Here is a 113,322-nt window from a genome sequence, read left to right as displayed (position 1 = left end):
CTGCCGCCTTGGTCATGACAACACCTCAAGTGAACTTGAGAGTCTTATAGGGGAGTGAGCCTGTTGTTGGCAACCCCAAGCTGTCCAGAAAATGCTGACCTTTTGCACAGCTTTGTGGCGAGCTACCCGTTGCGGCGCGGTTTTCGCACCGCATTGGGTCGTTGCTATCGGCTCAGTGCGACTGGCCCGCCGCCAGATCGACCGACGCCGGTTCCGGGGTGATCTGCCCGGCCAGACGCGCAACCCGTGCACCGAGTGCGCGGGCAATCGCCTGCTCACCCTCATCCACGCCCAGCGTGCCGTTGAAACCGGTGACCGCCGAGGCGCCGTAGGGCGAGCCGCCGCTGCGGGTGTGCACCAGCTCCGGCACGCTGTGCGGCACGCCAGCGAGGATCATGCCGTGCTGCAGGAACGGCAGCAGTAGCGAGATCAGCGTCATCTCATTGCCGGAGTGCATGCCTCCGGTGGAGGTGAAGGCAGCGCCCACCTTGCCGATCAGCGCGCCCTGGCGCCACAGCGGTGCGACCTCGTCGATAAAGGCACGCAGCGGCGTACTCATCAGCCCGTAGCGGGTCGGCGAGCCCCAGATGATGCCGGTCGCCCACTCCAGATCGGCCATGCTGGCCTGCGGCAGATCGCGGTATTCGGCCTGGGCGGCAATAAAATCGGCGCGTTCGGTATCGACGCTGAACTCCGGTTCGGACAATGCCACCCGGCGCAAACGGACCTCGGCCTGCTCATGGGCAGCGCCTGCAGCGATGGCCTTGGCCAGTGTCAGCGTGGTGCCGTAGCGGGAATCAACAACGATGGTGATGCGCGATGGGGTCATGAATGGATGCTCCTGAGTGAGTTTGAACAAATCGCTACATGGGCTGGCATGCAATATGAATACCTGACCAGATGGACAACCTTGTATTTCATCTTCCGGAGCATGACATGACAGAACAGTACGGGGCGCAGGCAGCCAACCTGCCGGTGATCGACATCAGCCCGATGCGCGGCAGTTCGGCACAGGGCAAGGCAGCGATGGCTGCGACGCTGCGCGATGCCTGCGAGCAGAGCGGGTTTTTCTACGTTAGCGGTCACGGTATCGAACCTGCGTTGATCGAGCAGGTCTTCGCTGCGTCGAAACAGTTCTTTGGCCTGCCGATGACCGACAAGCTGGCGGTCGACAAGGCGCAGTCCAAGGCAAACCGCGGATACGAGCCGCTGCGCGGCCAGACGCTGGAGGCCGGAGCGCCGCCGGATTTGAAGGAAGGCTTCTATATCGGTGAGGAGGTGCCCGCCGATGATCCGCGCGCGCTGACCCGCTTCAATATGGGGCCTAACCAATGGCCACAGGGTGTTACCGATTTCCGCCCGGCGATGGAGCAGTATTACGCCGCAATGACTGAGCTCAGCGCCAAGATCATGGCCGCGCTGGCGTTGTCGTTGAACTTGCCGGAAGACTTCTTCGCCGACTTCTGCGAGCAGCCGCTGTGCACCCTGCGCCTGCTGCACTACCCGCCTCAGCCCGGCAACCCCGAGCCCGGCGAGAAGGGCTGCGGCGCACACACTGACTTTGGCGGCATCACCGTACTGCTGCTCGACGACAAACCCGGCCTGCAGGTCTGGGACACCAAGGGCGAGCGCTGGATCGACGCCAACCCGATTCCTGGCACCTTCGTGGTCAACCTCGGCGACATGATTGCCCGCTGGACCAATGATCGCTACCGCTCGACGTTGCATCGGGTGGTCAACACCTCCGGTGCCGAGCGCTACTCGGTGCCGTTCTTCTATAGCGGCAACCCCGATCACGAAGTGCGCTGCCTGCCGGTCTGCCTGCAGCCGGGCGATGCGCCGCGTTATCCGGTGACCACGGTCGAGGCGCATCTGCAGGAGATGTACCGGAGGACCTATGCCTGAGCAAATCAACAAACCTACCTTCGTGCTGATCCACGGCGCCTGGGCCGGCAGCTGGGTGTGGGATGCGCTGACACCGGAACTGCAAGCCGCCGGCCACCGGGTACTGGCGCTCGACATGCCGGGCAACCCGCAGCATCCGGCCGCAGCCGAAGATATCAGCATGGCCGGTTGCATGGCGCATATCGCCGCCGCCTGCGCCGATATCGAAGGCCCGTTGCTGCTGGTCGGCCATTCCGGCGGCGGCGTGATCGCCACCCAGGCCGCAGAAATGCTCGCCGAGCGTGTGGTTGGCGTGGCCTACCTGGCCGGCATGATGCTGCCCTCCGGGCTCGGCTTTGCTGAACTGACCACCGAGCTGATGCAGACCCGCCCGGAGGCCGCCGGCATCTGGCCGCATCTACACTGGGCGGAGGATCGCCAATCCTCGGAGGTGCCGCCGGAGGCCGTGTGCGAAATCTTCCTGCAGGATCTGCCGCACGAGCAGGCGATGGCGGCGGCGCAGCGTTTCTGCAGCCAGCCCGAAGGCACCCGCGCGCTGGTCGCCGAATGGACTGCCGAGCGTTTTGGCCGCCTGCCGCGGCTGTATGTGGAAGCCACCGATGACCGCTCAGTGGTGCTGGCCGCGCAGCGCAAGATGCAGGCGCTAGTGCCGGGTGCGCAGGTGGTCAGCCTGGCCTGCGGGCACGTACCGCAGGTAGTGCAGACGGCGGCGGTGGCCGAGGCGCTGCTGGCGTTTGCCAGTTGAGGGAAGCAGGGAGCCGCAAGCGGCTCCCTGCTTGATTTACTCCGCGCCGTACATGGCCTTGACGAAGGTCATGTCGAACGCTTTCTGCCAGTCCAGGTCGGCTGGCAGGGTGCCGGCTGCGACCATATCCTCGAAGAAGCCTTTCCAGCGCGCGGTGGTCATGATGCCGTATTGGCCGTCGGCCGCATCGCCCGACAGCAGAATGCCTTCTTCCTGCATCTTGGCGGTGCTGTAGGCCAGCAGCTCATCGGCCATTTCCGGGTTGGCCTCTTTGATCAGCGCGTTGGCCGGTGCCGGGTCGGCGAAGTAGGCTGCCCAGCCTTCGGCGGTGGCTTCAACCATGGCCTTGACCACGTCCGGGTTCTTCTCCAGCATCTCGGCGGTGGTATCCAGCGTACAGGCATAGGCATCCCAGCCGTAGTCGGCCAGCAGCAGACTCTTGGCCGCTACGCTCTCCTTGGCCAGAAAATATCCGTCGTTGGTCACGTAGCCTTGCTGGATCGCTTGCTGATCGGCGATGAACGGGCCAAAGCTGTAGTCATACGGGCGCAGCTGCTCATCGGAGAATCCGTACTGCGCTTTCATCCACGGCCAGTAGGCCACGCGCCCGGCGGTTGGAATACGGATACCCTTGCCGGCCAGATCTTCCAGACTGTCGTTACCGACGCCCTCATGCACCACCAGCGACTGCGGGTCCTTCTGGAACCACGCCGCCACGGTCACCAGCGGGATATCTTCTTTCACCGCATTCAGCGATTGCAGCGCATAGCCCATGCTGAAATCGGTCTTGCCGCCCATCAGCAGTTGCACGTTGTTGACCTGCGGACCGCCCATGTCGATGGTCACATCCAGGCCGTGCTTCTCGTAGATACCGGCGGCCTTGGCGGCATACAGCCCACCGTGTTCGGCCTGTGCATACCAGGTGGTGGTGACGGTCACCGGGATCAGGTCGGCGGCGGTGGTAGTGGCGGCGCTGAAGCCCAGCGCCAAGGCCAGACCGGTCAGTTTCAGAGACTTGAATTGCATGGGTAAAACTCCTTGATGGTGAGCTCAGTAAGTCGCGTTGAGGCGTTCCAGCAGGTGGTCGCCAGCAGAAATCGGGGCGTAGCGCGCGGGGTTGTCGGCGCTGGCGCAAGTGTCGATGCAGGCGACCTCGGCATCCTTGTTCGGATGACAGAAGAAGGCGATGGAATAGCGATCGCGGTGCTGCGCCTGGGGCGGCACGTTCACCCGGTGCGGGGTTGAGCAGAACACGTGGTTGGTCCAGCGGTGCATCAGGTCACCGGTGTTGACCACCACGGTGCCGGGGATCGGCGTCGCGGCCAGCCATTCACCGGCGCGGGTGCGTACTTCCAGACCGCCCGCGTCATCCTGAAACAGCAGGGTGATGCTGCCGTAATCGGTATGCTCGCCCGCGCGGTTCTCGCCGCCTTGCGGGCTGAAGCCCTCTGGCAGCGGCGGGTAATGCAGCAGCCGCAGGGTGTGGTGATGGCGGTTGTGGGCGGTGACGAAAAAGTCGTCCGGCTGCTGCAGCGCCACGGCAAAGGCTTCCAGCACCCGGTCGGCGGTAGCGATGCACTCGGCCATAAAGGCTTCCATCTCAGGCCGGAAAGCAGGTTGCGCCGCAGGCCACAGGTTGAGCGGGCCACCCGGCTGCTCGGGTGCGAGGTTGAACGCCTCTTTCAGATCACCGGGCTTGCTCGCGTCCAGCCGCTCGCGGCGTACGCCAACGTAACCTCGATTGCTCTCGGCGTTCTGCCAGGCGATGGCCTGCTTGTCGTCGTCGGGCAGGGCGAAGAAGGCCTTGGAGGCGGCGAAAGCCTCGGCCAGCTGCGCGGCTGGCATGCCGCAGCCAGACAGATAGAAAAAGCCCCAATCGCTGCTGGCCTGACGCATCTGCCGCGCTACCTCGGCGCGGGCCGCGGCGTCGCCGTCGATAAAGGGTGAAAAGTTGATTACCGGTATTGAGTCCGTTGTCATCAGTGTCTCCTGTTGCGGGTACATGCACCGCCGCCAGCGGGCAGGCGCTTAAAAGCGGCACACCCAGCAGCGGTGGATAAATGCGACCTGCCGGTTTAGCCCTCGAACCCGAGTCCAGGACGACACGACTCATAACCTGACCAGTTACGCAGTAATTGAAAAAGCAAGGGCTGTGCCAAGCGCTCTGGCATGGGCTTTGTTGCCCGCCTGGAGTACAGATTGGGCGGTGAATGCACTGATGCTGTGCTGAAATGGGGCCAACGGCACCCGATTTGCGCGGTTTACGGCGGCCCCACAATTGCATGTCGCGCGGCAGGAGAAAGTTTGTCCTTCTGGTCAACATAACGAATATCGAGGAACCTTATGTCACCCACCCTGCTGCTCAAGAACGCGCTGTTCATCGCCACCATGGATGACGAGCAACGTGAAATTGCCAACGGTTCGGTCTTTATTCGTGGCAATCGCGTTGAAGCGGTCGGCCCCGCCAGCGAGCTGCCAGCAACCGCGGACAAGGTCATCGACATGACCGGCCACGTGCTGATCCCCGGCCTGATCAACACTCACCATCACATGTTCCAGTCGCTGACCCGCGCCCTGCCCGCTGCCCAGGACGCCGAGCTGTTCGACTGGCTGACCGCGCTGTTCCCGGTCTGGCAGAACATCACCCCGGTCATGCAGCGCGCCGCCACCCGCACCGCGATGGCCGAACTGATGCTGTCGGGCTGCACCACCGCCGCCGACCACGCCTACCTCTACGTCAACGGCACCCGGCTGGACGACAGCGTGCAGGCCGCGCAGGAAATGGGCATGCGTTTTCACGCCGTGCGCGGCGCCATGAGTCTGGGCCAGAGCAAGGGCGGGCTGCCGCCGGATGCGCTGGTCGAGCAGGATGAAGAGGCCATCCTCAAGGAAATGCAGCGGGTGGTCGAAGAGCTGCACGACGCCGGGCCCGATGCCATGATCAAGGTCGCCCTCGGCCCCTGCTCACCCTTCACCGTGACCACCGACCTGATGCGCGAAGGTGCGGCGCTGGCGCGTTCATACGGTGTTGGCCTGCACACTCACACCGCCGAGAACGCCAAGGACCTTGCCTTCAGCAAGGAGCGCTACGGCATGACCCCGACCGAATACACCGAATCGGTCGGCTGGGTCGGTCACGACGTCTGGCACGCCCACTGCGTGCATCTGGACGACCCGGGCATCGCCCTGTTCGCCCGCACCGGCACCGGCGTCGCCCACTGCCCCTGCTCCAACATGCGCCTGGCCTCGGGCATCGCGCCGATCCGCAAGATGCGCGACGCAGGCGTCAAGGTCGGCTTGGGCGTGGACGGCAGCGCCTCCAACGACACCAACAACCTGCTCGACGAAGCCCGCCAGGCCATGCTCTCGGCCCGCGTGCGCGATGAAAACCCGACCGCCATGAGCGCCCGCGAAGCCCTCTACATCGCCACCCGCGGCGGCGCCGACGTGCTCGGCCGTGCCGACATGCTGGGCCGCATCCAGCCCGGCTACTGCGCTGACATCATCGCCTTCCGCACCGACGACATCGCCCTAGCCGGCGCCCTTATCGACCCCATCGCCGCCCTCGTCTTCTGCACCCCGCAACGCGTCGCCCACAGCATCATCAACGGCCGACAGGTGATTGAAGACGGCGTACTGCTGACACGGGAACTGCCCCTGATTATTGAAGAGCACAATGCGTTGGCAAGGGAGCTGGTGTTGGGGAAATAGGTGCTGCGCGGCCGCTCCCTTACGCTTAACGACACCCACACTCGTTATCCCCGCGCAGGCGAGGATCCATGCAGGCCGGCCGCTTCGCTGGAATCCCGCCTTCGTAGGAATGACGGCAATGGAGACGCGCAACTGTTCTAACCAGATGGCTGATGCCCTGCGCGTCGTTAGGCCTCCATCCCCACTCGTCATCCTCGCGCAGGCGAGGATCCATGCGAGCTGGACGCATCGCTGGATTCCTGCCTTCGCGGGAATGACGTTTATCGGGAATGCCGGTCAGGGCGCTCTGCGCTCAGCTTTTAGAATGCAGATCACCAGTCAAACTCCGTCTCTGGAGCAAAGGTTCTATCGTCACTTTCACGATAGAAATACGGAAACCACACAACACTGCCATCGCTGTCGGTGCCTGCAATCGCCATGATGACACCGACCTCGCCAGCTTTATGCCAGGTCCACAACTTGTGATCGGGTACTTCAGAGAGAGAACGTCGCCCATCTCAATACCACCCTCCGCTTCCTGAAGAACTTCGGTAACCCTGGCTGTTGCCAAGCCTATGCGGTAATCCTCAATAGACACGTCGAGCAAGATTACCTTGGCCACAACGTCAGCATCAGGCAGCGGATCGGGCAGGCTGGTGAAGAACAGCTTGTGTTCAGCACTCAGCCCCCCACATGCGTGAGCTTCTGGGAGAGCCAGAATCAAAAGAACCAGGAGGCACAAATAGCGCTGGGTGTTTCTCGTCAAAAGCTGTCGCATGGTAGCGTGCGTTGTTTTAGGTAAGCCTGAAAAAACATGCTCGGACTGCTTAGCAGGCTGGTCGCCATCGTTCCTGTGGCCGCGTGATGCCTACTGGTCGCTGCTTCGCCGTTCTCTGTGCTCGCTGATCAGCACCTCGACAATCCAGCGGAGATAGCGCAGGAACATGCCCAGCGCGAGCGCCACCGTGGGCACCATCAAAAAGGCCAGCCCAAGCGCAGTGCCTGGCGATCCAGTGTGCTCTGGTCTGGATATGGCGTAGAAATGCTGCGCCCACACCAAGATCATTGGTATGCCAAGCGCACAGCAAAATATCCAGAACCAGCGCCAGCGCTTAAGCAGGACTGGCGTTACCAAAAGCGCGAAACTGATTAGTAAAAGCAGCTGTTGTTCCATGTGATCAAGTGGTCTGTTGTTGGTTTGGGCCCTCTGGGTCTAGCGCGCATGGCAAGCAACGGGGCCGTGTAGCGATGCCGCATTTTCAGGGCTTTCCAATAAACCCTGCGACTCGTTCTAGGCCGTCCCAGTTTGATTGAATCGGAGGGATAGTCCTAGGGTCTATTAAGCTGAGTTCCTCAAGGGTGTACTCCATCTTCCCAAAATTGCACGCGGCGCAGGTCACAACAAGGTTATCAAGATCGTTTGTTCCACCATGGGAGTGTGGAACCACATGATCATACTGTGCCCACATGCATTGAAAGGCCGCATGTTGAGATGCATTCGAGCGGCCCCAAGTAATTGCGGTTGGATAGGCGATATGAAGGACCTTTCTTATCTCTGCACGGATGACTGGAATCCCACAAAATCTGCAATGAAACCCATCCCTGCTGTGCAATTCAGCTTTCTGGATGGCGGTGGGCATTCTTGCCGTCACTTTCTCGCTATGGGCTTTATCAGGCTGTTTCTTGATCCGCACGAAAGGGCTCTTCTTACCCCAAATAGAGTCAGTCCAGGCCCGAATCTTTGGGTCGTTTGCGAGAGTGAATAGCTCGATAGCCAAGCTGCTATGGCCGTTTAAATGAGCAGAAACTGCTGCGTCTAGATAGCGAGCAGCATCAAATATTTCTGGGATTGGCTCTCTAAAGCAACGTTTGGGATGATCGCAATTGTTCATTAGTGCCTCGGATAGCCTTTTTGAACGCTCATTTCTTAGGCAGCCTTGGTTAAATGGTCTTGCTCGCCTTTGCTGATTGTTCCCACGCTCTGCGTGGGAATGCCGGTTTGGACGCTCTGCGTCCTGTATTCGTGCTTTCACGAGCGGCTGCGCTGATTCTTCACGTCACTCTTTCGCCTTCACGGCGAGCAGGGGGAAATGCATGGCCATTTCCCCCTGCACCCCCTAGGTTACCCCGGCTACGCGGCCTTTCGGGGACTCGGTGGCCTTGCACAGTTCTCCTGTCGTGTTTCAGGGTAAAGATATGACGCTATTTGAACGAAAAGATCAGTGTTCCTCGCTCGTTGAGTGCTCCGTCAAAGCGCTCGCTCAGAGCTACTAAAGTTCGCCCTAAAGTGAGCGTTGAGTGCCGGTCGATAGATTTAGGGTCAGAATGCAAGATTCCAAGCGAGACTCAGAGTTTCAAATACAGGTCTCATTTCGGTCTCAAACTGTTCTTTTGTTACTGAATCTCCAACACGTTTTGATAGTTGTATTTTTTGTTTGCCAGTCATGGCTGAGACTTGTTGCTCTGTTCTGTTCCAGTCCTGGTTGTTTGGGTAGCATTCTTCCAAAGATCCGTGGGGTAGAACTTTGATCTGACCTCGATTGTTGAAAGCTTTAAATTCTTTAATGAACTCATCGAAGCCAGCTTGTGCTTTCGGAGTTGGTGCGTCGCATAACACAACAATTTTCTCTTCGAAAATTGAGGTTTCAAGAGGTTTGAAAGACTTCTTTATTGAGTTGATTGAGCGCTTGGCTTGATGTGTGTCGCCTTCGGCAGATATTATTTGAATTGCCGGTTTTTCTGGATAATGACGTTTTATCACGCGAGTTAAAAATTCAACCTCACTTGGTCCTTCTACTATCAAGAAATTGTGGGGGAGCAACAGGTCGGAGGGGCTTCCACCTAGTAGCTCGAACACAACATAGGGCTTGTCTAACGTGTCTACAGCTCTAAATTTGGTGACGCTGTCATCTTTTTCAGCTTTATATATTTTCTGTTCTGGGTGATCGTCTGCTACAAACACGGAAGAGTGAGTATTTATAAACACTTGATCCAAGTCTGCGCTCAAGGCTAAAAGCACGTCCTTTAGCTTTCTTTGAGCTGTGGGGTGCAAGTGAAGCTCGGCCTCATCGATAAAAAACAAAAAAGATTTCCCCGCGTCGTCTCGGTCCTTTCTATAGTCCGCATAGGCTTGAATAATGGCAAGCATTAGAGCTCTTTGCATGCCATCACCTTTCTCGGACGCGTAAGTCTCTACGCCATCATCGATTTTAGTTTGAAAGTTCTTAAGTAGGTCGGAAAATTCAGGGCTAGATACTTGGAAGCTAACTTTTGTGCACTCGGCAAATTGTTTTTCTAGGTGTGTTTTGACATTGTCGCCTAAGCGATCAAACTCCAGTTTTACTGCGGAGCCTTCGTCGTCAAATAGTTCATCGAACTTTTCTCTAAATGCCCTATATTGAGGGTTGTCTTTTAATATTTCTTCAAGTACCGAAGATAGCATTATTCCGACTGGAGTTTTAGCTGAGTATTTTGCCACCTCGTCAAAGTATTGCTTGGTGTGTATGTATTCGAACTTCGGAAGAAAGTCATTGAATGCTTTGTCAAATCCAGCTGGATTTTTAGCTAGCTCTGAACCGTTTATGGTCAGCTTTCTTTTGCTGGGGTCTTCGCTTGACCTTTCTACAGTTAATTTGTCGCAGCCGTTTAACACACCTAGCATCTTTGTTCTGTTCACTTCGTTGCGCATGTTTTCTGCGCCATGCAATGCATCGGAAAACTCTATCGTCACGGAGATTTCCTTTGATCTATCCCCTTTGGGGTGCAGGTCTTTTATAGATGTGGCTTTTGGTGTGCCATTAAAGAACCACTCTACTGCTTCGAATAAGTTCGTTTTTCCGGCATTGTTTTGACCGACGAAAATGTTGAAGTTTTTTAGATCAAATTCCGCATGCTCAATCGATCTAAAGTTGCGGATGGTAATGTTAGATATTTTCATCGTTCCGTGATCTCTGATGTAGGCAAGTCTTTGTTAGGCTTGGATCTTTCTCAAGCTGGGTTTAGTGCCAGGGAAAGATGCTTGAGGTTAGCCGAGAAAATTTACCAATCTTGCACAGCATCCATGCCTCCGGACGGGCCGCTACAATAGCGGTGATTTGATAGTGCTACTGCACGGCGCGTTTGCCAACCATGAATACGGCTAGAGGCTTGCTCAAGTAGCGCGGCGCTGCCGCGCAAATACGAACGTGGCGCATGCACGGACCCTATCCCCGTTTACGCGGGCGAGTAGCGCAGATTTATCGGGAAAAAGAGTCGCAGCATGTTTGAGGAGCACAGCGACGAGTTCTGCGACTCCCCGATAAATCGAGCAACGCAGCGAACCCGCAGGGCCGCGTAGCCGGGTGCCCGGGGGGATCGCCAAGGGGGGCCGGGCAAGCGGCCCCCCTTGGCTCGCCGGAGAAGGCGAAAGGCGGGTTGCCAGGCGGCATGAATGGTTAGCAGCGGTGCGGTGCTGTAGGCGGCGCGGGCACGGCATGCCGTGCCCCTACGGGGGGTGAAGCAGTCTGGAGCCGGCGCAGAGCGCCCTATCGGGGCATTCCCCACGCGGAGTATGGGGACGATCAATAAATACGAACGTGGCGTATGCACGGACCCAATCCCCGTTTACGCGGGCGAGTAGCGCAGGGCTGGCGGGAAAAGGAGCGGCAGCCTGTTTGAGGCTCGCAGAGCCGAGTTCTGCCGATCCCCGTCAGACCGGGCAACGCAGCGAACCCGAAGGGCCGCGTAGCCGGGTGCCCGGGGGGATCGCCAAGGGGGGCCGGGCAAGCGGCGCCCTTTGGCTCGCCGGAGAAGGTGAAAGGCGGGTTAGATACCGGCGCAGAGGTTGAGCAGCGGTGCGGGAATGGTGGTCGCACGGGCACGGCATGCCGTGCCGCTACGGGGGGTGAAGCAGTCTGGAATGGACGCGGAGCGTGGGAACGATCAAAACCAAACCGTCATTCCCGCGCAGGCGGGAATCCAGCCATGCGCGGTCATGCGCGGTGTGTATTGAGCCGATTGGATCCCCGCCTGCGCGGGGATGACGATGCCTGCGCGGGAACGATCAACGTAAGGTCGTGGCGCGGCGTTGCCGGGACCACGGGCACAGCATGCTGTGCCCCTTGTATGTTGACTGTGGTTCCTGTGACCATGGTCCCCGACTGATCATCGGGCGGCAGGTGACAGGCCGGTGTGCCCCTGAAGCCTCAAGAGCTTGGTTCGTAGATGGGCCGTCACCTGCCAACACACTCAGACAGTTCGAACGGTATCTGGTGCCGGCGCTGAGCGCCTGAGCACGTATTCGCAAGGTAGAACAGAGTGTGGTGACGATCGCCTGTCAACAGAGCCGGAGGCCCCATGACCTGCGTTATCGGAATCGACATTGCCAAGCACACCTTCGACATCGCCAAGCCGCTGGAGCGCGATAAATACCGCACCAAAGCCAAACTGGCGAACTCCCCCGAAGGCTTCAAGCAATTTGACCAATGGTTAGAGAAGCATGCTGAGCCACATTGCTGGGTGCTGATGGAGGCAACGAGCGTGTACCACGAAGCGCTGGCGACGCATCTGCATCAGCAGGGCTATCAGGTCTGTGTCATCAACCCTGCACGCATCGCCAAATATGCGCAAAGCGAGCTGCGCCGGGTTAAAACAGACAAGACCGACGCCAAATTGATCGCCCGCTACGCACAGCGCCATCTGGAAGAACTGCGTCCTTGGGAGCCCGAGCCAGAGAGCATCCGTCAGCTACGCGGCCTGGTGCGTCGGCTTGCCGACCTGAAGGAGTTGGCGCAGATGGAGCGCAACCGTCTGGACGTCAGCGCAGAATCAGCCCAAGCCTCCATCCGCATTCATCTGGAGCACCTGGACGGCCAGATAGCCTTAATCAACACCGCTATCAACGACCACATCGACAATGACCCGGACCTACGAGAGCAAAAGCGGCTAATGAAGAGCATTGATGGTGTCAGTGATGGCACCACCGCCACGCTGCTGGCAGAGCTGGGCAGCCCTCTGCGATTCGACAGCGCAAGACAGCTGGCAGCGTTCTGTGGTCTGAATCCACGTTTGCAGGAATCTGGGATATACCGAGGCAAGTCGACCATCTCGCGCACCGGGTCAGGCCGATTGCGCGCAGCGCTATACATGCCAGCGCTGTCGGCGATGGCCTACAACCCGGTCATCAAAGCGATGAAAGTGAGGCTGGCTGAACGCGGTAAAACTGGTCGGTTGGCCGTCTGCGCGGCCATGCGTAAGCTGCTGCACATCATCTACGGCGTACTGAAATCAGGTCAGCCGTTCGACCCGATCAGAGCACTTGCACGCTGATCGGGAAGACGGTATCTACGATGGTTCCACCCGATGCTCATAGGTCGCATTCAACCGCGCCGTCAGGTAGTCCGCACAGCTAATCGGCTCGTACTTCGGCGCTTCACCTGGAATCACGTCGCGCGGGTCGACGATGGAGTCGGGGTTCACTTCCAGGAAGAAGGCGATGGAGTAGCGTTCCTGCTCTGGCGGGCGGACGCGGTGTGGGGTGGAGATGTAGGTGTCGTTGCTCCAGCGCATCAGGCAGTCGCCGATGTTGCAGACGAAGGCGCCCGGTACGTGCGGAGCGTCGATCCATTGGCCCTGACGGGTCAGTACCTGCAGGCCGGCAACCTTGTCGGTGGCCAGCAAGGTAATGTTGCCGTAGTCGGTGTGAGCACCGGCGCCGCCGTCTTCGCGGTCGATCTGACCGGCGCTGGCGGGGTAGCGGAGCATACGCAGGGTGGCGATGGGGCTGCTCAGGTGTGCGTCGAAGAAGGTCTCCGGCAGGCCCAGGTCGATGGCAAAACCCTTGTGGATCAGGCGGCCGAGGTTCAGACAGCCGTCAAAGTAGCCGAGCATGGCTTCACGCCAGCCATCGAGCGGTGGCCAGAAGTTGACCCCGCGGAAGGGTTTGCCGGCCAGTACATCCGGGTGATCGGCCGGGAAGTCGGTGCCGATGTTGAAGGCTTCCTTCATGTCGGCGCCAGCTTCCGGGTTGAGTTTTTCGTCGGCCATGGCGACGTAGCCGCGGTTGTGTGGCGACTTCTTGATCGACATTTCCTGCTTGGTTTCCAGCGGCAGCTCGAACACCCGCTTGGAGTTGGCGAACGCGCCAGCCATGACCTCTTCCGGGATGCCGTGGTCGATGGCGTAGAAGAAGCCGATTTCACGGCAGGCAACGCCCAGCTGGCGGGCGGTTTCGGCACGGACGGCTGGGTCTTCGCTGTTCAGGCCAGCGACGGAGATAAGGGGCAGTGATTGCATGTGATGACTCCTGACTGCGTGTGTGCAGTCGCTTAAACCATTGACGTACGCAGGTGCGTGATATCGCGACACTGCTGGAAAAGTGCGAGGCCATGCTGCTGGGCTTCAGTGATAACCGTTTGTTCGCTCACCTGGGTGGCGCGGCCGTTGGCGATCAGTTGCCGCCCATCAACCCAGACCGCGGCGACGTTGCGGGCGTCGGCGGCAAAGACCAGATTCCACAGCAAATTGCCGCCGGCTGCATTGATCTCAGTCGGTGTCAGGTTGGGTTGCGCCAGATCGAGCAGCAGCAGGTCGGCCTGCTTGCCGACTTCCAGCGAGCCGATACGGTCGCCGAGGCCCAGGGCGCGGGCACCGTTGATGGTCGCCATGCGCAGGATCTGGTCGGCCGGCAGCACGGTGGCGTCCAGCCGGGTGGCCTTCTGGATCAGCGAGGCGAACTTCATTTCCTCAAACAGGCTGAGGCTGTTGTTGCACACCGGGCCGTCGGTGCCGAGGCCGACGGTGATGCCGGCGGCGAGCATTTCCGGCACCCGGGCGACGCCGCTGGCGAGCTTGGCGTTGCTGATCGGGCAGTGGCTGATGGCGGTGCCGGTGTCGGCGATGCGCTTGATCTCGTCGTCGTTGAGCCACACGCAGTGGGCGATCAGGGTGCGTTCACCAAGGATGCCGTAGTGATCGAGCTGAGCAATTGAGCGACGGCCGAAGTGTGCCTTGACCGCGTCGTCCTCTTCCTTCTGCTCGCAGGCGTGGGTGTGGATGCCAACGCCGTATTCGGCCTGGCATTCCAGCGCTTCGCGGTAGGCGTCGGCGGTGCAGTAGAACAGGTGTTCCAGCCCCATCCAGACCTGTATGCGGCCGTTCTGGCTGCCGTGGTGGCTGTGGATCAGCGCGCGGTTTTCGGCGCGGGTGGCGAAGAAGTCCTTGCCGGGTTCGTCGGCCACGTAAGGCGCCAGATTGACCCGCAGACCGATCTCGCCAGCGGCATCGGCGCAGCGGTGCATGAAGCGGTACATGTCCATCACGCAGGTGGTGCCGCTTTTCAGCGCTTCCAGATAGCACAGACGTGCCGAGTGGAAGGCGTACTCCTCGGTCAGGGCGCGGTGTTCCAGCTGGTAGTAGGGCAGCCATTCCATCAACTGCATGTTCTCGGTCACGCCGCGCATCAGGCTGGAGTGTGAGTGGGCGTCGATCAGCCCCGGCAGCAGCGCGTGGCCGCTGGCGTCGATCACCGGCATGCCGGGCGGGATGATCACCTCGTCGCTGGGGCCGACGGCGCTGATGCGTCCGTTATCGACGATCAGGGTGCCGCGTGGGATGACGCGGTTGTCTGGGTCAACGGTAAAGATGGCTGCATCGCGCAGCGCAAAATGGTTCATATGTACCTCATAGCAATCTGAACCGGGTTAGCGGTTCCGGACACTGTGACGGCACGGCGGGCACGGAATGCATCAGCGTGGCTGATGGTTTCCTCAGAGGCTGTCCGAGCGGAGCACAAGGGGTTGGTTAAGGGTTACTTCATCGCAATTGTTACCTGCACCACGGCGGTCGACGATCAGATAATCGGCGTCCGCAGTGACTGGCAGCAGGGGTGCATGCCAGGTTCCGGCATGGTAACTGATGCCCTGGTCGCCTGGCACGTAGAACGCGCGCACGGCGGATTCATCAAAGTCGCCGGGGGCGGCGACCACAGCATAAAACGCCGTGCCGTTGAGCGGCACAAAGGCCTGACTGCCCAGCGGATGGCGTTCCATCAGACTGATTTCAAGCGGCTCAAGCGGCTGGCCGCGGAAGATCGAGAGAATGCCTTCGGCACCCTCGCCCAGCAACTGCACCATACCGAGCGCGTGGAAGCGCTGGGTCCGGCCGTTGTTGATCGGAAAGCTGTCGGCGCCGACCGTGGAGATCACATCGCCGAAGGGGGCGAAGGCTTCGCGGGTCAGCGGCTCGACGGTCAGTACCCGTGGGCTGCTCATGCGACCGGCTTGCCGAACAGGCGCAGGCGACTGACGCCGCCATCAGGGATGATATTGAAGCGAATGTGCGTGATCGGGCCGAGATCGTTCAGTTCGCTGAACTGGTGGATGGCGTCGGCGGTCAGCGGCTGCTCGTCCATCAGGGTGTGCCAGAACATGCTCTGGGTGATCAGGCTCTTGGTGGTGCCCTGCTCTACGCAGGCGGCCTGGATCGAGCAGCGTGCCGGGAAGTTGCCCTTGAAGTGCGCGGTATCGACTTCGACCCGCTCGATCACACCCTTGTGGCCGAGGGTGAGGATGCACCAGTCGTTGCCGGGTTCGCGGCGGCGGCGGGTTTCCCAGCCATCGCCCATGTCGGTGCCACGACCGGGGCGCAGCAGCTTGCGCGGCTCGCCGTAGTGGGCGTCGCTCCAGGCCACCTGATTGCCGCCGTTTTCCAGCGCGATCAGGTTGATGGTCTGGCTGCTGTCGAGGTTCGACCAGTCGCAGTGCGGGGTGCCGTAGACGCGCAGGCGGGCGACGCCGCCGTCCGGGTACAGGTGCAGACGCAGGTGGGTCCAGACCTGATCGGAGTGCAGTTCGTGGAAGTGGTGGGCGTCGCCGCCCAGTTCCACGGCAGACAGCAGCTCGGTCCAGGCGCTGTCGTTGGTCGGCTCGGCGTCCGGGCTGTAGCAGGCTTCCAGCGAGACGGCCGGGGCGAAGTTGCCGGTGAAGAAGCTGGTGTCGAAGTCGACGCCCTGCAGGGTGCCGGCCAGCGCCAGTTTGATGATCGCGGTGTCGTGGCCGGTGGTGCGGCGGCGGCGGGTTTCCCAGCCGTCCATCCACTTGCCGTTGTCGTCGTACAGGCCGGGGTAAAACGCCGCCGGTTCCGGATTGAGCATGCGGACGCCGGGAGCAAAGAACTGGTCGGTCGCCCAGAGGAATTCGGCTCCGAGGCTGGCGTCGGCCAGGTTCAGGCCGGTTTTGGTAAACGCCGGGCCGTCGACGGCCGGGGCGATGATGGCGGTGCTCATGGTTAATCCTTGGCAGGCTGGTAAGGGTGCGTCTGTTTCCAGTGCCGCGCGATGTCGATGCGGCGGGTGATCCAGACCTGGTCGTGGCTCTGGATATGATCAAGGAAGCGTTGCAGCGCGCGGAAGCGGCCGGGGCGGCCGACCAGGCGGCAGTGCAGGCCGATCGACAGCATCTTGGGCGTTTCCGCGCCTTCGGCGTAGAGCACGTCGAAGGCATCCTTGAGGTACTGGAAAAACTGCTCGCCGCTGTTGAAGCCGCCGGCGATGGCAAAGCGCATGTCGTTGGTGTCTAGCGCGTAGGGCACCACCAGGTGCGGCTGCGGGCCGGTGCCGGCGTCCACCGTGGTCCAGAACGGCAGGTCGTCGCCGTAGTAGTCGCTGTCGTACTCGAAGCCACCGGCCTCGACCACCAGCCGGCGGGTATTCGGGCTGTCGCGGCCGGTGTACCAGCCGAGCGGTGGCTGGCCGGTGAGCGCGGTGTGCAGCTCGATGGCCTGCTGCATGTGCTCGCGCTCGCGGGCTTCGCTCATGTCCTGATAGTGAATCCAGCGCAGGCCGTGGCAGGCGATCTCGTGGCCGTCTTCGATAAAGGCGCGAACCATGTCGGGGTGGCGCTGCAGGGCCATGCTGACGCCAAACACGGTCAGCGGCAGGCCGCGCTGGCGGAACTCGCGGAGGATGCGCCAGGCACCGGCGCGCGAGCCGTATTCGTAGAGTGACTCCATGCTCATGTGGCGGTCGGCAAAGGCCTGCGCGCCGATGATGTCGCTGAGGAAGACTTCCGAGTGACTGTCGCCGTGCAGCACACAGTTCTCGCCGCCCTCTTCGTAGTTCAGCACGAACTGCACGGCGATGCGTGCCTGCGCCGGCCAGTTGGCCTTGGGCGGCTCGGCACCGTAGCCGATCAGATCACGCGGGTAGTGCGAATGGCTCATTTCTTGGGTACCTCGAGGCCGCAGCCGCGAAGAATGATGTCGGTAAGGAAGTCGGCCACGCGGTCGAAGTCCTGCTTTTCGTATTCGGCCTTGTTTTCGACCATCAGCACCTGCACCTGGAAGTCGGCGTAGTGCTGGGTTGAAGACCAGATCAGGAAAATCAGCTGCACCGGGTCGACCGGAGCCATGCGGCCCTGATCAATCCATTGCTGCATGACCCCGGCGCGGCCGCGCACCCATTCGCGCATGTTGGTGCGCAGGTGGGTCATCAGGAAAGGGGCGCCCTGGATGATTTCCATGGCAAACAGACGGGAGGCCAGCGGATACAGGCGGGCCATATCGACCTTGGCGCGGATAAAGCTGGCCAGCGCCTCGGCGGGGTCGTCGTCGACGGTCACGCTGGAGAACACCGCGTTCCAGCGCGCAAGAATATCGTCGAACATGGCTGCGTAGATCTTCTTCTTGTTGCTGAAGTAGTACAGCACGTTCGATTTGGGCAGTTCGGCCCGTTCGGCAATGTTCTGAATGGTGGCACCGCGAAAGCCGTGCAGGGCAAATTCCTGTTCGGCGGCGGCCAAAATGATTTCGTGGTTACGCTCGCGGATGCGACCGGGTCGGTAGGTCTTGGATGTATTTTTGGTTGTCATCTGTTCCATCGCCTTTACACCAGTGCGGGGGTTCGACCATGACGGCCGAACCCCCATTGCCGTGATCAGAAGTGGAATTTCACCAGCGCACTGACCGCGTTTTCGGTTTCCATTACATCGTCGTTCAGACCGTACTTGTTGTTCCAGTACGAGTATTCGATACCTGCGTAGAGTACGCCCGGCTTGCCACGGTAGTTACCCAGGTCCAGCTTCAGCTGCGGGTTGAAGTGGAAGTCGGACTTGTGATCGTCTTCCGCTGTGGACCAGTCGATGTAACCGTCGAACAGGATACGGGTGCTGCCAAATTCCATCGCTTTGCCCCAGACGACGGTGGTTTGATAATCGTTAGAGGTCTCGCTGTTGTCCACGTAGTAGAAACGGGTGCCGAAGTACATGAAGCCCGGCATGTTCCAGTCGATACCCGGACCAACCATGTAGTTGTTGACGTTGGTGCCGCCGCCAAATTCGTACTGAGCGGACAGGGTGTAGTCCTTGATCAGACCACCACCCAGTTGGCTGCCAGTCAGCCAGCTCAGGCTCAGGTTAGGCGCGAATTCACCGTACAGATCGTCAGAGTCGGTATCTTTTCCGTGACCCTGGTTACGGTCTACGAAGAAGAAGGTGCTGCCCCAATCGTGGCCGCTGGCATTCTCGAAGGTGAAGAACGTCTGGGACGTCTTCTTGCCAGCGCCGTCGAAGTTAACGCGTGCGTAGTCATCGCTGTACAGAACAGTAATGCTGGAGTCGGAGAAATACTTCTCAGCGTGTGCTGCCGGTACAAAGGCGCCTGCGATGCAAGCGGCGATCAGCGTTTTTTGCAGTGTGCTCATATTCAATGCTTCCTGGAATCAGTGATTTAGTTTTGATTGGCATAGTGGGTGCTCAAGTTATTTGCTCGGCCTATAGGGTTGGCCGATTGATAGGGGTGTGTTGAGGCGGGTCCGCGCGGGATTCCACGACAACAGCACCAGAACGATAATGGTGACGACATAGGGCAGCATGGCCAGCAGCTCGGTCGAGCTGTTCCAGCCGAGCCCCTGCAGCACCAGGTGCAAGATGCTGGCGGCGCCGAACAGGTAGGCGCCGAGCAGCACACGCTCGGGTTTCCAGGTGGCGAATACCACCAGGGCCAGCGCGATCCAGCCGCGTCCGGCAGTCATGTTCTCGGTCCACATCGGGGTGTAAGCCAGCGACAGGTAGGCACCGGCCAGGCCGGCCATGGCACCACCAAAGGCGACCGCCATGTAGCGTACCGGCAGCACCCGTAGACCGTTGGCGTTGGCGGCTTCCGGTGACTCGCCGACGGCGCGCAGAATCAGCCCGGCGCGGCTGTACTTGAGGAAGCAGAACACCAGTACGAAGATCAGCAGCGAGGCGTAGACCAGCAGGTCCTGGTTGAACAGCACCTGGCCGATGACCGGGATGTCTGACAGCAGCGGAATGGCGAGTTTGTCGAAACCGTCGATCGACTGGCCGACAAAGCCGCTGCCGACAAACGAGCTCAGGCCAATGCCGAAGATGGTCAGCGCCAGACCGGCGGCATATTGGTTAGCCGCCAGGGTGATAGCCATCAGCGCAAACAGCATGGACATCAGCACGCCACCGAGTATCGCGGCAAGCACGCCCATACTCAGGCTGCCGGTCGAGGTGGCGGCGATAAAGCCGATCACCGCGCCCATCAGCATCATGCCTTCCTGACCGAGGTTGAGAACGCCAGAGCGCTCGCAGACCAGCTCACCGAGGGCGACCAGCAGCAGCGGGGTGCCAGCGACCACGGTCGCGGCGAGTACGTTGGTAATCAGTACGCTGTCCATATCAGGCCTCCCCTGCTACGGCCTTGGGGGCCCGACGAATGCGAATGCGGTAATGGATGAAGGCGTCACAGGTCAGCAGGTAGAACAGCAGCAGCCCCTGGAACAGCCCGGTGATGGCCTTGGGCAGGGCCATGGCAATCTGCAGCATTTCGCCACCCATAAAGGTCAGTGCCAGCAGCGCGGCTGCCAGCACGATGCCGACTGCCTGCATGCGCCCAAGGAATACCACGATGATCGCGGTGTAGCCGTAGCCGGGCGATACCTGCGGCACCAGCTGGCCGAGCGGGCCGGTGACTTCCGACGCGCCGGCCAGACCAGCCAGTGCACCGGATGCCATAAATGCCAGCAGGGTCAGGCGCTTGGCCGGGAAGCCGGCGAAGGCGGCGGCGCGTTCGTCCTGCCCGAGCACCTTGAGCTGGAAGCCGATAAAGGTGCGGGCGAACAGCACGCCGACTGCGACCGCTGCCAGCAGACCGAACAGCAGACCGATGTGCAGGCGGGTGTCCGGGATCAGCCTGGGCAGCAGCGCGGAGGCAGAGAACATCTCCGACTGCGGGAAGCCGAAACCGTACGGGTCCTTCAGCGGGCCGTGAACCGCGTACAGCAGCAGGTTCAGGGCGATGTAGTTGAGCATGATGGTGGTGAGGATCTCGTTGCAGTGGAACTGCGTTTTCAACAGTCCCGCCAGCAGTGCCCAGACCGCACCGGCCACCATGCCGGCGATCAGCACCAGCGGCAGCACCCAGGGGCCACTTTGGCCGCCCAGTTGCAGGGCCGCCACGCTGGCCCACAGCGCGCCCATCAGGAAGTGCCCTTCGGCACCGATGTTCCACAGCTTGGCCCGGTAGCAGATGGTCAGGCCGGCGGCGCAGAGCAGCAGCGGTGCCATCTTCAGGCCCAGTTCGGCCCAGCCGTGTTTGTCACTCAGCGGGGTCAGGAAGAAGAAGGTCAGACCTTCTACCGGGTCCTTGCCGAGGGCCATGAAGATGCCCATGCCGGTGATGATGGTGAGGATCAGTGCCAGCAACGGGGAAGCCCATTGCATGGCGCGGGAGTCGACGGCGCGACGCTCAAGCGACAGCATGGGAAACCTCCGAAGGTGCGGCGCTGGGGAAATCACCCGCCATCCACTGGCCGAGTTGTTCAATGGTCAGGTCGCTGGTGTTGACCAGCGGTGACAGCCGACCGGCGCAGATCGCGCCCATGCGGCCACAGAGCTGGAACAGTTCGTCCAGGTCCTCCGAGATCAGCAGCACCGCAGCGCCTTCGTCACGCAGCCGCACCAGCGCCTCATGGATGGCAACCGCCGAGCCAACGTCAACGCCCCAGGTCGGGTGCGAGGCGACCAGCAGCTTGGGTTGCTGCATGGCTTCACGGCCGATGATGAATTTCTGCAGGTTGCCGCCGGACAGGCTGGTAGCGTGGCTGTCGATACTGGCGGTGCGTACGCCGAAGGCCTCGACGATGCGGCTGGCGTAGTCGCGTACCTTGTTCAGCGCGACCCAGCCCTTGCTCACCATGCCTTCGCCATAGGCGGTCAGCAGGCTGTTGTCGACCAGCGACATGGACGGCACCGCGCCGCGGCCGAGGCGTTCTTCCGGCACCACCGCGACGCCGAGGCGGCGGCGCAGGCCCGGCTTGGCTTGACCGATGGCCACGCCGCTGAGGGTGATGCTGGCGTTGCTGACCAGCGCCTCGCCCGACAGGGCGCGCAGCAGTTCGTCCTGACCGTTACCGGCGACGCCGGCGATGCCGACAATCTCGCCCGAGCGCAGGCTCATGCACAGATCCTGCAGGCTGGTGCCGAAGGGGTCGCTGGTGCGGTAGTTCAGGTGGCTGACGTCCAGCAACACCTCACCGGGCGCGCGCGGTTCAACGCGGGTCGATAGCGGAGTTTCATTGCCGACCATCATGCGGGCGATGTCGTCGGTGCTCACCTCGCCCGGGTTGCACTCACCGGTTACCCGGCCCTGGCGCAGCACGGTGGCCCGGTGGCACAGGTCGCGCACTTCCTGCAGCTTGTGGCTGATGAACAGAATGCTGCAGCCCTCGTGCGACAGCTGGCGCAGGGTGCGGAACAGGGTTTCGACCTCCTGCGGCGTCAGCACCGAGGTTGGCTCGTCTAGAATCAGTAGAGAGCTTTCCTGAATCAGGCAACGCACGATCTCGACCCGCTGGCGCTCGCCAATCGACAGGGTGTTGACGTAGCGGCGCGGATCCAGCGCCATGCCGTAATGCTCGGAGACTTCGCTGATGCGGGCTTCCAGCTTGCGCCGGTCGCGGGCTTGGTCGGCCGGCAGGCTGAGCGCGATGTTCTCGGCAACGGTCAGGGTCTCGAACAGGGAAAAATGCTGGAACACCATGCCGATACCCAGTTCGCGGGCATGGGCCGGACCCTGCAGGGTCAACGGGTGGCCATTCCAGGTGATGCTGCCGGCGTCGGGCTGGATGACGCCGTAGATGATCTTCATCAGAGTGCTCTTGCCGGCGCCATTCTCGCCGAGCAGGGCATGGATTTCGCCTGCGTTGACTGTGAGCTGGACGCCGTCATTCGCCCGGCATCCCGGGTACTCCTTGACGATGTGTTCCAGCTTCAGGCGTTCTGCGGTTGCCATTCAGTTTCCTCTATAGGCGCTTTGCCGGCGATTTAAGGTGACCGGCCGGGCAACGCCCTATTTAATAACTGACCAATCAATCAACATTTGCAACGACAGCAATTTGCTTGCCAAAACTGGAAAAAATGTAAAATTCACTTTTTTCAGACTAGTTGGTCAAGTTTTTGCAAATCTACCCCAAGCGCCTGTGTACGCCGTTGTGCGGCGCCACGCCTGAACACCGCCTGAAACGGGCCAAACTGCGGATAGAGCGGAGACGAACGTGATTGAGTTCTACCTGAATGGTCAGCCGGAAAAACTTGACCGAGCTGACCCAAACATGAGCATTCTTGATTGGCTGCGCACCAAAAAGCGGCTTAGCGGCACCAAGGAAGGATGCGCATCCGGCGACTGCGGGGCTTGCACCGTACTGATCGGCAGCCCCTCGGCCGACGGCGGGCTGCATTATACGGCAATCAATAGTTGCATCAGCCTGGTCGGTTCATTGCACGGTAAACATCTGATCAGCGTTGATGCCCTGCAAGACGAAAACGCCCATCCGGTGCAGGCTGCAATGGTCGAATGCAGCGGCTCGCAGTGCGGTTTCTGTACGCCGGGCTTCATTATGTCGATGGTCGGCCTGCATCAGCAGGTAGTCGGCAAGGGCAACGCCAGTGAGCACCAGATGATGGAAGCACTGGCCGGCAACCTCTGCCGCTGCACTGGTTATCGGCCGATTATCGAGGCCGGCCGGCGCACCTTGGTCGATGCGGTGCAGCACTGGGATGGCGCAGCGCTGTTCGAGCCGGCCCCGGCCGAGCAGTTCGCCACGACCCGGTCAACTACCGCTAGCCTGCAGGACGACGAGGGCAAGCGCTTTGATGCGCCGGTCGAGCTGACCGAACTGCGCAGCCTGCTGGCGGCCAATCCGGATGCTCGCCTGGTCGCCGGCAGCACCGATCTGGCGCTGGAAATCACCCAGCAGCTGAAGGTGCTGCCGCAACTGGTCTCGGTCGAGCAGATCACCGAACTGCATGCCGTTGAAGGTGACGAGAAGAACCTGACCATCGGGTCGGCTGCCACCTACAGCGAGTTCGGAGCGACCCTCAGCGCCGACTGGCCGGCCTTTGCGCCGATGCTTGAACGCCTCGGCTCGCTGCAAATCCGTAACCGTGGCACCCTCGGCGGGAATATCGGTAACGCTTCCCCCATCGGTGACATGCCGCCACCGCTGATTGCCCTCGGCGCCGACATTCAGCTCGACAGTGCCAACGGTGAGCGCTGGATTGCGCTGCAAGACTTCTTCGTCGACTACAAGAAAACCGTGCTGGCGCCCGGCGAGTTCATCCGCGCGGTGCGGGTGCCGCGTCCGCAGGCCAACGAGAAACTGTTCCTCTACAAGATCTCCAAGCGGCTGGATGACGACATTTCTGCGGTGCTGGGCGCCTTCTGGCTGCAGTTTGACGGCGATACCGTCAGCGACTGCCGATTGGCCTTCGGTGGCATGGCCGGCATTCCCAAGCGTGCAGCGGGCGCCGAGGCGGCGCTACGCGGTGCCCGTTTCGACGAGAGCGCGGTGGCCGCTGCGCAGGCGGCACTGGCCACGGACTTCACCCCCCTTTCCGACGTTCGCGCCTCGGCCAGCTACCGCAGTACCGTCGCTGGCAACCTGCTGCTGCGCGCCCTGTATGAATTCCGCGCCGGCGATGCCGGCAAGGCCCAGCTGATGGTGACCGACTATGCGTAAACTGCCCCGTGATGTATCCCGACCGACCGGCCAGCCGCTCGGTGTTGCCGGTCAGAGCGCGTTGCACGAGAGCGCCTGGCTGCACGTAACCGGCACTGCCCGTTATATCGATGACCTGCCCGAGCCCGAGGGTATTCTGCATGCCGCCGTCGGCCACAGCGCCCGGCCGCATGCGCGCATTACCAAACTCAATTTGGAGGCCGTGCGTGCCTACCCTGGCGTGGTCGCGGTGTTCACCATGGCCGACGTACCCGGTCATACCGACATCGGCCCGGTCTTCCCCGGTGATCCGGTGCTGGCGGGCGAAGTGGTTGAGCACATTGGCCAGCCGATCTTCGCTGTCGCCGCGACCAGTCACACCGCCGCGCGCAAGGCAGCGAAGCTGGCCGAGGTCGAATACGAGGACCTGCCGGCCATCTTTGATACCCGCGAGGCACTGGCCAAACAGTTCTTCGTCCGCCCCAGCCACACCCAGCAGCGCGGTGATCCGGATGCGGCACTGGCGGCTGCGCCGTACCGCCTGAAGGGCGAGATCAATGTCGGCGGGCAGGAGCACTTCTATCTGGAAAGCCAGGCCTGCGTAGCGTTGCCGCAGGAAGACGGCGGCATGTTTGTGCATACCTCCAGCCAGCACCCGGCCGAAGTACAGAAACTGGTCGCCGAGGTGCTGGGCATTCCGCTGCATGCAGTCACCACGTCGGTGCGTCGCATGGGCGGTGGTTTTGGTGGTAAGGAAACCCAGGCCGCGCCGGTCGCCTGTGTGGCCGCGCTGCTGGCCAATGCCACCGGGCGGCCGGTCAAGTATCGGCTCTCGCGCCCGGACGATATGGTGCAAACCGGCAAACGCCACGACTTCTTCAACACCTACGACATCGGCTTTGACGAGCAGGGCGTGATTCAGGGCGCCGAGATCATGGTGGCTGGCCGTTGCGGCTTCTCGCCGGACCTGTCCAATGCGATTGTCGAGCGGGCCATGTTCCACTCCGACAACGCCTATTATCTGGATCAGGCGCGGGTGACCGGTCATTGCTGCAAGACCCACACGGTGTCCAACACCGCCTTCCGTGGTTTCGGCGGTCCGCAGGGCATGATGGTGATCGAACAGGCGGTGGATGACATTGCCCGCCATCTGCGTCTGGACCCGCTGGAGGTGCGCAAGCGCAACCTCTACCGCGCCGGCCGCGATACCACCCACTACGGTCAGGTGATTGATCATCACGTGCTGCCGGAGTTGATCAGTCAGCTGGAAACCAGCGCCGACTATCAGGCCCGCCGTGCCGAGATTACCGCTTTCAACCGCCAGAGCCCGGTGCTCAAGCGCGGTCTGGCGCTGACCCCGGTCAAGTTCGGTATTTCGTTCACCGCCAAGCACCTCAATCAGGCCGGTGCGCTGGTGCTGATCTATACCGACGGCAGCCTGCAGGTGAACCACGGTGGCACCGAGATGGGGCAGGGCCTGTATATCAAGATTGCCCAGGTAGTCGCCGCGGCTTTTCAGATCGACGTCGACAAGGTCAAGGTCACCGCGACCCGCACCGACAAGGTGCCCAACGCCTCGCCGACGGCGGCCTCCTCCGGCTCCGATCTGAACGGTATGGCTGCGCTGGACGCCTGCGAGAAGATCAAGGCGCGGCTGATCACTTTTGGCGCCGAACTGTTCGGCTGCGACGAGGCGCAGGTGCGTTTCGAGAACAACCAGGTGGTTGCCGGTGACGCCCGCATGGACTGGGGCGACTTCATCCAGAAGGCCTACATGAACCGGGTTTCGCTGTCGTCTTCCGGTTTCTACGCCACCCCGAACATCTACTATGACCACGCCAAGGGTCGGGGCCATCCGTTCCTCTACTACGCCAACGGTGCTGCGTGCTCCGAGGTGGTGCTCGATACCCTGACCGGTGAATACCGCGTACTGCGGACCGACATCCTGCACGACGCTGGTCAGTCGCTGAACCCGGAGATCGACATCGGCCAGATCGAGGGCGGTTTTGTGCAGGGCATGGGCTGGCTGACTACCGAGGAGCTGGTCTACAGCGATAACGGCCGGCTGCTGACCACTGGGCCGGCGACCTACAAGCTCCCGGCCGTGTCCGATACGCCGCCGGATCTGCGCGTCAACCTGCTGGCCAACAGCCCGAACAAGGAAGCCACCGTATTCCGCTCCAAGGCGGTCGGTGAGCCGCCGCTGATGCTCGGCATCGCGGTCTGGAGCGCGCTGCGTGATGCAGTTGCCAGCCTGACCGACGGTTGCTATTGCCCGCCGCTGGATACCCCGGCCACGCCCGAGCGCATGCTCAATGCCGTCAACGCCGCGAAGGCCTGGCAGGCCGCGCAGCAGGAGGCCGTGTCATGAACAGAAACCTGCGCTGGTTCGAGGCGGTCGCCGACTGCGAGCAGCGCGGCGAGCCCTATGTGCTGGTGACCGTGGTTGGTGTCACCGGCTCGGTGCCGCGTGAACCGTCGAGCAAGATGGTGATTACCGGCGAACACATCTGGGACACCATCGGCGGCGGCCATCTGGAGTATCTGGTCACCGCTCGGGCCCGCGAGGCGCTGGCGGTCGGCCGCTATGACACCCGGCTGGAGCACTTTCCGTTGGGCGCCTCGCTGGGCCAGTGCTGCGGCGGCAGCGTCTCGGTGCTGCTCGAAGGTCAGCCCGGCAGTGACGCCCGGCTGGTGGTATTTGGTGCCGGCCATGTGGCCCAGGCGCTGATGACCATCATCGGCCAGCTGCCCTGGCAGGTCACCCTGGTGGATTCGCGTGCCGAGGTGTTTCCCGCCGATCTGGCGGCGAACATTACGCCAGTGCACAGCGACGACCCGGTGGGTGATGCCCCGGCGTTGTGCCGTGGCCGCCATGTGCTGATCCTGACCCACAACCATCAACTCGACTACGACCTGTGCCGCGCCCTGCTGGATGCCGGCGATGCCGCCTCGATCGGCCTGATCGGCTCGCAGACCAAGGCCGATCGCTTCCGTCAGCGGCTCGCCCACCGCGGTTACAGCGCCGAACAGATCGCCAGCATCCGTTGCCCGGTCGGGCGCAGTGACGTGCCCGGTAAGCGGCCGATGGAAGTGGCCGTATCGATTACCGCCGAACTGCTGTCGTTCGGCACCGCCAGCCAGACTCGTGGCCCGCGCCGCGGCGTCAGTTGGCCGCAATTGCGCGATTTAATGAAAGCTGCAGAGACACCGCAACAGCCGGTGGAGACAAAATGACCCTGGAACACCTGAACAACCTGCCTGAAGACGAGGCGCTGGCGGTCTTTCGTGACTGCTGCGCCGCCGACGCCTGGGCGCGCCCGATGGTCGCGGCCCGTCCCTACCACACTGCCGAAGCGCTGCATGGCACCGCCCGCGCGCTCTGGCCGAACCTGCACGAGGCTGACTGGCTGGTGGCTTTTGAGGCACACCCGAAGATCGGTGACATCAAGAGCCTGAAAGCCAAGTACGCCAGTACCGAAGCGCTGGCCAGCGGCGAGCAGTCCGGCGCGCGCGTCGCGCCCGATGCGGTGCTGCAGCGCCTGAAGGATGGCAACGACGCCTATCTGCACAAATTCGGCTTTATCTTCATCGTCTGCGCCACCGGCAAGAGCGCCGAACAGATGCTCGAGCTGCTGGAACAGCGCCTGCCCAACAGCCGCGAACAGGAACTGCGCATCGCCGCTGAAGAACAGGCCAAGATCACCCACATTCGTCTGGACAAGCTGCTATGAGCAAGAGCCCGATTACCACCCATATTCTCGACCTCGGCAGCGGCAAGCCCGCCGCCGGTGTGCGCATTACCCTTGAGCAGCAGCAGGGCGACAGCTGGGTCACGCTGGCCAGCGCCGAGACCGATGCCGATGGCCGCGTGCTGAACGGCTTCGGCAGCGAAGCGCCGGCCGGTGTCTACCGCCTGACCTTCGACACCGACGGCTACTACGCCGCCCAGGGCCTGCGCTGTTTCTACCCGCAGGTCACCATCGCCTTCCGCCTGGACGACGTGCAGGCCCATTACCATGTTCCGCTGCTGCTCAATCAGTGGGGCTATTCGACCTACCGGGGGAGCTAGGATGACAACCAACTCTGATGCCGGCAGCGTGTCGGCCTTCCGCGGCCCACTGCTGCACTTTTTGTCCGAGCCGGGGCTCGGCACGCCCGATCCGGCCAGTTACAGCTACTTCGCCGACGGCTTGCTGGTGGTTGCCGATGGCCGAGTTCAGGCGGTCGGTGACGCCGCCGAACTGCTGCCGACTCTGCCGGCGGGCACAGCGGTTGAGCATTCGCCGGAGGGGCTGATCCTGCCCGGCATGATCGACACCCACGTACACATGCCGCAGCTGGCGGTGATGGCCAGTTACGGCACCCAGCTGCTGGAATGGCTGGAAACTTACACCTTCCCAACCGAATCGCGCTTTGCTGACGCGGACTGGTCGGCCAAGCAGTCCAAGGTCTTCCTCGACCTGCTGCTGGCGCACGGCACCACCTCGGCGCTGGTGTTCAGCACCTCACACAAGGTCGCCAGTGAAGCGCTGTTCAGTGCGGCGCACGAGTACAACATGGCGATTACCACCGGCCGGGTGATGATGGACTGCAACGCCCCGGACGGCGTGCGCGACACCGCCGAGGCCAGCTACCAAGAAAGCCGCGAGCTGATCGCCCGCTGGCACGGCACCGGCCGTCAGCGCTACGCCGTGACCCCGCGCTTTGCCGCGACCTCGACCCATGAGCAGCTGACCTACGCCGGCAAGCTGATGACTGAGGCCGAGGGCCTGCTGATGCAGACCCACTGGGCCGAGAACAAGGCCGAGATCGCCTGGATTGCCGAGTTGTTCCCGGATCGTGCCAGCTATCTGGACGTTTACGACCACTTTGGTCTGCTCGGCCCGCGCAGCGTGCTGGCGCACGGCATTCATATCGACGATGCCGACCGCGCCCGGCTGGCCGAAACCGGCACCCGCATCGCCTTCTGCCCGACCTCCAACACCTTCCTCGGCAGCGGCCTGTTCGATCTGGCCAGCGCCCGCGCGGCGAATGTCGAGGTCGGTCTGGCGTCGGATGTCGGCGGCGGCACCAGCCTGTCGATGCTGGTTACCATGGCCGAGGCCTACAAGGTCTGCCAGCTGCGCGGCCAGAGCCTGAACCCGTTCCAGGCGTTCTACATGGCGACGCTGGGCAACGCCAAGGTGCTGCATCAGGAGGCCGAGACCGGCAACCTGGCACCCGGCAAGATGGCGGACTTTTTGATCATCGACCGCGCCGCCAGCCCGATTCAGCAGCTCAAACACAGCGCCGAGCGCGATCTGTCGGGCATCCTGTTCGACCTGATGATCCTCGGCGACGATCGCAGCATCCGTCGCACCTACATCGCCGGCCAATGTCGGTACGACCGCGACGCCGTACAAGGAGCAGCCCATGCTGGTCTATCTGTCTGATTGGCTCAGCCTGATCATCCGCTGGTTTCACGTGATTGCCGGGGTTGCCTGGATTGGCGCCTCGTTCTACTTCGTCTGGCTCGACAACAACCTGCGCGAGCCGCCAGCGTGGAAAAAGCAAAAAGGCATCAAGGGTGACCTCTGGGCCATTCACGGTGGTGGTTTCTACGAGGTGGCCAAGTATGAAGTCGGCCCCGAACAGATGCCAACTGACCTGCACTGGTTCAAGTGGGAGGCCTACAGCACCCTGATGAGCGGTCTGGCGCTGTTGTTCGTGGTCTACTACCTCGGTAACCCCGGTTACCTGATCGACCCGAGCAAGCTGGATCTCAGCGCCGCCGGCGCGATGGCTATCGGTATCAGCACCCTGCTTGGTGTGATGGTGATCTACGAGGCGCTGATTCGCAGCCCGCTGTCGCGTAACGGCATGGCCTTCGGCGTGGTGCTCTATCTGATTCTGGTGGCGGTTGCCTTCGGTCTGTATCAGGTGTTTGCCGGCCGCGGAGCGTACATTCACGTAGGTGCGGTGATCGGCACCATCATGGTCGCCAACGTCTTCCTCGGCATCGTGCCGGCCCAGCGCGCACTGGTGAATGCGGTGGCCCGTGGCGAGAAGCCGGGTGAAGAGGTGGTGATGTTGGCTCAGCGCGCCATGCTGCGCTCGCGCCACAACAACTACCTGACCCTGCCGGTGCTGTTCATTATGATCAGCAACCACTACCCGATGTTCTACGCCAACGCTTACGGTTGGGCGGTGCTGGCGGCGATTGGTGCGATCACGGCCTATGCCCGTCACTTCTTCAACCTGCGCAATCAGGGCCAGTTCAAGCCGTCGATTCTGGTTGTCAGTGCGCTGGCCACCGTTGCCCTGATCTGGGCTATGGCGCCGAGCGCACCGGCCAGGATCGACAGCCACGGGAGCGAAGAAGGTGCAGCCGTCAGCCGGGTAGCCGATGCCGACATCAGCCAGTTGCTGGCAACACACTGTCAGGCCTGCCACGCGGTCAAGCCCACCAGCCCGGCCTTCCAGGCGCCGCCGGCCGGCATCGTGCTGGACTCGCTAGAGCACCTCAAGCAACACCGTGACAAGGTCTATCAGGCTGCGGTTGCCACCCAGTACATGCCGCTCGGCAACATGACCGGCATCACCCCCGAGGAGCGTGACCTGCTCGGCAAGTGGCTGCAGGAAAATCCCTGAGTTGGTATCAGTGAGGGGTAGCCGGCTTGCCGCTACCCTGACGGAACTGCATCGGCGTGGTGCCTTCCCATTGTCTGAAGGCCTTGGCGAACCCGCTGGGGGAGCTGAAGCCCAGTTGCTCTGCGACGTCGGCAATGGGTATATCGCGCTGCAGCAAGAGCCTGGCCCGACTGCGCCGAGCCTGGTCATGCACTGCGGCCAAGCTGACATCATGATAGCGCAGGACTGTTTCCAGGCTCTGCTCGCTGCAACGCAGCAGCGCGCTCAGCGCGGCCAGTTCCGTTGTCTGGGACAGGTGCGAGGCTACAACACGCCGCAGTAGCTCCAGCGGCACCAGTAGCTGCTGTTCGAGCAGGTATTGCAGCAAGGCCACTTCGAGTGGTTCGCGCATGTGCGGCGCTGAGCCAGGCATGGGCATGTGCCAGTATTCAGCCTTGAAGGCGATGCCGTTGCAGTGCTGCTCATAGCGCACCGGAATGCCCATCCGGGCCCAGTTCACCACTGCGTGGTCACCGGGGTCAGGGTCGGCGCTGCTTATATAGGCGACCAGCGTTGATCCAACCAGCCCAGCCTGCTGCTCGAACATGCGAATAAAGCTGGCTTGCAGAAAGGCGCGTGAGTACGGGTGAACGCCTTTGTCGGGGGTGCGGTTCGGCGTCATCAGCCAGTGGCCATCGGCCTGCAGGATGATTTCGGGCGTCATGGAGTTGTTCCACAGCTGGAGCATCTCGCAACCGAGAATCACCGAGTCGGCGATGTCATTGCCGCAGCCCAGCAACAGATCCAAGCCGAAAAAGCTGGGCGGGCGATGGTGTTGCAGCGCCCTGAAGGGAAAGTCCGGATCATTCAGGTTCTGTTCGCACCAGCGCCAGATGCGTTGCATCCAGACCATCGGAATGCGGTCCTGCTTGCCTTCCAGGAGGTCACAGGGGAGGCCAAGCTCCTGCAGCATCAGCGCCGGGTCTAGGTCATAGTCTGCGCGCAGTGCGCTGACAATGCAGCGCAGGGTGCCTCCAGTTGTCGAGGTGTCGCCCTGTTCGCCTGCCTGCGCTGCAACCGGCGTCTCCGGGCGCGCGGATGCCTGCTGCAGCTGCTTGCGAAACTGACTTGGCGTGCACAGGTACCAGCGCGAGAAGGCGCGAATGAAGTTGGATGTCTCTTCGTACTTGAGGGCTGCAGCAACATCACCGATGCTGGCGTTGCCGTGTTGCAGAAGGTCTGCGGCCAGCTGTTTGCGTATGGTGTCTACCATTTCGCTGAAGCTCCAGCCGGTGTCCTGCAGTTGTCGCTGCAGGGTCCGCGGGGTTGTCGACAACGCCTCTGCTACTGCCTCGAAGGCATAGCCGTGACGGCTGTCGAGCAGCAGGTGATTGGCGACCTGCTCAAGGGTTGTGGGCTTGCTCATGGCCTGGGCATGGGTGACAAAACTTTGCGTCAACGGCTCGCGGGTGACGCTTGCGGTACCGTGCACTGACGCCCCGATGGCTGAGCGCTGCATGACCAGTTGGTTGTGTCGGGCGTCGAACAGCGTCCGTGCAGTGTGTCCGGGCAGCTGGCTGAACCCGTCCGGACGAGGCCGCTCAAGGCGCCACTCATGGGCAGTCAGGCGATGATCGAAGATGCCGGCCAGCCAGTTCATCCAGAAGTCGATTTCCAACGGATGGGGCCGTAGCGTCGGGGGGGCAGATACGGTCAGCTTGATGTGCTCGACAGTCTGTGTGATCCGCAGCTGCAGGCAGCCGGTCAACAGGGGAAAGTACTGTTCCAGCAGTCCCAGCGCATCGTCGATTTCCTCCTGCATCTGCACCAGATAGCGTAGCCGGAACAGTTGTCCTGCGGTATTTGCCTGTCCCAGGCGGAACCCGATCAGCGGGTCCTGACTGCTGGCTTCGATAGCGTCCCACAGTTGGCGGGAGATAAAAGCGGGTATGCGTGCGCCTGGCTGGTTCAGCAGCCAGGCGCCAATGCCGGCTGCGCGGGTGATGGCGTTTCGCTGGTTGCCGGCTACCTCAAGCGCACTCAGCCAAGCCGCGACCACGGTTGCGCAGACAGAGGGGCGTTCGACGAACTGTCGGAAATTTATTGTCGGGGGATGATTACCCATCACGTTGGACCTGCACTGAGAATGCGTGCTCCTTGCCCTCCACGTTCCTGAGCATCGTTGGGCTTGTTTCAACTCCGACTATAACACTACACAATTAGGAGCTATACGCACGATGAGTGAGCATCTTCGCGCGCTTCCCGCAGCTGTTCGTCCCATGTTCAAGGTGGCGACACTGGCTACATCCGTTGCCCTGGCGGCTGCCGGCGGCAATATCGCAATGGCAGCAGACTGGCAGATCGGTGACGAGTATACGCTTGGCACCAACACCACGTTGACTCTGGGCGCCAGCTGGGCAGCCAGCGATGCCGACCCGCACCTGTTGACCCGCTCCGATGCAGCTACGCTGGGCCGCAAAGGCGACGGCGTCAACTATAACGCGGACGATGCCCGGCTGAACTACCAGTCTGGCGACAATATCTCCACGCTGATCTCCGGTTTGACGGACTTTGACCTGAACAACGGTAGCCAGGGTCTGTTTGTCCGCTTCAAGTACTGGTACGACCATGCGCTTGCCACCCGTAATGGCGACTTCAGTGGCTTTGACGACAGCAGCTGGCAGCCGACGGCCCAGGCAAAGGGCTTTGAAACTCTGGATGCCTATGTGTGGAAAGACTTCGAACTGGGTGATCGTGATCTGCACCTGAGGGTGGGTAAGCAGGTGCTGACCTGGGGAGAGTCGATTTTTATTCAGAACGGTGTCAACGCGATCAGTCCACTGGATGTATCGGCGTTCAGACGCCCTGGTGTCGAGCTTAAAGAAGGTCTGATGCCGGTGGAGCTGGTATCGATCAACACCGATCTGACCGACAGCATCAGCCTCGAAGCCTTCTATCAGTACAACCACCGTACCTCCGTCTACGACGGCTGTGGCACGTTTTTCAGCTTCAGTGACACCTTGCCTGAAGGCTGCGCGGTCGACTTCATGATCGCCGGTGGGCGAGGCACCACCGCCGACTCGATCGCGCAGGAGCGATATCTGCAGCGCGCCGGCACTCGCTGGGCGCGGGACTCGGGGCAGTACGGCCTGGCCCTGAACTTCTCAGTGCCGGCGCTCAATTATGCTGACGTCGGGCTGTACTACATGAACTATCACAGCCGCAGCCTGAACATGAGTGGCACCATCGCGGCGCAACCGGCCAGCAGCGCTACCGAGACCAACATCAATACCGGGACCTACTTTACCGAGTACCCCGAAGACATTCGCCTGTTCGGGGCGAGTATCGCAACCGTGGTTGCGGATAATGCGGTCTACGGTGAACTGACCTACCGTCCCAATCAGCCGCTGGGCTACAACGGCGCCGACATGGTGGCTTTGCTGGCCGGCTCCGGCACCACCACCATTCTGCCGGTTGACAATATCGCCCCCTACCGCGGGACAGAGGTGCAGGGCTACAAGCGCATGCCGGTGTGGCAGATGACCCTTGGCAGCGTCGGTACGGTTACCCGTGCGCTGGGTTCCAGCAAGCTGACCTGGGTCGCAGAAGGCGGCGTGAATTACGTCGCGGGCCTGGACCAGGCAACCGAGCGCTTCGGCCGCGCTGGCAGCTTCAACCGGACACCGCCGACAGATGGCAGTGCCTGCGTTGCTACGCCCGCTGCGGGTGAAGGCACCGGCGGGCTTACCGCAGGCCAGATTGCTGCCTATAACGGCCGCAACTGCAGCCGGGATGGCTTGGTCGACAGCTGGTCGTGGGGCTATCGCCTGCGCGCCTCGCTGGACTACGAAAACCTGCTGCCCGCCACGGTCGTCACCCCGTCGCTGAGCTGGCGCCACGACGTCGACGGCTATGGCCCGAACTTCCAAAAGGGGCAGCAGGCGGTCGGTCTGGCGGTCGCAGCGCAGTACAAGAACAAGTATTCGGCGGAGCTCAGCTACAACAACTTTTTTGGCTCCAACGACTTTTCCACCATTGATGACCGCGACTTTGTCGCCGTTAACCTGAAGGTCAGTTTCTGATGACAACGCATACCAACAAAGCCCTATTGCTGGCGCTCACTAGCGCCATTTCCTGCGCTGTCGTGGCGGCAGGGTCCGATGCCAGCCGCCTGGGTGACAGCCTTACCCCGCTCGGCGCCGAGATGGCTGGTAATGCCGATGGCAGTATCCCGGCCTGGACCGGCGGCATGGCTACCGATGCCACCGCGGCCGATGCGCAGGGTAACTACGCTAATCCCTTTGCTGACGAGCAGCCGCTGTACACTGTTGATCGCAGCAACGCAGCTGACTACGCCGAGCTCTTGTCTGAGGGCCACCAAAAGCTGTTGGAAATTTTCCCCGACTACACGTTGCCCGTCTATCCGACGCACCGGAGCACCCGTGTACCGCAGCGTTATTACGAGCAGACCCGTGAGAACGTCGGCACCGTTACCCTGACCGACGACGGCTACGGTGTGCGCAACTATGACTTTGCCATCCCCTTCCCGATGCCCGAGCGGGCAGAAGAAGTCATGTGGAACCACCTGACGCGCTATCGCGGTGGCTCTATCCAAAGGCAGTTTTCGTCTGCCGTGGTGCAGGAACACGGTGATTACACGCTGATCACCCACCGTCAGCACGTGGCCTTCCGGGAGAATGTCACGGATCTGGATGCCGGCGAGAATATGCTGTTCTACACCTTGGTGCAGACCCTGAACCCGTCGCGTTTTGCCGGCACAGTTACGCTGGTGCATGACCCGATCAATCCGACGGAGCAGGCACGCTCCGCCTGGCAGTTCAACCCGGGGCAGCGCCGTGTGCGCCGTGCGCCCACGGTGGCCTACGACAGCAGTGCTCGTTTCAGCTATGGCGCACTGACATCTGACAGCGTTGCCGGGTTTAACGGCGCGCTTGACCGTTACAACTGGGAACTGGTGGGCAAGCAGGAAATGCTGGTCCCCTACAACGCCTATGCGTTGCATGACAAATCGGTGAGCTACGAAGAGCTGCTGCAGCAGGGGCACATTGATCAGTCCCGGACTCGTTACGAGAAACACCGTGTCTGGGTAGTCGATGCAACCCTGCGTGAAGGGGAACGCCACGTCTATGCCAAGCGCCGCTTCTACGTCGATGAAGACAGCTGGCAAATTCTGGTCTCAGACATCTACGACAACCAGCAGCAGATCTGGCGTGTGTACGAGGCCCATCCCTACCAGCTTGCTGACATTGAACTGCCCAGCTCCGGCATGGAAGTCACCTACGACCTGTACTCGCGGCGCTATGCGACCAACTTCATGGTTAACGAAGACGGTGCGGCGGTCTACAACCAGCCTGCCTCGAAGGCGGATTTCACCCCCAACGCTATCAAGCGCCTAGCTCGCTAAGAGCTGATCAAGGGTGGCCCTGAGCGTCACCCTTTGCTGGAGATACCATGAAAAAAATAACCAAGCTGATTGTTGCCTCAGCCGTAGTGGTCGGCGCTCTTGCCGCCGCCGGCTGGCAGGTGTCGGCCACCTCCAAGGTGGGCGCGCAGGGCTATTTCTATGCCTATCCGCTGGTACTGATGGAGCTGACCAAGCGTCATCAACTTGCCATGGGCATGACGGGCATCAACGAGTTCAGCCACCGCAAGGTGTTCCCTGACCATACCTTCAACAGCGTTGTCGCGCCTAACGTGGACACCCTGTATTCGTCCGCTCGACTCGATCTGTCGGTTGGACCGATGGTGATGACCCTGCCATCGACCGAAGGCTTCTACTACATGGTGCCGATTCTCGACGCCTGGACCAATGTGATTGCCTCGCCTGGCACACGCAACCTTGGATCGGCGCCGGCCCGCTACCTGATTACCGGCCCGGACTGGAGCGGCAGCGTACCGGACGGCTACGAACAGATACAGTCGCCGACCAACATGGCCTGGGTGCTCGGACGTATCAAGAGTTCCGGCCCCAGTGACTACAAGCAGGTAAACGCGCTGCAGGAGCGTCTCGGGTTGCACCCACTGGACGCTGACTCAGTCTCTGCATCCCCTCCTATAGATATGCCGGATCTGCTCATGGACAAAGCACCTGACAAGCAGATCGGAGACTGGTCCATGGATGAGTTCTACACCGCGTTCTGTCAACTGCTTGATGACAACCCGGCACCAGCGGCAGATGAGCCCATGCTGCAACAGCTGCGCTCTGCCGGGCTGCTGACAGATGATTGCAGTGTGACCGGTAATCCGCTCAAGCGTCTTGGCTTACAGCTGGGATATGACAAGGCGCTGGGCGTTCTGAGCAATACCTTGCAGATACTGCAACAGCAGGTGCCGCCCGGTGAATGGCACACCGTGTACGACCTCGGCGACTACGCACAGCGTTATGTACAGCGAGCGCTGGTTGCCAAGGTTGGGTTGGGCGCGAATGGTGCAGAGGATGCGGTTTACTCGACGGCCACCACTGATTCGCGTGGTGATCAGCTTGATGGTAATTCCAGCTACCAACTGCATTTCAGCGCCGATGAGCTACCGCCAGTGAACGGGTTCTGGTCGCTGACTATGTATGACACCAGTCGCATGCTGGTGGGTAATCAGGCTAATCGTTACGCCATCGGGGATCGGAACGACCTGCACTTTGCCGAGGATGGATCGCTGACCTTGTATGTGCAGAATGACAGACCGGCCGATGCGAATCAGGCGCGCAATTGGCTACCGGCGCCCAAGCAGCCATTTAACTTGATCCTGCGGCTCTACTGGCCGGGGCCAGAGATTCTGAATGCCCTCTGGCAGCCACCAGTTATTGAGCGGGTGGATTGAGTTGCCGCTGAGCACGGCATGAGCGATGAAGAACGCAGCCGCGAGCGGAGCACCGTCTGCCGCTGCTGTTTGCCATCGATGCGCAGATCAATATTACGGATGGTTTTTGCTACGCGCTCGACTGCAAGTGATCAGCGGGCGATGACTACTGTGCCGGTCATATTGGCTGCAGCTCCGGCTGTGGTGGGGATTAAGTGGTCGGCAGTGTCGGTCCAGTCGGCCTTGGACAACAAACCCGGCACGGTGGCCGGGTTTGTTGTTTGCGCTGAGGGTTACTTCCTCGCTTCGGCAAAGTTCGCCTGAATGCGCTGCAGCAGGTAGTCGGCCGCCGAGATCGGCGGGTATTTGCCAGCCGGAGTCTCGATCATCACTTCCTTATTGGCCTGGCAGAAGAACGCCATGCTGTAGCGCGGACCGCGGTATTCGCCGGGCTTGGGCATGCGCACGCGGTGCAGGGTGGACTTGAGCTGATCGTCGCTCCAGCGCATCAGCATGTCACCGATGTTGCAGGTGATGATGTCGTCACGCGGGATCACGCTGCTCCACTCGCGGTTGTCGCCGGCGCCTTCGGCGTCCTTGCCCGGGCTGACCTGCAGGCCGCCCTGGCCTTCCTTCTGGAACACCATGGTCAGGCAGTCGAAATCGGTGTGCGCACCGGCGCGCCACAGGCTTTCGTCCAGGTCTTCTTCCGGCATCGGCAGGTAGTGCAGCAGCCGCAGGGTGCTCTGGTAATCAGGCAGGCTGCGGTCGTGGGCCTTGGTGAAGAAGTCGCGGGCAAAACCCAGGCGTTCCGCGAAGCAGGACAGCACGTCCATGCCCAGACGCCAGGCGCGGTATTCGAAGTCCAGCATGATGCGCTGGAACTCGGGCACCACGGTCTGGTTGGGCCACAGGTCATCCATGTGCGGCAGGGTGATCTGGTAGGACTCTTTCTGGTCTGCCGTGCGGGTCGAGGGGCGCACCTGCGACATGAACTCCCAACCGGCGTTCAGGCCCTTCTTCAGCGGAAAGCGGGCTTTTTCGTCGTTGGACAGGGCGAAAAAGGCTTCGGACAGCGCGAAGGCGCTTTGGACTAGTTTCACGTCCAGACCATGATTGACCAGCTGGAAGAAGCCGACTTCGGTGGCGGCGCTCCAGAGTTGGTCGGCGATCTCGCTACGGCGGTTCTCAAAGTCGGTCAGGTCGATCAGCGGAACGTCGCGGACGGTTTCCTTGCCCATGCCGCCGAGGGTGCTTTCCAGCTGCAGTTCTTTCAGACCGTATTCAGGGGTTGTTGCGGTTGTCATGTTGAATCTCCGAGTAGTCCCATTGGGGGCAAATGGTGCGGAGAATGACGCTGGCGGGGGAGTCGGAAAGAGGCTGTGGCCTGTCAGTCCGGCGTCCGCCGCGCAATGCGCATTGTCCGCTAACTGAGCAATGACCTGGGGTGTTGCCCCCTGACAGCTTCTACTCACGTTGCCGAGGATAGTCCTGCGGCACAAATACTCAAGCAGATTTTGCGCCAACATGGTCGAATCCCTCCCAACGCGCCGGTTGTCGCGGCCCTGCGCGTTTTGTTCAGGTTGCGGCTGCCGTGCAGGTTGCACCGTGATTGCGCAAAAGCTGACCACTTGCACCGGATTTGGTCGTTCTGCCCGACCTGCTGGCATCGCGTGGCTGATGGCATGGGGGCTGTAGCGGGTCTGGCAGTTGGTCAAAAAATTGCACTCCCTGCTACAGCACCGCATGCTGCGGTCACATCAACACAACGCAACAGAGTAGAAGCGGTCAGGGGCGTGAGGCATTGATCCGTGCTTCCCTAGCTCCGGGACATTGCTCTTTGGCAGCAATAGAGGAGCAGTACCTTCATGGCTTACCTGATCAAGAACGCCCAGGCCGTCTTTTCCCCCACAGTGGCTAACGCCACCGATATTCGCATCAGCGACGGCAAGATCACCGAACTCGGCCGCGACCTTGCGCCGGGCGCAGGTGAAACCCTGATCGACGCCCGTGGCTGCGTGGTCTGGCCTGGCCTAGTCAACACCCACCATCACCTTGCCCAGTCGATCATGAAGGGTGTGCCGGGCGGTTTGAACCAGAACCTCAACGACTGGCTGGGCTCCGTACCCTACCGCTACTGGCCGAAGGTCACTCCGGAGCTGATGTATCACGCGGCGCGCTTGGGGCTGTACGAGCTGCTGCGCTCGGGCGGCACCACCTGCGCCGATCACCATTACCTCTACCACGCCACCACCAGCCCCGAGCTGGAAGACGCCGTCTGGCGCGCCGCCGACGAGCTGGGCATGCGGATGGTGCTGTGCCGCGGCAGCGCGACCTCGGTGGGCAGCCATCACGGCATGCTCGAACACGGTATCGCTCCAGAAACCATCGAGCAGATCATCGAACGCCTGGATGCCAGCCGGGTTCGCTATCATCAGGATGGCGGCGACGTCATGCGCAAGCTGGTGGTTGCGCCGACCAGCCTGATCCACTCCAGCGACCCGGACGGCCTGCGCGAACAGGCGGCCTATGCCCGCGAGTTCAAACTGGGCATGCACTCGCACCTGCTGGAAGTGGACTTTGACGAAGTCGCCTCGCTGCAGAAATACGGCAAGCGCGCAGTGGATTACGCCGGTGATTGCGGCTGGCTGGGCGACGACGTCTGGTTTGCCCATCTGGTCCATTGCGACGACTACATCATCGACCGTCTCGCCAGCACCGGCACCGGCATCGCCCACTGCCCGACCTCCAACTGTCGTCTCGGCAGCGGCATCGCCCCGGCGATCAAAATGGAACAGGCAGGTATGTCGATAACCCTTGGTGTCGATGGCTCCGCCTCGGCCGAATCCGGCTCCATGCTGCAGGAGCTGAACCTCGCTTGGTTGATTCACCGCGCCGTGCACGGCCCGGAAGCGACCACACTGGAACAGGTGCTGAACTGGGGCAGCCGCAACGGCGCCAAGCTGCTGGGTCTGGATGACGTCGGCGAAATCACTGTCGGCATGGCTGCCGATCTGGTGCTGTTCGATATCAACCAGCCACGCTTTGCTGGCGTCCACAGCCCGCTCACCGCGCCGCTGATGTGCGGCGAACCGGCCAGCGTCAAATACAGCTTTATTCAGGGCCGCCCGGCGGTCGATAACGGCAATATCTGCGGGCTGGATGAGGCCGAGCTGACTGCGCGGGTGCAAGAGTCGGTGGCGCAGCTGATTCGGAGCTGATTCTGGGGGGGCCGAGTTCCAACTCGGCCAGCGCGTTGTCGTGATTCACTAAAGCGATAGGCACCCAGCATCTATTAGCTGCGATGTCGCGACGTTCGTAGGGCCACGGCACGCCGTGGCCGTGCGTTCCCCGCCACTGCACCGTTGGCACGCTCCCTACGCCGCCTTCTAGCTCGCCTTTCGCCTTTTTCGGCGAGCCAAGGGAGCGGCTTGCACAGCCCCCTTAACGATCTCCCGGGCACCCGACTACGCGGCCCTTCGGGTTCGCTGCGTTGCTCAGGCTGACGGGGAGACCTCGCCGGCCACTCAAGAACTCGGCTCTTCGAGCCTCAGACATCCTATGACTCCTTTTCCCGTCAGCCCTGCGCTACTCGCCCGCGTAAACGGGACTGGGGTCCGTGCATGCGCCACGTTCGTATTTGCGCGGCAGGGCCGCGCTACTTGAGCAAGCCTTTAGCCGTATTCAGGGTTGGCAAACGCGCCTTGCAGTAGCACTATCAAATCACCGCACTTCTCGCGGCCCCATCGGGAGGCATGGATGCTACATAGACTCGACACACTTCACCTCGAATACCCGACAGCGCGATCGCCTGCGCGCAAGCCAACACCGCCGACCAACGGAACATTAAGCCTCGCGCGGCTTAACGTTCCGCAATCGCGGCAGAGCGCTGCTAAACCATTGAAATACAATAAAATACGAGGCCGCTCTAATCCGGCGCTATGCCGCGTATTAAAGTTAGCGCGATCTAATCACTGTTATGTTTTCAGGAGAGTTCGTGCGTAGAGAAGATATTCAGGACGAGTTGAAAGATATTGCATTCGACTTCTTCTACTGGTTCTCTCGATTTGAGTTTGCACTTAAAGAGAACAAGCTACTCAAACGTAATGGCGTTGGGGAAAATGCTGAGCCAGGGTGGGATGCCTTCATTGAGTGGTACGCAGATATTTTCAAACATTCTGATCAGACACGAGTGTTGCTGGAGTTAAATCCAAAGCGACAGAAGGTAGGCCCGCATTCGGCTGTGGAGTGGAAAGAAGTTGGTATGAGTGACTGTCGGTCAGATCTTTGCAGGGTTGTCCGCCTTCTCAAAACTGTTCGGAACAATCTATTTCACGGTGGAAAGCACGGTGCTGATGGCTGGGATGACCCCGAGCGAACCAAAAAGCTGTTGTCGACCGGAAAAGTCATCCTAGATCAACTGGCTGCCATGGCCGATTTTGAGGCTGACTACACACAGTACTATTGAAAACATAACAATCGGCTGTTGTAGCCCCTTCGGGGCTGGGACGGCCTTTCCGCCGCTGCGCGGCTACAAGTCCGCCCCAAAGCCGGGCGTTATGTTTTAAGAGAGTTATGAAGAAAGTTACGATTTACATTGATCACTTGGACGATGACGCAGATTTTGTTTTTATGAAAAAGTGGCTAGCGAAATGGGAAGTAGAAGTAACCATTGCTGACTACTCTACCGGAGGGTGGGAACACTGTTGGGATTTAGAAGCACCGGAAGAAGCTATTCAAGAAATTCCAGAGGATTGGCTCTGTGCAAGTGACTGGGCCACTCCAAAGATATTTGATAAAAAATGAGTAAGAAAAGAAACATAACAAATAAAGGCAGCATCGCCCTATGGGCTGGACGCGCTAATGCGCGCCGCTGCTTCGGGCGTTAACTGTAAATCATGTATCGAACACCAGAATTGAAGATTGAAATTAAGTCAGGGATGGATATTGGTGAAATCCACTCTCTGCTTTCGGAAGCATTAGAATTTCCCGATTACTACGGTAAGAACTGGGATGCTTTTGATGAATGCATCAATGACGATGAAGCATCAAATCCTCCAGTAAAACTGATAGTCAAAGGGTGGGATCATTTCGTTCGCGAACACCTTAAAGATGCAAAGTTATTCTGGGCTTGCTTCGAGGAACGAACAGATACCAAGAAACCTACAGAGGTATTAGTAGCCCCAAGAGCATGCCCTTGTTGCGGCTATTTGACGTTATCCGATTGGGTCAGTGGCTCCTGGGAGATATGCTCTATGTGTAGCTGGGAAGATGATGATGTTCAATTCCGCAACCCAGACTATGAGGGTGGCGCTAACCGAGAATCATTGAACCAAGCGAGAGCTAAGTTTAGTGGTAAGCAAGTACAAAAAGAGATAGTGAGGGACTTTCGTGCCACATACAGTTAACAAGACAAAGCACGCGGACATGGCAAAGCTGTCACCTTTTTTGTTCCAAAAAAGTCGCCAACTTCACCATGCCGGTGTTTGAGGCGTTAGGCAATTGATCATGAGCCATCAACATATCCAGAGTGCAATAGCGGAGTACGCTCAAGCCTATGAGCGCTTGCAGAGACTCCAAGAGTCTATGCCCTCGATTCCTGGTGGAGATCAAAAGACTGGATGCATAGGCGAGTACTACGCATACCTCTATTTGCTATCACTGCACGATGAAAAGCTATTGAGCTATGGCAGCCACAGTGAGAAAGGCTGGGACATTAAAATTGCGCTGAATAAGCCTCAGCGAATACAGGTAAAAACAGTATCGGCCTTTTCAAAAACCAGAACAATATCCCCGATACACAAAGGTTGGGATGAGTTATACATCATCTACCTAAGTAAAAATCTTCAACCGGAAGGTTTCTGGATTATCAAAGACAAAACTATTTTTGGCACGAAGCATAAAATCACCAGCGCAAAGTGCAGAAATCCGAACAAAACAAAAACTGGCTCAGCAATTATCCCGTTCGGAGAGAACCGTATTACCGAGTTGCGTGCAGCACTTGAACGTGCAACAAATGCCTAACAAATGGTTCAAGTCGCTCGCTTCGCTCACTCGGGACCGGCTAAAGCCGGCCCCTTAACCAAACGTTATGGCGAAAAGTAACTGAGTCTCAGGAGAGTTAGAATGAATGACCTAAAGAAAGAGCTAGCAGTTGCGGAACAGTATCTTACGGAAATGCTGGAAGCTGATCGAGTCGGTGACTACGAGGGATTTATCCGTCGGTTCGATAAAATCGATTTAGAAGGCTTTGGTGAGGATATTTTTCTAAAAGATACAGAGCTAATGCGAGAGGAATTAGGCGTTTATCAAAATCGATTTTATCTTGGTTCTCTAAATGGCTTTAAAGATGACAATCATCCAAGATGCTTGAGGTTTGTGTGGCGTGCAATATATGAAAAAAATGAAGCTCTTATTGTCGTAGGGATTCATGAAAAAGATGGTGTTTGGTATGTCAATGAAAACACTATTTCCAAATAAATCTAGATTGCAGATACTGTCTATCGCTCTGAGCGCCAGCCATAACAAGTTGCTGCTACGGAAAATTTACTCGCTGTCGCTCCTAAATTTCCGCAGAGCAAGGCGTTAGCATACTTAAGGAAGAGTTATGTATCCGCCAGCACATCCGCACGATCAAATACAGAATTTATACCCTGGCGTATTTATGCTGCATGGCAGCATAAAGATGGGACCCGGAATGAGAATGAACAGAAATATGATCATTCTACAAAACGGCCAGGAATTAACACTAATTAATCCAGTTCGCATGAACGAGGAAGGCCTTGCAGCTTTGGATCTACTTGGTAAGGTGAGCAAAATAATCAGACTTGGTGACTTTCACGGTCTTGACGATGAGTTTTACCTAAACAGATATGGATGTGAGTTCTGGGCTCAGCAAGGCCAGGAAACATACAAATCACCAAGCCCAACAAAAATTATCAACTCAAGCACTACTGGGCCTATCAACAATTCCGAATTTTTCATTTTTGAATCTGCCATTTTTCCAGAGGCAGCGCTTCTCATTAAAGAGCACAAGCTACTTATAACCACTGACAGCATTCAATATTATTCTGATTGGAGCTATTTCTCGTGGTTTACAAAAATTGCATTTAAATTGCTAGGTTTCAAAACGGGTCTAAATATTGGCGGGCCTTGGTTGAAACGCGTAACGCCAAAAGGTGAAACGCTCAAAAAAGATTTTGAGGCTCTGTTAACGCTCGACTTTGAGGCTATTATTGCTGCACATGGCGCACTGGCTAAAAATGGTGCCAAAGAACTACTAAAAGCCGAAATGAGTAACGTGTTCACGTAAGCTAACAACTGGTTCAAGCCGTTCGTTTCGCTCACTCGGGACCGGCTAAAGCCGGCCCCTTAACCAAACGTTAGCCTAAAGGGCCACATGACTATTACTCTAGCAGCGATACTCTCACTCATTTCAGGCCTCATAGGTGCGGTCTTTGGCCATGTTCTGTCCGAGAAAAAGAGCCGGAATGATGAGTTGGCGAAGATGCGCTTGGACGCCTATACGGACTTTTTGAAAGCCACTTCACTGCTAGTGTCTGCTAGAAGGGCCGGTCGAACCCAGGACGAGATGACTGAGCTTGGGGCGCTCAACGATGCCAAGGCTCGGATCTGTGTATGTGCCGATGCGGGCGTAGTGGAGGCCTTGGAAAGCTTTTGGTTGCAAGGCGGCACCCTTGAGAAGGAGCAAGAGACTCTTGCCTACACACAATTGTGCAGAGCGATGCGTGAAAGCTTGGGGAGGGACCGTCTTTCATACCAAATCCGTTTATCTGACGTACTTTTTAGGCTTGAACCCTCCACCTACTCATATCGGGGAAAGGTTGGTCAGGGTTAACAAGAAATTATACATACAAGGTGGACTTCCCCCCGCTTCGCAGTCTTGGTCGGCTGAACTCAGGCGTATATGTGTTTAACTTATGGGTGTAATATTTAGTGTAATGAAAATAGTAGGGCTGATTGGCTTGCTATTTTGGTATTTGTTTCTCGCACCTAGCTGGGTCCGCGAGTGGTCAGAAAATGCCTTGCTATTCATTCAATCCGCTGTGTTTTGGTGTGTTGATGTTGCGGTCAAGTCTATTGATATCGCAGTACACCTTTTTCACTGGCTCGGCAGATTTTTTGTTGTGATGATTTTTGTCGGTGCGGCAATAACGTTATCTGACAACATTGCGGCGATATTTGATCTGAGATTCTTGCGGTCAAGTGGCGTTGTTTTTGAAATGACGAGATTGTTTGAGGATAAAATTACCTGGGTTGCTTCTACGGCAATAGTGGCGACCACCGTCGCACTGGGTCACTTCAAGACGCTCGATCTGAACTACCAAAAACACAGGGAGGAGGTCCGGGCAAAACTACGAGAGAACCGTGCTCGTAAGCAAAACACCTAACCAAGCCAATTACGGTGATGGTGCTTCCGTTGTGGCTTTGCCCCCACTCCAAAGCCTACGCGACCTTCTGGGTTACCGTCCCTGCTTTTATCCGCAAAGCGGCAGGTTGTGTTTGACCGGGCAGGACAAGGCCGAGCTGGCTGCGCGGCTGCGGGAGTCGTTGGCGTAGCTGATTAGTTGCGCGCTCGCCCCAAGAGGAAGGTCGAGCGCGCGCGTGCCGTTAGTCGGTGGATTCGAGCTGTTTTAACGTCGTACCGCTGCTGTCTTTCCAGGCCGTTCTGCCGTTTGCTGTGCCGCCGTGAATCACTGCGGCAGCGGCGCTGGGGCTGCTAAATTCGTGGTTCCTGGCGAAGAGCAGATGGCCTGATGCGGGTATCAGGACTCCGTCTTTGATCAGCTGTGCGCGGGTGTTTACAACCCAGGGGTAATCCTTTGCCGAGGGTCTGAGCTTTTCCGCCGCTTGCGATTCGGCAAAGACCACCATCCCGTTGGGCGTGAGGTGGCCTTGCGCTTTTAGCCCGCTGACCTCGCAGAAGAGTGGTCTCGCTTCTTCCTTTGATTGTCCTTCGGAGGCGATGGGAACCAGCACTTCGACGCCGAGTGCCGGGAGCAGCTGTTCGATCTTCTTCAGGAAGATCTCCATATCTGCCCGGTCTGACTCCGGCAGTTTTGAGCTGGTGGCCTGCGAGTTGGTCAGGCTGGCCCGCCCCGCCTGCTTGGCCAGTTCAATCAGACGGCCCTCAAGATAGCGAATGTGGGATTTGGTCAGGTTTTCGTCTTTGCTGGTGAAGTAGATAACGTGATTCCAGAAGTCCTTTTCCAGGTGCTGTTTCAAGCGCGATTGAATGGACTCTGCTTCGCCGATGTACACCGCAGGCCCACCGGACTTTGGGTCAACGCCGGTGAGCAGATATACGCCAACGTTCTCGGCTTCCTCTCGTTTTAGCAGTTGATCCAGCTCCGTCCTGGGGCCGGCGACGGCCTTACCAGACCAGTTTGAGATTTCGCCAGTGCGAAGGCGCTTTGGATCGCCATGGGGGAGGTAAATTTTGATGGTTGCACTGGGCATTTTAGATTTCCGTTTGCTTCGCCTAGATGTCCTTCCGTAAGAGCAGTGCGCAGTGTTCTGTGCCTACCAACTGGGTTCGATAGTGCTATTGCTGGGCGGGTTTGCCAAGCTTAAATCAGGCGCATGGCTGGGTGCTTGAGTTTGCGGGGGCGTATGCACCTTTCAAGTTTGCATCTGCAAAGCGCCTGAGTACAGGCGATAAAAAACCCGAGCAATGCCCGGGTTTTTGTTGCCTGCAGTCACCGGCTGCGTGTGATGGGCACGCTGCCGATGCGCTGCATGCGCTTACTGCGGAATGGTGGCGGTCATGCCTTCGACGTACCAGTCCATGGTGGCCAGTTCTTCGTGGGTCATTTCCACACCGTCGGCTACCCGCAGGGTGCCGCTCTGGTCCTTGATCGGGCCAGTGAAGGGGTGGAATTCGCCGCTGCCGATGGAGGCGATCATGGCGTCGACCTTGGCGCGTTGTTCTTCTGTCAGGCGGTCGCTGATGGACTCGACCTTGATCACACCATCGTGGATGCCGCCCCAGTAGTCAGCAGACTCCCAGTTGCCGTCCATCACCGCCTGAACGGTGTTGATGTAGTACGGGCCCCAGTCGTTGACCACGGAAAGCAGGTGCGCTTCAGGTGCAAAGTGGCTCATGTCGGATGCCTGGCCAACACCCCATACGCCGCGTTTCTGGGCAGCCAGCAGCGGTGCTGGGCTGTCGGTGTGCTGGATGATGACGTCAGCGCCCTGGTCCATCAGGGTGTTGGCGGCGTCAGCTTCCTTGGCCGGATCGAACCAGGTGTTGACCCAGACGACCTTCAACTCGACATCCGGGTTGACTGCCTTGGCGCCCAGGTAGGTTGCGTTGATGTCGCGGATGACTTCCGGGATCGGGAAGGAGGCGATGTAACCCAGCACGTTGCTCTCGGTGACCATGCCGGCAGCAGTGCCGGTGACGTAGCGGCCTTCATAGGTGACGGACAGGTAGGTGCCAAGGTTGTCGGCGCGCTTGTAACCCGTGGCGTGCAGGAAGGTTTTGTCCGGGTAGTCGGCGGCGACGCGGGCGGTGGCGTTCATGAAGCCGAAGGAGGTGGTGAAGATAACGTCGTTGCCGGCCTGGGCCAGACGACGGATGGTGCGCTCGGCATCGGCGCCTTCGTTGACGTTCTCGACGAAGGTGGTCTGCACCTTGTCACCGAAGTGCGCTTCCAGTTCCTTGCGGCCCTGATCGTGCTGGTAGCTCCAGCCGTGGTCACCGATGGGACCAACATAGACAAAACCGACTTTCATCGGGTCTTCTGCTGCGATGGCCTGCAGCGGCATGACGAGGGCTGCCGCCAGAGCGAGTGTGCGTTTGAAACTCATGAGTGCTTCTCCTGGGATCTAGTTGTTGGCGACCGTTCCGCGTCCGTTGGAGCGGGGCCGATCTTTCCCTGCAGCAAAAAACTGGCCATTTGTTCAGGAAATGACGAAAAATTTTAGCGTCCGAGGGCCTTTGCTGCCAGTGCGATGTTTCCGCAGGAGATTCGCCGTGGCTGTGGGCGCGCAACGCAGCAAGGGCTGCACGACAATGGTGCGGCCCTGCGCTGCGTGCACCGAGTCGGTCAGCCTTGCGGCAGCGCCAGCCAGCCGCCGTGCAGGCTAGCGACGTGGGTCAGACCGTGCTCGCGGAGGATATTGGTAGCCAGTGCCGAACGCTTGCCCGAGCGGCACAGCGCGACCACCGGCAGCACGTTTGGTACCTCGGCAACTCGGTCGTGCAGGTTGCCGACCGGGATCTGCAGGGCGTTGCCCAGGTAGGTTGGCAGCGGCTCCTGTTCGTACTCGTTGGGCTCGCGCACGTCCAGCAGGGTCAGCTCCTTGCGGTGGGCCATCAGCCATTCGAGATTGATCTCGGGCACACCCGCGTAGGTAATGCGCAGGTCATCGCACCATTCCGGCTGCAGCGGCAGCTGATCTTCCGGCGGCCGGCCGCTGCGCAGGTTGGCTGGCACAGCCTCGGCGATTCGCTTGGGGTGCGGCAGGCGCAGGGCATCCATATAGCCGACAAAGTCGTTCTCGTTGGCCTCACCGCCAACCCGCGCATTGAAGGCGCGTTCCTCGCCGATGCTGCTCTGGGTGCGGCCGTTATAGTCGTGGGCCGGGTACACCTCGCAGCTGTCGGGCAGACTGAACAGCTGTTCGGTGATCGAGTGATACAGCGTGTGCGGGTTGCCCTGCTGGAAGTCGCTGCGGCCGCAGCCGCGGATCAGCAATGCGTCGCCGGTGAACACCATCGACTGGTCGCTCAGCACGTAGCTCATGCAGCCGTCGGTATGGCCGGGGGTGGCCCGGGCTTCCAGCTCAACGCCCTGGACGCCGAAGCGCTGGCCGTGGTGCAGGGGCAGGTCGACGTATTCGGCGTTAATGACGGCGGCGGAGGCAATCTGGCAGCCGGTCTTCTGTTTCAACAGCCAGGCTGCAGTGACGTGGTCGGCGTGGGCGTGGGTGTCGACCACCAGCTTGAGGGTCAGGCCCAGCTCCTGCAGTAACGACAGGTCACGGGTGGTCTGCTCGAAGACCGGGTCAATCAACAGGGCCTCACCGCTGACGGTGTCGCCAAGCAGATAGGTGTAGGTGGAGGAAGCAGCGTCGAACAGTTGGCGAAACAGCATGGTCACCTCACGGCATTACATTTAAGGTTAATACAATATATAAAAACATAGATTGAAAGTAGCGCCAGTGCAAGCCCAATAACTGCGGCGGGCCGTCGCATGGCAGAAAAAGCCAACAATATGGCTGAATCTGCCGAGGATTGGCCGCCATGTAGCGTTTTGTAGCTCTATAATGCGACAGCTGTTTTTCCCGTCTTTTTGCCACCTACTTCACAGGTTACCTATGGATTGCGTCGCCCGCTGGATTGCCACAGGTCTCTCGGCCATTGCCCTTACCGTCTCTCTCTCCGGTTGTTCCGAGCCGCCCGCACCGGTGGCGGACAAGCCGCGACCGGTCAAGCTGTTTACCGTGGTGGACCCGGGCGCCGAGCGCATCCGCGAGTTTCCGGCCCGGCTGAAGGCGCCGGAAGAGGCGCAGTTGTCGTTCCGGCTGGGTGGCGAGTTGCAGGCTCTCAAGGTGCATGAGGGCCAGGAGGTCAAGCAGGGTGAGCTGATTGCCCAGCTCGACGATACCGACTACCGGCTCAAGCTGAGTGACCGTCAGGCCAGCTACGACCTTACCCGCAGCCAGTTGACCCGGATGGAGCAGTTGGTTGAGCGGCAGATGGTGTCGCAGGCCGAATACGACCAGCGCAAGGCGCAGTTCAACTCGGCTGAGGCGGCGCTCAATCTGGCTCGCCAGGAATTGGCCTATACCCGCATCAACGCGCCGTTTGATGGGGTGGTGGCGCGTACCCATGTGGAGCAGTTTCAGGTGGTGCAGCCGAATCAGCCGATTGCCACCCTCTACAGCGGCGACAGCATGGACGTGGTGTTCCAGCTGCCGGAGAACCTGCTGAGCAATCTGCGCCGTGACTTGCAGCCCGCCGAGCTGCGTTCCAAGGTGCGACTGGACAACTACCCCGAGGCGTTGATCGACGCTGACTACAAGGAGTACGCCAGCCAGCCGGACCCCTCGACCCTGGCCTATGACGTCACCCTGAGCATGCCGATCCCCGATGGGCTGGTGTTGCTACCGGGCATGAGCGCCACGGTGATCGTCAACTTTGCCGAGATCAGCCGGAACGCCGAGATTCCGATAGTGGTGCCGGTCGAAGCGGTATTCAGTCCGGACAACGAAGACAGTGAACACCGTCAGGTCTGGGTGGTGGTCGAACAGGACGGCACGCTGCAGGTCCGTGCCCGCGCCGTATCGGTGGGGCAACTGACCCGCGACGGTATCGAAGTGTTGTCGGGGCTGGAGGCCGGTGAGCGGATTGTTGCTGCCGGTGGCAATGAACTGAGTGAAGGTCAGCAGGTGCGCCCCTGGGTTCGTGAGCGGGGGCTGTAATGAATATTGCCGAATACTTCATCAAGCGGCGGGTCACCAGCTGGCTGGTGGCGCTGCTGCTCGGCATTGGCGGGATTATTGCCTTTCTTGACTTGGGCCGGCTGGAAGACCCGGCCTTTACCCTGAAGATGGCGATGGTGGTCACGCCCTACCCCGGCGCCTCGCCGCAACAGGTGGAGGAAGAGCTGACCTATCCGCTGGAAAATGCGATCCAGCAACTGCCCTACATCGACACCATCACCTCCACCAGCAGCGCCGGGCTGTCGCAGATCATGGTCGAGGTGCAGGCGCAGTATGGCGCGCACGAGTTGCCGCAAATCTGGGACGAGATGCGCCGCCGCATCAACGATCTGCGTCCCAATCTGCCGCCCGGCGTCAGCGAACCGCAGATTCAGGATGACTTCGGCGACGTTTACGGCACCTTTTTCATGATCAGCGGCACTGGCTACGACTATCGTGAGCTGCGTGACTACGCCGATTACCTGCGCCGCGAGCTGGTGCTGGTGAAAGGCGTCGGCAAGGTCAGCCTTGCCGGCGTGCCGCAGGAAGAGGTGCATCTGGAAATCTCCCGTGCCCAGATGACCGCGCTGGGGATTGCGCCACAGCGCATCTACGACCTGCTCAGCCGCCAGAATGTGGTGTCGGACGCTGGCCGCATGCTGGTCGGCAGTGAGTCGATTCGGCTGCATCCGACCGGTGAGTTTCAGGATGTCAGCGAGCTGGAGCGGCTGATCATCAGCCCGCCCGGCAGTTCCAAACGGGTCTATCTGGGGGATGTCGCGCGCATTACCCGGGGCTTTGCCGAAACCCCGACCAGCCTGTACCGCGCTCAGGGGCATCCGGCCCTGGGGCTGGGCGTCTCCTACGCTGCGCACGTGAATGTGGTGGATGTGGGTAACGCGGTGGCCGCGCGGCTGGCCGAGCTGGAACAGGACCGCCCGGCCGGCATGCAGGTGACCATGTTCTACAACCAAGCTGCCGAGGTAGAGAACTCGGTTGGTGGCTTTGTCTGGAACTTCCTCGCGTCGGTTGCCATTGTCGTGGTTGTGCTGCTGGTGTTCATGGGCCTGCGCAGCGGCCTGCTGATCGGTCTGGTGCTGGCGCTGACGGTGCTGGGCACCTTTATCTTCATGCAGGTGCTGAGTATCGAGCTGCAGCGTATTTCGCTCGGTGCGCTGGTCATCGCGCTGGGGATGCTGGTGGATAACGCCATCGTGATTGTCGAGGGTATTCTGGTCGGCCGCCAGCGTGGCCAGACCACCCTGCAGTCCGCGGGCGATATTGTGCGCCAGACCAATCTGCCGCTGATGGGCGCCACCGCGATTGCGATCATCGCCTTTGCCCCCATCGGCCTGTCGGACGACTCCACCGGCGAGTACTGTCTGTCACTGTTCCAGGTGCTGATGATCTCGCTGACGCTGAGCTGGATTACCGCCATCACCCTGACGCCTTTCTTCGCCAGTCTGTTCTTCCGTGATCAGCCGTCCGGTGACCAGTCGGCCGAGGTCGAAGACCCCTACCGTGGCATCGTCTTTGTGCTCTACCGCAAGCTGCTTGGCAACGCACTGCACCACCGGGTGCTGACACTGGTGATGCTGGGCGCGCTGCTGCTGGCGTCGGTATTCGGCTTCAGTCAGGTGCGTCAGGCGTTCTTCCCGCCGTCCAATACGCCGATGTTCTTTGTCGATGTCTGGCTGCCCAAGGGCAGCGACATTCGCTACACCGAACAGGTGATCGCCGAGATGGATCAGTACGTGCTCGCGCAGGACGGCGTTACCGAGGTGACGTCCACCATCGGTCAAGGCGCGCTGCGCTTCATCCTCACTTACTTCCCTGAGCGCATCCATAGCAACTACGCCCAACTGCTGGTGCGCACCGAGCAGCGCGAGCAGATTGCCCCGCTGATTGCCGAGCTGGAAGAGTATTTCAAACAGCAGCACCCGACCGCCAAGGTCAAACTCAAGCAGTTGATGCTCGGCCCGGGCAGCGACAGCAAGATCGAGGCGCGTTTCACCGGCCCCGACCCTGAGGTGCTGCGTGCCCTGGGCGACCAGGCGATCGCCATCCTCAAGGCCGACCCGGTCGCCGATGCCGTGCTGCACAACTGGCGCGAGCGCACCAAGCTGGTACGCCCGCAGTTTGCCGAAGCGCAGGCGCGTGAGCTGGGGGTCGACAAGCGAGACCTGGACACCCTGCTGAAAATGAACTTCAGCGGCGTCAACGTCGGCTTGTACCGCGACGGCACGCGCATGCTGCCCATCGTCGCCCGTACCCCGGCAGACGAGCGGCTGGATGCCAGCACCCTAAACGACCTACTGGTCTGGAGCTCGGTGCGCAGCACCTACATCCCGATCTCGCAGGTCGTCAGCGGCTTTGTCACCGACTGGGAAGACCCGCTGATCCTGCGGGAAGATCGCAAGCGCACCCTGACCGTGCAGGCCGACCCGAGCATCATCAGCGGTCAGACCGCCGCCGAGCTGTTCGCCCGTGTGCGTCCCCAGATCGAGGCGATTGAGCTGCCGCGCGGCTACAGCCTGGAGTGGGGCGGTGAATACGAGAGTTCGCGTGATGCACAGAAGGCCGTGTTCGGCAGCCTGCCGCTCGGCTACCTGGCAATGTTCCTGATCACCGTGCTGCTGTTTGACTCGGTCAGACGGGCTGCGATCATCTGGCTGACCGTACCGCTGGCGATCATTGGCGTGACCCTCGGCTTTTTGCTTACCGGCATCCCGTTCGGCTTTATGGCGCTGCTGGGCTTTCTCAGTCTGAGCGGCATGCTGGTCAAGAACGGCATCGTGCTGGTCGACGAAATTCGCCTGCAGATCGACTCCGGCAAAGAGGCCTACAGCGCCTTGGTAGCCTCGGCCATCAGCCGGGTACGCCCGGTGTCCATGGCCGCGCTGACCACCATCCTCGGCATGGCCCCGCTGCTGACCGACGCCTTTTTCCAGAGCATGGCCGTGGTCATCATGTTCGGTCTGGGCTTTGCCACCATCCTCACCCTGGTGGTGCTGCCGGTGATCTACAGCCTGTTCTACAAGATCCCGGTCGAGGGGCGGCGGGTATAAGCGGCTGAGCGGTATCTGACACTGACGCTCCAACCAAGGCAGACCAGCCCACGGCTGACGCGACCGACACACTGGGGTAGGCTGCGAGAATCCACTCGCAGCCGGAGCGTCGCATGAGCAGCCAACCTGTCAGCGCCCAACGCATCACCGCCCGCACCGCCGAAATCGGCGGCACCCTGCCGGTCAACCGTGTACTGCCCACCCGCCAGCGCCGCCAGATCGGCGCCTGGTGCTTTCTCGATCACGCCGGCCCCGCCCGCTTTGAATCAGGTGAGGGCATGCACGTGGGCGCCCACCCGCACACCTGCCTGCAGACCTTCACCTGGATGATCGAAGGCGACGTGCTGCACCGCGACAGCCTCGGCAACGAACAACTGATCCGCCCTGGCGAAGTCAACCTGATGACCGCTGGGCGCGGCATCAGCCACACCGAAGACTCCACCGAAGCCACCGACCGCCTGCACGCCGCCCAACTGTGGATCGCCCTGCCGCCACACATGGCAAACGCAGAACCCGCCTTCACCTACTACCCAGACCTGCCCACCTGGCAGCAAAACGGCATCGACTTCACCCTGCTGGTCGGCGACGTCGCCGGCCACACCTCGCCGGTCGAGGTCTACAGCCCGCTGCTCGGCCTGGATATCCACAGCCCCAGCGGCGGCAATTGCGAACTGACCCTCAACCCGGCTTTTGAACACGGCCTGCTGGTGATGGAAGGCGAGCTGGACCTGGACGGCGAACGCTTCGCCGAAAACGAACTCGCCGCCCTCGACCCCGGCTCCACGGCCTTGCACCTCACCCTCACCCCCGGCAGCCGCGCCATCCTCATCGGCGGCGCACCGGCAGAGAAAGTGCTGATGTTCTGGAATTTTGTCGGCTACAGCCGCGAATACATCATCGAAGCAACGCGGGAGTGGCAGGCCGAGTCTGCGCGCTTTGGGAAAGTGGCGGGGTTTGATGGGGAGCGGTTGGCGGCGCCGGCGTTGCCGTGGCGGAGTGCCTAATTGCGCCATAGCCCGGCGGTAGGGTGGACACAAGCGAAGCGTTGTCCACCAAGCGGCGTATGAGACTGAGCACCGAGCTGTTGTTGCACTCGTTCACCGCTATCGCCCCGCACCGCGATCCCGGTACTTCGCCGTCATCCCTGACTCTCTCGTCATCCCCGACTCACTCGTCATCCCCGCCCCTTCACCGTCATCCCCGCGAAGGCGGGGATCCAGACACGCCACCACGCCAAACGAATGGATTTCCGCCTGCGCGGGAAAGACGGTTATGGGGATTTGATCTGTTCTGCTCGTCTGCGCTGATTCTTCAAACAACCTTTTCGCCCTTACGGCGAGCAGGGGGAAATGCATGGCCATTTCCCCCTGCTCCCCAACGGGTCTGCTCACGACCAATCGCGAGCCGCGTTGCAGTTTAAAAGCGTGCCGTGCAAGGCGCGGGCCGCAGGGAATGGCTAGCCCTTTCCAAGGTCCGTAACGCAGCAGGGCACGTTTTTAAACGCAACCCTCCGGGCCGTCGCCTGTTTTGGCGCATTGCTGCGTTACTCGTCACTCATTTGGAATAACCAAATCACGTGACTCGCGCCTTGCACTGCGCCAAAACAGGCGACGGCGCGGCCGCGATTGGCCGCGAGCAGACCCGATGCCACGCCGACTACACGGCCCTTAGGGTTCGCTGCGTTGCTCGGTCTGACGGGGAGACCTCGCCGGCCGCCCGAAAACTCGGGGCTGCGCGCCTCAGACATCCTACGCTTCTCTTTCCCGCCAGCCCTGCGCTACTCGCCCGCGTAAACGGGGATCCTTGGGTCCGTGCACTAGTCAGCCGTCTTACTGCTGGCCGCAGGATCGAGTTTTTATGGTTGTGAACTGGGAGCGAGATGACTTAGAAAGTGCAGTTTGGAAACTGCGAAACGCCGCATTAAGGTGTGAGCAACGCAACCACGATACTTAACCTTAACACCGTAAACACAAAACCTAACGATGGAATGAATAATGCCAAGCGTTGCGAATCACTCTTAAATGCTTTGTTATGTGATTTATCGCACTGGTTGAATGTTATTTAACTCCTGATAGAAATAATCAATCGCCTTGCTTGGGGCCCGGCCAAGTCTAAAATTCAACAAGTTACTTTCTTGCATTTCATGCCTACGCTCTTCTGACGCGAGGTCAAACTCAATTTGTGTTGCCAAATATTCAAGAGCATATTCTTCAGAGTAATCTGAGCCATCGGATAGTTGGAGGAAATCCAGTAATTCTTGACCACTTGCTCGCTTACTTATTATTGCGTACAACATTCCAGGATTAACAACCTTCATAAAGCAGACTACCGCCATCATGTCTTGATAATACTCGTTCATAGGTTCATTGCGAGAGTTCTCGATGATTGCAAAGTAAGTTAAAATTCTCTCGATATCTCGGAATGAGGGTTTTAGGTGCTTAACAAGTGATTTAAGCATTTGTGCAGCAGCTTCATTGTGAATCCGTTTCCCTGCTGTCATCAAACCAAAAGAAGTCGTTAGGTACTTGGCACCATCATCTTGCTGATATTTTCCCGATGAACGAGGTAAGGATAACCAAACATTTATAAATTTTTGTAAGTATGTGACCGAGTCAATCCCATCACCATATCGACACTTGACTGATTCTTCTAGCTGCTTACGGTTCATGACGAGCAAGAAGGTTATGCCTGATACCGAGAAAAGGTGTTTAATATTTTCTAATAGATCTAATGCGAAATCAGGTCTACAGCGATCGAGCTCATCAATAACGAAAACAATGCGCTTTCCAGGGGTATGGTTGAGCGCAACATCAGATAAAAACTCTTTGAAATTCTTCAGAGCTAATTTGTCTGCTTTAGAGCTTTCAAACTTGGATGAGATTATTGAGTCTACTTGTTCTGAGACTAATGTAGAAATGTCTTTTTCAGCTTGATCCAATACTGTCCCGTCGATTACACCAGCAGTTCCGAGCCGAATGCCAGTTTTGATCACGCCACGACTAAATGTCTTAAAGACTTGAGCTGCCTTCTCTTTAAACTCTTGCTTCTTGCTTCTTGCTTCTTGCTTTTTGCCTTGTCCTCTAGTAATTCATATATTTCTGAAGCCAAAGCTAAGAATGGTTCTTTTTGGTAGTCATTTTCAAAAGCATCAAAATAGATGGTTTCTAACGGCGGCTCTTGCTTGTGTCGATTTTCACCAGACCACATTTTTATGAATGTACTTTTACCTTCCCCCCATTGGGCGTCTAAGGCTAGAACCAGATTTTCATCTGAGTTGTTGATTAAGTTATATAGCTGATCACCAAATTGCTTTCGATGGAACAGATCTTTCTCCGTAGAGAAGCCTTCATCGTCACTAATTTGTAATTCTGGAACAGTTAATCTCACAAGGTTTCTCCTAAATCACAGAACGCTTGGTTAAGGGGCGGGCTTTAGCCCGTCCCAGTGAGCGCAGCGAACGATTTGAACCACTTGTTAGGCATTTAAGAGTTCAGTATGGCTATAGCTTCATGATTGCCACTATTTCGCCATTCTTCTTCGAAGCGTTCTCTTAGTTTAGTTAAATCGAAATCAAATTCTTGTGTAAGCGAGTTTGTAATTGTAGAGGTGGTGGTTTTGTATTTGAGCACTCCATGAAGCTGTTTGTGATTCTTTAGAAATACTGCTTGCTCATTTGCATTAGAGAAACTCCCTTCGAGTTCACCTTGCAGTGTAACTAGTAGCGATGAATTAGGGGTTAGGGTTGCGGAGTTTTGAATTTGACTTGAGTTGACTTTGTTGAAGGTCTTAATGGTGTTTGATAGTTTTATATTTGACTCATTGTGCTCTTTCAGGCTAAAAATAAGGTCGCTTAAACTTGCAGGACTAGACTGGTTGTTTATTATGCAGAGTTCTGCTTTTAGGTTGGCTTTTTTAAAGGAGTGTCCATTCCCGCTAGAAAATCTTCCGTTCGCTTCTAGTACCTGGACTGTGAGTTCTTCGGTTCTTATAATTTGGTCTGATTTCCAAATTTTGAACGTTGCAAAGTAAAAGCAAAATAATGCTGCAAGATATGTTAGGTAGGTGACGTATACACCAAGCCCTCCAAGTGACGGTGTTACTATTGCAATAATAAAACAGCATATCCCGAATTTTGCAGCGCCGATTTCAAATATTTTTTCCAAATACTCTTTATGCTGAGTCATATTGTGATTTGCCTAACGTCGCAAATCAGCCGCGCGCGCCTTTGGCGCGTCGGCTGGATTTGCTTTGTTATGTTCATCTTGCATTGAAAATAGGACCGAGCAAGGCGCGTAAATCTCCAATAGCATTCCCATATTTATGCTTAGTGTATATTTTATATAGAGCTCGACGAATCTGTATTTCATCGATTCCGGTGGTTAGACTTATGCTTTCAACCACATTGGCAATCTTTTTCTTGGCCAGATCGCGTGGGTTTTGACTTTGAAGGGCTTGATAATCCGCAGTCTGAATGATTCGCTCTATGTTGATGGCGTGACCTGGAAAGCTATTTCGTATTTCTTGCCTAACATGTTGCCCCTCAATCATACCGACAAGCCCGACCTCCGGTGTGCACGGTAAGTAATTCAATACCCGTCCAGATCTGTTAAAAAGATCTAAAAGCCGATGATCGTTGCGCCGTTGAGCAGACCTAAGCGATTCAGTCTTAACGTCCTCATCTAAGAAAGCAAACCTACGGACGTAGCTGGGAAATATCTGTGACGAACCGTTTACAAACTCCAAGACCTGAACGAAGCCACCAACTGGTGCAATTTTGCATAGAGGCTGATAGTTAATGTCGGGATTAGCTATTGCTAAATACTCTTGAATCATCTGTTCAAGTAGTAACCTTGCCTGCTTGTCTTCAACGAAAAACACGAAATCGGCGCCCAATTCATCATCAAAAGCAATCTCGCCGAGTATCTGCGCAGGATAGGGGTTCCTAATTGCCTCAATCGTATTTCGGCCTTTGTTTACTAGGTGAATGAGGTTTCGCCTTCCTGCTGATTTTACAATTGATGCGGAGTGAGTAGAAAAAATGACTGTAGTGTTCTTGTCCCGACTTACGGAGCGCAATTTTTCGAGCAATCTAACCTGTGCCTGAGGATGTAAGGCCATTTCGATTTCATCAATCAGAACTAGGCCGTCATTTGGAATCTCCGATATGCGTTTGGCAAGCCTAAGGATACAAAGCTCACCAAGGCTGAAGCTTTTTTCAGAATAGTATTTATATGCGTGCCCCTGCCCGGGGCGATAAGGAATCAAGAATGCTTCGTTCCCTCTACCTCTACGGGTGTTTACGAATTTTAAATTATTCCATTTATCGTCCGCTAAGACAGCGACTAAAAAATCCTTTATATCGTCACTCGCGTCTCTTAGCCGGTTGGGTGCTATTTCATCGGAAAAAGGTTCAATTCGTTCAGAATTGGCTTCGAGGTAAGACACTGTAGAAAATGGAAAATCTTCCAATACTAAGGAATTGGCTCTGGGACGTGCCCTCCACCTCTGGCCGCCGTATCTATACGTTACCGATCTGCCATTGATCTCATAGATTATTGATGCGTTGTCATATAGGTCAACCCTATCAGCTAAAGGACTTGTTCGGAAAAATTTCTGGAAACCATAGGAGTTCCTAATACGATAAAGAGTCGCCAATACAGTAGACTTACCAGTCCCGTTTAGTCCGGTAAGAATCCAAACGCCGCCTGATGGGATCTCAAAATCGAGACTCACTATCCCTTTCACATTCTCGAATTTTATTCTCATGATTTCCTAAACATAACAGTGATTATATCGCGCTAACTTTAATACACGGCATAGCGCCGGATGCCGCGATCTCATATTCTCTTATATTTCAATGGATTAGCGACATTCTCGCGCGAGTGCCGGACGTTAAACCGCACGAGGCTTAACGCTCCACTGATCGACGGCAGAGGCTTGCATGCAGGCGAGGGTGCTGACGGGTATTCGAGATGAAATGAGTCGAGTCTATGTAGCATCCATGCCTCCTGACGGGGCCGCGAGAAGTGCGGTGATTTGATAGTGCTACTACACGCCGCGTTTGCCAACCCTGAATTAGGCTAAAGATTAGGTGAAGTAGCGCGGCCTTGGCGCGCAAATACGGACGTGGCGAATGCACGGACCCCAGTCCCGTTTACGCGGGCGAGTAGCGCAGGGCTGGCGGGAAAAAGAGCGGCAGCATGTCTGAGGATCGCAGAGCCGAGTTCTGCCGATCCCCGTCAGACCGAGCAACGCAGCGAACCCGCAGGGCCGCGTAGTCGGGTGCCCCGGGGGATCGCTAAGGGGGGCTGGGCAAGCAGCCCCCCTTGGCTCGCCGGGAAGGCGAAAAGATGACGTGACGAGTTCGCGGTGACCTCTGTGGTAACACTAAAGCCGGACGCGGAGCGTCCTTGCAGGCATTCGCACGCGGAGCATGGGGACGATCAAAATATGCCCGAACTCCGCGCTGCGTCAGATGCCGCTTGGTGGACAACGCTGCGCTTTTCTCCACCCTACGGATGCGCTAGCCCGTGTAGTGCGCCCTGTGCTTGTAGGGCGCTGATAACGTTCAGCATCTCCCGCCTCGCGGCCTCCTGACTCACCACCCTTAATCTCACCTGCTGCCCCGGCGCGCACTGCGCCAGCCGCGCCAGCGACAGCGGCGTCACCGCGCCGAGGCGTGGATAACCGCCGATGGTCTGGCGGTCGTTCATCAGGATGATCGGTTGGCCGTCGGGCGGCACCTGAACCGCGCCGAGGGGGATGCCTTCGGAGATCAGGGCCTGGCCCTGGTAGCGCAGCGCGGGGCCGGTGAGGCGCATGCCCATGCGGTCGGCGCGCTGGTCGAGGGTCCAGCTCTGGTTGAAGGCGGCGAACAGGCTTACACCGGCGAAGCTGGCGATTTGTGCGCCGGGGATCAGGTCGAGCACGACTTCGTCACCCGGATACCAGAGTGCGTCTGCGGGCAGAGTGCGCGGTTCGGTGTTGCTGGCCTTGCCCAGCAGGCGGTCGCCGTTGTGCAGGCCGCGGCCATTGCCGTGCAGGCCGCCGAGCTGTTCGCGCATGACGGTGGCGACGGCGCCCATGACCGGGTCTGCCGCAAAGCCGCCGGGGGTGGCGAGGTAGGCGCGTACGCCGCGCTTGGGGCTGTTGAACCGCAGGGTCTGGCCGTGGCGCAGCTGGAAGGCCTGTCCGGGTGCCAGTGGCTGATCGTCGAGTTTCGCATCCAGATCGGCGCCAGTCAGTGCCAGCCAGCCGCTGGCTTGAACGTGCAGTTGCAGTCCGCCAAGGGGGATTTCGATCACGGCGGCGTCTGCTGAGTTGCCGAGCAGCCAGTTGGCCTGCTGCATGGCGACCCAGTCCAGCGCGCCGCCCTGGGTGATGCCCAGATGGCGCACGCCAAAGCGGCCGCCGTCCTGCAGCTGGGCAAAGCCGAGGCTGTGTTCGACCAGCAGCTCGATCATGCGCTGACCTCCATCGCCGTGTCGTCCCCGCCCAGGCGGATGAATTCGGCGTGGTCGATGGACACAAAGCGCACGCGGTCGCCGGGTTGCAGCAGGCTGCCGCGCTCGGCACTGAACAGGGTGAGCGGGCAGCGGCCGATCAGGTTCCAGCCGCCGGGTGAGGTCAGCGGGTAGATGGCGGTCTGGCGTTCGGCGATGCCGACGCTGCCCTTGGGTACGCGCTGGCGCGGGGTGGCGAGGCGAGCGGACGCAAGCGCTTCATCCACCAGCCCCATGTAGGCAAACCCGGGCGCGAAGCCGAGGGTGAACACCGGGTAGTCGCGGCTGCAATGCTGCTCGATGACCTGCTCCGGGCTGAGCCCGGCGCGTTGGGCGATGCTGGTCAGCTCGGGGCCGACGCTCTGGTTATACCAGACCGGGATGGCATGGAGGGTGCCGGTCTCATTCGCCAGCGGCTGCAGGTTGTGCAGGCTGCTGTTAATCAGCGCGATGGCCTCTGCTTCGCTCAGGGCGTGCAGGTCGTAGTGCAGCAGCAGGGTGGTGTAGGACGGCACCAGATCGATCAGCTGCGCGCCGAAGGCTTCGCGTAGTTGTTCTGCGGCGGCGATCAGCCAGGGCATGTTGGCTTCGTCGATCTGATCAAACAGCCGCACCATCAGGCTGTCGATGGCTGCGCTCTCGATGCGCAGGTTCACAGCGCGTCCAGTGCGGCGCGGATACGGGCGACCACGGCGACCGATTCGGCGTTGTCGCCGTGTACGCAGAGGCTGTTGGCGCGCAGGGTCAGCTGGCTGCCGTCGCTGGCGGTGATCGGTTCGCCCCGGGCAAAGCTCAGTGCCTGGGCCAGAATGCGCTCCGGGTCCTGATGGACGGCGCCGGGCTGGTTGCGGGGCAGCAGGTAGCCGTCCGGGTCATAGCCACGGTCGGCGAAGGCCTCAAACAGCAGGGCGATGCCTTGCTCCGCGGCCAGCTGTTCGGCTTCGCGGTTGTCGCGCCGGGCCAGCAGCATCAGCGGCAGCTGCGGGTTGAAGCGGGTGACGGCGCGCATCACTGCTGTGAGCAGCGCGGGCTGCTTCATCATGTCGTTGTAGAGCGCGCCGTGGGGTTTGACGTAGCTGAGGGTGACGCCTTCGGCGCGGCAGATACTGTCCAGTGCGCCGAGTTGGTAAAGCAGCAGGTCTTCCACTTCCTGCGCGGAACAGGCCATCGAGCGGCGGCCAAAGCCGACCAGATCCGGGTAGGCCGGATGGGCGCCGATACGCACGCCGTGCTGCACTGCCAGTGCGACGGTGCGGCGCATGGTGGACGGGTCGGAGGCGTGAAAGCCGCAGGCGATGTTGGCGCTGTGCACATGCGGCATGACGGCTTCGTCCATGCCCATGGTCCAGGCGCCGAAGCTTTCGCCCATGTCGCAGTTGAGTTGTAGCGGCTGCATGGTTGCTGGTTGTCCTGTGCTGTCACCGGCGCGGCGAGACTGAACCATTTGCGTCGATTGCTGCCGGATTTACTGTGTATTCATGCTGTATGGCGCGCGTTCGCCTCACAGCCGTTGGTTCATCGATTGTAGAGAGGAGCGATATGAAGATTCTCATGGTTCTCACCTCACACGACAAGCTTGGCGACACTGGCCATAAAACCGGCTTCTGGTTGGAGGAGTTTGCAGCGCCCTATTACGTGCTGCGCGATGCCGGTGCCGAAATCACCCTGGCCTCGCCCAAGGGCGGCCAGCCGCCACTGGACCCCAAGAGCGCCGAGCCGGATGCGCAGACCGAGGCGACCAAACGTTTTGACGCCGACAACGCCGCTCAGGCGCAGTTGGCGCAGACGGTGAAACTGAGTGAGGTTTCGGCAGACGACTTCGATGCGGTGTTTTATCCCGGCGGCCACGGCCCGATGTGGGATCTGCATGACGACGCCGACTCATTGGCGCTGCTCAATGCCTTTGCCAAGGCGGACAAGCCCATCGGCGCGGTGTGCCATGCACCGGCGGCATTGGTTAACGCCAAGGGTAAGGACGGCGAGGCGTTGGTTGGCGCCAAGCGGGTGACCGGGTTCTCCAACTCTGAGGAAGACGGCGTTGGCCTCAGCGAGGTAGTGCCCTTCCTGCTGGAAGACGCGCTGAAGGAAAAGGGGGGCGTTTACAGCAAAGGTGAGGACTGGGGCGAGTATGTGCTCGTCGATGGCTTGCTGGTCACCGGGCAGAACCCGGCGTCATCCGAGAAGGCGGCGCGTGAGTTGCTGACGCTGTTGAAGGTGCTGCCGGGGGTGTGACGGGTTGATTGGTGGCTGGTTCTTGGATGGAGCTGCTGCCGAGTCAGCCTTTCGCCTTTTACGGCGAGCCCTTCGGGTTTGCTGCGTTGCTCGGCTTGGCGGGGATCGGCAGAACTCGGCTCTTCGAGCCTCAGACATGCTGCCGCTCTTTTTCCCGCCAAGCCGGCGCTACTCGCCCGCGTAAACGGGACGACAATCAGTGCACACTCCAACATCAGGTGGTGGCACGAAATGCCTTTAGCATCCGGATGTCTGATGTCTATTCGTGCGGCCGAGTTGAAGCTCGGCCCTTGCGACGACACCATCCTTGCCGCTTGCCGCTTGCCGCTTGCCGCTTGCCGCTTGCCGCTTGCCGCTCCTAGCTGAGAATCATATTGGTCGCTGTGGCGTAGGCATACAGCGAGCCGGTTTCATCGCGCAGATACCCTTCGCTGATGATCAGGCGTCGGGTCTTGTTGATGACCTTGCCTTCGGCGATCAGCGTTTTGTTGAAGGGCACCGGTTTGCACATCTTCACGTTCAGTTCGATGGTGCCGTAGCCTTCGCCTACGCCCAGGGTGGTGTGTGCAGCGCAGCCGGTGACCGAGTCCATGACGGTGGCAGCAAAGCCGCCATGCACGCCGCCGAGCGGGTTGGTATGGCTTTCGTTGGCGGTGGCTTCAAACACCACGCGGCCCTCTTCGGCCAGCTTGACCTGCATCGGAATGGTCTTGGAAATCGGTGCCAGGGGCAGCAGGCCGTTGGCGACAGCTTGCAGGATCTGCAGGCCGGTCATGTCTTTCGGGTTCATTACAGGGTCCTTGAATGGGTCAGGCTGCAGCAGCCTGGGGTTGGCTGGCGAACCAGTCCAGCGCATCGCGCCAGAGGGGTTCGGCGTAGGGGCGGAAGTAACCCATATGGCCCAGCGGCTTGAGGCCGAGGGCCTTGGGGTCGATATCCCGTGGTTGGTAAGCGGCGCCGCTGAAGGCGCTCATAAAGGCGTCGCGCGAGTCCGGGCCAGCCCACAAGTCGTCGAGCGAGACGGCGCCGACAATCGGCGTACGCACAGCGGCAAAGTGGTCGTTCAGCCAGGCCATCTTCGGGTCTTCAAAAAAGTAGCGCGGATAGCGGCACCAGCGCTTCCAGTCGCGGTAGACGCCCTTGGGCAGGTCTTCGCCGAGGCCGAGCCAGTTCCACGCCTGATAGCCTTTTATGGCCACAATCAGCGGCAGCACCAGGTTCCACATGAACTGTACTTTGCGGCGCTCGCCTGTGGGCATCCAGCCGTGCCAACCAGCACCGGTGCCGAAGGTGTAGACGGCGTGGATCGCATCGCGGTTGGGCAGCAGGCCGAAGGCGTGGCCGCCGAACGAATGGCCGACCAGATACAGCGGCAGATCCTGCTGGCCGAGATAGTCGACGCCGGCGGCGAGGTCCTTGTCGGCCCAGTCCAGATAGTCCATCTCGAAGCCCTTGAGGCTGGCTGGGGCCGAGGCGCCGATACCGCGGTAATCAAGGGTTAGCGTAGTGAAGCCGTTGCTGGCGGCAAACTCGGCAAAGCGCCGGTAGAAGCCCTGCGGCACACCGGTGGCGCTGCCGACCAGAATCTGCCCGCGTGGTTCGCTGGCCGGGTACAGGGTGGCGGCGAGCTCGTAGCCATCGGCGGCGGTCAGGGTCAGGCCTTGCGGGGCGAGCGATTCAGTGGCCATTGGCAAACTCCTTTTGTTGCAGGCGAACGTGGCTGAGCAGGGCGCGGAAGGCGCGTTCGAGCGGTTCGGTACTGCCGGCAGCGCGGGCCATGATCAGACCGCCCTCGTAACTGGTCAGCACCAGCACGGCCAGGTCGGCAGCGGCCTCGGTGGGGAAACCGGCGCGGCTGATCTGTCTAGTCAGCAGGTCGCGCAGGGTGGCGAAGGCGCCGTTGAGGGCCAGCAGCAGGTCGGTGTCGTCGGGTGAGCAGTCGAGCGCGGCGGCGGCCAGCGGGCAGCCGAGCTTGAAACGACTGGCGGCGATGCGCTGCAGCGCGCTGTCGATCCAGGCCGCGAGCGCTTCCAGCGGGTCGTCGAAGCGGGCAAACATCTGCTCCAGAAACCGCGTCATCTCCGCCTCGGCATTGGCAATAGCGGCCAGCGCCAACTCTTCCTTGCCGCCGGGAAAGTGGTAGTACAGGCTGCCCTTCGGCAACCCCGCAGTTTTCAGAATCTCAGTCAGGCCAACGCCATGCAGTCCCTTGCTTTGCAGGGCATTCTGCATGGTTTTGACGAGAATATGGCGGCTATCTTCTTTGCTCATGGCGCTAGTTATAGACCGATCGGTCTATGGAGTAAAGCGGGATGTATGGCCAAGCGACAAGCGTTTAGCTCTCCTGCCGGTCACGGCATGCCGTGACCCTACGCAAAACGTGTCGGCAAACCATGCCCTTTGCGTCATTAAATTATGATTGACATTTAAATGTATTTATTTAAATTATGATCATAATTCAAAAGGCGCTAGCGCCCTCTTTCTCCAAGGAGCACTGCCATGACCTCCATCGTGATTGCCGGTTATTTGCGTTCACCCTTCCAGTTCGCCCGCAAGGGAGGGCTGATCAACCTGCGCCCTGACGACCTCGCCGCTCAGGTACTGCGCGGTCTGGTCGAGCGGCTGGATCTGGACCCTACCCTGCTGGAAGACGTGATCATGGGTTGCGCCTACCCCGAGGGTGAGCAAGGCACCAACGTCGCACGTATTGCCAGCTTTCGTGCCGGTTTCCCCGAGACCCTGGGCGGCGTGACGGTGAACCGTTTCTGCGGGTCGTCGATGACCGCGATCCACTTTGCCGCCGGGCAACTGCTGCTCGGCGCCGGTGAGGCCTATATCGCCGCCGGGGTCGAGTCGATGACCCGGGTGCCGATGGGCGGCTTTACCCCCTCGCCCAATCCGACCCTGCTGCAGAAGTTCCCCGAGGTCTATATGGCGATGGGGCATACCGCCGAGGAAGTGGCGCGGCGCTTTGATGTAAGCCGTGAGGATCAGGATGCGCTGGCGGTGCTGTCGCACAGCAAGGCCGCCAAGGCGCGTGACGAGGGTCTGCTGGCGGATGAAATCGTGCCGGTCACCACACCGGATGGGGTGGTCAGTGAAGACGGTTGTATTCGTCCGGGGACCAACATGGAGGCGTTGGCTGGCCTGAAACCGGCCTTTGGCGGGGTCGTCACCGCCGGTACTTCCTCGCCGCTGACCGACGGCAGCGCCGCCGTGCTGGTTTGCACCGAAGACTTTGCCCGGCGCCACAATCTGCCGATGCTGGCGCGCATCAAGGCGACGGCGGTGGGTGGCTGCGCACCTGAGATTATGGGGATGGGGCCGGTTGAGGCGACACGTAAAGTACTTGCCCGCGGCGGTCTGACAATCAATGATGTCGACCTGATGGAAATCAACGAGGCGTTTTCCAGCCAGTCACTGGCCTGCTTGCGGGAACTGGGCATGCCGCTGGAACGCGTCAACCTGGACGGTGGCGCGCTGGCGCTGGGCCACCCGCTGGGTGCGACCGGTGCGCGCATCACTGGCAAGGCGGCGGCGCTGCTCAAGCGTACCGGCGGCCGTTACGCGGTCGCAACCCAGTGCATTGCCGGTGGTCAGGGGGTAGCGACGCTGCTGGAAGCAATCTGACCGGCAGTTGAAAAGCTAGCTGCCTCGCCGGCGCTTTTAAACGCCTGTCTGAATTCAGATAACAACAGGGCCGGTAGTTGGCCCGCAGGGAGAGAACATGACGTCTGCAGCCAAGCTGGCCGTGCTGGTAGGAATTCTGGGTGGATTGCTCGGATGCCGCGAGGAAGCGGCGCCCGTAGCCGACAACAGCGAGGCGCCGGCGCGGCTGGTGTTGTCGATGGAGGTTCATCCGGTTACCAGTGATGGTGCCCTGTTTACTGGCGTCGTGGCCGCCCGTACCGAAAGCGAGTTGGGCTTTCGGGTTGCCGGTGAGGTGATCGAGCGACGCGTCGATCCCGGCGACCGGGTCAAGCGCGGTGATGTTTTGCTGGTGCTGGATGTGGACGACTTCGAACTGGCCCTGCGCGCTGCCCGCCAGCGGGTGCGTTCGGCCGAAGCCTCGGTACGTCAGCTGCAGAGTGATGAAAAACGCTATCGCCAACTGGCCGATAATGGCGCGGTCTCGCGTCAGGCGCATGATCAACTGGTAACCGAGCTGCGCGTCGCCGAAGCCAACCTGGCCTCGGCCCGTGCCGACGCCGCGCAGGTAGAAAATCGCCGTGGCTATTCGACGCTGACCGCCGATGCCGATGGTGTGATTACCGAGGTGCTGGTTGATCAGGGGCAGGTGGTCGCTGCCGGTCAGGTGGTTGCCCAACTGGCCCACAGCGGTGCCCGCGAGGCGGTGATCAATATCCCGGAAACCCAGCGTGGACTGGCCAGCGGCACGGCGCAGGCATTCCTGTTCGGGCATCCTGACACGCCGCTTGGCGCGACCCTGCGCGAACTGTCGGCGGTGGCTGACCCGATCACCCGGACCTACCGTGCACGGTATGTGCTGGAGACCGCGGGCGAGCCGCTGCCGATCGGCTCGACGGTGAGTATTCGTCTGCAGGACAGCCAGAGCACGCCGCAGCTGCGGGTGCCGCTCGGCGCGCTGCTGGATCAGGGGCACGGCACCGGCGTCTGGGTCATTGATGGCGATAACCGGGTACGCTTTACCCCGGTTGAGGTGGCTCGCCTCGGGCAGGAGTTTGCCCTGCTGAGTGGTGGTCTGGAAGACGGGCAGCGGGTGGTCGCTCTGGGCGCCCACCTGTTGCATGAAGGTGACGCGGTGAAACTGTTGCCCGAAGGCCAGCTGGCCGGGACCGAAGCAGCGCGGAGCCTGTGATATGAGCCGTTTCAATCTGTCTGCGCTGGCGGTCCGTAACCCGGCGGTGACGCTGTTTCTGATTATCGCAATTTTGCTCTCGGGGGCCTTTGCCTTCGGCAAGCTGGGGCGCGCCGAAGACCCGTCCTTTACCGTCAAGGTGATGACCATTACCGCCGTCTGGCCAGGCGCAACCGCATGGGAAATGCAGGAGCAGGTCGCCGACCGGCTGGAAAAGCGACTGCAGGAGCTGGACTACTACGACCGGGTGGAAACCACCGCGCAGCCGGGCTTTGTGTCGATGAAGGTGCAGTTCCTCAATTCGACCCCGCCGGCGCTGGTGCCCGAGCTGTTCTACCAGACCCGCAAGAAGCTCAGCGACGAGGCGGCGAGGTTGCCCAATGGTGTCTCCGGGCCGTTCTTCAACGACGAATACAACGACGTCTATTTCGCTCTTTACGCACTGGAAGCCGGGCAACTGCCGCACCGTCAACTGGTGCAGCTGGCTGAACGCATGCGCCAGGATTTTCTGCAGCTGCCGGGGGTGAAGAAGGTCAACATCCTCGGTGAACAGGCGCAGCGCATTTACGTCGAATTTTCCTATCAGCGGCTGGCAACCCTGGGGCTGACGCCGGAGCAGATCTTTGCCGCGCTGGCGCGGCAGAACGCGGTGGCGCCGTCCGGATCGGTCGAAACGTCGGGGCCGCGGGCCTATATCCGTCTCGACGGGGCCTTCGACAGTCTGGAGCAGATCGAGAATGTGCCGGTGGTCGCCAATGGGCGAGTCCTGCGCATCGCTGATGTCGCCGAGGTGCGCCAAGGCTATGAGGATCCGCCGAGCTACCGCATCCGCCATCAGGGCGAGTCGGCGCTGATGCTCGGCGTGGTCATGCAGAAGCATTTCAACGGCCTGGAACTGGATCGTTCGCTGCAGGCGGAAGAAGCGCGGGTGCGGCAGAACCTGCCGTTGGGTATCGAGTTCACCAAGGTGTCGGACCAGGCCAGCAAGATTCGCAACGCGGTTGACGAATTCATGCTCAAGTTCTTCGTTGCGCTCGGTGTAGTGATGCTGGTCAGCCTGCTGGCGCTCGGCTTCCGGGTCGGGCTGGTCGTGGCTGCTGCGGTGCCGCTGACGCTGGCGGTGGTGTTTGTGGTGATGATGATGACCGGTCGCGAGTTTGACCGCATCACCCTCGGTGCGCTGATCCTGTCGCTCGGTCTGCTGGTGGACGATGCCATCATCGCCATTGAGATGATGGTGGTGAAGCTGGAAGAAGGCATGGACCGGCTGGGTGCGGCAACCTACGCCTGGTCGTCCACCGCCGCGCCGATGCTGACCGGCACGCTGGTGACCATCATCGGCTTTCTGCCGGTGGGGTTCGCTCGCTCCGGCGCGGGGGAATACGCCGGCAATATCTTCTGGATCGTCGGCTTTGCGCTGATTGCGTCCTGGGTGGTGGCAGTGGTGTTCACGCCCTACCTCGGGGTGAAGATGCTGCCGAACATTGCCGCCAAGCCGGGTGGGCATGACGCGCTTTACGATGGCCCGTTCTACCAGCGTCTGCGTTCCACCGTGCTGTTCTGCGTGCGGCATCGCTGGTTGGTTACTGGCCTGGTGCTGGCAGCGTTCGTACTCTGCGTGATGGGCATGAAGGTGGTGAACAAGCAGTTCTTCCCCAACTCCGACCGCTCCGAGGTGATCGTCGAGGTTTACATGCCGCCGGGCACCGCGTTCAAGAACACCGAGGCGGTGGTGGATCGGGTCGAGCAGGCGATCATGGCCGAACCGCAGACGCTGATGGTTGACTCCTACGTGGGGGGCGGCGCGCCGCGCTTCTTCCTCTCGCTCAACCCCGAGCTGCCGGATGCAGCCTTCGCCAAGCTGATCGTGCAGACTACCGATGCGCACACCCGTGATGCGCTGATTGCCCGGCTGCGCGAGCGGGTGAGCGCCGGCGAGTTTCCGGAAGCGCGGGTGCGGGTGACCCAGCTGGTGTTCGGGCCGCCGGTGCCCTTCCCGGTGGTGTTCCGGGTCAGCGGGCCCGAACTGGGGCCGCTGCGCACGATTGCTGATCAGGTGCGCGCCCGGGTTGAGGCCAATCCGCTGACCCGCGACACCTTTATCGATTGGGGCGAGAAGGCCAGCAGCTACCGTCTGCAGCTGGATCAGGACCGTCTGCGTCTGCTTGGCTTTACCCCGGCGCAGGTCAAATCACAGGTCAACGCCCTGCTCTCCGGCAACCCGATTACCGAGGTGCGTGAGGGCACCCGCACGGTATCGGTGGTGGTGCGCGCGGTCGATGCGCAGCGGCAGAATCTGGGTCGCATCGAGGATCTGACCATCACCAACGATGCCGGTCAGGCGATTCCGTTGCGCCAGGTTGGTAGCTTCCAGCCGGTCATGGAAGACCCGATTCTGCGCCGCCGTGACCGCGAACTGACCTTCGAGGTGCGCGCCGATATCGTTGCCGGCACCCAGCCACCCGATGCGGCCATGGCGGCCTACCGCGACCTGGCCGATCTGGTAGATACACTGCCGGCTGGCTACCACATCACCATCGGTGGCCCGGTGGAGGAAAGTGCGATTGCCAACAAGGCGCTGGCGGTGCTGTTCCCGATCATGATCCTGCTGATGCTGGTGGTGATCATGTTCCAGGTGCGCTCGTTTGGGCTGATGTTCATGGTCTTCGCCACCGCGCCGCTGGGGCTGATCGGCGCGGTGCCGGCGTTGCTGCTGTTCAACCAGCCGTTTGGCTTCAACGCGATTCTGGCGCTGATCGGCATTGGCGGCATCCTGATGCGCAATACGCTGATTTTTACCGACCAGATCCAGCAGAACCAGCACGCGGGCATGGCGATCCGCGAGGCCATTATCGAGGCGACGGTGCGTCGTGCCCGGCCGGTGGTGCTCACTGCTCTGGCTGCGGCGCTGGCGTTTATTCCGCTGACCTTCTCGGTATTTTGGTCGTCGCTGGCCTTTGTGCTGATTGGCGGGGTAACCATGGGCACCCTGCTGACGCTGCTGTTCCTGCCCGCGCTCTGTGCACTGGTGCTGGAGCGCAAAGCGCGTTCGTCGGCTGAGTTGGAACCGACAGAGGCGAGCGCCGGTCAATCGGTGTAAGATTATGACCGGCATTCAATGTTAGGAGGCGTCATGCGCTATTCAGAAGACCACAAGGCCAGAACCCATCAGCTGATTCTCGATGAGGCGGCCCGCCGGTTCCGCCGTGATGGCGTTGGCGCGACTGGCCTGCAACCGTTGATGAAGGCGCTGGGCCTGACCCACGGTGGCTTCTACGCGCATTTCAAATCCAAGGACGAATTGGTGGAAAAGGCCCTGCGCCACGCGGTCGACAACCTGAAGACCTCGCTGGCGATGCACACCGGGCCGGACGTACCGCTCGCGGCGCTGCTCGATACTTACCTGTCTGACGGGCATCGGGCGAACCCCGAGCAAGGCTGCCCGCTGCCGACCATCTCTGCCGAACTGGGCCAGCGCGGCCAGCAGAGTGAGATTACCGACGAGGTGGTGGAAGACCGGCTGGACAATATCGCCAGCAAACTGGAAGGCGACGACAGCCGTGCACAGGCCATGCTGGTGCTCTCGGCGATGGTCGGCGCGCTGCTGCTGTCGCGCAGCGTCAAGGATGAAGCCCTGTCTGCCGAGCTGCTACAGAGCACTCGTGAGCAGCTGAAGGCGCTGACTGAGTCGGCTTGATTCGTAGGTGCTAAATGAAAAGCCCCGCTGGCAATAGCGGGGCTTTTTGCTTTTTCAACTAACTGTCCGAGTAACGCTAAACACGCGACTGCGTGGGCAGACTGCCAAATGCTCTGATGGTGGAGTGTGCACAGAATCCAGTCCCGTTTACGCGGGCGAGTAGCGCAGATTTATCGGGAAAAAGAGTCGCAGCATGTCTGAGGAGCGGAGCGACGAGTTCTGCGACTCCCCGATAAACCGAGCAACGCAGCGAACCCGAAGGGCCGCGTAGCCGGGTGCCCAGGGGGATCGCTAAGGGGGGCTGGGCAAGCAGCCCCCCTTGGCTCGCCGTAAAAGGCGAAAGGCGGATTTGGCGGCGGCACAGGAAAGGAAGCGCTCAGTCATGCCTCACAACCAATACTTCGGATAACTCCGCGGGCTACGCAGATTATTGACCGCCCAGGCGGTCAGCACGATAACCAGCGAGCCGACCAGCACCGGAGACACCAGATAACTCAGCGGCGCGTGAGCCATGATCACCACTAGTGGGTCAGCGCCGGCTGGCGCATGCACGGTGCGGGTGACCTGCATGACCGCCAGCGCCAGCGCAACGCCGACCGCGCAGGCCAGCCAGCTGTCGCCGAGTAAGGTGACGACCGCCAGGCCGACCGCGGTCGCCACCAGATGGCCGCCGACAATGGCGCGCGGTTGCGCCAGCGGCGAATCCGGTACGCCAAACGCCAGCACACAGCTAGCCCCGAATGGTGCCATCAACCACGGAATGCCGGATAGCACGCTCAGCCCGCCAGTGATGGCAATCGCGATGAGGGCGCCAAGCGACGACAGCAGAACGAATTTCAGCGGCGGCGCGGGCGGGGCATCAGAGTGCAGCAAGCGGCGGATTGACATGGGGACATCCTGACAAAGAGTGAAAAGGAAGCGATTTCGGGCTAGTATACCGATCAGTGTCTTTCAGTCAACCGATCGGTATACTTAATGGACATAGCCCAACATATCGTTGCCTCTTCGCTGCAGTTGTTTTACCGCAATGGTTTTCATGCGACCGGGGTTGAGCTGCTCAGCCGTGAGGCAGGTGTCACCAAGAAGACCCTGTATCGGCATTATCCGAGCAAGGACGTGCTGATCGATGCGGCCCTGGCGCTGCGCCATGAGCAGTTCATGACCCGGATGCGCACGTTCGTTGACCGGGCCGGCGCTGCACAGCGGCCGCTGGCCTATATCGATTTCATTGCCAACTGGGTTCAGGAAGACGACTTCTGCGGCTGTGCGTTTATCAACGCAACGGCGGAGTTCGCGCAGTCCGACAGCGCTCCGCATCAGCAGGCGGCAGGCCACAAGCGGGAGGTGCAGGAATACCTGCTGAGCCTGTGCGCCAGTGCCGGCGCGCGACAGCCAGAGGTGGTGTCTACCCAGTTGTTTCTGATTGGTGAGGGGCTGATCGTCGGCAGTCAGGTGCAGCAGGCGCAGCGAGTTGCCCTGGTTGATGGTGCACAGGCTGCCGCGCAGGTTATCTGGTCGGCGAGCCTGCGACGTGATTAGCGCTGCGGCTCGACTCAATGGTAGCGGGCCGCAGGCTGGTTGTGCGACAGGTTGGGCGCCAGCTGCAACCGTGCCTGGGTCAGCGCGTGCCATGCGCTGCTGTCCGGCAGGGAGGGAATGGTCACCAGTTCGCCCTGATCAAAACCGCGCAGCGCGGCATCGACCAGATCACCCGCCTCCATCACCATGCTGGGTGGGATCTGTGCCAGCGAGCTGCCAGAGCGCTCGAAGATCTCGGTGCGGGTCACTCCGGGCAACACCACCTGAACCTGCACACCGTGGCTTGCCAACTCGGCGTGCATGCTCTGGCTCAGGCTCAGCACGTAGGCCTTACTGGCGCTGTAGATGGCGTTGAAGCGCTCCGGCAGCAGCGACACCACCGAGCCGATATTGATGATCGCGCCGCCGCCGCCAAGACTGAAGCGTACCGCAGCAGCGCTAGCGAGCATGGTTAGCGCCAGTAGATTGATCTGCAACAGGCTGTGGGTGCTGTCCAGGTCGGCCTCGGCCAGGCTGCCATTCAGGGCGATGCCGGCACTGTTGACCAGCAGGGTAATCTGCTCATCGCTGCGCAGCCTGGCGGCGACGTTTTCGATGTCGGCGTGTTGTTCCAGGTCGGCGCTGAGCAGATCGACGCGCACCTCGTGCGCGGCAGTAAGCTCATCCGCGAGCTGCCGCAGACGTGTTTCGTTGCGGGCGACCAGCAGCAGGTTATAGCCGCGGGCGGCCAGGCGGCGGGCGTAGGTCGCACCGATACCGCTGGAGGCGCCGGTGATCAGCGCGGTCTGGGCATGAGTGGAGGCTTTCATGGTCGTACTCCTGGCTTTGAATTATGATTGTCATGTTATTAGCATGATAACCATAATTCAATTGGCCTTGGTGCACGCCGACCAGCGGTTGCTGGTGGTTTCAGCCAAACAGCTTTTGGGTGAGCCCGGCGACGTGCTTGCCCTGGTAACGGGCGATGGCGCGCTCGCGGGCATCTGGCTGACGGGAGCCATCACCGCCGGCGATGGTCGATGCGCCGTACGGGGTGCCGCCCTTGCCGTGTTCGATATCGGCCAGTTCCTTGGTGCCGTAGCCGATGGGCACGATGACCATGCCGTGGTGTGCCAGGGTGGTCCAGGTGGAGGTGATGGTCATTTCCTGGCCGCCGCCGGTGCCGGTGGAGGTAAACACGCTGGCGATCTTGCCGTGCAGCGCGCCCTTGGCCCACAGGCCGCCCGTCTGATCGAAGAAGGTACGCATCTGGCTGGACATGTTGCCGAAGCGGGTCGGCGTGCCCACGACGATGGCATCGTAGTCGGCCAGCTCGCCCGGGCTGGCAACGTCAGCGGTTTGATCAACCTTGCCGCCGGCTGCCTTGAAGGCGTCATCGGGCATGGTTTCCGGCACACGCTTGATGGTGACCTCAACCCCCGGAACCTGCCGCGCGCCCTCGGCGACAACCTGTGCAAGGGTTTCAACGTGTCCGTACATCGAGTGATACAACACCAGCATCTTGGCCATCGGAATACTCCTACAGTGGTTGAAAAAGCGCCGCCGCAGGCCTGTGTTGGCCTCGGCCTGCGCGTCTCAAAGCATAGAGCATGATGTACAAGGCAAGTTCAGACGAAGTTGCCGGTCAATCCTGATAATTTCGGCGCGGCCCCTGACGCAGCGGGTCCAGCAGCGGCTTGAGGCCGTTGTGGTCGATCTCCTGCATCAGTTGCAGCAGGCGGCCAACCTCACCCTTGGGAAAGCCCTCGCGGGCGAACCAGTTGAGGTAGTGGCCGGGCAGGTCGGCGAGCAGGCGGCCCTTGTATTTGCCGTAGGGCATTTCGCGGGTAACCAGCAGCAGAAGGTCTTCGGGGTTCATGGCAACTCGTGGGCGGTGGTGACAGGGACGATTATGCCTGTCCGGTTTCGTCGGGTCATGTTGGGTCGGCGGGGTAGACAGGGTATGCTGCGTGGCCCCTTTTTCCGTTACAGAGAGTCATCGCCATGATCGTCAAGGCACTGCGGGTTGTTGTTGGGCAGCTCGTCGTCTTCATCAGCTTTCTTACCCGTCCGAGCCCGATGCAGCGTGAGCCCGCCGCGCAGGCGGCGGTCGATGACGCGGCCTCGGCGCTGGCGCTTTATCAGTTTCACGGTTGCCCGTTCTGCGTGAAGGTCCGTCGTACCCTGCGCCGCCTTAATCTGCCAGTGGAGCTGCGCGATGCCTCCGGCAATGCCGAGCACCGCCAGACCCTGCTGGCCGAGGGGGGAAAGATCAAGGTGCCCTGTCTGCGCATCGAGGAGGACGGTCAGACCCGCTGGTTGTACGAGTCTGACGCGATCAACGAGTACCTCGAAGGTCGCTTCGCTGCTGCCTGAGGGCGCGTTACTCAGCTTTGCTGATAGCTGTCGATGACTTCCTGCGCCGCGCGGAAGGCGTCGATGGCCGCCGGCACCCCGGCATAGACCGCGCAGTGCAGTAGCGCTTCGCGGATCTCCTCGACCGTGCAGCCGTTGTTCAGTGCGCCACGCACGTGACCCTTCAGCTCCTGCGGGCACTTCAGTGCGGTCAGGGCGGCCAGGGTGATCAGGCTGCGGGTCTTGCGATCCAGCCCCTCGCGATTCCATACCCCACCCCAGGCGTGTTCGTTGACGAACTCCTGCAGCGGCTGACTGAATTCGGTGGCGTTGTTCAGGGCGCGATCAACGAAGGTATCACCCATGACTTCCCGGCGTACCTGTACGCCTTCCGGCTTGCTGTTGCTCATATTTTGTCTGGCTCCTAATGGCTGATCGCGGCAGTTTATCAGCCCGAGGTGGGGAACGCTGATTCAGGTCAGCGCAGCAGGCAGCAGTCGCGGGCAAACTGTGTCAGAGTGGTATCTGCAAATTCGAACAGTGGGAGTGGTCTGCATGGCGAGTATTCGGTTTCTGGGCGCGGCGCAGGAGGTGACGGGGTCCTGTCATTTGTTGAGTTCTCCGGCGGTAGGCAAGGTTCTGCTGGACTGTGGCATGCATCAGGGTGGCGATGCGGTCGACCGTTTGCAGGAGGAGCGCTTTGCCTTCAAGCCCGCCGAGATCGACGCGGTGATTCTGTCCCACGCGCACATCGATCACTCCGGCCTGCTGCCCAAGCTGGTCAGTGAGGGGTTCCGCGGGCCGATCTACTGCACGCGCGCCACTGCCGATCTGCTGCAGGTGATGCTCAATGATGCGGCCGGCCTCTACGAGCGCGATCTGGAGCGCGAGAATCTGCGTCGTTCCCGCCGTGGTTCGCCTGAGTTGCAACCGGCCTACACCCGTGCCGATGTCGAACGGGTGTTCAAGCAATGCTCGCCGCAGCGCTATCACCAGCCGTTTGCGATTGGAGAGGCGGGAAGCGTTACCTTCCATGACGCCGGCCATATTCTGGGTTCGGCGATTGTCGAGCTGACTTTGCAGGAGCAGGGCCGGGAAAAACGGCTGGTGTTCTCCGGCGATCTGGGTAAGAAGGACAGCGTGCTGCTGTTTGACCCTGAGGTCCTGACCTGCGCTGACGTGGTGATGATGGAAGGCACCTATGGTGACCGTGACCACCGCACCCTGGGCAATACGCTGGAGCAGTTCGAGCAGGTTCTCAGTGAAGCCTGGGAGCGCGGTGGTAACGTCATGATTCCCGCCTTTGCGGTCGGCCGTACCCAGGAACTGCTGTTCTATCTTGGCCAGTTGCATGAGCAGGGCAAGCTGGATAACTGGCAGGTGTTTCTCGACAGCCCGATGGCGATCGAGGTCACCCGGCTGTACGATCGCTGGCTCGGTCAGTTGGACTGTGAGGGCGCTAAGGGCCTGTGCAGCGGCGATCAGACCCTGCTGCGTGACTTCCTGCCGCGTCTGCAGCTGACGCCCAGCACCGACGAATCGATGATGATCAACAAGATCAAGCGCGGCGCGCTGATCATCGCCGGCAGTGGCATGTGTACCGGCGGGCGGATTCGTCACCACTTCAAGCAGCGCATCTGGGATGAGCGCAATACCATTGTGTTTGTCGGCTATCAGGCGCGTAACACGCTGGGTCGCATCCTCATCGACGGGGTCAAGCGCATCAAACTGTTCCGCGAGGAGTATCTGGTGCGGGCGCAGATCGAGACCCTCGGTGGTTTCTCCGCGCACGCCGGCCAGACCGGACTGGTGGACTGGGTCAGTCATTTTGAAAATAACCCCAGGGTGGTGCTGGTGCACGGCGAAGCCGATGCCCTGGACGCGCTGGCCAAGCGGTTGTGGGATGAGCATCAGATTGAGGCCATGATCCCGACCCCCGGCCAATCTATGGCGTTCTGAATGGAGATAGGTCGTGCCTGAGCAGGGATCGCCGGTTGATTGGCATACGCTTGAGGGGCATCAGGCGCTGGAGCAACTGGGCGGCAGCGAACAGGGCCTGACTGAAGCCGAGGCGGCCATGCGGCTTCAGCAGTTCGGGCCCAACGCCCTGCCCCCAGCGCCGCCGGAGCCGGCGTGGCGGCGTTTTGCCCGCCAGTTTCAGAACACCCTGATCTACGTGCTACTGGTCAGCGGCGTGATCAGCTTGCTGATGGGCCATCGGGTCGATGCCGGGGTGATCTTTGGCGTGGTGTTGATCAACGCGCTGGTCGGCTTCGTTCAGGAAGGCAAGGCATCCGCTGCTCTGCAGGCCATTCTCGGCATGACCCGCACCCGCTCGCTGGTCTGGCGCGACGGTCAGTTGCGCACGGTCGACAGCAGCGAGCTGGTGCCGGGTGATGTGGTCAGCCTGCAGGCTGGCGACAAGGTGCCGGCAGACCTGCGCTTGCTGCAGCTCAAGGATCTGGCCTGCGACGAGTCGATGCTGACCGGTGAATCGGTAGCGGTTCGCAAGCACCTTAAGGCCGACGCGGCAGACGTTCCGCTGGCTGAGCAATGCGGTATGGCGTTCATGGGGACACTGGTGACCGCCGGGGTCGCGCGCGGGCTGGTTTGCCGCACCGCCGCGCAGACCGAGATCGGCCGCATCAGTGAATTGACTCGACAAGTCAGCCTGACCGATACCCCGCTGCAGGTTCAGCTCACTCGCTTTGCCCGTCAGCTGAGCATCCTTACCGTGGTCATCGCGCTGCTGACCCTGTTGATCGGTAACCTGCTGCGCGGGTTGGCGCTGGACGACATGCTACAGGCCGCCATCGGTATCGCCGTGGCAACCATTCCCGAAGGGCTACCAGCGATTGTCACCATTGCGCTGGCCATCGGCGTGCAGCGCATGGCGCGGCAGCAGGCGCTAGTCCGCCGGTTGCCCAGTGTGGAAGTGCTGGGCTCGGTTGACGTCATCTGTTCCGACAAGACCGGCACCCTGACGGCCAATGCCATGACTGCCCGCCAATGTGTGACGGCGGTTCAGCTGCATCGGATCGACGGTGATGGCTACAACCCGCAGGGCAATATGGCACCGGAGGCTGACGCCGCCCTGATTGCGGCCGCGCGGGTGGCGCTGCTGTGCAATGACGCCAGCCTGTCGCATGAGAATGGTCAATGGCTGCTGCACGGTGACCCGACCGAGGGTGCCCTGCTGGTATTGGCGCGCAAGGCGCTGGCGAATGCGAGTGAACTGCTGGAGCGCTGGCCGCGGGTGGAGGAGCTGCCGTTCGAAAGCGAGCGCCGCTATATGGCCACGCTGCACCGTTCGGACACCGACGGTGTCGCGCTGCTGGCGGTCAAGGGCGCGCCGGATCGACTGATTGGCTGCTGCGATACCCAGTTCGGGATCAATGGCTCGGAGCCGCTGGAGCTGTCGCGCTGGCAGGCTGAATTGCAGCGTCTTGGCGCCGATGGCATGCGCGTCATGGCGCTGGCCGAGCGTCGTTTGCCGGTGGATAGTCACGCAGACCACGCTTTGGTCGAACAGGGTTTGTGTCTGCTGGCGCTGGTCGGCATCAGTGATCCGCCCCGGCCGGAAGCTATCGCCAGTATTGCCCGCTGCCACCAGGCGGGTATTCGAGTGAAGATGATCACCGGCGATAACCCGGTAACCGCCGCGGCGATTGGCGCCGAGCTGGGGTTGAACGTGCAGCGGGTGATGACCGGTGCCGAGCTGGATCAGCTTGATCGGAACGGGCTGGATGAGGCTGCGGTGAGCGTCGATATCTTTGCCCGCACCAGCCCGACCAACAAGCTGCAGCTGGTCGAGGCGCTGCAGCGCCAGGGCCGGGTGGTAGCGATGACCGGTGACGGAGTCAATGATGCACCGGCGCTGCGTCAGGCCAACATCGGCATCGCCATGGGCGGCAAGGGCACCGATGCGGCGCGCGAAGCGGGTGACATGGTGCTGACCGACGACAACTTCAGCACCATCGCCCATGCGGTAGCCGAAGGGCGGACCGTGTACGACAACGTGGTCAAATCGATCCTCTATATCTTGCCGACCAGCCTGGCCGAAGCGACGGTGATCATCCTGGCGATTCTGCTTGGCTGGACGCTGCCGATCACCCCGGCGCAGATCCTCTGGATCAACATGGTAACCACCGTCACGCTGGCGCTGGCGCTGGCCTTTGAGCCGCCTGAACCCGGCGTGATGGCGCGCCCGCCAAGGCCAGCTGGACAAAGTCTGATCGGGGCAGCGCTGGCGGGCCGGGCAGCGCTGGTGTCGGTCTGGGCGGCGTTGCTGGTGTTCTGGCAGTTCAGTGATTACCTGAGCCACGGCGCATCGGTCGAGCTGGCACGCACGGTTGCGCTCAATACGCTGGTGATGATCGAAGCGGTCTATCTGGTTAATTGCCGTTTTCTCGACGCCTCGGTGCTGTCGAAGGCCATTTTCCGCCGAGCTGGTCCGATGGGCCTTGCGATCATTGGTGTCTTGCTGCTGCAGTTGGCATATACCTACACACCCTGGTCGCAGCAGCTGTTCGGGCTGGCACCACTGTCAGCGGCAGACTGGCTGCGACTGACAGCGGTGGCTCTGTCGATCTTCGTCGTGGTTGAGCTGGAGAAGGCGTTGCGCCGCTGGCAGGCGGCGCGTCACTCACTGCAGTAGGCGCGGGTCGCCTTCGCCCTTGAGCACGGCCTGTTCGGCCTTGCCCAGCAGGTCGTCCAGCGGGCGATTCAGTAGCTGTGCCGCCTCGGCGACCAGATGCGCCCAGCTTTGCTGGTTGGCGAACTGCATGCCGAAGGTGTCCAGCGTGCCGCCGCGGTTGCGGTAGCCGAGGAAGCGGCTGGTGCGTGGGCCGGTGTCGAGACGGCGCAGCACGCCGGTCATGACCTCGGCGTGGCCGTGGCAAACGAACAGCCGACAGCGGGCGGCCGGGATCTGGCGGGCCAGCTCGGCGTCGCTGTGCACCACCGCCTGCTCCATGGCGTCACGTCCTTCACGCAACAGCCCCGGCTCGATAATTGCCACCTCGCTGCAGGGTATGCCGTGGTAGCGCAGGTGCTGGGCAGCGCGCCGCACCGCCTGCAGCTGGTAGGCACCAACGGCCAGCAGTTGCAGCTCGGCGCCCGGGTCGGCATTCAGCACGGCAAAGCCGGTTTCGGCTGCGGCGTCGGCCTCGGGCACGGTGAGGCAGGCATCGACCGGGTTTTTCGGTGCGACGATCAGTGCCACCTTGCCGTGGCTGGCGTAGACCTTGCGCATCACCGCGATGGCGCTGTGGCTGTCGACCGGGAAGTAGACCGGGGCGCTGTCGCTCATTTCCTGCAGCCAGGCGTCGCACAGGGTCGGGTCCTGATGGGACTGCTCGTTCTTGCCGTTTTCCCACGTGTGCGAGGTGGCGATGACCGGCACGCTCAGCCAGCCCGGCGCGCGCCCCAGTTCACGAGCGTGGCGGCTGAAGATCAGCTCCTGACGCATGGCGCCGAGCATCTTGACGGCAAAGGCTTCGTAGCTGACCGCCAGGTTGAGGCCTTGGCGGTTGGCCAGCGCGGCGGAGACTATCGCTTCCTCGTTCAGGGCGGTAATCACGCTGCCCTGAAGGCCTTCGGCGACGCCGTCTTCGGCCGCGGTGACCCGGTGCAGCAGCAGGTCAAGGGTCTGGTTCATACGGTTGCTGCGGATTTCATCCGGGTTGCCGATACGCACCCGCAGCTGCGGGTTGGCCCGGGTCAGGGCACAGAACCAGTGGTCGATGGCCGCCATCGGTGAATCGGGTTGTTCGATACCGATCTCCGGCAACGCCGGTGTTGCGACCCGAATCTGAGCCAGTGGATGATCCTTTTCCTGCGGGCGTTGCTGCTGCGTGTGGTTGCGCAGCGTAGCGATCGCTGAGCGCAGTGCGTGCTCGTCGACGTGCAGCGCGGCAATACCCTGGTTGAAGCGCTCGCGGGCGGCCTCGTTGACGGCGGGGTTATCGACCAGCGGCAGGTTGTGGGCAGCGTTGGTGCCCGCGCCGGGGAAGCCGAAGCCCTTGACCGTTTCGGCAATGGCGTAGGGCAGGCGTACCGGGTATTCGGCGTCGCCATTGGTAATCGCCTGGTGCGCGTTGCGCAGGTCGCGGGCCATGCTGATGATTGCCCAGGCAAAGGCAGCCGGATCGCGGCCGTCGATGTCGACCGGATCGAAGCCGTTGAGTGTCAGGTGTTCGCGTAGCCAGTCGACGCCGCCAACCTGGGCCATGGTCGAGCGCTGGTCGATACGCCGGCCGTTGGCGATCATGATCGGCATCACCAGCCCGCTGTCCTCGCCGCGCCACCAGCGCGGTGCCCAGTCGCTGCCGCGTTGCTCCTCAAACGCGCCGTCGCTGAGAAAGGTGACCAGTTCCTGGCCGGGCAGCGGCATGTGCACGTACTGCAGGCCGGCAAAGCCAAGGTAGCCGCCCTCGCTGATACCGCCGCCGGTGTGCGGATTGACGTGGCTGCCGAGCGGCACCGCCGGGCGGCCTTCGGCGTCGATGGCATAGCTGTAGAAGTCCTGGCAGAGCTGACTGAGTCCGGCGTCACTGAGTGGGTAGCGTTCGGCCTGCGCCGCTTCGGTATTGCCCATCAGCACGTTGACCGCGTCGATCGCTGCAACACAGTGCCCCTGCCCCATCAGCCAGCTGCGGGTGGTTCCGGTCAGCGCGTTGGCGAGCAGATAGCCGACGTAGGCCGGCACCATGTTCAACGCCCCGCCGGTGTGGCCTTCCGGCGTTGGCTTGAAATCGCTCTGGTCGAGCGGACGGCCATCCAGATAGACCTGACGGGCATAGGTCATGTGCGCTACCTGGCGCATCGCCGCGTTGCACAGGCGGTCAGCCGCCTTAAGCAGATCCACTGCCTGCGTGGGCGTACAAGTGCCTTCGGCGGCCAGCTCTGTGAGCAGGTCGCTGATGCGGTTGCGGGTCAAAAAATCGTGACTGATGACGCCGTAACCCTGGCTCCAGTCGTGCAACATGTCGGTCATGCCGGGTCCTCTTGCTCTGTATTGATGCCAAGGTAGCAGAGATCTGCGCAGACGCCTTGCGTTGGATCAGGGTTTGGCCGGGCGACGGTCGTAGTACACTGCCGACTACCATTCTCTGCTCCAGGACTCCTGTCATGCCCGCTGCGGCCAAACATCGGGAACATCTCATTCAGGCGGCCGCCAAGCTGTTTCGCCAGCGTGGCTATGCCGCCACCGGTCTTAACGACATTCTGCGTGAGAGTGGTGCGCCGAAGGGCTCGTTGTACCACTACTTCCCGGGCGGCAAGGAGGAGCTGGGTGAGGCAGCGGTGCGCTGGGCGGGTGAGCAGGGCCGCAAAACGCTCGCGCAGATCGCTGAGGCCACGCCGGATACCTGCGCGCTGCTGCGGGCCTATGCCGAGCGGCTGGCTGGCTGGATGGCCGCTTCCGACTTTCGCGACGGCTGCCCGATTGCGACCACGATGCTGGAAACCGTACCCGCCTCCTCAGCGGTGACCGCCGCCGGGCGAGCGGTATTCGGCGAGTGGTGCGTGGTTCTCGCTGCGGCGTTGCAGCGCGATGGCCTGGATGGTGAAGGCGCGCGGCGGCTGGCGCAGGCAGTGATTGCCAGTCTGGAAGGCGCCTTGCTGCTGGCGCGAGTCGCGGGCAATAAGACGCCGATTGCCGAAACAGCTGAAGAGATGATGGCGCTGATCCGGCTGCGCACTGGCGGACATTAAAGTACGCGCGCTTTGCGCTGGTCATTCAGCGTGTCTATGAGCTAGAGAAAAAGTGGTACGGACTGCGTAATTATATAGACTGGTCTACATCATTCCGCAGTAGGGGCAGTGTCATGTCCGGTTCAGATATTCCTGAGGGATTCTTACCTCACACCCGGCGCAGCGGTCTGACCGCCCCCTGGGAGCCGTTGTATGCAATGGAACGTCCCGATGGCCTGAGTCTGGGATTGCGCGCCGGCTCTGCTCACAGCAACAGCCGTGGTTTCGTGCACGGTGGCCTGATCTCGGCATTGGCGGATAACGCCATGGGACTGAGCTGTGCGCGCCAGTTAAACGATGTTGGTGGCTTGGTGACGGTCAGTCTGTCGGTGGACTTTCTGGGCAGCGCGCAGTGTGACCAGTGGCTTGAGGTCCGGGCCACGGCGCGTAAAACCGGCCGCAGCCTGTGTTTTGCCGAGGCGCTGGTATTGGCCGATGGTGAGATCTGCGCTCGAGCGAGCGGTGTATTCAAGGTCATGCCTGGGCGGTAGGAGGTTATCGATGGCGAACACTAATTCACTGCCCGCACGGCTCAACGGGATTTCCAACCTGGCGGTATTCAATCGCTGACGGGTGCTGCGTTGGTGAGAACGAGGGGCCTGATACACCAACACCCGCACAGGGCGGGTGTTGGTATGAGCTGTGGCGCATGGCTACATTTTGGGTCGGCGTCCGATAAAGAAGGACACGACGAACAGCACCAGGAATACCAGGAACAGAATCTTGGCGATCCCGGTCGCGGCGCCAGCGATACCACCAAAGCCGAGAACCGCGGCGATGATAGCGATGATCAGGAATGTAATAGCCCAGCTAAGCATGGTCGTTCTCCTTTTCAGCAGACCCCGAGCGCTACGGCTTCATGCGCGACAGGTTCTGGACATTGCCGGGGCGACATCATTGTCACCCCGGCCTGTTGGTTATTGTGCTTTTTTCAGGTCCCGCATCAGGTCATGGCAGGCGCGGACTTTCGGCATTTCTGCCACCAGGTCGGCGCGCAGGTCTGGGTCCTTGGTTTCCATGGCGTCTTCGAACGCGTGCAGAATACGATCCTCGGCCTCTTCCAGCTGGGCGATGTAGGTCGCTTCTTCGTCGCTCGACAGTGCCGCACGGGTGTCGGCGTACACCTGGCGAACCTTGCCAGTGAGCGTGCCGCCGCTGGCGGGTGTTTCCTGGTTGGCGGCAACGCGCTTCTCCAGCGCAATGATCACATTGCTTTTGGCCTGTGACATGTTGCTGAACAGGGTTTTGAGCTCGCCGCTCTTGACCTCATCGCGGGCATGCTCATAGAAACGTTTGCCGTCGCGGGTAATTTCGATCAGTTCGTTCAGTTGTGTGGCTGTATTGCTCATGATCGTTCTCCGTCTCGTGGGTGTATGTGACAGATCCGGGCGCCAGCCAGGGTAAGGCTGGCGCCTGGTGATCAGTTGGCGGTCTGCAGGTTGTCTGCAGTAACGTCTTTGACACCGCGAATGTTCTTGGCGGTATTGACGGCGAGATCCTTCTCTTCGTCGGTCATTACGGTACCGCTGAGGGTGACGACGCCATCGTTGGTGTCAACCGAGATATCCATGCCGCTGAGGTTGCTGCTCAGCAGGAAGCTGGATTTGACCTTGCTGGTGATCCAGGCGTCGCTGATGGTCTCGCCGGCTTCATCGGCAGCGTTTTGCGCCTTGGCTGCGGCGCTGGCGTCAGCACTGACCTGAATCTGGTTATCGACGCGGTGCACACCGTCGGTGTCTTTCGCGAGCATGCCGGCGAGGTCTTTGGCGGCGTCCGACTGGGCGGTACCGGTCAGGGTAACCACGCCGTTGTTGGTGGTGACGTCAATATCCAGGCCTTCGGTGTTGCTGTTCCACAGCAGCTTGGACTTGATGCTGGCTGTCGTGGTTGCGTTGCTGAAGCTCTGCGACAGGCTCGATGTACCGGCGGCCTGTTCCTTGCGCTTGGCATCCGGGTTGACGGTCAGTTGGTTGTCCACTTGCTCGACGCCTTCAATGCTCTTGGCGACTTGCTCAGCGAGGTCGCGATCAACGTCGCTTTCGACCTCACCGCTCAGCGTGGCAACGCCGCTTTCGACGTCGACGTCGATGGTGAAGGGGTTCAGGTGACGGTTGAGCGCGATAGCGGTCCAGATCGAGCCCTCCTGACGTGCTTCGGTCAGATCACCATCGGCGGCGTGGGCGGCCAGCGGCATCATGCTCATCAGGCTGGCGGTGGCAGTGGCGAGGGCGATTGTTTTCAGCTTGTTCATGGGTGTCTCTCCTGTGATCGTTTCCATCGGCGGTCCTTTTCGTCGACCGTTGACAGTGACGTTGCACGGCCTGTGCCAGTTTTTGATTGATTATTTTTTCAATAAAAAACAGTGGCTTACGAAAATCTGGCGCAGCGCCATGACATGCGCTTTGCACGACGGGAGATTTTTCGTCGTGCAATTTGCAAGCGATTTCGTTGTCCATCTTGGGTAGGCTGAGTAAAAGGTCTGCCGTTGCACTGGCACGGCCGATTTGCAGCCAGCCATTGCGGTCTTTTCACCTTTCAGCGGAGTCTGTAGCCATGCGTGCTCGAATACTTGTTCTGCCTTTATTGCTGTCGCTGGCGGCCTGTCAGGGGGCCGCAGTGAAACCAGATTACGATGTCAGTCATGACTTTGCCGGCGACCAGACCTGGCAGTGGGCTGAACCGCGGGTTGAGTTTCGCCCGCAGGATGACCCCCGCGTGAGCAGCGAACTGACCGCCGCGCGGATTGAACAGGCGGTAGCTGATCAGCTTGATGCCCGCGGCCTGCGCCCGGTACTGGCAGGTAACAGCCCAGACTTGAAGGTCAGAAGTTATGTGCTGGTGGAGAACCGGCAGGAGAACGTCAGTACCAGTTTCGGTGGCTACTGGGGCACCGGCTGGGGCGGCTTCTGGGGTGGCCCGGCGATCCAGACGTATCCGGTGGACTACCGTGAGTTGACGTTGCAGATTGATCTGCTCGATGGCGACACCGGCCGCTTGCTCTGGCGTGGCAGCGAAAGTGAGCGCCTGAGTGATCGGGCGCTAACGCCAAGCAAGCGGGATGAACAGGTCTCTCGACTGGTCAACAAGATATTGTCCAGCTACCCGCCCTACTAGCCTGCTGCGGCTGTTTACAGTGTGGCGACCATGGGCTGGTCGCCACGCAGCTTGGTGACATCGGCGCGCGGCGGCGCGCCGAACATGCGGCGGTATTCACGGCTGAAGTGTGAGGGGCTTTCATAGCCTACGCGATAGCTGGCCGTTGCCGCTTCCAGCCCCTCGGTCAGCATCAAACGCCGTGCTTCGTGTAAGCGCAGCTTCTTCTGGAACTGCACCGGTGACATGCGGGTGACCTGTTTGAAGGTATGAAACAGGGTCGACTCACTCATGTTCACGTCCTCGGCCAGTTCACGCACCCGCAGCGGTTCGGCAAAGCGGTCCTTGAGTACGGCAATGACCTTCGAGATGCGATGGGCCTGGGTATCGGTGGCGGCAAAGTCGCGCAGGCGCCAGCCCATCTCGCCCAGCAGCGCGCGGTAGATGATCTCGCGGCGCACCAGTGGCGCCAGAATGCGCGAATCAGTCGGTGATGACAGCAGCGCCACCAGTCGAGTCATGGCCTGCAGAATGCCGGTATCCAGCGGTGCCACGCATAGCCCGCAAGACGCTGCCGGGCAGTCCCGTTGCTGGTCCAGTGGTGGCAGTTCATCGCCCAGTTCCAGTACCAGCTCGGCGATCTCCTGCTGGTTAAGTGACAGCTTGACCGCCAGGTAAGGTGCGCTTGGGGTTGCGTCAATGACGCAACCGCCGACCGGCAACTCGACCGCCGAAATCATATAGGTCAGTGGCCCGTACAGGATCTCCTTGTCGCCCAACTGAACGGTCTTGCTGCCTTGAGCAATGACGCAGAGCGCAGGTTCGTAGACGGCCGAATTGAAGCTGGTCGGCTGGTCGGTACGGTAGACCTCAAGTCCGGGAATGCGCGTTTCATTGATCCCTTCGTTGACTGCATGCTCGCCCACCAGGTCGGCCAACTGGCGGCACATGGGTAGATCAAGGCTGGGTGGCTGAGAGCATACGTTAGTCATGGTCAATGGCCTCTTTCGGAGTTTCGCGACAGTATACGCAGATCAATTCATAACCAGATGACAGTCTTTCGGCAATTGCAGGATAAGGCAATAAGCTTGCAGGATTGCGCAAAGCCCTGTGCTGCAAGGCTTGTTTTGTTTCCTTATGGTGCCGTTTCTGGTTGCCGTGCCACTTCTATAGGCAGGTTTAGGCGATTGCCGGATTCTGCTGATTCACAGAATTAGGCAATCTTTGCGCAGGACCAAGCTACCTGAATGTGGCGTTCGCCACGTATCGTTCACGCCATACCCGATCCCCCTCACCAACCGGCGTGCCTCTCGGCGCGCGGGGATCCCTTTTATGCCTGCCAAATATTGCCCATACCACAGGGAGCGATGGATCTTATGAATACGCATGCTTTTAATGGCTTTGCCCGTGCCGGCGCGACCGCCGCGCTGTTGCTGCTGCTGGCTGGCTGCGACGCCAGCGGCGATCAGACCAACAACCAGATGATGCCCGCACCGGAGGTCGATATTGCGGTGGCGCAGCCGCGCGATGTCACCCTCTGGGACAGCTTTACCGGCCGCATGGCGGCACCGGAAACCGTGGCGCTGCGCGCGCGGGTCAGTGGTTATATCGACAAGGTTGCCTTCGAGGAAGGCGAACTGGTCAAGCAGGGTGACGTGCTGTTCGTGATCGACCAGCGGCCCTATCAGGCGCGTCTGCAGATGGCGCGCGCAGAAGTTGCCCGGGCCCGCAGTCAGGTGACGCTGGCGGCGCGTGAGGCCCGGCGGGCCGAGCAGCTGTGGGAGCGGCGTGCCATTTCCCGCGAGGAGATGGAGCAACGCAGCGCCGCACGCAGCATGGCGCAGGCGGCGCTGGCGTCGGCTGAAGCCGCACAGGACAACGCCGAACTGGATCTGGCCTACACCGAGGTCAAGGCGCCAGTCTCCGGGCGCATGGGCCGTGCGGAAATTACCCGCGGCAACCTGGCGACGGCCGATGCGACGCTGCTGGCAACGCTGGTCTCGGTCGACCCGTTGTATGTCTACTTCGAGAGTGATCAGCAAACTGTTGAGGACAACCCGCACGGTGGTGCGTCCTCGATTCCGGTGCGCCTGGGTCTGGGTAGTGGTCAGGACTATCCCTATCAGGGGCAGCTCGACTTCGTCGACAACCAGTTCAACGCCAGTACCGGCACCCTGCAGTACCGGGCGGTCATAGCCAATCCCGAAGGGCTGTTCCGGCCGGGGCAGTTTGCTCGAGTGCAGATGCCGGTCGCAGCTGCCCGCCAGGCCATTCTGATTGACCAGAAGGCGGTGTTGACCGATCAGGATCGCCGTTATGTCTATGTGCTGGATGGGCAGAACCGGGCGACCCGCCGCTTTGTTGAAACCGGCCGCCGGGTGGATGGCCTGCTGGTAATCAGCGGTGGCCTGCAGTCGGGTGACCGGGTGGTGGTCAACGGCGTGCAAAAGATTCTCTTTCCGGGTATTGAGGTCGCGCCGCAGCTGGTGGCGATGGACCGCAGTCAACCGGTCAGCAAAGAGGTCGCGTTGCAGACGGCGTTCTGATGCTAGTGGCATCTACTTGAGTTGCGGGTTGTACGTCATTTCCGCGAAGGCGCGAATCCAGGCTTCTCGGTGGCTCGGGTTATGGGTCCCCGCCTTCGCGGGGATGACGGTGCAAAAGCGCCAACCGCGCGAAGGCAAGTATGACGGCACGGGTGTGTGCCATTCGGTTTTGAACTGATTTACCTCTATCCATATTTTGCTGGGGCGTGCTCTGTGGAGCACGCCAAGGGAGCGTATTGCCGTGAATATTTCACGTTTCTTTGTCGACCGTCCGATCTTTGCCTCGGTGCTGTCGATCATCATTTTCGTGGTTGGCCTGATCAGCATCCCGATGCTGCCGGTCAGCGAGTACCCGGAGGTCGTGCCGCCCAGCGTGCTGGTCAGTGCGAGCTATCCGGGTGCCAACCCCAAGACCATTTCGGAAACCGTCGCCACCCCGCTGGAGGAAGCCATCAACGGCGTGGAAGACATGATCTACATGAAGTCGGTGGCCGGCAGCGACGGCAGTCTGGCGCTGACAGTGACCTTCGCCCTGGGCACCGACCCGGATCAGGCCCAGGTGCAGGTGCAGAACCGGGTCTCGCAGGCGCTGCCACGGCTGCCGGAAGACGTGCGCCGCCTCGGTGTCACCACCCAGAAGCAGTCGCCCAACCTGATGATGGCGGTGCACCTGATCTCGCCGGATGACAGTCTGGATGCCACCTACATTCGCAACTACGCGGTGCTGCATATCCGTGACGAGCTGGCGCGGATTCCGGGTGTCGGCCAGGCGGGTCTGTTCGGCGCCGGTGACTACGCCATGCGCCTATGGATCGACCCGCAGCGGGCAGCGTCGCTGGGCGTCAGTGCCAGCGACATCGTCGCCGCGGTGCAGGAGCAGAACGTGCAGGTGTCAGCTGGCCAGATCGGCGCACCGCCGATGCCGAACAACTCCGACCTGCTGATCTCCATCAACGCCAAGGGGCGTCTGGACAGCACCGAAGCCTTTGGTGACATCGTGCTGAAGACCGGTGACGACGGGCAGATTACCCGCCTGCGTGACGTGGCGCGTATCGAGCTGGCGGCGCAGGAGGATTCGCTGCGTGCGCTGCTTAATGGCCGTCAGGCCGTGGCGCTGCCGATCTTTCAGGCGCCGGGCTCCAACGCGCTGGATGTGTCTGCCGCGGTGCGCGCCAAGATGAACGAGCTGGCCGAAGACTTCCCGGCTGGCCTGAGCTGGGAAGTGGCCTACGACCCGACCGTGTTTGTCAGCACCTCGATCAGCTCGGTGATCCAGACCCTGCTTGAAGCGGTAGCACTGGTGGTGCTGGTGGTGATTCTGTTCCTGCAGACCTGGCGCGCCTCGCTGATTCCGTTGCTGGCAGTGCCGGTGTCGATTGTCGGCAGCTTTGCCGTGCTGCTGATGCTCGGCTTTTCGATCAACACCCTGACCCTGTTCGCCATGGTGCTGGCGATCGGCATTGTGGTGGACGACGCCATCGTGGTGGTCGAGAACGTCGAGCGCAATATTGAACAGGGGCTGGCGCCGCTGGCGGCGGCGCATCAGGCGATGCGTGAGGTCAGTGGCCCGATTGTGGCGATCAGTCTGGTGCTCTGCGCAGTGTTTGTGCCAATGGCGTTTCTGGACGGCATCACCGGTCAGTTCTACCGCCAGTTCGCGGTGACCATCGCCATTACCACGGTGATCTCGGCGATCAACTCGCTGACCCTGTCGCCGGCACTGGCCGCCACCCTGCTCAAGCCGCATGGCGCCGAGCCGGACCTGCCAACCCGGGTGATCAACCGCAGCTTCGGCTGGCTGTTCCGCCCGTTCAACCGCTTCTTCCAGCGCAACGCCGAGCGTTACGAGCGGCTGGTGGGCCGCAGTCTGGGCCGTCGCGGCATGGTGTTTGTGGTCTATCTGGTGCTGCTGGCAACCACCGTGGTGATGTTCCGTCAGGTGCCGGGCGGCTTTATTCCGACCCAGGACAAAACCTACCTGATTGGCAGCATCCGTCTGCCGGAAGGGGCAACGCTGGACCGCACCGAAGCGCTGGCGCGTCGGGTCAGTGATCTGGCGATGGAAACCGAAGGCGTGTCGCACGCGGCGGCGTTTGTCGGCTTCAACGCGCTGCAGGGCACCAACACGCCGAACGTCGGCACTGTGTTCATTCTGTTTGACGACTTTGACGTGCGTGATCGTACCGCGCTGGAAATCGCCGATGACATCAATGCCAAGCTGGGCGAACTCAAGGAGGGCTTTGCCATCTCCTTTATGCCGCCGCCGGTATTTGGTCTGGGCGCCGGGTCCGGTTACTCGCTGTACATTCAGGACCGTCGCGGCGATGGCTATGGCGCCCTGCAGCAAGCCACCGACAGTCTGGCGATGGCGCTGAGTCAGACGCCGGGGCTGGGCTTCCCGATTACCTCCTATCAGGCCAACGTGCCGCAGCTGGACGCCGAGGTGGATCGCCTGCAGGCCAAGGCACAGGGCGTGCGCCTGGACGAGCTGTTCGGCACCCTGCAGCTGTATTTCGGCGCGCAATACATCAACGACTTCAACCTGTTTGGCCGAACCTATCAGGTGCGTGCTCAGGCTGATGCGCCGTTCCGCGATGAGCCGAGTGACCTGGACAGCCTCTACGTGCGCAACGCCGCCGGCGAGATGGTGCCGCTCAACACCATGGTCAGCCTGAAGCCGAGCTTTGGCCCGGACCCGGTGATCCGTTACAACGGCTACCCGGCGGCGGACCTGATCGGCCAGTCTGATCCGGCCATGCTGTCGTCCACCGAGACGCTGGATACGGTCGCTGCGGTTGCAGCCAAGGCGTTGCCGCCCGGCATGCAGATTCAGTGGACCGATCTGAGCTTCCAGCAGGTCAATCAGGGCAGCGCCGCGCTGGTGGTGTTCCCGGTCGCGTTGCTGCTGGTATTCCTGGTGCTGGCTGCGCTGTACGAGAGCTGGGTGATGCCGCTGGCGGTGATCCTGATCGTACCCATGTGTCTGCTGGCGGCGATGCTCGGGGTCTGGTGGACTGGTGGTGACGCCAACATCTTCGTTCAGGTCGGTCTGGTGGTGCTGATGGGGCTGGCCTGCAAGAACGCCATCCTGATTGTCGAGTTTGCCCGTGAGCTGGAAATGGAAGGTGTCGAGACCGTCAAGGCCGCATTGGAGGCCAGCCGCCTGCGTCTGCGTCCGATCATCATGACCTCAGTGGCGTTTATCGCCGGCGTTCTGCCGCTGGTGCTGGCCAGCGGTGCTGGCAGTGAAGTGCGCAACGCCATGGGTATTACCGTCTTTACCGGCATGCTCGGTGTGACCCTGTTCGGGCTGCTGCTGACGCCGGTGTTCTATGTTGCGCTGCGCAAACTGGCCGGCACCTCGCTTGCCGTTGAGCCGACAGCGCTCGCGGAGGAAAAAAATCATGCATAAGCTGTTACCTCTGGCCCTCAGTGTGATGCTGACGGCCTGTGCGGTCGGGCCTGACTACACGGCGCCGGAGTCGGTGCCGCTGGCTGGCTTCAGCCAGGCCGATGCCCTCGCCGACCAAAGCCAGGATAGCGAGAAGCGCTTCTGGTCCGGCTTCGGTGACCCGCAGTTGTCGGCGCTGATCGATCGGGCGTTGGCCCAGAACCTGGATCTGCAAACCCTGCTGGCACGTTATCAGGGCGCCGAAGCGCTGCTGCGCGGGGCTCGCCGGGACCGCTGGCCCAGCGTGACCCTGCAGGGCAGCGCTGGTGAGCAGCACCTCGCCGAGGTCGAGCGCAGTGACCCGAACCGCGAACGGGTTGAGCAATACTCGCTCGGCGCGGTGGCCAGCTGGGAGCCGGACTTTTATGGTCGCCTGCAACGGGCGGTGGAGGCCGGCGAAGCGGATCTGCAGGCCAGTGCGGCGGATCTGCAGGCGCTGCAGGTAGCGATTGCCGGTCAGGTCGCCAGTGGCTACTTCACCTTACGTGGTCAACAGCAACTGCTGGCGGTGGCCGAGCAAAACGTCGAGCTGCAGCAGGCATCGCTGGATATCGTCAGTGCCAGGCTGGAGGCTGGCCGCGGCACCGAGTTTGACCGGGTACGGGCGCAGGCGCAGCTGGACGCCCTGCGCGCTGTGGTGCCGCAGCGTCAGGCCGACGTGCAGCTGAGTCTGCACCGGCTGGCGGTGCTGACCGGGCAACCGCCGTCGGCATTGAACGTGCAGCTGTCTGGAACCCAGGCCTTGCCAGCCATGCGAGCGCGCATCCCGGTTGGTACGCCGGCCGAGGTCTTGCGGCGTCGCCCGGACATTCAGGCGGCCGAACGCCGGCTGGCCGCCGCAACCGCCAGAGTAGGCGTGGCAACCGCGGATCTGTTCCCGCGCTTTACCCTGGGTGCGCTGCTTGGCTCGGTGGCCGGCAGCGGTGGTGATCTGTTCAGTGCCGGGGCGGAATCACGCGCGGTGACCCTGGGCATCGACTGGACATTCCTTGATGTGGAAGGTGTGCGGGCACGCATCGCCGCGGCAGACGCCACTGGTGCCGAGCGGCTGGCGCAATACCAGCAGACCGTGTTGCTGGCGCTGGAAGAAACCGAAAACGGCTTGGTGCGTTACCGCCATGCCCGGGAGCGCAGCCGCTGGCTGCAGGCCTCCAGCGAAGCCGCCCAGGCCGCTGTGGATCAGGCGCGGCTGCGTTATGAGCAGGGCTATATCGAGTACTTTGAAGTGCTGGATGCCGAGCAGCAACTGACCGCTGTGCGCAGTGATCTGGTGCAGAGCCGGATCGAGACAGCGACCGCCATGGTCAGCGTCTACCGCTCGCTGGCCGGTGCGCCGCCGTGACCCTACAGCGGTGGCGAGGCCCTACTTCTGCGTAGATACCGTCTTCCCGATCAGCGTGCAAGTGCTCTGATCGGGTCGAACGGCTGACCTGATTTCAGTATGCCGTAGATGATGTGCAGCAGCTTACGCATGGCCGCGCAGACGGCCAACCGACCAGCTTTACCGCGTTCAGCCAGCCTCACTTTCATCGCTTTGATGACCGGGTTGTAGGCCATCGCCGACAGCGCTGGCATGTATAGCGCTGCGCGCAATCGGCCTGATCCGGTGCGCGAGATGGTCGACTTGCCTCGGTATACCCCAGATTCCTGCAAACGCGGAGTCAGACCACAGAACGCTGCCAGCTGCCTTGCGCTGTCGAATCGGAGGGGGCTGCCCAGCTCTGCCAGCAGTGTGGCGGTGGTGCCATCACTGACACCATCAATGCTCTTCATTAGCCGCTTTTGCTCTCGTAGGTCCGGGTCATTGTCGATGTGGTCGTTGATAGCGGTGTTGATTAAGGCGATCTGGCCGTCCAAGTGCTCCAGATGAATACGGATAGAGGCTTGGGCTGATTCTGCGCTAACGTCCAGACGGTTGCGCTCCATCTGCGCCAACTCCTTCAGGTCGGCAAGCCGACGCACCAGGCCGCGTAGCTGACGGATGCTCTCTGGCTCGGGCTCCCAAGGACGCAGTTCTTCCAGATGGCGCTGTGCGTAGCGGGCGATCAATTTGGCGTCGGTCTTGTCGGTTTTAACCCGGCGCAGCTCGCTTTGCGCATATTTGGCGATGCGTGCAGGGTTGATAACACAGACCTGATAGCCCTGCTGATGCAGATGCGTCGCCAGCGCTTCGTGGTACACGCTCGTTGCCTCCATCAGCACCCAGCAATGTGGCTCAGCATGCTTCTCTAACCATTGGTCAAATTGCTTGAAGCCTTCGGGGGAGTTCGCCAGTTTGGCTTTGGTGCGGTATTTATCGCGCTCCAGCGGCTTGGCGATGTCGAAGGTGTGCTTGGCAATGTCGATTCCGATAACGCAGGTCATGGGGCCTCCGGCTCTGTTGACAGGCGATCGTCACCACACTCTGTTCTACCTTGCGAATACGTGCTCAGGCGCTCAGCACCGGCACCAGATACCGTTCGAACTGTCTGAGTGTGTTGGCAGGTGACGGCCCATCTACGAACCAAGCTCTTGAGGCTTCAGGGGCACACCGGCCTGTCACCTGCCGCCCGATGATCAGTCGGGGACCATGGTCACAGGAACCACAGTCAACATACAAGGGGCACAGCATGCTGTGCCCGAGGGGGCTTAGAAGTTCGCCGGTGTCGTCGCGCTGATCAGCACGCAGGGCTCGTCGAACGGATTGCGGAAGCGGTGCGGCTGGTTGCTGTCGAAGTAGTAGCTGTCGCCGGTTTCCAGCACATAGATCTCACTGCCAACGGTCACTTCCAGCTGGCCACTGACCACGGTGCCGGCTTCTTCACCTTCGTGGTTGAGCATTTCCGGACCGGTGTCGGAGCCCGGCGGGTAGGTCTCGTTGAGGAAGGAGAAGGCACGGTTGGGATGCCCCTTGCCAACCAGCTTCATGGTGACTTCGTTGGAGCCGATGTCGAGCAGTTCATCGGCGCGGTAGATCACCTTGCGCTGGGTGTCTTCTTCCAGTTCCAGCGAGAAGAAGTCGACCAGTGACATGGGGATTCCGGAGAGGACTTTTTTCAGCGAGCTGACCGAGGGGCTGACGCTGTTTTTCTCGATCATGGAAATAGTGCTGTTGGTGACGCCGGCCCGCTTGGCCAGTTCACGCTGCGATAAACCTTTGAGTTTGCGAATGGTTTTGAGACGAGCACCCACGTCCAATGGCTGATTCCTCCGGGGAATGGTGGACAGGACGCCGCGAGGGCGTCATTTGACGGGGGATAATTGCATGGCTGTTCAGAATTTTCAACAGCCGTGCAATCTACTTAGCCACGATAGTGACGGGGTACCCGGTTCAGGTTGCAGAACAGCTGGTAGGGAATGCTGTCGGCCCAGCTTGCCACTTCACTGGCGTTCAGGCCATCACCCCAGAGGGTGACACTGCTGCCGAGGCCGCTGCCGGGCAGGTCGGTCAGTTCGACGGTCAGCATGTCCATCGACACCCGGCCGATCAGGCGGCTGCGTTGGCCATCGACCAACACCGGGGTGCCGTCTTTGGCGTGGCGCGGATAACCGTCGGCATAGCCCATGGCAACCACGCCGACGCGGGTTGGTCGGGTGGTGATGAAGCGTGAGCCGTAGCCGATTGGCTCGCCCGCCGGAAGGTCGCGCACGGCGATGATGCGCGAGGTCAGTTGCATCACCGGACGTAGCTTGGCGGCGTGTTCCTGTTCGAACTCGAACGGGGTTGCGCCATAGAGCATGATGCCGGGGCGCAGCCAGTCGTTGTGGGCCTGCGGCCAGGCGAGAATGCCGGGCGAGTTGCACAGGCTGGCCGGACCGTCGAGGCCGGCGGTGGCGGCGGCAAAGGTTGCCAGCTGTTGTTCGGTGCGGCCGGTGTCGGGCTCGTCGGCACGGGAGAAGTGGGTGATTTTGGTCAGGCTGGCAACCTGTGGCAGTGCGGCCAAGCGGCGCCAAATGGTGGCGTACTCATCCGGGCTGAAACCAACACGGTGCATGCCGCTGTCGAGCTTCAGCCAGATATGCAGTGGGCGGTTGAGGTTGGCCGCTTCCAGCTGCTGCAGCTGGACATCGTGGTGCAGCACCGCCCACAGGTCATGCTCGGCCAGTAGCGGCAGCTCATCGGCCTCAAACCAGCCTTCGAGCAGCAGGATCGGGCCGCGAATGCCAGCGGCGCGCAGTTCCAGAGCCTCCTCGATGCAGGCGACGGCGAAGCCATCGGCATCGGCCTGCAGCGCCTCGGCGCAGTGTACGGCACCATGGCCGTAGGCGTTGGCCTTGACCACCGCCAGCGCCTGGCGCCCGGACAGTGATTTGGCCAGTTGATAGTTGTGACGCAGGGCAGACAGATCGATCAGTGCTTGGGCTGGGCGCATGGGCAAGGAATCTTGAATAAAAAAAGACGGGGCAATGTGCCCCGTCAGAATATCAGAGGTCGCCGATTGCGTGGGGACGACAACTGAGAGGGTAAAACAGCATTACAGTGCCGCAACCACCGACATCTCGACCAGAATTTCCGGCTCGCACAGCTTGGCTTCAACCGTCGCGCGGGCGGGCGCGGTGCCAGCCGGCAACCATTGATCCCAGACGCTGTTCATGGCTTCAAAGTCGGCGTCGATGTCCTTCAGGTAAATGGTCACCGACAGGATGTTGGTCTTGTCGGTACCGGCCTCGGCCAGCAGCTTTTCAATTTCTTGCAGGGTGCTGCGGGTCTGCTCGGCGGCGTCCTTGGCAAGGTCGTCATCGGCGGCCACCTGACCGGCAAGGTAGACCGTGTTCTGGTGAATCACGATCTGGCTCATGCGGTGGTTAGTGTGCAGACGCTGGATGGCCATGGTGCGGGTGTTCCTTGTGGTTGGAGTAACGGTCAAAGCTGTAGTCGCCGGCATTGAGCGCGGGCTTTTCGCCGGACAGCAGGTCGGCCAGCAGTTTGCTCGAGCCGCAGGACATGGTCCAGCCCAGGGTGCCGTGACCGGTGTTGAAGTACAGGTTACGCAGGCGGCTGGCGCCGATGATCGGCGTGCCGTCCGGGGTCATCGGCCGGAAGCCGGTCCAGAAGGTGGCTTCGGCAACCTTGCCGCCCTGCGGGAACAGGTCGGACACAACCATCTCCAGTGTTGCACGACGCTTTTCTTTCAGGGTGTCGTCAAAGCCGGTCAGCTCGGCCATGCCGCCGACGCGGATACGATCGGCGAAGCGGGTCACGGCAACCTTGTAGGTTTCGTCCATGATGGTTGAAACCGGCGCCATGGCGTCGTCAGCCACCGGCAGGGTCAGCGAGTAGCCCTTGACCGGGTAGATCGGCAGGTCAAAGCCGATTGGGCGGGCCAGTTTCGGCGAGTAGCTGCCGAGGGCCAGCACATAACGGTCGGCAGTCAGCACTTCGCCGCATTCCAGGCGCACGCCGTTAATCTGGGTGCCGTCGCTCAGCAGTTCGTCAATGGCGCAGTTGTAGCGGAATTCAACGCCCAACTCGGCAGCCTTGGCCGCGAGGCGGGTGGTGAACAGGTGGCAGTCGCCGGTTTCATCGTTCGGCAGACGCAGGCCGCCGACAATCTTGTCCGCGCTGGCGGCCAGACCAGGTTCGACACGTACGCAGCCCTCACGGTCGAGGACTTCATAGGGCACGCCACAACGTTCGAGTACGGCGATGTCCGGGGCCGCGGCATCCATCTGCTTCTGGGTGCGGAATACCTGCAGGGTGCCCTGCTCACGGTGTTCGTAATCGACACCGCTGTCGCTGCGCAGATCCATCAGGCAGTCACGGCTGTACTCAGCCAGGCGCATCATGCGCTCCTTGTTGACTGCGTAACGGGCTTCGGTGCAGTTGGCCAGCATCTGTACCATCCAGCGGTACTGGTGCGGGTCGCTGGTTGGGCGGATGGACAGCGGGGGGTGCTTGGCCAGCATCCATTTGACGGCCTTGAACGGCACGCCCGGTGCAGCCCACGGGGCGGAGTAGCCGGGGGAGATCATGCCAGCGTTGCCAAAGCTGGTTTCCAGACCGGCGCCCGGCTGGCGATCAACCACGGTGACCTGATGGCCGGCGCGGGCCAGATACCAGGCGCTGGTAACGCCGATGACGCCACTACCGAGGATGAGAACCTGCATGCTGTTGCTCCCGGAAAAGATTCTGTGAATTTGCCCTTGGGCGATATTGCTATTCTATGGCAAGTGATCTGGTCTGATTTTTCGTTTATTTTACGTATTGCAGAGTAAGATTCTCTTGTTGGTTTTCTTTTTAGGGGGATTTTATGAAAACAAGAAAGGCCTCCAGCCGCGAGCTGGATCGGATCGACCGCCATATCCTGCAGCTGCTTCAGGAAGAAGGGCGGATGTCCTATGTGGAGCTGGGCGAGCGTGTGGGGCTCTCTACCACGCCCTGTATGGAGCGGGTGAAACGGCTGGAGCGGGAGAAGTTCATCCTCGGTTATGGTGCCCGGCTCAACCCGCACAAGCTACAGGCGAACCTGCTGGTGTTCGTGGAGATCAGTCTCTACTCCAAGTCGGCCGACATCTTTGACGACTTCCGTCGGGCTGCGACCAAGTTGCCGCATGTGCTGGAATGCCATCTGGTGTCCGGCGACTTCGATTACCTGATCAAGGCCCGAATTTCCGAGATGGCCTCCTACCGCAAGCTGCTTGGTGACATCCTGTTGCGCCTGCCGGGGGTTCGCGAGTCAAAGAGCTATATCGTGATGGAAGAGCTGAAGGAAACCCTGGCGCTGCCGATTCCCGACGCGGATTGACGCGGGATTGTCCGGCTGCTGCGATCTGGTTATGCTGGGCGTCAATTTTTATTTACGAAGTTTCACGATTTCAAACGAAAACGACCGCAAACGGACAACCTCATGCTGCGCAGTTCAACCCATACTCACGAGCACGCACCCTCCTATTACGCGGCAACTGCCAACCAGCAGCTCGGGTTGCCGGTCTTGCAGGGGGAAGAGCAGGCTGATGTCTGCATCGTTGGCGGCGGTTTTACCGGCGTCAACACGGCGTTGGAGCTGGCTGAGCGCGGCTTGTCGGTGGTGTTGCTGGAAGGGCATCAGATTGGTTGGGGTGCCAGCGGTCGTAATGGTGGGCAACTGATTCGCGGCGTTGGTCACGATGTTGACCGCTTTGAGAAGCAGATTGGCGCGGACGGTGTGCGCAACCTCAAACTGATGGGCATTGAGGCCGTCGAGATCGTCACTGAGCGGGTGGCGCGCTTCAATATCGACTGTGATCTGACCATGGGCTATTGCGATCTGGCCAACAAACCGGCGCATATGGAGGGCTTTCTGGCTGATCGCGAAGAGCTCAAATCGCTGGGCTATCGTCACGAGATGAGCGTCATCGAACATGCGCAGCTGCACACCGTGGTCGGCTCCGACCGCTACATCGGCGGCATGACCGACATGGGCTCCGGCCATCTGCACCCGCTCAATCTGGTGCTCGGTGAGGCCGCAGCAGCGCGTCAGCTGGGCGCCCGCCTGTTCGAGCACTCCCCGGTTACCCGCATCGACTACGGCGACACCCTGACCGTGCATACGGCAACCGGCCGGGTGCGGGCGAAACAGCTGGTGCTGGGCTGCAATGCCTACATGGGCCAGCTTAACCCGAAGCTGGGCGGTACGGTGATTCCGGCCGGCAGCTATGTGATTGCCACCGAGCCGTTGGGCGAGGAGCGCGCGCGTAGTCTGATACCGCAGAACATGGCGTTGTGTGATCAGCGGGTGGCGCTGGATTACTACCGTCTTTCCGCCGATCACCGCCTGCTGTTCGGCGGCGCCTGTCATTATTCGGGCCGCGATCCGGCGGATATTGCAGCCTATATGCGGCCGAAGATGCTCAAGGTATTTCCGCAGCTGGCGGATGTGAAGATCGAGTATCAGTGGGGTGGCATGATCGGTATCGGCGCCAATCGTCTGCCGCAGATCGGTCGTCTTGATGATCAGCCGAATGTGTTCTACGCCCAGGCCTACTCTGGTCATGGGGTCAACGCGACCCACTTGGCCGCGCGTTTGCTGGCCGAGGCCATTGCGGCGCGGGCCAGTAACGGCTTCGATATTTTCGCCAAGGTGCCGCATATGGCGTTCCCGGGCGGCCAGCGCTTCCGCGCCCCGCTGCTGGCGATGGGCATGCTCTGGGAGCGCACCAAAGAACTGTTCTAGCAACACGGGTTCGCGCGCCGGGTTAGTCCGGACGTGAACGCAGTTTAGTTATATGTTGACTAGCATATTTACTTTATATGGTGTTTGACATTTAATTAGCTGCTCACCCAGGAGCAGCTGCATGACCTCAACCTCCCCGGTATCGGGTGCGCCCGCCGCGCGTACCACACGTCTGTTGCAGGCACCCATTCTGCCGTTGTTGTTGACGCTCGCCTGGCCCAACGTATTGATCATGTGCGCGCAGGCATCCACCGGCCTGATTGAGACCTGGTGGGTGGCCAGACTGGGTACTGATGCGCTGGCCGGGATGGCGTTGGTATTTCCCGGTGTGATGCTGATGCAGATGATGTCGGCCGGTGCCTTGGGGGGTGGCATCTCCTCCGCCATTGCACGGGCATTGGGCGGGGGACGTCGTGAAGATGCCAATGCGCTGGCTCGCCACGCGCTGCTGATCAATGGCGGGATCGGCGTGCTGTTTTCTGCGCTGTTCCTGTGCTTCGGAGAGCCGCTGTATCGGCTGCTGGGTGGTGAGGGTGCAGCACTGGAGGCCGCGCTGGCCTACTCGGATGTGGTCTTTGCCGGCATGCTGGCGCTGTGGTTGATGAACGGCCTGGCCAGCGTCATACGTGGCACCGGCAATATGCTGTTTCCGGCGCTGGTGACCTGCTTTGGGGTCGTGCTGCTGATTCCCCTGTCACCGCTGCTGATCTTTGGGCTTGGGCCGTTACCGGGACTGGGCATCGTCGGCGGTGGTGCGGCCATGGTGCTATATGCGCTGACGGGGGCGGCGATCATGTTCTGGTATCTCCTGTCCGGGCGCAGCGTGGTGCGGCTGGGTCCGGGCCCTTTGCGCTGGCAGCATGTGCGCAGCATTCTTGGCGTCGGGCTGCTATCGTCGGTTTCAACGCTGCAGACCAACGTGCTGATTGCCGGTGCGACCGCGCTGGTTGCCGCCAGTGCAGGCGTGGAGGCCGTTGCCGGCTTTGGTACCGGGGTGCGACTGGAATATGTGCTGGTACCCCTGGCATTCGGCATCGGGGCGCCGCTGGTCGTCTTGGTGGGCACCAATCTGGGGGCCGGACAGCACCGGCGGGCCTTGCACATTGCGTTGACTGGCGGCTTGGTGGCTTTTGTCGCTACAGAGTGCATCGGGTTGAGTGCCGCTTTCTGGCCGACGGCATGGTTACGGTTGTTCACCGCCGACCCGCAGGCACTGGAGGTCGGTGCGGTCTATCTGCGCATGGTCGGGCCATGTTACGGCCTGTTTGGTCTGGGCCTGGCGTTGTACTTTGCTTCGCAGGGTAGCGGGAGGCTGCTGTGGCCGTTGATCGCAGGCTTCATTCGCTTGTGTATCGCGCTGGTTGGTGGCTGGTTATTGCTGCAACTGACAGACCGTCTTGAAGCGGTGTTTGCCATGCTGGCGCTCGGCATGGTGGTGTATGGCGTGGTTATGCTGCTGGCGGTCTGGCATGGCGGCGCCTTTACCAGGTCGTTGGCAGCGAGGGACCTGCGCTGGTGGTGGCGCAGGGGTCAACGCTGATCGATATCCACCAAACCGTGCGGCAGCTCTGCGACCTTGGCCGGGTGTCCGCTCAGGTCGATCAGGTCGCCGTTGGCGGGGACCAGTCCGCCTAGCCCCAGTTCACGACCCAGCGCCATGTGGGCCTGCTGGTGGTAGCGCTCGCCGTGCACCGGTAGCAGGTGGCGCGCTTTCAGCCAGCCGTAGAGCTGGCGCAGGTCGTCCTGTGGCGGGTGTCCGGAGGCGTGCACATCGGGCTGCATGTCGTCATCGATCAGCTCGACGCCCTGCTCTTTCAACCCCTGCTTGATACGTTCCAGTGCCACCTCGTTGCCTGGGATCAGGCGTGAGGAAAAAATCACCGTGTCACCCGCCTCCAGGCTCAGTTGCGGATGGCTGCCGGCGGCCAGCCGGCCGAGCGCTGCGCCTGGTTCACCCTGGCTGCCGGTGCAGACCCAGAGTTGCTGTTCACGTGGCAGGTGACCCAGCTCCCAGGGGCCGATAAACCCCGGGCGACCGGGCAGATAGCCCTGGGCACGACCGATGCTGTGCATGTGCGTCAGGCTGCGCCCCAGCAGCGCGGCATAACGACCGCAGTCGAAGGCGATGTCGGCCAAGCTGTGCAGGCGTGCCAGGTTGCTGGCAAAGCAGGTGACGATGACGCGCTGACGGCAGGGCCGAATAGCGTCCTGCAGGCCATTCTGCACCGCGGCTTCGGAGCGGCTGGCGCCGGGCACCGAGGCGTTGGTCGAATCGCCAATGATCACATCAACGCCGGCACGGCCCAGTTGCTGCAATCGGGCCTGGGCGGTCAGCTCGCCGACCACCGGGTGGTTGTCCAGCTTCCAGTCGCCGCTGTGGTAGAGGCGCTTGCCGGCAACCTCCAGCACGATCGCGTGCGATTCGGGGATCGAGTGGGTGACCGGAATCCACTCGGCCTGAAAGGCACCGATGCCGATGGGCTCCAGCGGGCGGATTTCCTGCAGGCGCGGCCAGGTCAGGCCCGGATCGAGCTTGGCGCGAATCAGTTGAGCGGCAAACGGACTGGCGTAGATCGGGCAGTCCAGCGCACGCCATAGATGCGGGATGGCACCGATGTGGTCTTCGTGGCCGTGGGTAATCAGCAGTGCCGACAGCTTTATGTCGTGTCGCTCCAGTGCCGCCAGGCTGGGCACTGACACGCTGTTTCGCCCGCTAGGCGTGGGGTTCAGCGCAAAGCCACAATCCACCGCAATCCACTCACCGCCCGAGCCGTACAGGTAAAAATTGGCCCCGAACATGCCTGCGCCGCCGAGGGCCACAAACCAGGGGCCGGGTTGGCGGTGGAGTTGGTCAAAGCGTGGGGCGGGCATGCAGGTCTCTCAGCTACAAGCGGCAAGCTTCAAGCCACAAGCGGATGGGTGTAGAGCAAGAGGTTAGCATAGGAGGCCGGATTGTTGCTGTGCTGTGAACAGCTAAGCTCGGTCTGCTTGAGGCTTGGAGCTGGCTTTAGCCAAAAAACCAATAACACACCCCAATCGCCGTGAGCATACCGGCGAGGTCGGCCAGCAGGGCGCAGCCGAGGGCGTGGCGCACGCGACTGATACCGATCGCGCCGAAATAGACAGCGAGTACGTAGAAGGTCGTCTCGGTACTGGCCTGGAAGGTGGCGGCCAGCTGGGCCGGGAAGCTATCTACGCCGAAGGTATTCATGGTCTCGATCATCATGGCCCGGGAGCCGCTGCCCGACAGTGGCTTGATGAACGCCGTCGGTAGCGCGTCGATAAAGCGGGTGTCCCAGCCAAGCCCTTCCGCCAGCCAGCGAATGCCGTCGAGTATCGCGTCGAGCACCCCGCTGGCGCGCAGTACGCCGACTGCTACCAGCATGGCGACCAGGAACGGCAGCAGTGAGATGGTGACCTCGAAGCCCTGTTTGGCGCCTTCGATAAAGCTGTCGTAGACGTTGACCTTGCGCAGCGCGGCGATCAGCAGAAAGGCGATGACAATACCGAACAGGGTGAGATTGCCAACCAGCGTTGACGTCGCGGCCAGTGCTTCGGCCGACAGGCCCGCCAGTGTGGTCAGCAGCAGGCCGAGTGCAGCGGCACCGCTGGCAAGATACGCCAGCACCACCGGGTCCCAGAGTTTCAGGCGCTGCATCAGCGCAACGCTGAGCAGGCCGACCAGGCTGGACGCGCTGGTAGCCAGCAGAATAGGTAGAAACACCTCGGTGGGGTCACTGGCGCCTTGCTGGGCGCGGTACATGAACACAGTGATCGGTAGCAACGTGAGCGACGAGGTGTTGAGCACCATAAACAGGATTTGCGCGTTGCTGGCGGTGTCCTTGCTTGGGTTCAGGCTCTGCAGTGAGTGCATCGCCTTGATGCCGATCGGGGTAGCTGCGTTGTCCAGCCCGAGTACGTTGGCAGCGAAGTTCATGGTGATGTGACCGAGCGCGGGATGGCCGCTCGGCACCTCGGGCATCAGACGCCTAAACAGTGGGGCGAGCAGGCGTGCCAGCTGGTTGATGAGCCCTGCCCGCTCGGCAATGTTGAGAAAGCCGAGCCACAGGGTCATGGTGCCGACCAGCACCAGCACGATTTCCACACTTAGCCGGGCCATGTCGAACAGCGCCGTGACCAGGCGACTGAAGACCTCTGCGTCGCCCAGGCCCAGCCATTGCCAGAGTGCGGCGGCGAAGGCGCTGAGGAAGAAGCCGAGCCAGATCCAGTTGAGCATGCAGGATCAGTCCCGGTCGACGGTGCAGGGTGGCAACCGTGGTGCGAGCGCGTGTTCGGGCGCCTGATACCATTCGGGGTCGCGCTGATTCAACAGGTGGCTGGCCTGGTCAGGCACCAGAGCGGCCAGGATGGCAGCGGTCTCGCTGTCGGGAATGCCATTGAAGCGGGCCGGGCGATAGCGCATCTGAAAGGCGGCGATGACATTGCGGGTCACCTCGTCCAGCTCGCCGTGCAGTGGCACCTCGTAGCCCCAGTCGTGCAGGCTCTGCTGGAACCAACTGACCGCAGGGGTGCGTCCGGCAAGCCACTGGCGCATGACCCGTGTGCGCTGAGGATCTGCTCCGGTAGCAACGCCAGCGGCGACCAACTGGGCCCAGGGAAAACGCGGGCCCGGATCGACCTTGCGTTGGGGGGCAATGTCGCTGTGCCCCAGTACGCGCTCCGGCGCAATACCGTGGCGCTGTTCAACATCGCGTAGCAGGCGGATAAGTGCGTCGATCTGCCGTTGGTCCCAGGGATGCCAGCGGCGACATGCAGCTTCATCGGTGTAGCCGGGGTTCACCAGCTCGATACCGATAGAGCTGCTGTTCAGCCAGGTTCGTCCCTGCCAGCTGCTTTCGCCGGCATGCCAGGCGCGCTGGTTCTCGTCGACCAGTCGATAGATGACCGGGTCGTAATCGCTGATCAGGTAGTGGCTGCTGACATCCCGCTGGGTGAGGGTGTGCAGCGAGCGCTCAAACCCCGACGAGGTGTAGTGCAGGATGATGTATTGAGCGCGGCTGTCCTGGCTGCTGGCCTGATACCGAGTGTCGATGACCAGCTCCGAGCCGCAGGCGGCCAGAAAGACGGTGCAGCAGAGCAGCAGGACAGGACGCACGAGTGAACTCATGGGGTATCGGCAGCGACGATCCGGTTTCGGCCATCCTGCTTGGCCCGGTACATGGCCTGGTCGGCGCGGTCGAAGGTGCCATCCAGTGTGTCGCCATCACGGAACTCGGTGTAGCCGATGGAAATGGTCACCGGTACCGGCTCGTTCTTGAAGTGGAACGGGGTGTGTTCAATGCCGCTGCGCAGTTCCTCAAGCGCGGTTGCACCCTGCTCAGGGGTGACGCCCGGCATCAGGATGACAAACTCCTCACCGCCGAAACGGCCGATGAAGTCGGTCTTGCGCAGCCGGCGTGACAGTTGCTGGGCGATCAGACGCAGCACCTTGTCGCCGGCCAGATGGCCAAAACGGTCATTGATGGACTTGAAGTGGTCAACGTCGAGCACGACCAGCAACAGGCGGCCGCCATAGCGCTGCCAGCGCTCGTGCTCTTCTTCCATGCGGCGCTGCAGGCCAGCGCGGTTGGCAAGGCCGGTCAGACTGTCGAGCATGGCCTGGCGCCGCTGCTCTTCGAGGTGGCGGCGGAAGGTCTTGGCCTCCAGCTCCATTACCTGGATGCGCTCGACCATGGTGTTCAGTTGGGCCGACACCTGGCTGTCACGCTCTTCGCGCAGCTCGCGGGCCTTGTCGATGTTTTCCAGCAGCGAGTTCAGCCGTAACTCGACGTTCGCCTTGAGGGTGGTCAGGTCGTCGGCGTCGCGGACGTTGTTATTGAGCCCTTCTACCTGGCTGCGGATGTCGCCGGCGAGTTCGCGCTCGGCCTCAAGCGAGCCACTGTAGTTAGACTGCGCTTCCTCCAGGCTGCCCTGAAACTGACTAAGTCGCTGATTCAGCTGCTGCAGATAGTGCTCGAACTCTGCCTGGCGGCTTTCCTGAGAGCCCAGTATGACGGTAGACAGGCTGTCCAGCAGAGCGGCCAGCTCATACCAGTTCAGGCCGCGACTGACCTGTTCGCGCAGGCGGTCGCGGATGGACTGCTGGGTCTCCATGACCTCCAGGTCGTTGAGCAGGCGGAGCAGTATGGATTCGATGTGAGCAGCAACTTGAGAGAAGTTCTGCTCTGCGCCGCTGAGGTTGCCAGAGACTTTCGGTGATGGTGCGGGTAGCTCGCTGAGATCGTCTGCGGTGGCTGCCGGGTCGTCATCGGTCGGGCTCGCGTCGCTGGTTTCGGTGGTCTCCGCCTCGGCCTGAATCTCCTCGGCAGCCTCGTCGCTTTCGCTGCGGCGCTCGCCGCGGCCGAACAGGCGTCCCCAGAGGTTGGCCGGTTCTGGGCTGGGTTCGCTGGCCAGGGTGTGACCCTGCAGCTGCTGCAGGTCGCCGAGAATGCTGTCGAGCTGGCGTGGCAGCTCGGCAAGATCGTTGAGGCGCCGGTCAAGGTCGCGCAGCGCCTTGGCCGTGTCGCGCGGAGGCTCGTTGTCCTGAAGCTGTTCGATGATGCCGTGCAGACTTTTGCTGATGTTGCTGGCACGCTCCTGGCGGCGCTGATCGGCGCTCAGAACAGCGTGCTCCAGTTTCGGCAGCAGTTCGGCGAGCATGCTGGGCGGTGAGTCTGCGTGCAGGGCCCGGCGTAACTCCTTCAGGCGCTTGTCGAGCAGTGAGTCGATACCTGACGCAGCAATGCTGACCCGCACCAATCCTCGCTTGAGCAGTTCCGTCTGCTCGCCAGGCTCAGAATGCTGGTACGAGCCGTTGGCGATAGGGTGGGTGTCCGGCATGGGTGCTCCAGGGATTTATGTCCCAGAGATTATAGGTGATGCAACTCTGCTGACTAGCCTTTACACAGCGGCGAGGGCAATTTGATGTGCATGGCGACCGGCAGGTGGTCGGAAATGGCCTGAGGCAGCACATCAACCTGTTCGACACTGAGGCTGGGGCTGACCAGAATGTGATCCAGCACCCGAGCCGGTTTCCAGCTGGGGTACGTGCCGGGCAGGTCTGGGGCCTGGAGGTTCGCTCCTTTCAGCGGCGAGTGCTGCAGCAGATCTTCGGCGTGGGTGTTCATGTCACCCATCAAGACGACGTGGCGGTGATCGGCTATGCGCTCGCGAACATAGGCAAGCTGGTTGGCGCGCCCTTTGGTGCTCAACGCCAGGTGCATCATGACCACCAGCAAGGAGTTCTCGCCCTGTCCGAACTGGGTCAGGATGGCGCCACGGCCTGGCAGAATACCCGGCAGCTTGTGGTCTTCCAGCAGGTCGGGAGCATAACGGCTCAGCAGCCCGTTGGAGTGTTGGGCGAAGCGGCCAAGGTTACGGTTCAATTGCTGATACCAGTAAGGGAAACCACTTTCCCTGGCGAGGTGCTCAACCTGATTGACGAAGCCGGAGCGCAGACTTCCGCCGTCTACCTCCTGCAGGGCAACAAGGTCAAACTCGTTCAGTAACTGGGCAACTCTGCCCAGTTGGTGCTGACGGCTGGCGCTGGGCAGCAGGTGCTGCCAGCTGCGGGTCAGGTAGTGGTGGTACTTCTGGGTGTTGATGCCGACCTGAATATTGAAACTCAACAGGCGCAGTATTTCCGGGAGGGGGCGCTGGTCGGTCTGGCACTGGCTGTTGATCCGCAGCTCACCCGGTGCCATGTGGCCCCGGGTGGTGCGGGTCGAGCTGATATTGCCGACGGACAGCATGATTTAGCCCTGGTTGGCCTGGCGTTCCTGCTCGACCAGGTACTCGGCAATCTTCAGCATGTTTTCGAAGGTGCCGGCCATCTTGCCTTCGATGCGGTATTTGCCGTTGACGATCAGGCAAGGCACGCCGGTGGCGCGGTAGTCACGGGCCAGGCGTCCGGCCTGTTCGACGCGGCTCTTGACGCCGAACGACGACCAGGCCCGCTCGAATTGATCCCGGGTGATGCCATAGGGTTCGAGGAATTCGATCATGGCGTCTTCGCTGTCGAGATGATTCCTTTCGCGGTGAATCGCGCTGAACACGGCGTCATGGGTTTCTTCCAGCTTGCCGAGGCTTTCCAGGGTGTAGAACAGTTGACCGTGCTTGTTCCACAGTCCGCCGAACATGGCCGGAACCGGGCGGAAGTTGACGTCTTCTGGCAGAGTCTTGGACCAGGCTTCGATGGTCGGCTGGAAGGCGTAGCAATGCGGGCAGCCGTACCAGAACAGCTCGGCGACCTCAATCTTGTCCGGATCCTGGGTGGGGGCCGGGTTTGGCAGGACCACGTAATGCACGCCTTCCTGATAGGTGGCCTCCTGGGCCTGAGCCAGAGCAAAGCTGCCGAGCAGCCAGATCAGGGCAACGCTGAACAACGCACGCATGTAGTTCTCCATAACGGGGTAGTGACAGGTTTCAGACCCGACAGTAGAGGAAAGATTCCGTGATTACCAGACGTAACTGTAGCGTCGGATTACGGCTGCAAAGGACCCATGAAAAAAAGGGGTAGCCATCGGCTACCCCTTTTTTCTGCAACGATGCGAGCGCTTAACGCAGGCCCTGGATATAGCTGGCAACAGCCTCAATATCCTTATTGCTCAGGCGGCTGGCGACGGTGCGCATGATCATGTTGTCGCCGTCATTGGTGCGGTTGCCTTCGCGGAAGTCGGTCAGCTGCTTGGCAGTGTAGGTTGCGTGCTGGCCAGCCAGGTGCGGATAACCTGCCGGCGGGTTGCCCTGACCAGTCGGCGAGTGGCAACCGGTGCAAGCCGGCAGGCCGGTTTCCAGGTTGCCGCCGCGGAAGATCTCTTCGCCACGAGCAGCCAGCGCCGGGTCGGCTGCGCCCAGGCTAGCGGTCTGGGATGCGAAGTATGCCGCTACGTCAGCCATGTCCTGCTCGCTCATGCCGTCAAGGATGCCGGTCATTTCGATCACAGTGCGACGACCTTCCTTGATGTCAGTGATCTGCTTGAGCAGGTAGCGCTCGCCCTGGCCGGCCAGCTTCGGGAAGTTTGGCGCAGGGCTATTGCCGTCTGCACCGTGGCAGGCGCCGCACACGGCAGCCTTGGCCTGGCCAGCTTCAGCGTTACCCTCAACGGCGTGCGCGGCAGTGGCGACACCCAGGGTCAACGCCAGACTAACGAGTAATTTATTCATCGGCTAATCCAATAACGGCTAAAGGAAAACGGTTGGCAGTGCCTGCAGTCCGGCCTTGTTGACCGCGTTATCATGGCAGGCAGCCGTGATTGTGTGCCCATGCTAGCGGCGCGCTGCCCGGGGTGCAATGGCTGAAATGCCGCACCCTTGGCCGCACCTGCGACGCTCATGAGTCCTCGGGATGCAGGTGGTTGGCGGTGCGTCTTGACGCTGGCCAATTCATCCGTGCTTCCCACAACCGCGGCATTATATACTAAGCGCGCCGCAAACGTGAATGTCATCAGTGCCGGTCCTAGCATGCCGGCCAAAATGGAAATCCCATGTCCCCCAGTACTCCTCTTGTTTCTCTTTGCCAGCAAGCGACTTTCATCAAAAGTGCGAGCCTGGTTACCCAGTGCCCACCTGATATCGGACTGGAAGTGGCCTTCGCGGGGCGTTCCAATGCGGGCAAGTCCAGCGCACTCAATACCTTGACCCATGCTCGGCTGGCGCGCACTTCAAAAACGCCGGGACGCACGCAGTTGATCAACTTCTTTCGCCTTGACGAAGAGCGTCGGCTGGTCGATTTGCCCGGTTATGGCTACGCCAAGGTACCGCTGGAGCTAAAGGCGCACTGGCAGCAGCACCTGGATGCCTACCTGACCGGGCGACATAGTCTGGCTGGCCTGGTGCTGGTGATGGATCTGCGCCACCCGCTGTCCGATTTTGACTGCATGATGCTGGAATGGGCGCGCAAAAGCGGTATTCCGGCCCATGTGCTGCTGAGCAAGGCCGACAAGCTGGCCTTTGGGGCAGCCAAGAATGAGTTACTCAAGGTGCAGGCGAGGATGCGCAAGGAGCTGCGTTCCGACGCGACTGTGCAGCTGTTTTCGTCACCCAAGCGACAAGGGGTTGAGCAGGCCCATGAGGTACTGGCGGGCTGGTTGTTCCCGCCGGAAGTCGAAGCTGGTCAGGCAGACGGGGAGTCCTGACGCGCCGGGGTTGGCAAAAAAAGATAAAAAAAACCCCGAGCTTCTATGGGGAGGGAGGCTCGGGGTTCAACGAACCGGGCTGTGCTAGGAAAGGGAGTGCCCGGTTTTCTGCCAACACTAAATCACATCTAAGGAGCATGAATGGCTCTTAAGCCGTTCATAAGTTCTGACCGGGCAGGTTCGGGATAAGTTCAAAAAAAGTTTTAGACGGAAAGATTATGAAAACGGCAGCGCTTAGGCGCTGCCGTTTTCAGCCGCAAGCTGCAAGCCTCAAGCCGCAAGTTGGGCCGGCGCGGGGGCGAGCCACGCGGACTTTCTTGAGATGACGTGTCGCAGTAAAGCGACTAGAAAACCGTTGACCACCTCGCTATCGCGCACATCCTGATTAAGCTTGCAGCTTGCAGCTTGCAGCTTGCAGCTTGCAGCTTGCAGCTTGCAGCTCGGCCCAAAGGGCCGCCCTCAGTGTGCCTCGTCCCAGTTGTCGCCCACGCCGACCTCGACCACCAGTGGTACGTCCAGTTCTGCGGCCTGCCCCATTCGTTCCTTGAGACCTTGGCTGACGGCCTCGATCTGGTCTTCACGCACTTCCAGCACCAGTTCGTCGTGCACCTGCATGATCACGCGGGCGTCCAGCGCGCTGTCGTCCAGCCACTGGGCTACCTTGATCATGGCGCGCTTGATGATGTCGGCAGCGGTGCCCTGCATTGGCGCGTTGATGGCGGTGCGCTCGGCGGCCTTGCGCATGGCCTGGTTTTTGGCATGAATTTCCGGCAGGTACAGACGGCGACCGAACAGGGTCTCAACGTAGCCCTGCTCGCCTGCCTGTTCCCGAGTGCGCTCCATATAGGCCAATACGCCAGGATAGCGGGCGAAATAGCGATCGATATAGGCCTGGGCCTGCTTACGGTCGACCCCGATCTGTTTGGCCAGCCCAAAGGCGCTCATGCCGTAGATCAGCCCGAAGTTGATCGCCTTGGCGCTGCGGCGCTGGTCGCTGGTGACCTCCTCAAGCGGCACGCCGAACACTTCAGCGGCAGTGGCGCGGTGAACGTCGAGGTCGTGGCGGAAGGCATCGAGCAGGCCGGCGTCCTGCGCAAGATGGGCCATGATCCGCAGCTCGATCTGTGAATAGTCCGCCGCCAGCAGCTTATAGCCCTTGGGGGCGATAAAGGCCTGGCGGATGCGGCGCCCTTCGGCAGTGCGGATCGGAATGTTCTGCAGGTTCGGGTCAGAAGATGACAGTCGCCCGGTCGCCGCTACTGCCTGATGGTAGGAGGTGTGGATGCGTCCTGTGCGCGGGTTGATCTGCTCCGGCAGGCGGTCGGTGTAGGTGCTCTTGAGCTTGCTGACGCTACGATACTGCATGATCACCTGTGGCAGCTCGAAGCCTTGCTCGGCCAGCTCGGCCAGCACTGCTTCAGCAGTCGACGGCTGGCCTTTGGCGGTTTTCGACAGCACCGGCAGGCCCTGCTTTTCATACAGAATGGCGCCCAGCTGCTTGGGTGAGCCGAGGTTGAACTCCTCACCGGCCAGCTCGAATGCCTGGCGCTCCAGTGCCACCATTTTCTCGCCCAGCTCGATGCTCTGTTCGCCGAGCAGCTTGGCGTCAACCAGCGCGCCGTTGCGTTCGATGCCGGCCAGTACCGGCATCAGCGGCATTTCGATGTCCTGCAGTACTTTGGCCAGCGATGGCAGTGGCTGCAGTTTGGCCCACAGGGCCTGGTGCAGGCGCAGGGTCACGTCGGCGTCTTCGGCGGCATAGGGGCCGGCCTGTTCCAGCGCGATCTGATCGAAGGT

General features: G+C 60.8%; 100 protein-coding genes (2 of these 100 only partly in view). 44 read left to right on the top strand and 56 right to left on the bottom strand.

Features of this window, described 5'->3' with window-relative positions; all coding sequences use genetic code 11:
* A protein-coding gene (gene soxR / locus ACKPCU_RS02030) for a redox-sensitive transcriptional activator SoxR (RefSeq protein ID WP_104736803.1) crosses the window boundary here: on the bottom strand, positions 1-16 show its start. The gene continues 440 nt to the left of window position 1, outside the view; only the first 16 of its 456 coding nucleotides appear in the window; it begins with the start codon at positions 14-16; its stop codon lies off the left edge, out of view.
* Between the two features lie 156 nt (positions 17-172).
* Entirely contained in the window at positions 173-829 is a 657-nt protein-coding gene (gene wrbA, locus ACKPCU_RS02025; RefSeq protein ID WP_321349482.1) for an NAD(P)H:quinone oxidoreductase, read from the bottom strand.
* A gap of 107 nt (positions 830-936) precedes the next feature.
* Between wrbA (ACKPCU_RS02025) and ACKPCU_RS02020 the strand changes: the two genes are divergently transcribed.
* Together ACKPCU_RS02020 and ACKPCU_RS02015 are read left to right on the top strand one after the other, a co-directional pair.
* Positions 937-1,905: an isopenicillin N synthase family dioxygenase gene (locus ACKPCU_RS02020; RefSeq protein ID WP_321349480.1), complete on the top strand. Its 969-nt coding sequence runs from the start codon at positions 937-939 to the stop codon at positions 1,903-1,905.
* Positions 1,898-2,650, top strand: coding sequence for an alpha/beta fold hydrolase (locus ACKPCU_RS02015; RefSeq protein WP_321349478.1), 753 nt, complete (start codon positions 1,898-1,900; stop codon positions 2,648-2,650). Before ACKPCU_RS02020 ends, ACKPCU_RS02015 begins: the two co-directional genes overlap by 8 nt.
* A 36-nt stretch (positions 2,651-2,686) precedes the next feature.
* Here the strand turns inward: ACKPCU_RS02015 and ACKPCU_RS02010 are convergent, their stop codons facing one another.
* Positions 2,687-3,676, bottom strand: coding sequence for an ABC transporter substrate-binding protein (locus ACKPCU_RS02010; RefSeq protein WP_321349477.1), 990 nt, complete (start codon positions 3,674-3,676; stop codon positions 2,687-2,689).
* 24 nt (positions 3,677-3,700) lie between these two features.
* Positions 3,701-4,630: an isopenicillin N synthase family dioxygenase gene (locus ACKPCU_RS02005; protein WP_321349475.1), complete on the bottom strand. Its 930-nt coding sequence runs from the start codon at positions 4,628-4,630 to the stop codon at positions 3,701-3,703.
* Positions 4,631-4,993: 363 nt separating this feature from the next.
* Here ACKPCU_RS02005 and ACKPCU_RS02000 point away from each other — a divergent pair, with 363 nt between their 5' ends.
* Positions 4,994-6,361: an 8-oxoguanine deaminase gene (locus ACKPCU_RS02000; RefSeq protein ID WP_321349473.1), complete on the top strand. Its 1,368-nt coding sequence runs from the start codon at positions 4,994-4,996 to the stop codon at positions 6,359-6,361.
* Positions 6,362-6,653: 292 nt separating this feature from the next.
* Here the strand turns inward: ACKPCU_RS02000 and ACKPCU_RS01995 are convergent, their stop codons facing one another.
* The 4 genes from ACKPCU_RS01995 to ACKPCU_RS01980 all read right to left on the bottom strand — a co-directional run bounded on the left by ACKPCU_RS01995 (position 6,654) and on the right by ACKPCU_RS01980 (position 10,277).
* Positions 6,654-7,118, bottom strand: coding sequence for a hypothetical protein (locus ACKPCU_RS01995; protein ID WP_321349472.1), 465 nt, complete (start codon positions 7,116-7,118; stop codon positions 6,654-6,656).
* A gap of 90 nt (positions 7,119-7,208) precedes the next feature.
* Positions 7,209-7,514 (bottom strand): hypothetical protein, encoded by a 306-nt coding sequence (locus ACKPCU_RS01990; protein ID WP_104739947.1) that lies wholly within the window; start codon positions 7,512-7,514, stop codon positions 7,209-7,211.
* An 85-nt stretch (positions 7,515-7,599) separates the two neighbouring features.
* Positions 7,600-8,232: an HNH endonuclease gene (locus ACKPCU_RS01985; RefSeq protein ID WP_104739946.1), complete on the bottom strand. Its 633-nt coding sequence runs from the start codon at positions 8,230-8,232 to the stop codon at positions 7,600-7,602.
* A gap of 428 nt (positions 8,233-8,660) precedes the next feature.
* Complete coding sequence (locus ACKPCU_RS01980) at positions 8,661-10,277, bottom strand: ATP-dependent nuclease (protein ID WP_321349468.1); 1,617 nt, start codon at positions 10,275-10,277, stop codon at positions 8,661-8,663.
* A gap of 1,397 nt (positions 10,278-11,674) precedes the next feature.
* Here ACKPCU_RS01980 and ACKPCU_RS01975 point away from each other — a divergent pair.
* The gene (locus ACKPCU_RS01975) at positions 11,675-12,646 is read left to right on the top strand and encodes an IS110 family RNA-guided transposase (RefSeq protein ID WP_321349466.1); all 972 of its coding nucleotides are present in this window, start codon (positions 11,675-11,677) and stop codon (positions 12,644-12,646) included.
* Positions 12,647-12,661: 15 nt separating this feature from the next.
* On the opposite strand, the gene ACKPCU_RS01970 is transcribed toward ACKPCU_RS01975, so the two are convergent.
* The 10 genes from ACKPCU_RS01970 to ACKPCU_RS01925 form a co-directional block, all read right to left on the bottom strand.
* Complete coding sequence (locus ACKPCU_RS01970) at positions 12,662-13,612, bottom strand: isopenicillin N synthase family dioxygenase (protein ID WP_321349465.1); 951 nt, start codon at positions 13,610-13,612, stop codon at positions 12,662-12,664.
* Between the two features lie 32 nt (positions 13,613-13,644).
* Positions 13,645-14,991, bottom strand: coding sequence for an amidohydrolase family protein (locus ACKPCU_RS01965; RefSeq protein WP_321349462.1), 1,347 nt, complete (start codon positions 14,989-14,991; stop codon positions 13,645-13,647).
* Between the two features lie 93 nt (positions 14,992-15,084).
* Positions 15,085-15,588, bottom strand: coding sequence for an ureidoglycolate lyase (locus ACKPCU_RS01960; RefSeq protein WP_321349460.1), 504 nt, complete (start codon positions 15,586-15,588; stop codon positions 15,085-15,087).
* The gene (gene alc, locus ACKPCU_RS01955) at positions 15,585-16,601 is read right to left on the bottom strand and encodes an allantoicase (RefSeq protein WP_321349458.1); all 1,017 of its coding nucleotides are present in this window, start codon (positions 16,599-16,601) and stop codon (positions 15,585-15,587) included. The genes ACKPCU_RS01960 and alc overlap by 4 nt, the downstream gene beginning before the upstream one ends.
* A gap of 2 nt (positions 16,602-16,603) precedes the next feature.
* A complete protein-coding gene (puuE, locus tag ACKPCU_RS01950; protein WP_321349456.1) occupies positions 16,604-17,536 on the bottom strand; it encodes an allantoinase PuuE in 933 nt (310 codons plus the stop codon).
* Positions 17,533-18,183: a TetR/AcrR family transcriptional regulator gene (locus ACKPCU_RS01945; protein WP_170063116.1), complete on the bottom strand. Its 651-nt coding sequence runs from the start codon at positions 18,181-18,183 to the stop codon at positions 17,533-17,535. Before ACKPCU_RS01945 ends, puuE begins: the two co-directional genes overlap by 4 nt.
* A 65-nt stretch (positions 18,184-18,248) precedes the next feature.
* Entirely contained in the window at positions 18,249-19,013 is a 765-nt protein-coding gene (locus ACKPCU_RS01940) for a hypothetical protein (protein WP_104739808.1), read from the bottom strand.
* 57 nt (positions 19,014-19,070) lie between these two features.
* A complete protein-coding gene (locus ACKPCU_RS01935; protein ID WP_104739807.1) occupies positions 19,071-19,997 on the bottom strand; it encodes an ABC transporter permease in 927 nt (308 codons plus the stop codon).
* A gap of 1 nt (position 19,998) precedes the next feature.
* Positions 19,999-21,081 (bottom strand): ABC transporter permease, encoded by a 1,083-nt coding sequence (locus ACKPCU_RS01930; RefSeq protein WP_104739806.1) that lies wholly within the window; start codon positions 21,079-21,081, stop codon positions 19,999-20,001.
* Positions 21,068-22,612: an ABC transporter ATP-binding protein gene (locus ACKPCU_RS01925; protein ID WP_321349449.1), complete on the bottom strand. Its 1,545-nt coding sequence runs from the start codon at positions 22,610-22,612 to the stop codon at positions 21,068-21,070. The genes ACKPCU_RS01930 and ACKPCU_RS01925 overlap by 14 nt, the downstream gene beginning before the upstream one ends.
* 262 nt (positions 22,613-22,874) lie before the next feature.
* Here ACKPCU_RS01925 and xdhA point away from each other — a divergent pair, with 262 nt between their 5' ends.
* The 7 genes from xdhA to ACKPCU_RS01890 are packed head-to-tail and all read left to right on the top strand — an operon-like array spanning position 22,875 to position 30,950.
* On the top strand, positions 22,875-24,338 hold the full coding sequence (gene xdhA, locus ACKPCU_RS01920; protein WP_407651786.1) for a xanthine dehydrogenase small subunit: 1,464 nt from the start codon (positions 22,875-22,877) through the stop codon (positions 24,336-24,338).
* Positions 24,331-26,688: a xanthine dehydrogenase molybdopterin binding subunit gene (gene xdhB, locus ACKPCU_RS01915; RefSeq protein WP_321349447.1), complete on the top strand. Its 2,358-nt coding sequence runs from the start codon at positions 24,331-24,333 to the stop codon at positions 26,686-26,688. Before xdhA ends, xdhB begins: the two co-directional genes overlap by 8 nt.
* Entirely contained in the window at positions 26,685-27,554 is an 870-nt protein-coding gene (gene xdhC, locus ACKPCU_RS01910; protein WP_321349445.1) for a xanthine dehydrogenase accessory protein XdhC, read from the top strand. Before xdhB ends, xdhC begins: the two co-directional genes overlap by 4 nt.
* Positions 27,551-28,051 (top strand): 2-oxo-4-hydroxy-4-carboxy-5-ureidoimidazoline decarboxylase, encoded by a 501-nt coding sequence (uraD, locus tag ACKPCU_RS01905; RefSeq protein ID WP_104739801.1) that lies wholly within the window; start codon positions 27,551-27,553, stop codon positions 28,049-28,051. Before xdhC ends, uraD begins: the two co-directional genes overlap by 4 nt.
* On the top strand, positions 28,048-28,389 hold the full coding sequence (gene uraH, locus ACKPCU_RS01900) for a hydroxyisourate hydrolase (RefSeq protein ID WP_321349443.1): 342 nt from the start codon (positions 28,048-28,050) through the stop codon (positions 28,387-28,389). Before uraD ends, uraH begins: the two co-directional genes overlap by 4 nt.
* Position 28,390: 1 nt before the next feature.
* The gene (gene guaD / locus ACKPCU_RS01895) at positions 28,391-29,752 is read left to right on the top strand and encodes a guanine deaminase (RefSeq protein ID WP_321349441.1); all 1,362 of its coding nucleotides are present in this window, start codon (positions 28,391-28,393) and stop codon (positions 29,750-29,752) included.
* A complete protein-coding gene (locus ACKPCU_RS01890) occupies positions 29,733-30,950 on the top strand; it encodes a urate hydroxylase PuuD (protein ID WP_321349439.1) in 1,218 nt (405 codons plus the stop codon). Before guaD ends, ACKPCU_RS01890 begins: the two co-directional genes overlap by 20 nt.
* 7 nt (positions 30,951-30,957) lie before the next feature.
* Here the strand turns inward: ACKPCU_RS01890 and ACKPCU_RS01885 are convergent, their stop codons facing one another.
* Positions 30,958-33,054, bottom strand: coding sequence for a helix-turn-helix domain-containing protein (locus ACKPCU_RS01885; RefSeq protein ID WP_321349438.1), 2,097 nt, complete (start codon positions 33,052-33,054; stop codon positions 30,958-30,960).
* A 112-nt stretch (positions 33,055-33,166) separates the two neighbouring features.
* Here ACKPCU_RS01885 and ACKPCU_RS01880 point away from each other — a divergent pair, with 112 nt between their 5' ends.
* From ACKPCU_RS01880 to ACKPCU_RS01870, 3 genes are read left to right on the top strand one after another with little or no spacing between them, the layout of a single operon-like run.
* Positions 33,167-35,011: a DUF1302 domain-containing protein gene (locus ACKPCU_RS01880; protein WP_321349436.1), complete on the top strand. Its 1,845-nt coding sequence runs from the start codon at positions 33,167-33,169 to the stop codon at positions 35,009-35,011.
* The gene (locus ACKPCU_RS01875; RefSeq protein WP_321349434.1) at positions 35,011-36,354 is read left to right on the top strand and encodes a DUF1329 domain-containing protein; all 1,344 of its coding nucleotides are present in this window, start codon (positions 35,011-35,013) and stop codon (positions 36,352-36,354) included. Before ACKPCU_RS01880 ends, ACKPCU_RS01875 begins: the two co-directional genes overlap by 1 nt.
* 47 nt (positions 36,355-36,401) lie before the next feature.
* Positions 36,402-37,766, top strand: coding sequence for a DUF1254 domain-containing protein (locus ACKPCU_RS01870; RefSeq protein WP_321349432.1), 1,365 nt, complete (start codon positions 36,402-36,404; stop codon positions 37,764-37,766).
* Positions 37,767-38,038: 272 nt separating this feature from the next.
* On the opposite strand, the gene ACKPCU_RS01865 is transcribed toward ACKPCU_RS01870, so the two are convergent.
* Positions 38,039-39,052 carry an isopenicillin N synthase family dioxygenase gene (locus ACKPCU_RS01865; protein ID WP_321349431.1) on the bottom strand — a complete coding sequence of 338 codons (1,014 nt, stop codon included), beginning with the start codon at positions 39,050-39,052 and terminating at the stop codon, positions 38,039-38,041.
* A 561-nt stretch (positions 39,053-39,613) separates the two neighbouring features.
* Here ACKPCU_RS01865 and ACKPCU_RS01860 point away from each other — a divergent pair.
* The 8 genes from ACKPCU_RS01860 to ACKPCU_RS01825 all read left to right on the top strand — a co-directional run bounded on the left by ACKPCU_RS01860 (position 39,614) and on the right by ACKPCU_RS01825 (position 46,156).
* Positions 39,614-40,966, top strand: a complete 1,353-nt coding sequence (locus tag ACKPCU_RS01860) for an amidohydrolase family protein (RefSeq protein ID WP_321349429.1) — start codon at positions 39,614-39,616, stop codon at positions 40,964-40,966.
* Positions 40,967-41,742: 776 nt separating this feature from the next.
* Complete coding sequence (locus ACKPCU_RS01855) at positions 41,743-42,213, top strand: hypothetical protein (protein WP_321349427.1); 471 nt, start codon at positions 41,743-41,745, stop codon at positions 42,211-42,213.
* A gap of 107 nt (positions 42,214-42,320) precedes the next feature.
* On the top strand, positions 42,321-42,551 hold the full coding sequence (locus ACKPCU_RS01850) for a hypothetical protein (protein WP_321349425.1): 231 nt from the start codon (positions 42,321-42,323) through the stop codon (positions 42,549-42,551).
* A 110-nt stretch (positions 42,552-42,661) separates the two neighbouring features.
* Complete coding sequence (locus tag ACKPCU_RS01845; protein ID WP_321349423.1) at positions 42,662-43,153, top strand: CPCC family cysteine-rich protein; 492 nt, start codon at positions 42,662-42,664, stop codon at positions 43,151-43,153.
* 100 nt (positions 43,154-43,253) lie between these two features.
* The gene (locus tag ACKPCU_RS01840; RefSeq protein ID WP_321349422.1) at positions 43,254-43,769 is read left to right on the top strand and encodes a hypothetical protein; all 516 of its coding nucleotides are present in this window, start codon (positions 43,254-43,256) and stop codon (positions 43,767-43,769) included.
* Between the two features lie 102 nt (positions 43,770-43,871).
* The gene (locus ACKPCU_RS01835) at positions 43,872-44,225 is read left to right on the top strand and encodes a hypothetical protein (protein ID WP_321349420.1); all 354 of its coding nucleotides are present in this window, start codon (positions 43,872-43,874) and stop codon (positions 44,223-44,225) included.
* A 127-nt stretch (positions 44,226-44,352) separates the two neighbouring features.
* On the top strand, positions 44,353-45,057 hold the full coding sequence (locus ACKPCU_RS01830; protein ID WP_321349418.1) for a hypothetical protein: 705 nt from the start codon (positions 44,353-44,355) through the stop codon (positions 45,055-45,057).
* Positions 45,058-45,706: 649 nt separating this feature from the next.
* A complete protein-coding gene (locus ACKPCU_RS01825) occupies positions 45,707-46,156 on the top strand; it encodes a hypothetical protein (RefSeq protein WP_321349416.1) in 450 nt (149 codons plus the stop codon).
* Positions 46,157-46,376: 220 nt separating this feature from the next.
* On the opposite strand, the gene ACKPCU_RS01820 is transcribed toward ACKPCU_RS01825, so the two are convergent.
* From ACKPCU_RS01820 to ACKPCU_RS01810, 3 genes are all read right to left on the bottom strand, one after another.
* A complete protein-coding gene (locus ACKPCU_RS01820; RefSeq protein WP_321349414.1) occupies positions 46,377-47,225 on the bottom strand; it encodes a GIY-YIG nuclease family protein in 849 nt (282 codons plus the stop codon).
* 285 nt (positions 47,226-47,510) lie between these two features.
* A complete protein-coding gene (locus ACKPCU_RS01815; RefSeq protein ID WP_321349412.1) occupies positions 47,511-48,581 on the bottom strand; it encodes a BMP family ABC transporter substrate-binding protein in 1,071 nt (356 codons plus the stop codon).
* Between the two features lie 239 nt (positions 48,582-48,820).
* Positions 48,821-49,870: an MBL fold metallo-hydrolase gene (locus ACKPCU_RS01810; protein WP_104739896.1), complete on the bottom strand. Its 1,050-nt coding sequence runs from the start codon at positions 49,868-49,870 to the stop codon at positions 48,821-48,823.
* A gap of 223 nt (positions 49,871-50,093) precedes the next feature.
* Here ACKPCU_RS01810 and ACKPCU_RS01805 point away from each other — a divergent pair, with 223 nt between their 5' ends.
* The 3 genes from ACKPCU_RS01805 (at position 50,094) to ACKPCU_RS01795 (ending at position 55,272) form a co-directional block, all read left to right on the top strand.
* The gene (locus ACKPCU_RS01805) at positions 50,094-51,200 is read left to right on the top strand and encodes an efflux RND transporter periplasmic adaptor subunit (protein WP_104739895.1); all 1,107 of its coding nucleotides are present in this window, start codon (positions 50,094-50,096) and stop codon (positions 51,198-51,200) included.
* The gene (locus ACKPCU_RS01800) at positions 51,200-54,268 is read left to right on the top strand and encodes an efflux RND transporter permease subunit (protein ID WP_321349408.1); all 3,069 of its coding nucleotides are present in this window, start codon (positions 51,200-51,202) and stop codon (positions 54,266-54,268) included. Before ACKPCU_RS01805 ends, ACKPCU_RS01800 begins: the two co-directional genes overlap by 1 nt.
* A gap of 113 nt (positions 54,269-54,381) precedes the next feature.
* Positions 54,382-55,272 (top strand): pirin family protein, encoded by an 891-nt coding sequence (locus ACKPCU_RS01795; RefSeq protein ID WP_321349406.1) that lies wholly within the window; start codon positions 54,382-54,384, stop codon positions 55,270-55,272.
* A gap of 1,034 nt (positions 55,273-56,306) precedes the next feature.
* On the opposite strand, the gene ACKPCU_RS01790 is transcribed toward ACKPCU_RS01795, so the two are convergent.
* The 7 genes from ACKPCU_RS01790 to ACKPCU_RS01760 form a co-directional block, all read right to left on the bottom strand.
* Positions 56,307-57,260 carry a KAP family P-loop NTPase fold protein gene (locus tag ACKPCU_RS01790; protein WP_321349405.1) on the bottom strand — a complete coding sequence of 318 codons (954 nt, stop codon included), beginning with the start codon at positions 57,258-57,260 and terminating at the stop codon, positions 56,307-56,309.
* Positions 57,257-57,655, bottom strand: coding sequence for a P-loop NTPase fold protein (locus ACKPCU_RS01785; RefSeq protein WP_321349403.1), 399 nt, complete (start codon positions 57,653-57,655; stop codon positions 57,257-57,259). The genes ACKPCU_RS01790 and ACKPCU_RS01785 overlap by 4 nt, the downstream gene beginning before the upstream one ends.
* Before the next feature lie 95 nt (positions 57,656-57,750).
* On the bottom strand, positions 57,751-58,452 hold the full coding sequence (locus ACKPCU_RS01780; RefSeq protein WP_321349401.1) for a hypothetical protein: 702 nt from the start codon (positions 58,450-58,452) through the stop codon (positions 57,751-57,753).
* Positions 58,453-58,525: 73 nt separating this feature from the next.
* Positions 58,526-60,034, bottom strand: coding sequence for an AAA family ATPase (locus tag ACKPCU_RS01775; protein ID WP_321349400.1), 1,509 nt, complete (start codon positions 60,032-60,034; stop codon positions 58,526-58,528).
* Between the two features lie 746 nt (positions 60,035-60,780).
* Positions 60,781-61,731, bottom strand: coding sequence for a 5-oxoprolinase subunit C family protein (locus ACKPCU_RS01770; protein ID WP_321349398.1), 951 nt, complete (start codon positions 61,729-61,731; stop codon positions 60,781-60,783).
* Positions 61,728-62,426: a 5-oxoprolinase subunit PxpB gene (pxpB, locus tag ACKPCU_RS01765; RefSeq protein WP_321349396.1), complete on the bottom strand. Its 699-nt coding sequence runs from the start codon at positions 62,424-62,426 to the stop codon at positions 61,728-61,730. The genes ACKPCU_RS01770 and pxpB overlap by 4 nt, the downstream gene beginning before the upstream one ends.
* Complete coding sequence (locus ACKPCU_RS01760) at positions 62,423-63,166, bottom strand: 5-oxoprolinase subunit PxpA (protein WP_321349394.1); 744 nt, start codon at positions 63,164-63,166, stop codon at positions 62,423-62,425. Before ACKPCU_RS01760 ends, pxpB begins: the two co-directional genes overlap by 4 nt.
* A gap of 143 nt (positions 63,167-63,309) precedes the next feature.
* Between ACKPCU_RS01760 and ACKPCU_RS01755 the strand changes: the two genes are divergently transcribed.
* Positions 63,310-64,002, top strand: coding sequence for a type 1 glutamine amidotransferase domain-containing protein (locus ACKPCU_RS01755; RefSeq protein WP_104739930.1), 693 nt, complete (start codon positions 63,310-63,312; stop codon positions 64,000-64,002).
* Positions 64,003-64,360: 358 nt separating this feature from the next.
* Here the strand turns inward: ACKPCU_RS01755 and ACKPCU_RS01750 are convergent, their stop codons facing one another.
* The 3 genes from ACKPCU_RS01750 to ACKPCU_RS01740 are packed head-to-tail and all read right to left on the bottom strand — an operon-like array spanning position 64,361 to position 66,273.
* Positions 64,361-64,792, bottom strand: coding sequence for a PaaI family thioesterase (locus tag ACKPCU_RS01750; RefSeq protein WP_104739931.1), 432 nt, complete (start codon positions 64,790-64,792; stop codon positions 64,361-64,363).
* Between the two features lie 19 nt (positions 64,793-64,811).
* A complete protein-coding gene (locus ACKPCU_RS01745; RefSeq protein WP_321349390.1) occupies positions 64,812-65,690 on the bottom strand; it encodes an alpha/beta hydrolase family protein in 879 nt (292 codons plus the stop codon).
* A complete protein-coding gene (locus tag ACKPCU_RS01740; RefSeq protein WP_321349389.1) occupies positions 65,680-66,273 on the bottom strand; it encodes a TetR/AcrR family transcriptional regulator in 594 nt (197 codons plus the stop codon). Before ACKPCU_RS01740 ends, ACKPCU_RS01745 begins: the two co-directional genes overlap by 11 nt.
* A 228-nt stretch (positions 66,274-66,501) precedes the next feature.
* Here ACKPCU_RS01740 and ACKPCU_RS01735 point away from each other — a divergent pair, with 228 nt between their 5' ends.
* The 4 genes from ACKPCU_RS01735 (at position 66,502) to ACKPCU_RS01720 (ending at position 72,539) form a co-directional block, all read left to right on the top strand.
* Positions 66,502-67,632 (top strand): thiolase family protein, encoded by a 1,131-nt coding sequence (locus ACKPCU_RS01735; protein WP_321349387.1) that lies wholly within the window; start codon positions 66,502-66,504, stop codon positions 67,630-67,632.
* Between the two features lie 97 nt (positions 67,633-67,729).
* Entirely contained in the window at positions 67,730-68,842 is a 1,113-nt protein-coding gene (locus ACKPCU_RS01730) for an efflux RND transporter periplasmic adaptor subunit (protein WP_321349384.1), read from the top strand.
* 1 nt (position 68,843) lies between these two features.
* Positions 68,844-71,942 carry an efflux RND transporter permease subunit gene (locus tag ACKPCU_RS01725; RefSeq protein ID WP_321349381.1) on the top strand — a complete coding sequence of 1,033 codons (3,099 nt, stop codon included), beginning with the start codon at positions 68,844-68,846 and terminating at the stop codon, positions 71,940-71,942.
* 33 nt (positions 71,943-71,975) lie between these two features.
* Entirely contained in the window at positions 71,976-72,539 is a 564-nt protein-coding gene (locus ACKPCU_RS01720) for a TetR/AcrR family transcriptional regulator (protein WP_321349379.1), read from the top strand.
* Between the two features lie 387 nt (positions 72,540-72,926).
* On the opposite strand, the gene ACKPCU_RS01715 is transcribed toward ACKPCU_RS01720, so the two are convergent.
* Positions 72,927-73,427 (bottom strand): HPP family protein, encoded by a 501-nt coding sequence (locus ACKPCU_RS01715; protein ID WP_321349377.1) that lies wholly within the window; start codon positions 73,425-73,427, stop codon positions 72,927-72,929.
* Between the two features lie 87 nt (positions 73,428-73,514).
* Here ACKPCU_RS01715 and ACKPCU_RS01710 point away from each other — a divergent pair, with 87 nt between their 5' ends.
* Positions 73,515-74,078 carry a TetR/AcrR family transcriptional regulator gene (locus tag ACKPCU_RS01710; protein WP_321349375.1) on the top strand — a complete coding sequence of 188 codons (564 nt, stop codon included), beginning with the start codon at positions 73,515-73,517 and terminating at the stop codon, positions 74,076-74,078.
* 14 nt (positions 74,079-74,092) lie between these two features.
* On the opposite strand, the gene ACKPCU_RS01705 is transcribed toward ACKPCU_RS01710, so the two are convergent.
* The 3 genes from ACKPCU_RS01705 to ACKPCU_RS01695 all read right to left on the bottom strand — a co-directional run bounded on the left by ACKPCU_RS01705 (position 74,093) and on the right by ACKPCU_RS01695 (position 75,936).
* On the bottom strand, positions 74,093-74,887 hold the full coding sequence (locus ACKPCU_RS01705) for an SDR family NAD(P)-dependent oxidoreductase (protein ID WP_321349373.1): 795 nt from the start codon (positions 74,885-74,887) through the stop codon (positions 74,093-74,095).
* Between the two features lie 100 nt (positions 74,888-74,987).
* A complete protein-coding gene (gene wrbA, locus ACKPCU_RS01700) occupies positions 74,988-75,587 on the bottom strand; it encodes an NAD(P)H:quinone oxidoreductase (RefSeq protein ID WP_321349371.1) in 600 nt (199 codons plus the stop codon).
* A gap of 115 nt (positions 75,588-75,702) precedes the next feature.
* Complete coding sequence (locus ACKPCU_RS01695; RefSeq protein ID WP_321349369.1) at positions 75,703-75,936, bottom strand: DUF3820 family protein; 234 nt, start codon at positions 75,934-75,936, stop codon at positions 75,703-75,705.
* Between the two features lie 125 nt (positions 75,937-76,061).
* Between ACKPCU_RS01695 and ACKPCU_RS01690 the strand changes: the two genes are divergently transcribed.
* Positions 76,062-76,433 (top strand): glutaredoxin family protein, encoded by a 372-nt coding sequence (locus ACKPCU_RS01690; RefSeq protein ID WP_104739151.1) that lies wholly within the window; start codon positions 76,062-76,064, stop codon positions 76,431-76,433.
* A gap of 11 nt (positions 76,434-76,444) precedes the next feature.
* On the opposite strand, the gene ACKPCU_RS01685 is transcribed toward ACKPCU_RS01690, so the two are convergent.
* Positions 76,445-76,822 (bottom strand): carboxymuconolactone decarboxylase family protein, encoded by a 378-nt coding sequence (locus ACKPCU_RS01685; RefSeq protein ID WP_321349365.1) that lies wholly within the window; start codon positions 76,820-76,822, stop codon positions 76,445-76,447.
* Positions 76,823-76,967: 145 nt separating this feature from the next.
* On the opposite strand from ACKPCU_RS01685, the gene ACKPCU_RS01680 reads away from it, so the two are divergent.
* Complete coding sequence (locus ACKPCU_RS01680; protein WP_321349363.1) at positions 76,968-78,371, top strand: MBL fold metallo-hydrolase; 1,404 nt, start codon at positions 76,968-76,970, stop codon at positions 78,369-78,371.
* A gap of 13 nt (positions 78,372-78,384) precedes the next feature.
* On the top strand, positions 78,385-81,069 hold the full coding sequence (locus ACKPCU_RS01675; RefSeq protein ID WP_321349361.1) for a cation-translocating P-type ATPase: 2,685 nt from the start codon (positions 78,385-78,387) through the stop codon (positions 81,067-81,069).
* Here ACKPCU_RS01675 and ACKPCU_RS01670 read toward each other — a convergent pair.
* A complete protein-coding gene (locus ACKPCU_RS01670; RefSeq protein ID WP_321349359.1) occupies positions 81,058-83,409 on the bottom strand; it encodes a phosphoketolase family protein in 2,352 nt (783 codons plus the stop codon). The two genes, ACKPCU_RS01675 and ACKPCU_RS01670, sit on opposite strands and share 12 nt — an antisense overlap.
* Positions 83,410-83,543: 134 nt before the next feature.
* On the opposite strand from ACKPCU_RS01670, the gene ACKPCU_RS01665 reads away from it, so the two are divergent.
* A complete protein-coding gene (locus tag ACKPCU_RS01665; RefSeq protein ID WP_321349357.1) occupies positions 83,544-84,128 on the top strand; it encodes a TetR/AcrR family transcriptional regulator in 585 nt (194 codons plus the stop codon).
* Between the two features lie 113 nt (positions 84,129-84,241).
* The gene (locus ACKPCU_RS01660; protein WP_104739146.1) at positions 84,242-84,658 is read left to right on the top strand and encodes a PaaI family thioesterase; all 417 of its coding nucleotides are present in this window, start codon (positions 84,242-84,244) and stop codon (positions 84,656-84,658) included.
* A gap of 162 nt (positions 84,659-84,820) precedes the next feature.
* Here ACKPCU_RS01660 and ACKPCU_RS01655 read toward each other — a convergent pair whose 3' ends face one another.
* From ACKPCU_RS01655 to ACKPCU_RS01645, 3 genes are all read right to left on the bottom strand, one after another.
* On the bottom strand, positions 84,821-84,985 hold the full coding sequence (locus tag ACKPCU_RS01655) for a DUF1328 domain-containing protein (RefSeq protein WP_321349354.1): 165 nt from the start codon (positions 84,983-84,985) through the stop codon (positions 84,821-84,823).
* A gap of 99 nt (positions 84,986-85,084) precedes the next feature.
* Positions 85,085-85,516 carry a ferritin-like domain-containing protein gene (locus ACKPCU_RS01650; RefSeq protein WP_104739144.1) on the bottom strand — a complete coding sequence of 144 codons (432 nt, stop codon included), beginning with the start codon at positions 85,514-85,516 and terminating at the stop codon, positions 85,085-85,087.
* A 71-nt stretch (positions 85,517-85,587) separates the two neighbouring features.
* Entirely contained in the window at positions 85,588-86,418 is an 831-nt protein-coding gene (locus ACKPCU_RS01645; protein ID WP_321349351.1) for a BON domain-containing protein, read from the bottom strand.
* Positions 86,419-86,783: 365 nt separating this feature from the next.
* On the opposite strand from ACKPCU_RS01645, the gene ACKPCU_RS01640 reads away from it, so the two are divergent.
* A complete protein-coding gene (locus ACKPCU_RS01640) occupies positions 86,784-87,281 on the top strand; it encodes a DUF4136 domain-containing protein (protein WP_321349349.1) in 498 nt (165 codons plus the stop codon).
* Positions 87,282-87,295: 14 nt separating this feature from the next.
* On the opposite strand, the gene ACKPCU_RS01635 is transcribed toward ACKPCU_RS01640, so the two are convergent.
* The gene (locus ACKPCU_RS01635) at positions 87,296-88,252 is read right to left on the bottom strand and encodes an AraC family transcriptional regulator (protein WP_104739141.1); all 957 of its coding nucleotides are present in this window, start codon (positions 88,250-88,252) and stop codon (positions 87,296-87,298) included.
* Between the two features lie 384 nt (positions 88,253-88,636).
* Here ACKPCU_RS01635 and ACKPCU_RS01630 point away from each other — a divergent pair, with 384 nt between their 5' ends.
* The 3 genes from ACKPCU_RS01630 (at position 88,637) to ACKPCU_RS01620 (ending at position 94,599) form a co-directional block, all read left to right on the top strand.
* Positions 88,637-89,806, top strand: a complete 1,170-nt coding sequence (locus ACKPCU_RS01630; protein ID WP_321349346.1) for an efflux RND transporter periplasmic adaptor subunit — start codon at positions 88,637-88,639, stop codon at positions 89,804-89,806.
* A gap of 241 nt (positions 89,807-90,047) precedes the next feature.
* Positions 90,048-93,218: an efflux RND transporter permease subunit gene (locus tag ACKPCU_RS01625; RefSeq protein WP_321349344.1), complete on the top strand. Its 3,171-nt coding sequence runs from the start codon at positions 90,048-90,050 to the stop codon at positions 93,216-93,218.
* Positions 93,211-94,599 carry an efflux transporter outer membrane subunit gene (locus tag ACKPCU_RS01620; protein ID WP_321349342.1) on the top strand — a complete coding sequence of 463 codons (1,389 nt, stop codon included), beginning with the start codon at positions 93,211-93,213 and terminating at the stop codon, positions 94,597-94,599. Before ACKPCU_RS01625 ends, ACKPCU_RS01620 begins: the two co-directional genes overlap by 8 nt.
* 50 nt (positions 94,600-94,649) lie before the next feature.
* On the opposite strand, the gene ACKPCU_RS01615 is transcribed toward ACKPCU_RS01620, so the two are convergent.
* From ACKPCU_RS01615 to ACKPCU_RS01595, 5 genes are all read right to left on the bottom strand, one after another.
* Positions 94,650-95,621 carry an IS110 family RNA-guided transposase gene (locus tag ACKPCU_RS01615; RefSeq protein WP_321349340.1) on the bottom strand — a complete coding sequence of 324 codons (972 nt, stop codon included), beginning with the start codon at positions 95,619-95,621 and terminating at the stop codon, positions 94,650-94,652.
* Between the two features lie 264 nt (positions 95,622-95,885).
* Positions 95,886-96,434, bottom strand: coding sequence for a cupin domain-containing protein (locus tag ACKPCU_RS01610; RefSeq protein WP_104739137.1), 549 nt, complete (start codon positions 96,432-96,434; stop codon positions 95,886-95,888).
* A gap of 104 nt (positions 96,435-96,538) precedes the next feature.
* Positions 96,539-97,609 (bottom strand): alanine racemase, encoded by a 1,071-nt coding sequence (gene alr, locus ACKPCU_RS01605; protein ID WP_104739136.1) that lies wholly within the window; start codon positions 97,607-97,609, stop codon positions 96,539-96,541.
* A 102-nt stretch (positions 97,610-97,711) separates the two neighbouring features.
* Positions 97,712-98,068, bottom strand: coding sequence for a RidA family protein (locus tag ACKPCU_RS01600; RefSeq protein WP_104739135.1), 357 nt, complete (start codon positions 98,066-98,068; stop codon positions 97,712-97,714).
* Entirely contained in the window at positions 98,043-99,344 is a 1,302-nt protein-coding gene (locus tag ACKPCU_RS01595) for a D-amino acid dehydrogenase (RefSeq protein WP_104739134.1), read from the bottom strand. Before ACKPCU_RS01595 ends, ACKPCU_RS01600 begins: the two co-directional genes overlap by 26 nt.
* Before the next feature lie 143 nt (positions 99,345-99,487).
* Between ACKPCU_RS01595 and ACKPCU_RS01590 the strand changes: the two genes are divergently transcribed.
* The 3 genes from ACKPCU_RS01590 (at position 99,488) to ACKPCU_RS01580 (ending at position 102,929) form a co-directional block, all read left to right on the top strand.
* The gene (locus ACKPCU_RS01590; protein WP_104739133.1) at positions 99,488-99,982 is read left to right on the top strand and encodes an Lrp/AsnC ligand binding domain-containing protein; all 495 of its coding nucleotides are present in this window, start codon (positions 99,488-99,490) and stop codon (positions 99,980-99,982) included.
* A 102-nt stretch (positions 99,983-100,084) separates the two neighbouring features.
* Positions 100,085-101,389 carry an NAD(P)/FAD-dependent oxidoreductase gene (locus tag ACKPCU_RS01585; protein WP_321349333.1) on the top strand — a complete coding sequence of 435 codons (1,305 nt, stop codon included), beginning with the start codon at positions 100,085-100,087 and terminating at the stop codon, positions 101,387-101,389.
* Between the two features lie 121 nt (positions 101,390-101,510).
* Positions 101,511-102,929, top strand: coding sequence for an MATE family efflux transporter (locus ACKPCU_RS01580; RefSeq protein ID WP_321349331.1), 1,419 nt, complete (start codon positions 101,511-101,513; stop codon positions 102,927-102,929).
* Here the strand turns inward: ACKPCU_RS01580 and ACKPCU_RS01575 are convergent.
* The 7 genes from ACKPCU_RS01575 to ACKPCU_RS01545 form a co-directional block, all read right to left on the bottom strand.
* A complete protein-coding gene (locus ACKPCU_RS01575) occupies positions 102,920-104,260 on the bottom strand; it encodes a ribonuclease J (protein ID WP_321349329.1) in 1,341 nt (446 codons plus the stop codon). The two genes, ACKPCU_RS01580 and ACKPCU_RS01575, sit on opposite strands and share 10 nt — an antisense overlap.
* A gap of 136 nt (positions 104,261-104,396) precedes the next feature.
* Complete coding sequence (locus ACKPCU_RS01570) at positions 104,397-105,626, bottom strand: nucleoside recognition domain-containing protein (protein WP_104739129.1); 1,230 nt, start codon at positions 105,624-105,626, stop codon at positions 104,397-104,399.
* 6 nt (positions 105,627-105,632) lie between these two features.
* Positions 105,633-106,517, bottom strand: coding sequence for an N-acetylmuramoyl-L-alanine amidase (locus tag ACKPCU_RS01565; RefSeq protein WP_321349324.1), 885 nt, complete (start codon positions 106,515-106,517; stop codon positions 105,633-105,635).
* Entirely contained in the window at positions 106,514-108,229 is a 1,716-nt protein-coding gene (locus ACKPCU_RS01560) for a GGDEF domain-containing protein (RefSeq protein WP_321349322.1), read from the bottom strand. The genes ACKPCU_RS01565 and ACKPCU_RS01560 overlap by 4 nt, the downstream gene beginning before the upstream one ends.
* A gap of 53 nt (positions 108,230-108,282) precedes the next feature.
* Positions 108,283-109,092 (bottom strand): endonuclease/exonuclease/phosphatase family protein, encoded by an 810-nt coding sequence (locus ACKPCU_RS01555; RefSeq protein WP_104739162.1) that lies wholly within the window; start codon positions 109,090-109,092, stop codon positions 108,283-108,285.
* 51 nt (positions 109,093-109,143) lie between these two features.
* A complete protein-coding gene (locus ACKPCU_RS01550) occupies positions 109,144-109,782 on the bottom strand; it encodes a thiol:disulfide interchange protein DsbA/DsbL (RefSeq protein WP_229744452.1) in 639 nt (212 codons plus the stop codon).
* A gap of 163 nt (positions 109,783-109,945) precedes the next feature.
* Positions 109,946-110,554 carry a c-type cytochrome gene (locus ACKPCU_RS01545; protein WP_321349318.1) on the bottom strand — a complete coding sequence of 203 codons (609 nt, stop codon included), beginning with the start codon at positions 110,552-110,554 and terminating at the stop codon, positions 109,946-109,948.
* 320 nt (positions 110,555-110,874) lie between these two features.
* On the opposite strand from ACKPCU_RS01545, the gene yihA reads away from it, so the two are divergent.
* The gene (yihA, locus tag ACKPCU_RS01540; protein ID WP_321349316.1) at positions 110,875-111,525 is read left to right on the top strand and encodes a ribosome biogenesis GTP-binding protein YihA/YsxC; all 651 of its coding nucleotides are present in this window, start codon (positions 110,875-110,877) and stop codon (positions 111,523-111,525) included.
* Positions 111,526-111,984: 459 nt separating this feature from the next.
* Here the strand turns inward: yihA and polA are convergent, their stop codons facing one another.
* Positions 111,985-113,322, bottom strand: partial view of a DNA polymerase I gene (polA, locus tag ACKPCU_RS01535; RefSeq protein WP_321349314.1) — the end only. 1,404 nt of this gene lie beyond the right edge of the window; 1,338 of the gene's 2,742 nt are visible here — the last part of the coding sequence; the start codon falls outside the window, past its right edge; its stop codon occupies positions 111,985-111,987.

The sequence above is a fragment of the Halopseudomonas oceani genome (assembly GCF_963677335.1).
In the GTDB taxonomy this organism is placed as follows: domain Bacteria; phylum Pseudomonadota; class Gammaproteobacteria; order Pseudomonadales; family Pseudomonadaceae; genus Halopseudomonas; species Halopseudomonas oceani.
This window is presented reverse-complemented; position numbering and strand designations above follow the sequence as displayed.

Excerpts from the sequence above, each read along its gene's own strand:
- ACKPCU_RS01595 (WP_104739134.1), bottom strand. The coding sequence starts at position 99,344 with ATGCAGGTTCTCATCCTCGGTAGTGGCGTCATCGGCGTTACCAGCGCC.
- xdhC (WP_321349445.1), top strand. The coding sequence starts at position 26,685 with ATGAACAGAAACCTGCGCTGGTTCGAGGCGGTCGCCGACTGCGAGCAG.
- ACKPCU_RS01730 (WP_321349384.1), top strand. The coding sequence starts at position 67,730 with ATGACGTCTGCAGCCAAGCTGGCCGTGCTGGTAGGAATTCTGGGTGGA.
- ACKPCU_RS01680 (WP_321349363.1), top strand. The coding sequence starts at position 76,968 with ATGGCGAGTATTCGGTTTCTGGGCGCGGCGCAGGAGGTGACGGGGTCC.
- alc (WP_321349458.1), bottom strand. The coding sequence starts at position 16,601 with ATGAGCACCGCCATCATCGCCCCGGCCGTCGACGGCCCGGCGTTTACC.
- ACKPCU_RS01755 (WP_104739930.1), top strand. The coding sequence starts at position 63,310 with ATGAAGATTCTCATGGTTCTCACCTCACACGACAAGCTTGGCGACACT.
- ACKPCU_RS01980 (WP_321349468.1), bottom strand. The coding sequence starts at position 10,277 with ATGAAAATATCTAACATTACCATCCGCAACTTTAGATCGATTGAGCAT.
- ACKPCU_RS01570 (WP_104739129.1), bottom strand. The coding sequence starts at position 105,626 with ATGCTCAACTGGATCTGGCTCGGCTTCTTCCTCAGCGCCTTCGCCGCC.
- ACKPCU_RS01835 (WP_321349420.1), top strand. The coding sequence starts at position 43,872 with ATGAATGACCTAAAGAAAGAGCTAGCAGTTGCGGAACAGTATCTTACG.
- ACKPCU_RS01660 (WP_104739146.1), top strand. The coding sequence starts at position 84,242 with ATGTCCGGTTCAGATATTCCTGAGGGATTCTTACCTCACACCCGGCGC.
- ACKPCU_RS01885 (WP_321349438.1), bottom strand. The coding sequence starts at position 33,054 with ATGGGTAATCATCCCCCGACAATAAATTTCCGACAGTTCGTCGAACGC.
- ACKPCU_RS01825 (WP_321349416.1), top strand. The coding sequence starts at position 45,707 with ATGAAAATAGTAGGGCTGATTGGCTTGCTATTTTGGTATTTGTTTCTC.
- ACKPCU_RS01770 (WP_321349398.1), bottom strand. The coding sequence starts at position 61,731 with ATGATCGAGCTGCTGGTCGAACACAGCCTCGGCTTTGCCCAGCTGCAG.
- wrbA (WP_321349371.1), bottom strand. The coding sequence starts at position 75,587 with ATGGCCAAGATGCTGGTGTTGTATCACTCGATGTACGGACACGTTGAA.
- ACKPCU_RS01705 (WP_321349373.1), bottom strand. The coding sequence starts at position 74,887 with ATGAAAGCCTCCACTCATGCCCAGACCGCGCTGATCACCGGCGCCTCC.
- ACKPCU_RS01940 (WP_104739808.1), bottom strand. The coding sequence starts at position 19,013 with ATGAGCACACTGCAAAAAACGCTGATCGCCGCTTGCATCGCAGGCGCC.
- ACKPCU_RS01945 (WP_170063116.1), bottom strand. The coding sequence starts at position 18,183 with ATGACAACCAAAAATACATCCAAGACCTACCGACCCGGTCGCATCCGC.
- ACKPCU_RS01995 (WP_321349472.1), bottom strand. The coding sequence starts at position 7,118 with ATGCGACAGCTTTTGACGAGAAACACCCAGCGCTATTTGTGCCTCCTG.
- ACKPCU_RS01690 (WP_104739151.1), top strand. The coding sequence starts at position 76,062 with ATGATCGTCAAGGCACTGCGGGTTGTTGTTGGGCAGCTCGTCGTCTTC.
- ACKPCU_RS01830 (WP_321349418.1), top strand. The coding sequence starts at position 44,353 with ATGTATCCGCCAGCACATCCGCACGATCAAATACAGAATTTATACCCT.
- ACKPCU_RS01820 (WP_321349414.1), bottom strand. The coding sequence starts at position 47,225 with ATGCCCAGTGCAACCATCAAAATTTACCTCCCCCATGGCGATCCAAAG.
- ACKPCU_RS01890 (WP_321349439.1), top strand. The coding sequence starts at position 29,733 with ATGCTGGTCTATCTGTCTGATTGGCTCAGCCTGATCATCCGCTGGTTT.
- ACKPCU_RS01650 (WP_104739144.1), bottom strand. The coding sequence starts at position 85,516 with ATGAGCAATACAGCCACACAACTGAACGAACTGATCGAAATTACCCGC.
- ACKPCU_RS01615 (WP_321349340.1), bottom strand. The coding sequence starts at position 95,621 with ATGACCTGCGTTATCGGAATCGACATTGCCAAGCACACCTTCGACATC.
- ACKPCU_RS01925 (WP_321349449.1), bottom strand. The coding sequence starts at position 22,612 with ATGGCAACCGCAGAACGCCTGAAGCTGGAACACATCGTCAAGGAGTAC.
- ACKPCU_RS01720 (WP_321349379.1), top strand. The coding sequence starts at position 71,976 with ATGCGCTATTCAGAAGACCACAAGGCCAGAACCCATCAGCTGATTCTC.
- ACKPCU_RS01575 (WP_321349329.1), bottom strand. The coding sequence starts at position 104,260 with ATGCCCGCCCCACGCTTTGACCAACTCCACCGCCAACCCGGCCCCTGG.
- uraH (WP_321349443.1), top strand. The coding sequence starts at position 28,048 with ATGAGCAAGAGCCCGATTACCACCCATATTCTCGACCTCGGCAGCGGC.
- ACKPCU_RS01760 (WP_321349394.1), bottom strand. The coding sequence starts at position 63,166 with ATGCAGCCGCTACAACTCAACTGCGACATGGGCGAAAGCTTCGGCGCC.
- ACKPCU_RS01870 (WP_321349432.1), top strand. The coding sequence starts at position 36,402 with ATGAAAAAAATAACCAAGCTGATTGTTGCCTCAGCCGTAGTGGTCGGC.
- ACKPCU_RS01990 (WP_104739947.1), bottom strand. The coding sequence starts at position 7,514 with ATGGAACAACAGCTGCTTTTACTAATCAGTTTCGCGCTTTTGGTAACG.
- ACKPCU_RS01670 (WP_321349359.1), bottom strand. The coding sequence starts at position 83,409 with ATGACCGACATGTTGCACGACTGGAGCCAGGGTTACGGCGTCATCAGT.
- yihA (WP_321349316.1), top strand. The coding sequence starts at position 110,875 with ATGTCCCCCAGTACTCCTCTTGTTTCTCTTTGCCAGCAAGCGACTTTC.
- alr (WP_104739136.1), bottom strand. The coding sequence starts at position 97,609 with ATGCGCCCAGCCCAAGCACTGATCGATCTGTCTGCCCTGCGTCACAAC.
- guaD (WP_321349441.1), top strand. The coding sequence starts at position 28,391 with ATGACAACCAACTCTGATGCCGGCAGCGTGTCGGCCTTCCGCGGCCCA.
- xdhB (WP_321349447.1), top strand. The coding sequence starts at position 24,331 with ATGCGTAAACTGCCCCGTGATGTATCCCGACCGACCGGCCAGCCGCTC.
- ACKPCU_RS01775 (WP_321349400.1), bottom strand. The coding sequence starts at position 60,034 with ATGAGAATAAAATTCGAGAATGTGAAAGGGATAGTGAGTCTCGATTTT.
- ACKPCU_RS02000 (WP_321349473.1), top strand. The coding sequence starts at position 4,994 with ATGTCACCCACCCTGCTGCTCAAGAACGCGCTGTTCATCGCCACCATG.
- ACKPCU_RS01985 (WP_104739946.1), bottom strand. The coding sequence starts at position 8,232 with ATGAACAATTGCGATCATCCCAAACGTTGCTTTAGAGAGCCAATCCCA.
- ACKPCU_RS01665 (WP_321349357.1), top strand. The coding sequence starts at position 83,544 with ATGCCCGCTGCGGCCAAACATCGGGAACATCTCATTCAGGCGGCCGCC.
- ACKPCU_RS01600 (WP_104739135.1), bottom strand. The coding sequence starts at position 98,068 with ATGGCCATCCAGCGTCTGCACACTAACCACCGCATGAGCCAGATCGTG.
- ACKPCU_RS01645 (WP_321349351.1), bottom strand. The coding sequence starts at position 86,418 with ATGAACAAGCTGAAAACAATCGCCCTCGCCACTGCCACCGCCAGCCTG.
- wrbA (WP_321349482.1), bottom strand. The coding sequence starts at position 829 with ATGACCCCATCGCGCATCACCATCGTTGTTGATTCCCGCTACGGCACC.
- ACKPCU_RS02015 (WP_321349478.1), top strand. The coding sequence starts at position 1,898 with ATGCCTGAGCAAATCAACAAACCTACCTTCGTGCTGATCCACGGCGCC.
- ACKPCU_RS02020 (WP_321349480.1), top strand. The coding sequence starts at position 937 with ATGACAGAACAGTACGGGGCGCAGGCAGCCAACCTGCCGGTGATCGAC.
- ACKPCU_RS01880 (WP_321349436.1), top strand. The coding sequence starts at position 33,167 with ATGAGTGAGCATCTTCGCGCGCTTCCCGCAGCTGTTCGTCCCATGTTC.
- ACKPCU_RS01545 (WP_321349318.1), bottom strand. The coding sequence starts at position 110,554 with ATGAATAAATTACTCGTTAGTCTGGCGTTGACCCTGGGTGTCGCCACT.
- ACKPCU_RS01555 (WP_104739162.1), bottom strand. The coding sequence starts at position 109,092 with ATGGCACCGGGTGAGCTGCGGATCAACAGCCAGTGCCAGACCGACCAG.
- ACKPCU_RS02010 (WP_321349477.1), bottom strand. The coding sequence starts at position 3,676 with ATGCAATTCAAGTCTCTGAAACTGACCGGTCTGGCCTTGGCGCTGGGC.
- uraD (WP_104739801.1), top strand. The coding sequence starts at position 27,551 with ATGACCCTGGAACACCTGAACAACCTGCCTGAAGACGAGGCGCTGGCG.
- ACKPCU_RS01850 (WP_321349425.1), top strand. The coding sequence starts at position 42,321 with ATGAAGAAAGTTACGATTTACATTGATCACTTGGACGATGACGCAGAT.
- ACKPCU_RS01970 (WP_321349465.1), bottom strand. The coding sequence starts at position 13,612 with ATGCAATCACTGCCCCTTATCTCCGTCGCTGGCCTGAACAGCGAAGAC.
- ACKPCU_RS01685 (WP_321349365.1), bottom strand. The coding sequence starts at position 76,822 with ATGAGCAACAGCAAGCCGGAAGGCGTACAGGTACGCCGGGAAGTCATG.
- ACKPCU_RS01805 (WP_104739895.1), top strand. The coding sequence starts at position 50,094 with ATGGATTGCGTCGCCCGCTGGATTGCCACAGGTCTCTCGGCCATTGCC.
- ACKPCU_RS01930 (WP_104739806.1), bottom strand. The coding sequence starts at position 21,081 with ATGCTGTCGCTTGAGCGTCGCGCCGTCGACTCCCGCGCCATGCAATGG.
- ACKPCU_RS01580 (WP_321349331.1), top strand. The coding sequence starts at position 101,511 with ATGACCTCAACCTCCCCGGTATCGGGTGCGCCCGCCGCGCGTACCACA.
- ACKPCU_RS01550 (WP_229744452.1), bottom strand. The coding sequence starts at position 109,782 with ATGCGTGCGTTGTTCAGCGTTGCCCTGATCTGGCTGCTCGGCAGCTTT.
- ACKPCU_RS01620 (WP_321349342.1), top strand. The coding sequence starts at position 93,211 with ATGCATAAGCTGTTACCTCTGGCCCTCAGTGTGATGCTGACGGCCTGT.
- ACKPCU_RS01635 (WP_104739141.1), bottom strand. The coding sequence starts at position 88,252 with ATGACTAACGTATGCTCTCAGCCACCCAGCCTTGATCTACCCATGTGC.
- ACKPCU_RS01795 (WP_321349406.1), top strand. The coding sequence starts at position 54,382 with ATGAGCAGCCAACCTGTCAGCGCCCAACGCATCACCGCCCGCACCGCC.
- ACKPCU_RS01800 (WP_321349408.1), top strand. The coding sequence starts at position 51,200 with ATGAATATTGCCGAATACTTCATCAAGCGGCGGGTCACCAGCTGGCTG.
- ACKPCU_RS01750 (WP_104739931.1), bottom strand. The coding sequence starts at position 64,792 with ATGAACCCGAAAGACATGACCGGCCTGCAGATCCTGCAAGCTGTCGCC.
- ACKPCU_RS01695 (WP_321349369.1), bottom strand. The coding sequence starts at position 75,936 with ATGAACCCCGAAGACCTTCTGCTGCTGGTTACCCGCGAAATGCCCTAC.
- ACKPCU_RS01960 (WP_321349460.1), bottom strand. The coding sequence starts at position 15,588 with ATGAGCAGCCCACGGGTACTGACCGTCGAGCCGCTGACCCGCGAAGCC.
- ACKPCU_RS01935 (WP_104739807.1), bottom strand. The coding sequence starts at position 19,997 with ATGGACAGCGTACTGATTACCAACGTACTCGCCGCGACCGTGGTCGCT.
- ACKPCU_RS01630 (WP_321349346.1), top strand. The coding sequence starts at position 88,637 with ATGAATACGCATGCTTTTAATGGCTTTGCCCGTGCCGGCGCGACCGCC.
- ACKPCU_RS01860 (WP_321349429.1), top strand. The coding sequence starts at position 39,614 with ATGGCTTACCTGATCAAGAACGCCCAGGCCGTCTTTTCCCCCACAGTG.
- ACKPCU_RS01715 (WP_321349377.1), bottom strand. The coding sequence starts at position 73,427 with ATGTCAATCCGCCGCTTGCTGCACTCTGATGCCCCGCCCGCGCCGCCG.
- ACKPCU_RS01590 (WP_104739133.1), top strand. The coding sequence starts at position 99,488 with ATGAAAACAAGAAAGGCCTCCAGCCGCGAGCTGGATCGGATCGACCGC.
- ACKPCU_RS01975 (WP_321349466.1), top strand. The coding sequence starts at position 11,675 with ATGACCTGCGTTATCGGAATCGACATTGCCAAGCACACCTTCGACATC.
- ACKPCU_RS01965 (WP_321349462.1), bottom strand. The coding sequence starts at position 14,991 with ATGAACCATTTTGCGCTGCGCGATGCAGCCATCTTTACCGTTGACCCA.
- ACKPCU_RS01740 (WP_321349389.1), bottom strand. The coding sequence starts at position 66,273 with ATGAGCAAAGAAGATAGCCGCCATATTCTCGTCAAAACCATGCAGAAT.
- ACKPCU_RS01710 (WP_321349375.1), top strand. The coding sequence starts at position 73,515 with ATGGACATAGCCCAACATATCGTTGCCTCTTCGCTGCAGTTGTTTTAC.
- ACKPCU_RS02005 (WP_321349475.1), bottom strand. The coding sequence starts at position 4,630 with ATGACAACGGACTCAATACCGGTAATCAACTTTTCACCCTTTATCGAC.
- ACKPCU_RS01815 (WP_321349412.1), bottom strand. The coding sequence starts at position 48,581 with ATGAGTTTCAAACGCACACTCGCTCTGGCGGCAGCCCTCGTCATGCCG.
- ACKPCU_RS01725 (WP_321349381.1), top strand. The coding sequence starts at position 68,844 with ATGAGCCGTTTCAATCTGTCTGCGCTGGCGGTCCGTAACCCGGCGGTG.
- ACKPCU_RS01745 (WP_321349390.1), bottom strand. The coding sequence starts at position 65,690 with ATGGCCACTGAATCGCTCGCCCCGCAAGGCCTGACCCTGACCGCCGCC.
- ACKPCU_RS01840 (WP_321349422.1), top strand. The coding sequence starts at position 43,254 with ATGAGCCATCAACATATCCAGAGTGCAATAGCGGAGTACGCTCAAGCC.
- ACKPCU_RS01875 (WP_321349434.1), top strand. The coding sequence starts at position 35,011 with ATGACAACGCATACCAACAAAGCCCTATTGCTGGCGCTCACTAGCGCC.
- ACKPCU_RS01565 (WP_321349324.1), bottom strand. The coding sequence starts at position 106,517 with ATGAGTTCACTCGTGCGTCCTGTCCTGCTGCTCTGCTGCACCGTCTTT.
- ACKPCU_RS01865 (WP_321349431.1), bottom strand. The coding sequence starts at position 39,052 with ATGACAACCGCAACAACCCCTGAATACGGTCTGAAAGAACTGCAGCTG.
- puuE (WP_321349456.1), bottom strand. The coding sequence starts at position 17,536 with ATGAGCCATTCGCACTACCCGCGTGATCTGATCGGCTACGGTGCCGAG.
- ACKPCU_RS01585 (WP_321349333.1), top strand. The coding sequence starts at position 100,085 with ATGCTGCGCAGTTCAACCCATACTCACGAGCACGCACCCTCCTATTAC.
- ACKPCU_RS01810 (WP_104739896.1), bottom strand. The coding sequence starts at position 49,870 with ATGCTGTTTCGCCAACTGTTCGACGCTGCTTCCTCCACCTACACCTAT.
- ACKPCU_RS01780 (WP_321349401.1), bottom strand. The coding sequence starts at position 58,452 with ATGACTCAGCATAAAGAGTATTTGGAAAAAATATTTGAAATCGGCGCT.
- ACKPCU_RS01735 (WP_321349387.1), top strand. The coding sequence starts at position 66,502 with ATGACCTCCATCGTGATTGCCGGTTATTTGCGTTCACCCTTCCAGTTC.
- ACKPCU_RS01655 (WP_321349354.1), bottom strand. The coding sequence starts at position 84,985 with ATGCTTAGCTGGGCTATTACATTCCTGATCATCGCTATCATCGCCGCG.
- ACKPCU_RS01560 (WP_321349322.1), bottom strand. The coding sequence starts at position 108,229 with ATGCCGGACACCCACCCTATCGCCAACGGCTCGTACCAGCATTCTGAG.